Raw genomic sequence first — 109,814 nt, forward strand, 5'->3', positions numbered from 1 at the left:
AGTTCCGTCAGCTCCTGGCCAACGCCTACCCGCCCGTCAGCTGACCCGCGGCTTGGGCCGGAGCGGCACCCCCGCTGCGGCCCGGGCCGGTGCGGGCCGCGCCTGACCCGCGTCCCGCACCGGCCGGAGGGGCCCGCCTGACCCGGGCCCCTCGGCTTCGGAGGGGCCCGCACGCCCGGCGTGCGGGCCCCTTCGCGTCAGCGGTCCCGGCGCCACTCCGACACGACCCGGTCGATGTCGAACGGCATCAGGTTGAGCGGCGGCCCCGGCAGCCCCGTCCTGATCGCCTCCCGGATGCGCTGGTTGATCTCCTCCAGGACGCGCCGCACCTCGGCCTCGGTGCGCGCCCCGCGCGCCTCGCGCAGCGCCTCCTCCGCGTCCTTGCGCAGCGCCAGGGTGGGCGGCAGCGGCATGGACAGCCCCTCGCTCTCCACCTTCTGCTTGATCCACCACATCTCGTCGTACGGTTGGTCCAGCCCCGGCAGCGGCTTGCCCGCGCCCGGCAGGCCGTCGAACTCCCCCCGCTCCTCCGCCTCGCGGATCTGGCGGTCGATCCAGCTCTCGAACGGCATCCCGATCGGCTTGCGGTCGGTCACGCGCCCTCCTTCAGGCCAGGTTGTGGCTGGGCGCGAGAGGGGGCCGCCAGCCCAGCACGGCTTCGGTCATGCGGACGGAGGCGACGGTGGCGGGCACGTCGTGCACCCGCAGGATCCTGGCCCCCTTGAGGATGGAGACGACGTTGGCGGCGATCGTGCCCTCCGTCCGCTCCCCCTGCGGGCGGTCGAGCGTCTCGCCGATGAAGTCCTTGTTGGACAGCGCCACCAGCGTCGGGTAGCCGATCGCGGTGATCTCCTCCAGGCGGCGCGTCAGCTCCAGCGAGTGGAAGGTGTTCTTGTTGAGGTCGTGCCCGGGGTCGATGATGATCTTGTCGGGGGCGATGCCCGCCTCCAGCGCGAACGCCACCCGCTCGCGCAGGAAGCCCGCGACCTCCGCCACGACGTCGGCGTAGCTGGGCCGGAAGACGCGCCGGCCCGGCCCGCCCAGGCTGTGGGTGACCACCACGCTCGCCCCGGTCGCGACGGCGACCTCGGCCAGGCCCGGCTCGCGCAGCCCGTTGGTGTCGTTGATGACGTCGGCGCCCGCCTCGACGGCCGCCCGCGCGACCTCGGGGCGGTGGGTGTCCACCGAGATCACCGCGTCGGTGACGGCCCGGACCTCGGCGATGACCGGCACGACCCGGTCGATCTCCTCCGCCGTCCCGATGCCGGCCTGCGCGGCGCTGAAGGCGAACCCGCCGACGTCCACCCAGTCGGCCCCGTCGTCCACGGCCCGCTTCGCCGCCGCGACCGCGCTGTCCAGCGCGAACGTGCGGCCCTGGTCGTGGAAGGAGTTGGGCGTGCGGTTGACGATGGCCATGACGGCGACCTGGCGCGCGAAGTCGAAGGTGCGCCGCCCGATGCGCCGCACCGGGGCGATGGTCACCGGGGCGATGGTTACCGAGGCGATGGTTACCGGGGCGACGGTCGCGGGGGCAGGCTGCTCGCGGCTCACACGTGCGAGCCTACCCGGCCGCCCGCCGAGCCCCCCATCGGCCCGGGGCGGGCTCAGGCCCATCGGCCCGGACGGGCTCAGGCGTTGAAGTGGCCCGGCGGGTGGCCGTCGGCCGCGACCCGGATGCGCCGCATGTGCCCCCGCGTGGCGGGCCCGGTGCCGCGCGGCAGGCGCATGGTGATGCGGACCGAGGTGCCGAGCGGCCCGGTGCGGAAGTCGACCCTGTCGCACAGGCGGCGGATGAGGTAGATCCCGCGGCCGGTGTAGCTCTGGTCGGAGGGCCGGTGCTCGCCGTCCACGTACCCGTCGGGGATGCCGGTGCCCCGGTCGGTGGTCTCGGAACGGATGACGCCGTCCACCGTCCACAGCCTCAGGTGCCCGTGCCCTCCCGCGTGCTCCACGGCGTTGACCACGCTCTCGTGCACGGCCAGGACGAAGTCGTCCAGGCGCGGGCCGCGCAGCCCGCACCGCTCGGCCTGCTCGGCCACCGTACGCCGCAGCTTCGTGAGGTCGTGGAGCGTGAAGGGCTGGGCCATCAGGGTCCGCATGGCAGGCTCCTCCAACCCGGCCTGGACTCGTTGACGCGCAGCGGGATCCGGCCCGGGTGTGAAGCCGTCGCCGGGGAAGGTGCGATCGATGTGGATGACCTGCAGGAAAGCGGTGCGGGGAGAGTGATCCATTGCGTTTCCTCCGTGCCGGATCGACACCCGGGCCACGCCTCAGGACCTCGCGTACTTCCCACCCTTTCCCGTATGAGGAGGAATTACACTCCGCGTTCTTTTCGGTTCGGGTTACGGTTTCCCGCCTACGCCGGAGGCGAACTCCTTCACGCGGCCGGCGAGGCCGCCGTCGGGGGCGAGCGGCGCGGTGTCCATGCCCGCGCCGTCGTGCAGCCCCTCGAACAGCTCGCGCAGGGCGTCCAGGGACGAGTGCCGCGGCTGCCAGCCCAGCACCTCCCTGGCCCGGTCGGTCCGCATCATCGGCAGGCGCAGGGCCAGTTCGAGCAGCCCGGGCGAGGCGGGCACCAGCCTGAGGCCCCAGGCCGCCGCCACGGCCGCCTTCGCCAGGCCCCGCGGCACCGGCACGGTCCGGGTGCGCAGCAGCCCGGCGAGGTCGCGCGGATCGACCACCGGCTCGGCGGCGACGTTGAACGCGCCGCTGACCTCGCGCACGACGGCCAGGCGGTAGGCCTCGCCCGCGTCCTCGGCGTGCAGCGCCTGAAGGCGCAGCCCGGGGATGTCCGGCACGAACGGGATCCCCCCCGGGCGGATCAGCCGCCGCGGCACCAGCGGCCCGCCGAACAGCCTGCGCTGCTCGCTCGCCGCCACCCGCTGGAAGATGAAGCCCGGCCGCATCCGCACCACCCGGATGCCGGGGTGGTCGTGCTCGAACACGTCGAGCACGCGCTCGACGTAGGCCTTCTCCCGCCCGTAGGCGGCGCCCGGCCAGCCGTGCGTGGGCCAGCTCTCGTCCACCGGCCGGTCCTTCGGCCCCGGCGAGTACGCGCCCACGGACGAGGCGTGCACCAGCGCCTCCACCCCCGCCTCGGCCGCGGCGCGGAAGACCCGCATGCTGCCGAGCACGTTGGCCCGCCAGGTCGTCGCCGGGTCCCTGGTCGGCTGGAACAGCCAGGCCAGGTGCACGACGGCGTCCGCGCCGTCGAAGATCGGCGCGAGGTCCGCGGCGGCCACGTCGGCCTGGCGCCACTCGGTGCGCTCGGCACGCCAGCCGGGCAGGCGGCGCGCGACCCCGACGATCGAGGTGATGCTCTCGTCCGCGCTCAGCGCGCGTACCACGCTGGTGCCGACGTTACCGGTGGCTCCCACGACGACGACTCTCATGGAGCGACCGCTGCCCGTTGCCCGGGCGGCGAAACGCCCGCCGGGAGCGTGGAGCACCGGGCGGTGGGGCCGGTGTGACGAACGGGTCACCAGCCGTGGAAGACACTTTACACGGGGAGTGTTCAATGAGTAACTATTGGTGATGTCCAGTTGACCTAAGGAGTCGCGCGCATGCCGATGGGCTTCACTCAGCACTCCCTGGGTTCACGCATCGACCAGCACCTGAGCGGGTTCCTCGACACCTGGCGGGCCCCCGTGTCCGACCCCGACGTCGAGGCCGCCTACAAGGTGCTCAACGAGTTCGTCCTCGGCGGCGGCAAGCGCATCAGGCCCCAGCTGTGCTACTGGGGCTGGCGCGGTGCGGGCGGCGACGACTGCGAGGAGATCATCAAGGCCGCGGCGGCGCTGGAGCTGTGCCACGCGGGCCTGCTCATCCACGACGACATCATGGACGGCAGCGAGCTGCGCCGCGGCCGGTCCACCGTGCACAAGAGCCTGGAGCGGCTGTACGGGGGGCCCGGCTCGCAGGTCTTCGGCCAGGCCGGCGGCATCCTGCTGGGCACGCTGTGCCTGGCCTGGTCCGACGCCATGTTGTCGTCGTGCGGAGTGGACCCGCCGCGGCTGCGGGCCGCCCACCACGTCTTCGACGCCATGCGCACCGAGGTGATCAGCGGCCAGTACCTCGACATGCTCGCCCAGCTGCGTGCCGGCGCGAGCGTGGACGAGGCGCTGACGGTCATCCGCTACAAGACCGCCAAGTACACCGTGGAGCGGCCGTTGCAGATCGGCGGCGCGCTGGCGGGGGGCGGTCCCGGCCTGCTGGAGTCCTACTCGCGGTTCGGCGTGCCGCTGGGCGAGGCGTTCCAGCTCCGCGACGACGTGCTGGGCACGTTCGGCACCGTCGCGGAGACCGGCAAGTCGGCACTCGACGACCTGCGCGAGGGCAAGCACACCGTGCTGTTCGCGCACGCCCTGCGCCGGGCCTCGCCCGCGCAGCTTGAGCACCTGCGGCGCTGGCACGGCGATCCGGAGCTGAGCGAGGAGCGCGCCGCCGAGCTGCGGCAGATCCTGCTCGACACCGGGGCGGTCGCCGAGGTCGAGGAAATGATCGAACACCGGGTGCGCGAGGCCGTCACGGCGCTGGCCGAGGCCCGCATCAGGCCCGAGGCGGCGGGCGCGCTGGCCCTGCTCGCCGACCGGCTCGCGCACCGCACCAGGTAGGGGGGCTTCTTCCCGATGGCACGGGTACTTCTCGCGGCGCCGCGCGGCTACTGCGCGGGCGTCGATCGCGCGATCATCACGGTGGAGCAGGCGCTGGAGCGCTTCGGCCCGCCGGTCTACGTACGCAAGCAGATCGTCCACAACACGTCCGTGGTCGGCGAGCTGAGCCGGCGCGGCGCGGTCTTCGTCGAGGAGCTCGACGAGGTGCCCGACGGCGCGCTGGTGATCTTCAGCGCGCACGGGGTGGCGCCGGCGGTCAGGGCGGAGGCGGCGCGGCGCGGGCTGCGGACCATCGACGCGACCTGCCCGCTGGTCACCAAGGTCCACAGGGAGGCCGTCCGGCTGGCGGCCGACGGCCACGAGATCGTGCTCATCGGCCACGCCGAGCACGAGGAGGTCGAGGGCACCGTCGGCGAGGCGCCCGGCCACATCCACGTCGTGGACCCGGCCCGGCCCGAGGAGGTGACCGCGACCGGCACCGGCCGGATGAGCTGGCTGTCGCAGACCACGCTGTCGGTGGACGAGACCATGCGCGCGGTCGCCGAGCTGCGCGAGCGCTTCCCGCACCTGGCCGATCCGCCGAGCGACGACATCTGCTACGCCAGCCAGAACCGCCAGGAGGCGGTCGCCAGGATCGCGCCGGAGTGCGAGCTGGTCCTCGTCGTCGGCTCGGCCAACTCCTCCAACTCCCAGCGGCTGGTGGAGGTGGCGCTGGAGGCGGGGGCGCGGGCCGCCTACCTGATCGACCGGGCCGCCGACGCCGACGAGGAGTGGCTGCGCGGCGTGGAGACCGTCGGCGTCACCTCCGGCGCCTCCGCGCCGGAGCGGCTGGTCCGCGACCTGCTGGACTGGCTGGCCGCCCGCGGCTGTCCCGACGTCGAGCCGGTGACCCTCACCGAGGAGACCCTGACCTTCTCCCTTCCCCCCGAACTACGACCGTCCCGCAATCCCGGCTAGGCCCAGCACGGAACAGGCAGGTACACGATGACAGAGACCACCCACGGCACCACCGACGAAAACGGCAACGGCATCGGCAACGGCCACGGGCAGCTCAGCCTCAGCACCGAAGCCGCCAAGCAGCTCTCGACCACCACCAAGACGCCGCCGCAGATGCAGGAGATCACCTCGCGGTGGCTGCTGAAGCTGCTGCCGTGGGTGCAGTGCTCGGGCGGCGTGTTCCGGGTGAACCGGCGGCTCACCTACACCCTCGGCGACGGCCGCATCACCTTCAGCACCACCGGCTCGGAGGTACGCGTCATCCCGGCCGAGCTGACCGAGCTGCCGGTGCTGCGCGGCTTCGACGACATGGAGGTGCTGGAGGCGCTGGCCGGCCGCTTCACCCAGCGGGAGGTGGCGGCCGGCGAGGAGATCGTCCGCGAGGGCGACCAGGGCGACCGGCTCGTCCTCATCGCGCACGGCCGCGTGGCCAAGGTGAGCCAGGGCGCGTACGGCGACGAGCAGGACCTCGGCGTGCTGGCCGACGGCGACCACCTCGGCGAGCAGGCGCTCATCGACGGCGCCACGTTCGCCTTCAGCGCCCGCGCCAAGACGGTCACCACCCTGCTGACGCTGTCCCGGCAGGACTTCCAGGACATCGTCGAGCAGTCGCCCGCGTTGCGCGAGCACCTGGACAGCCGCATCAGCAGCGGCGGGCGGGCCCAGAACGACCACGGCGAGGCCGCCATCGAGATGGCCTCCGGCCACACCGGCGAGCCCACGCTGCCCGGCACGTTCGTCGACTACGAGGTGAGCCCGCGCGAGTACGAGCTGAGCGTCGCCCAGACCATCCTGCGCGTCCACAGCCGGGTCTCCGACCTCTACAACCAGCCGATGAGCCAGCTCGAACAGCAGCTCCGCCTCACGATCGAGGCTCTGCGCGAGCGCCAGGAGCACGAGCTGGTCAACAACAAGGAGTTCGGCCTGCTGCACAACGCCGACTTCAGCCAGCGCATCCGCACCCGTTCCGGCCCGCCCACCCCCGACGACCTCGACGACCTGCTGGCCGTCGTGTGGAAGGAGCCGACGTTCTTCCTGGCCCACCCGCAGGCCATCGCCGCCTTCGGCAGGGAGTGCAGCAAGCGTGGCGTCTACCCGCAGGCCGGTGACGTCGGCGGGCACCGGGTGCCGTCCTGGCGAGGAGTGCCGATCTTCCCCTGCAACAAGATCCCGGTCTCGGGCACCCGCACGACGTCCTTCCTGCTCATGCGGACCGGCCAGGAGAACCAGGGCGTGGTGGGCCTGCACCAGACCGGCATCCCTGACGAGTACCAGCCCAGCCTGTCGGTGCGCTTCATGAACATCAACGAGAAGGCCGTCGTGTCCTACCTGGTCAGCGCCTACTACTCGGCCGCGGTCCTGGTGCCCGACGCGCTCGGCGTGCTGGAGGACGTGGAGCTCGGCAGGAACGACTAGCGCTGAACTGTCTCGTCCGTCGGGGGAAATGGTGGTGTTTGCGAAAGTGACGGGGTCGGACCAGAGGCTCAGCCTCGACACCCAGGCGGCGCGCGGGCTCGCCACGACGACCAAGACGCCTCCGCAGGCGCGGGAGATCACCCCGCGCTGGCTGTTGCGGATGTTGCCGTGGACCGACGTGGCGGCCGGCACGTTCCGGGTGAACCGGCGGCTCACCTACCCGGTCGGGGGCGGCCGGGTGAGCTTCTTCCACACCGGGGCCCGGCTCGGGGTGATCCCGCCGTCCCTGACGGAGCTGCCCCTGCTGCACGGGATGGCCGGCGGCGAGGCGCTGGAGAGCCTCGCGCGGTCGTTCCGGCAGCGGGAGTACGGCCCCGGCGACACGCTCGCGCGGGCCGGCCGCCCGGCGGACGAGATCCTGCTGATCGCGCGTGGCAAGGTCAACCGGTTCCAGCCCGGCGCGTACGGCGCCCGCCTGGAGCGCGGCACGCTCGCCGACGGCGACCACGCCGGGGCCGGCCTGCCGGGCGCGGCCTGGGAGTTCACCCTGGAGACCGGCACCGCCTGCACGGTGCTGGCCCTGCCGTGGGAGGACCTGCACGCCCTGGCCGCGCGCCGGCCGGAGCTGCGCGCCCAGATCGAGCGCCACCGCGCCCGGCTGGCCCGGCCCCAGAACAGACACGGCGAGGCGGCGATCGTCACGGCCGCCGGGCACCGGGGCGAGCCCACGCTGCCCGGCACGTTCGCCGACTACGACCCGGGGCCGCGCGAGTACCCGATGAGCCTGTCGCAGACCGTGCTGCGCGTCCACACCCGGGTCGCCGACCTCTACAACCAGCCAATGGACCAGACCGCGGAGCAGCTCAGGCTGACGGTCGAGGCGCTGCGCGAGGCGCAGGAGCACGCGCTGCTCAACGACCGCGGCTTCGGCCTGCTGCACAACGTCGATCCCCGGCAGCGCGTCCACCCCCGCACCGGCCCGCCCGGCCCCGACGACCTCGACGAGCTGCTGTGCCGCAGGAAGAAGTCCCGCTTCTTCCTGGCGCATCCGCGGGCTGTCGCCGCCTTCCACCGGCAGTGCAGCGCCCGCGGCGTCTGCCCCGACAGCGTCGAGCTGCACGGCTCGCGGCTGACCGCCTGGCGGGGCGTGCCCATCCTGCCCTGCGACAAGATCCCGGTCACCCGGCAGGGCACCAGCACGATCCTCGTCCTGCGCACCGGCGAGGACGACCAGGGCGTGGTCGGGCTGCGCCCGGCCACCGTGCCGGACGAGCGCGAGCCGGGGCTGAGCGTGCGCTTCACCGGCATCGACCCGCACGGCATCGCCTCCTACCTGGTCAGCGCCTACTACTCGTGCGCGGTCCTGGTGCCCGACGCGCTCGGCGCGCTGGAGCACGCCGAGGTGGCCCGCTGAACGTCCTCCCTCCCGAAGGAGCCTCGATGAGCCAGCCGTTCGAGCTGCCGGACTTCTACGTGCCGTATCCGGCCCGGCTCAACCCGCACCTGGAAGTGGCGCGCACGCACTCCAAGCAGTGGGCGCGCGACATGGGCATGCTGGAGGGCTCGGGCGTCTGGGGGGAGGCCGACCTCGACGCCCACGACTACTCGCTGATGTGCGCCTACACCCATCCCGACTGCGACGCCGACGAGCTGTGCCTGATCACCGACTGGTACGTGTGGGTCTTCTTCTTCGACGACCACTTCCTGGAGGTCTACAAGCGCCCCCGCGACCTGGAAGGCAGCCGGGGCTACCTCGCCCGGCTGCCCGCCTTCATGCCGATGGGCGCCGACCTGTCGATGCCGGAGCCGGCGAACCCGGTGGAGGCGGGCCTGGCCGACCTGTGGGCGCGTACGGTGCCGGGCATGTCGGCGAGCTGGCGCGAGCGGTTCGCCGAGAGCACCCGCAACCTGCTCAACGAGTCGCTGTGGGAGCTGGCCAACATGAACACCGGCCGGATCGCCAACCCGGTCGAGTACATCGAGATGCGCCGCAAGGTCGGCGGCGCGCCCTGGTCGGCGGGGCTGGTGGAGCACGCCGTAGGGGCCGAGGTGCCGGCCGCGCTGGCCCCGACCCGGCCGATGCGGGTGCTAAAGGACACCTTCTCCGACGCCGTCCACCTGCGTAACGACCTGTTCTCCTACCAGCGGGAGTTCGGCGACGAGGGCGAGCTGAGCAACGGGGTGCTGGTGCTGGAGACGTTCCTCGGCTGCACCACGCAGGAGGCCGCGGACGCGGTCAACGACCTGCTGACCTCGCGGTTGCAGCAGTTCGAGCACACGGCGGTCTTCGAGCTGGGGCCGCTGTTCGCCGAGCACGGCACCGACCCGGTGTCGGCGGCCGGGGTGCTGGCCTACGTCAAGGGGTTGCAGGACTGGCAGTCGGGCGGGCACGAGTGGCACCTGCGCTCCAGCCGGTACATGAACCAGCGGGCCGGGGAGAGCCGGCCGCTCGGCATGTCGTCCCTGGTCAACCTGCTGGGCGCCAAGCGGATCAGGAGCTTCGCGCACGTGCCGTACCAGCGGGTCGGCCCGTCCCGGATCCCCGACCTGTACATGCCCTTCCCGCTGCGGCTCTCGCCGCACCTCGACGAGGCCCGCCGCCGCCTGGTGGAGTGGTGCCGGGAGATGGGCATGCTGGAGGCCCAGCCGGGGGTGGCGGGGTCGGCGGTGTGGGACGAGGGCAAGCTGATCGACATCGACCTGCCGCTGTGCGCGGCCGGGCTGCATCCCGACGCCACCCCGGAGGAGCTGGACCTGGCCTCGTTCTGGCTGGCCTGGGGCACCTACGGCGACGACTACTTCCCCGTCGTCTTCCGCCGCACCTCGAACCTGGCCGCCGCCAGGATCGCCGTGGCCCGCTTCTCGGCGTTCATGCCGCTCGACGGCACGCCCCCGCCGCCGCCCGTCAGCTCGCTGGAGCGCGGGCTGGCCGACGTCTGGGTCCGTACGGCGGGGCCCATGTCCCTCAGGCAGCGGCGCGAGCTGCGCGGGGCGGTCGAGAAGATGTGCGAGGGGTGGCTGTGGGAGCTGGCCGGCGAGATGGCCGGCCACATCCCCGACCCCGTGGACTACCTGGAGATGCGCCGGCTGACCTTCGGCTCGGAGCTGACGATGAACCTGTCGCGGCTGCGGCAGGAGAAGGGCGTCCCGGACGAGGTGTACGCCAGCGGCCCGATGCAGGCGCTGCAGAACGCCACGATGGACGCGGGCTGCCTGGTCAACGACATCTTCTCCTACCAGAAGGAGATCGAGTTCGAGGGCGAGCGGCACAACGGCATCCTGGTCGTCCAGAACTTCTTCGGCTGCGACTACCCGGCCGCGCTCGGCATCGTCAGCGACCTGATGGCCTCGCGGGTCAGGCAGTTCGAGCACATCGTGGACAACGAGCTGCCGATCGTCTGCGCGGACTTCGGCCTGGACGGCGAGGCCCGCGCGAGCCTCGACGGCTTCGTGACCGGGCTGCGCGACTGGCTGGCGGGCGTGCTCAACTGGCACCGCCACTGCTCCCGCTACGACGAGGAGAGCCTGCGCCGCCACCACCGGCCGCCGCGCCTCAGGCTCGGCGGCCCGACCGGGCTCGGCACCTCGGCCGCGACCGCCTTCATCACGTCGCCGGGCAGGTGAGAGCGCGCCTCAGATGGGCAGCTCATGGACGCGGGGCTCGTGGTACCAGCCCACCAGCCGCAGCAGCCGGCGCTGGTACGCCGTGAGGTTGTGCAGCCTGATCCAGCGCTGCGCGGGAGGCAGCGCGGGCAGCGCCAGCACGCGCAGCCCCGAGACGTCGACGAAGGTCAGCCCGCCGGTGTCGACGACGATGTACGCGCCCTGGCGGGCCGCCGCCAGGGCGATCGCCAGGGCGTGGCTGTTGCAGGCGTCGACCTGGCCGATCAGCGTGACGGCGGGCGCGTCGACCGCCGCGCGCACCGTGACCTTGAGTTGCTCGTCCTGGTAGAGCAGCCGCTCTTCGAGACGGTTCACGCTCTTCGCACCCCCTACACACAGGTCCCCCGGGGGTTGTGGCCGCGAGCCGGATCGCCGCTGGCCAGAACCAAGGTTACACGAAGTATGTTTCACTATGTAATTTTCGCTGGAAAATGACCGAATTAGTGGAAAATTTGAAGGGTCGTCCGTGGCGACCCTTCTGTTCATGATCCGGCGGTTCCGGTCGCTCGTGCGGGGCGGGGTTGGCCGCCCATTCTGTCCGTTTTGCCGTGGATCTTCCCAGCCCGGAAATATCACGACTCGTCTGCTTATGCCGGAAGACTTGCCGCGCCATTCGTAGGTAGAAATGCCGCACAGCAGACAACGCTCGCAATCAACCCACTCCGGGGTGGTGAACACGCATGAACGGGAGAAGCGCACGAGCACTCGCGGCGGCGGCATGCGGTCTCACGTATGCCATCACAGCGGTGTTCCCGACGGCGCCCGCGCTGGCCGCGTACAGGGCCCGGTCGGCCACCGGCGTCATCGCGCTGCGCGCGGCGCTGGAAATGGTCGGCATGCCGTACTCGTGGGGCGGCGGCGGGATCGGCGGGCCCGGTTACGGCATCGGGAAAGGCGCCGGGACGAGGGGCTTCGACTGCTCGGGGCTCACCGAGTACGCCTACGCGCGGGCGGGGGCGTACATCGGGACCACGACGCAGGAGCAGTGGCGCTCCGGGATCCGGCTGCCGAAGGAGCTCGTCGAGCCGGGCGACCTGGTCTTCTACGACAACGACCGCAGCAGTCCCGGGCCGGAGCACGTCGGGATCGCGGTCGACGCGGAGACGATGGTGAACGCGCCGTACACGGGCGCGTTCGTACGACTGGACCGGCTCGGCCGGGCCGACCTCCTGGGAGTCGTACGGCCGGGAGTCGGCCGCGCAGCGGAAGGGCGAGGATGAAGGGGGAGAAACAGGAAAATGAGCCATGCGGCCCCTGACCGGCCCCTCGCGAAAGGACCGGCCCGGGACCGCACAGCACCCGAACGGTTTCGGTGACCTCAAGGGCTCTTCGTGGTCTCGCGAGCTCCCACGTCGAGCCCTGGTCGCTCACCTAGGCACCAGGAAGGCGACTGGCCAGGCGGCTCCGCGCGCGAGGCGCGCGGTAGCCGCGATCAACCCTCCTGCCTACGCCGTGCTCAGCTGAGGTCGGAGCCGGCGTTGTCGATGTCGGTGCCCTTGTTGTGGTCGCCGACCTCGGGCTGGTTGTTGTTCAGCAGGTCGAGCTCGACCTCGTCGGCGATCTGGATGATGTTGACGTCGATGCTCTCGAGCGAGTCGTTCAGCCAGTCGTTCAGCAGGTCGTCGATGATCTGCCACTGGCTCAGGACAGCCTGCCCGCCGTTGTGCGGGTTGGGGCCGACGTCGGCAGAGGCGCCGGAGGCGGAGAAGCCGAGGGCGACGGCCGCGATCGCTGCACCGGCCAGGATACGACGGATCATGATTGCTTTCCTCCATGGATCGGCGCGGAATTCCCGACGCCATAGTCGTTTGTGCAGGGCTGTGAGGTGCCGCAAATAACAATCGCGGCAGGCAGCGAAATCCGCAACTCACAAAGCCCTCATCGAGGTCAAGGAGCCACCTCGATTTCTTGGTATTGCGTTTTCATGCTCATCGGCCGGGTGCGGCATATACCGCGCGGCTCCGGGCCGCCGAACACCATTTGTTTTAGCCGTCGGCGAGAATGACGCGGCTGACATTCACCTCGCTATTAAGGATGATCGCCCGAAACTTGAGATTCCGTCCGGCCGCCGGACGCGGCTCCTCCGGCCGCCCGCTCCGCCCGTGCAGGTGGGCTGGAGCCGGCCCTCGCCGGGCTCAGCCCGCGGGGTGCGGCGGCCGGGTACGGCCCAGGCGTCATCCCGGCAACCGCTCGAAAATAGTCAAATACGGTGTAAATCACCGAAGAACCGGCAGTCTTCTCCTCCTGCGAATTACCCCGCAGAGGTCGGCAGGCGTGGCAGGATGGCTACGAGCTGAAAGCGCGGCGAAGTGCCGTTTGAGGAGCATAGATGCGGGGTGCTCACAATATGGGTGACATGACCGAAATTCCGGATCGTGACTCCCTGCAATCCGGGCCGACCGCGCTCCGCATCCTCGTCGGCGCCCAGTTGCGCCGGTTCCGCGAGGCCGCCGACGTCAGCCGCGAGTCCGCCGCCTACGCCATCCGCGGGTCGCAGTCGAAGATCAGCCGGATGGAGTCCGGCCGCACCAGCTTCAAGCCGCGCGACGTGGCCGACCTGCTCACCTTGTACGGCGTGCGCGACCAGCCCGAGCGCGACAGCCTCCTCGCGCTGGTCGCGCAGGCCAACGCGCCCGGCTGGTGGCAGGACTACCGCGACGTCCTTCCCGACTGGTTCGAGCCCTACCTGGGCCTGGAGCAGGACGCCGCGCTCATCCGCACGTACGGGGTGCAGTTCGTCCCCGCCCTGCTCCAGACCGAGCACTACGCCCGCGAGCTGATCGCCCGCAACCACCCGGCCGAGCCCGCCGGGCGCGTCGAGCGCCTGGTCGCGGTGCGGCTGCGCCGGCGGCGCGTGCTGGACCCGCCCGCGCCGCGCAAGCTCTGGGCGGTGCTGGACGAGGGGGCGCTGCGCCGCCGGGTCGGCGACGAGCAGGTCATGCGCGCGCAGATCGAGCACCTGGCGCGCATGGCGGAGCGGCCGCACGTCACGTTGCAGGTGTTCCCGTTCGCGTCCGGGGCCGCGCTCGGCGGCATCGGCCCCGTCACCCTGCTGCGCTTCGCCCAGGAGGAGCTGGACGACGTGGTCTACCTCGAACACCTCACCGGCGCCCACTACCTCACCAAGGAGTCCGAGGTGCGCCACTACCGGCACCTGCTGAACGAGCTGGGCGTGCACGCCCCGCCCCCGGCCGAGACGCCGGCGATCCTGCGGGAGATCCTCGCCGCCCTCTGAGCGGCCGGCACCGGCCGGGGGGCCGGGCGCTCAAGGGGACGGGGCGAGGAGCGGTCAAGGGGACGGGGGGGAGAGGTCAGGGCTTGCGGGCCACCCCGCACAGCGCGTCCACCTCGTGCGGCGTGGCCAGCGGGTCGGGGTCGGGCCGCCACAGCGGGATCGACACCAGGCCGGGCTCGACCAGCTCCAGCCCGTCGAAGAAGCGGGCGAACTCCGCGCGGGTGCGCAGGTGGTACGGCGCCCCCGGCCCCTCGTTGTGCTGTTCCTGCGCCCGCTCCAGGGCCTCGCCGGTGACGACGTTGACGCCGTCCCACATGGCGAGGTAGCTGCCGGAGGGCAGGGCGTCCATCAGCCGCGCCACGATCGTGTACGCGCCCTGCTCCTCGCTCACGTACCCCGTGATGCCCATGAGCATGAGCGCGACCGGCCGGGTGAGGTCCAGGGTGCGGCCCGCGGCGGCGATGATCTTCTCCGGCTCGCGCAGGTCGGCGTCCACGTAGTCGGTCGCGCCCTCGGCGGTGCCGACCAGGAGGGCGCGGGCGTGGGCGAGGACCAGCGGGTCGTTGTCCACGTACACCACCCGGCAGGACGGGTCGGCGCGCTGCGCGACCTCGTGCGTGTTGTCCACGGTCGGCAGGCCGGTGCCGACGTCGAGGAACTGGCGCACGCCGGCCTCGGTGACCAGGTGACGCACGATGCGGGCGAGCAGGTGCCGGGACAGCTTCGCAATTTCCACAATATCGGGAAATGCCGCACTGAACTGGTCACCGGCTTCCCGGTCCACGTCGTAATGGTCCTTGCCGCCGAGCCAGTAATTCCACATCCGGGCGGCATGCGGGACGCTGGTGTCGATCCGGGGCGAGAGAGCCTCTCCGGGGAGAGAGTGTTCGCCGGCCATGGGGCTTCTCCTGAGATGTCGGATCCGCGGATTATTCAACCTAGCGTTCCGACTTTCGGGGTTCCAGGCTCCGGAGCCGAATTATCGATCTTCGTCGCCGCCGAGCCGGTCGAGGGCGGCCGACAGGCGCAGCACGGCCTCCAGGCAGCGCTCGGCCTCCTCCCGGCCCAGCTCCGCCACGAGCCGGTCGGCGAAGGCCCGGTGCCCCGGATTGATCAGCGCGATCGCCTCCCGCCCGGCCGCCGTCGGCTGGAGCAGCTTGGCCCTGCGGTGCGCCGGGTTCGGCCGGTATTCGGCCAGCCCCCGCTCCACCAGCAGGTCGGCGACGCGCTGCACGCCCTGCCTGGTCATCCCCATCACCCGGGCGACGCCGGAGACCGGCAGCGGCTCGCCCAGCACCGCGCCGAGCACCTGCCACCAGGCCGCCGTCATGCCCGCCGGCCGCGCCAGCCCCTCCGCGACCTGCAGGAACTGCCCGTTGAGCCGGAAGGCACCGAGCGCCAGCCCGGACAGCAGCCGCGAGCTGTCGCCCGCGCCGCCGTACGTGCCGCCGTACGTGCCGCCGCCCGCGCTGTCGCCCGCGCCGCCCGGGTCTTCCGCGCCGCCGGGGTCGCGCGTGTGCGAGCCGCCGCTCATGCCGACATCAGGACCCCGTACGCCGCGGCGTCGCTGTGGGCGAACAGCCGGAACCAGGCGTCCAGGACCTCGGGCCGGTGGCTGTCGAGGCGGCGGAAGATCTCCCTGGCGAAGGCCACCGGCTCGGTCGGCCCGGCGGTGACGAGGTCGCCGTCGAGCACCGCGTCGCGGTCGAGGTAGCGCTCCGACCCGGCGTACCCCTGCTGGGCCTCCAGGTATTCGCGGGCGGCGCTGGTGTGGGCGCGCCCGTCCAGCAGGCCCTCCCTGGCGAGCCCGGCCGTGGCGCCGCAGATGGCGGCCACCGGCACGCCGGCCGCCAGGAACTCCCCGGCCTTGCGGGCGAACGGCGCCAGCTCGTCGCCGGCGTCCCACAGCTCGGCGCCCGGCAGGATCAGCAGCGCGCTGTCGCGCGGGGAGAGCCGGTCGAGCGCGAGGTCGGGGACGATCCGCGTGCCGCCCATGGTGACGACGGGATCGGTGGTGAGGCCGACGGTGACGATCTCGTAGCCGCCGGGCTCGCGCTGATGAGCGCCGCTGCGCAGGTGGGCGGTGGCGTGCCCGGTCTCCCAGTCGGCGAGTGTGTCGTAGACGGCGTGGTGAACGATTCCCTTCATGACAACATACTGTCATTTCGACAGCACATTGTCAATCACATACCGTGCGAGGATAGGCACATGGCAGAGATCGTCGGCGGTGGACGTCCGGTCAACGACGCCGAGCGGCGCGTCATCGCATACCTGCGCGACCACGCGCCCGCCGACTGGCTGCTGCTGCACAACATCGAGGTCCCGCGCGGCCACGACGTCTTCGAGGTCGACCTGCTCGTGCTGACCGGCCACTCGCTCGTGGTCGTCGACGTCAAGGGCACCCGCGGGCGCATCGAGGTGTCCGGCACGCGCTGGTTCCCCTCGCGCAAGGAGGCGTTCGGCTCGCCGGTGGCCAAGCTGCGGGGCACGGCCAAGGCGCTGAAGGGCCTGCTGGTGTCCAGGGCCACCCAGCTCGAACGGGTCTACGTCGACAGCCTGGTCGTGCTCACCTCTCCCGACGCCGAGCTGGTCGATCCGGCCGGGCGCGACGCGGTCAACGTCACGACCCTGCCCGGGCTGGTGGCCACGCTGGGTGACGCCTCGCGGGTGCGGCGCGGTTGCAGCCCCAACGTGCGGCCCTACATGGCGGCCGTGCTCGACGCCCTCAACCAGACCGTCCGGCGCAGCACGGCGCCGCCCCGCTTCGGCAACTGGGAGGTCGAGGAGCAGCTCGGCGGCGACACCAAGGTCACCGAATACCGCGCGTTCAACGTCACGCTGCCGGGCAGCGAGACCGTGCTGCTGCGGGTCTACCAGGCCGACCCGCTGGCCGACGCCGAGGCGCGGGCGGCCGAGCGCCAGCGCATCGCCAACGCCTACCAGACGCTGGCCCGCATCCCGCCGCACCCGTGCGTGGTGCGCTCGCGCGACTTCTTCGCCATCGACGACGAGAGCCGCTTCGTGCTGGTGCTCGACGACGTCCACGGCCAGACGCTGCACCTGTCGCTCGGCCGGGGCGCGCGCATGGGCGTGATCCAGGACCTGCTGCGCGGCCTCGCGCACGCCCACGCCCACGGCGTCGTGCACCGCGCGCTCACCCCCGCCAGCGTGCTGGTCACCGACGACGGGCACGCCGTGCTGACCGGCTTCGACTACGCCAAGCCCGGCCCGCGCAACTACACGGTGGCCCACGAGCTGGGCAACGTGCTCGACGCCCACTACGTCTCCCCGGAGTGCCAGGAGCGGCCCGACCGGATGACCACGGCCTCCGACGTCTACTCGGCCGGGGTGATCGCCTACCAGCTCCTGTCCGGCGAGCTGCCCACCAGCGCCGACGCCCAAGGCCCCGACGTGCCCGAGATCGTGCGCCGGATGCTCGACCACTCCCCCGCCAAGCGGCCCTCGGCGGCCGAGGCGCTCCAGGCGCTCACCGCCCCGCCGCCGCCCCAGCGCTCGCGGCTGGGCCGCCTGGTCCGCCGCATCGTGTCCCGTCCCTGACGCCCGGGAGGGGCTCAGGGCTGCGGGGTGATGGTGTCCAGGATGTCGATGACGTACAACCGGGGCTCCTCCCCCGGGGCCGGCACCGCCAGGCGGACGCCGACGTGCTGCCCGGTCAGCGCGTCCAGCCAGGCCGGCGGCACCGTCCCCGGGCGCAGCGTGAACGCGGCCGGCCCGCCCCGCCGGTAGGAGGAGTCCACGACCGCCCGCGACGGCCAGGAGGCGGTCACGTACTGGAGGATGACCTTGGCGCCGGCCACGACCTCCCGCCCGGAGCCGTCGATGAGGACGCGGGGCGGGTCGGCGGGCGTCAGGTCGCCCGGCACCACCGGCAGGGTGCGGCCGACCAGCCGCGCGTCGGGCGGGTAACCGCCCAGGATGTCGAAGACGACGACGAGCGTGTCCGCGGGCGGCACCGCGCCCTGCGGCAGGTTGGGGCCCAGCGCGTCGGCGGCCGGGCCGACCAGCATGACCCGGCTGCCCGCCGGATGGCCGATGAGCGAGCGCCGCCAGGTCTCCGACACCTGCCGGCCGTCGAAGACGACGGTGGTGGGCTGGTTGGCGTCGAAGGTGCTCATGTAGGGCCGGTTGCCGGTCCAGCAGCGGATGTCCACGTCGGCGAGCACGACGTCACCCGGCAGGGTACGCCGCCCGCTGCCCGTGGACAGCACGGTGATGCGCGGCGTGCGGCCGGGCTTGCCCGCGGGGATGGCGACGACCGGCTTGCTGCCGAACGTGCCGCTCACCACGGGCTGCGTGCCCTCCTCGCCGTTACGGGGGGAGGCGGGGCCGCACGAGGTGGCGAGCATCAGGATGGCGGGCCAGAACAGGCGCACGGTCTTCCTCCAGGACACCGGAAATCCGAAGGGGTTATTTGCCGCAACGCGCAAAAGGAAAGCCTGCGCTCTGTCCATGACCCGACAAAGGCGCGGGAGGATGGAGGCCGTGAGCAAGCCCAACCTCGCGCGCAGGGTCGCCGACGCGGCCCAGATCGCGCTGACCACCCGCAAGTACGTGACGTTCATCGACGTGGTCACGGGGCTGCGCTGGCTGCACTCGCGGCACGTGGACCTCTGGCGGCAGGGCCGGGCGGCCACGCTGGCCGAGCTGGCGGCGGTCGACGAGGACCGCCTGGCCACCACGGCCGCCCTGCTGAAGGACTGGGCGCTGGCCAGGGGGCTCAAGCCGGTGGAGACGCCGTACGTGGCCGGCACCCGCGACCGCCGCGAGCTGCGCTTCACCGCGCGTCACCCGCAGGAGCCCTTCCGCGTCCACTGGATCTCGCCGGAGCTGAGCGAGGCCCGGGTACGCCGGCTCACCGAGCGGCAGAGCAAGGCGCCCGACCTGACGGTGGTGGCCCCGTTGCAGCCCTGGACCTGCGCCGACTGCGGTGACACCGGCCCCTACCTGATCATGGAGGATGACCGGCCGCACTGCCTGACCTGCGCGGACCTCGACCACCTGGCCTTCCTGCCGTCCGGGAACGCGGCGCTCAGCCGCCGGGCCAAGCAGGAGAGCCGGCTGGCGGCCGTGGTGGTGCGCTTCAACCGGCGGCGCAAGGTCTACCAGCGCGTCGGCCTGCTGGTCGAGCAGGCCGCGCTGGAGGCGGCCGAGGAGCGGTGCCTGGCCGACGAGGAGGCGCGCGAGCGCCGCCGCGAGCGTGACCGGGTGCGGCGGGCCGAGCAGGACGTGGACTTCCAGGCCCGCATGGCGGCCGAGATCGCCCGGCTGTTCCCCGGCTGCCCGCCGGAGCGGGCGCGGGAGATCGCCGAGCACGCCGGGCAGCGCGGCAGCGGCCGCGTGGGCCGGACGGCGGCGGCCAGGGCGCTCGACGAGAACGCGATCACCCTGGCCGTGGTCGCCTCGATCCGCCACCTCGACACCGACTACGACAGCCTGCTGATGTCCGGGGTGCCGCGGATGGCCGCCCGCGAGATGATCAAGGAGCGCATCGAGCACAAGCTCGCGGAGTTCCGCGCACCCGCCCGGGACGCGAGCCCGGCTTGAGGCCGAGGAGCCCGCTCAGGTCACCGCCAGGCGCCGGGTGTAGCGCTCGTCGCGCCACAGCTCCTTGTCCAGCACCTCGCGCAGGGTGGCGGCGGCGTCCCAGACGTCCACGTAGCGGATGTAGAGCGGCGCGAAGCCGAACCTGAGGATGTCCGGCGCGCGGAAGTCGCCGTGCACGCCCCGGTCGATCAGCGCCCGCATCACCGGGTAGCCGTCGGGGTGGCGCAGGCTCACCTGGCTGCCGCGCGCCTCGGGGTCGGCGGGCGAGGCCGGCTCCAGCAGGTCGCCGACCAGGTCCAGGAAGAGCGAGGTCAGCGCCATGCTCTTGGCCCGCACCTGGTCCATCGGCACCCGCTCCCACATCTCCAGCGCCGCGTCCAGGGCCGCGAACGACAACACGTGCGGGGTGCTGATCGCGAAGCGCCTGATGCCCTCGGCGGGCCGGTAGTCCGCCTCGAAGGCGAACGGCGCGGCGTGCCCGTGCCAGCCCTGCAACACGTTCTCGGCGGTGGCGTGGTGGCGCGGGTTGACGTAGAGGAACGCGGGCGCGCCGGGCCCGGCGTTGAGGTACTTGTAGGTGCAGCCGACCGCGAAGTCCGCCGCCGAGACGTCCACCGGCATGGCTCCCACGCTGTGGCACAGGTCCCACACCATGAGCGCGCCGGCCTCGTGCGCGCGGGCGGTGACGGCCGGCACGTCGTGGCGGGCGCCGGTCCGGTAGTCCACCTCCGACAGCAGCACCACGGCCGCGTCGTCGAAGCGGCCCTCGGCGGCGTCGCGGATCTCGTAGGCACCGGTCCCGTCGCCGCCGAGCAGCCGGGCCAGGCCCTGGACGACGTAGTGGTCGGTGGGGAAGTTGCGCACGTCGGAGACGATCACCCGGCGGCCGGGGCGCAGCCGCAGCGCGGCGGCCACCGCCTGGTAGATCGCGATCGAGGTGGTGTTGCCCACGACGACCTGGCCGGGGCCCGCGCCGATCAGGGGGGCCAGGCGGTCGCCGAGGGCCAGCGGCTGCTCGTACCAGCCGGCGTGGTTCCACCCGCCGACGAGCTGCCCGCCCCACTCGTCCTCGACGGCCTGGCGTACCCGCTCGGCGGCGCGCCTGGGCAGCGCGCCGAGCGAGTTGCCGACGAGGTAGACGACGCCTTTCGGCAGCACGAACTCGGCGCGGAACGCGCCCAGCGGGTCAGCGGCGTCGAGGGCCAGGCAGCGTTCCCGGTCCATCACCCGATCACTCCTGTCAAGGCAAAACGGTGGTCATCACACGGTTTACCCGATTTTGCTGCTGACGGGCGCCACCGTTTTTGTCACAAATGATGATGTTGTACGCCTGGACAGGCCGGGAACGCCCGCCGATGCTGAGGGCGACGCCCTGATCCCCTTCCCGTTGGAGACCTCCATGACCACCAGCGCCTGGATCCGCCGTGCCGCCGCCTGCGCCCTGCTCCTCGCCCTGGGCTCCGTCCCGGCGCCCTCCGCCCTGGCCGGCGACGGGGGGTCCGTCAACGCCGCGACCGTGGTCCGCACGCCGCAGCTCATGATCCTCGCCGACGGCGACTCGGGCACCAAGCGCCCCCTGTGACGCCGGTCCGGCCGGGGCGGGCCGCGCGGCCCGCCCCGGCGCGGGCACGCGTACGGGGAACCCCCTTCAGCCCAGGAACGCCTCGGCGTTGGCGGAGAGGAGCTTGGCGCGCGCCGGGCCGGACAGGAAGCCGGCGCGCCTGATCAGACCGCCCGCGGGCGACTCGCCGAGCGGATAGGGGAAGTCGCTGCCGAGCATCACGTGGTCCTCCCCCAGCGTGTCCACGAGCAGCCGCAGCGCGCGCTCGTCGAAGACGGCGGAGTCGACGCTGAACCTGCCGAGGTAGTGGGACGGCGGCCGCTCGGAGACGCCCACCAGGTCGGGCCTGCGGTGCCAGGCGTTCTCGAAGCGGCCGAGCCAGAAGGCGAAGGACCCGCCGCCGTGGGCGAAGCAGATCCGCAACGTGTCGGGGACGCGGTCGAACACGCCGCCGAGGATCATCGCCAGGACGGACAGATGGGTCTCCGCGGGCATCCCGACGAGCCACTGGGCCATCCAGCGCTCGACGCGCGGGCCGGTGGGCAGGTCCCACGGGTGGACGAAGACCGGCACGTTCCGGTCGGCGCAGTGCCGCAGGAACTCGGTCACGCCGGGATCGTCGAGGTCGCGGTCGCCGACGTGGTTGCCGATCTCCACGCCGCGGTGACCGGCGGCCAGGCAGCGCTCCAGCTCCGCGCAGGCCAGCTCCGGGTCCTGCAACGGCACCTGGCAGAACGGCACCAGCCGCTCGTGGGCGCAGATCTCCAGCGCCAGGTCGTTGAAGATCCTGGCGATCCGCACGCCCTCGGCGGCCGGCCGGTCGTAGCCGAAGAAGACGGGCGTGGGCGAGACGACCTGGCGGTCCACGCCGTCGGCGTCCATCCGCTCCAGCCGGACCTCCGGGTCCCAGCACTCGCTCCCGATCCGGCGGAACGCGCGCCCGCCGACGAGGATGGTCGCCTCGCGCTCGGAGTCGACCCGCAGCCGGGGCGCCCCGGGCCGGCCCAGGTCGGGCCAGCCCTTGGGCACGTAGTGCGTGTGGACGTCGGTGACCATTCAGCCCTTTCCCGGGTGCAGCGCGCCGCAACGGCCGCAGGTGCGGGCCTTCTCGTCGGTGTAGAACGCCTCGAAGACCGGCGGCAGGTCCTTGACGATGTCGCGTACCTGCAGCTCCACCTCGTGGACGAGGCCGCCGCACTCCGCGCAGTACCACTGGAACCTCTCCGGCGTGCCCTCCGGCCGGATGCGCTCGACCACCAGCCCGACCGAGCCGGCCTCCGGCCGCTGCGGCGAGTGCGGCACGCCGGCCGGCAGCAGCCACATCTGGCCCTCCCGGACGTGCACGGTCTCGGGGCCGTCCTCGGTGACCACGTTGACGTGCATGTTGCCCCGCACCTGGTAGAACAGCTCCTCGTACGGGTCCACGTGGAAGTCGGTGCGGGAGTTGGGCCCGCCGACCACCATCACGATGAAGTCGCCGGCCCCTTCGAAGACCACCTTGTTGCCGACCGGCGGCTTGAGCAGGTGGGCGTGCTCGTCGATCCACCGGGTGAAGTCGATGGGCGCAATCATGATCGCTCCTGGGGGTGATAGGCGACGGCTTGCATCTCGATGAGCAGGTGCGGGTGCGGGAGCTGGTGCACCGCCACCGTGGTCCGCGTCGGGCCCTCCTCGTCGAAGAACTCGGCGTAGACCTCGTTGTAGCCCTTGAAGTCGTTCATGTTCACCAGGTAGGCGGTGATCTGCACGAGATCGGCGAGCGAGCCGCCGGCTGCCTTGAGGATGTCGCCGATGTTCTCGATGACCGCCCGGGTCTGGGCGCGGATGTCCAGGTTCGTCACGCCGTACTTGTCCACTTCCACGCCCACGAACGTGTCGTCCGGGCGGCGGCAGCTCGTGCCGGAGACGTACAGGAAGTCCCCGGCCTGCTTGACGTGCGGGAAGCGGCCGCGCGGCGTGGCCTTGCCGGGCACGCGGATGCCCTTCGCTCTCACCGGGCGGACCTCACTTCGCGAGCCCTCACTTCGTGAACACCGCCCGCACCGAGCCCAGGCCCTCGACGTGCGCCTCCAGCACGTCGCCGGGCTCGACCGGCACGACCGGGCCGAGCGCGCCGGTCAGCACGACCTCGCCGGCCCGCAGCGGCCGCTCGGTACGGCCCAGCCGGTCGGCCAGCCAGACGGCGGCGTTGAGCGGATGGCCCAGGCAGGCCGCGCCGGAGCCGGCCGACACCTCCTCGCCGGCCCTGGTCATCGTCATGGCGGCCGCCCGCAGGTCGAGCCCGGCCAGCGGGACCGGCGTGTTGCCGAGCACGAACAGGCCGCTGGAGGCGTTGTCGGCCACGGTGTCGGCGAGCCGGATGTCCCAGTCGGCCACGCGGGAGTCGGCGATCTCGATGGCGACCAGCGCGAAGTCGACCGCCCGCAGGACCTCGGCCGCCGTGAAGGGGCCGCCCGTCAGGTCCGCGCCCAGCACCAGCGCGATCTCGGCCTCGGCCCGCGGCTGCAGCAGCCGCTCGTACGGGATGGGCAGCCCGTCGGGGCAGGCCATGTCCGCGAAGAGCGCGCCGCAGGTGGGATGGTCGATGCCGAGCCGCCGCTGGATGTCGGGGTTGGTGACGCCGACCTTCCTGCCGACCAGCCGCCGCCCCTCGGCCAGCGCCCGCGCCGTGGCGATCTCCTGGGCCGCGTAGGCGTCGGCGGCGGTGCCGATCAGGTCCCGGATCGGCGCGCACGGCTTGCCGGTACGCGCCGCCTCGGCGAGCCGGTCGGCGGCCTGCGAGCACGCGTCCACGGCCTGGGACCACACGGCCTGCGACCATTCGTCATCCATCGGGCAGCTCCATCTTGATCGTGATCGTGGTGGGTTCGGAGTAGAAGTCCAGGGACTGGGTGCCGCCCTCCCTGCCGATGCCCGACAGGCGCAGGCCGCCGAAGGGCGTGCGCAGGTCGCGCAGGTACCAGGTGTTGACCCAGACCAGCCCCGCCTCCAGCCGCTGCGCCACCCGGTGGGCGCGGTCGAGGCCGCCCGTCCAGACCGCGGCGGCCAGGCCGTACTCGCTGTTGTTGGCCAGGTCGATCGCCTCGGCCTCGGTGTCGAAGGGGGTGACGTGACACACGGGACCGAAGATCTCCTCCCTGTTGAAGCGGGACCACTCCGACAAGCCTGTCACCACCGTGGGATCCACGAAATAGCCCGAGTCGCGCTGATCGCCGAACGACGGCGTGCCGCCGCCGGCGAGCACCTTGGCTCCCTCCGAGCGGGCCAAGGCGTAGTACGACAGCACCTTCTCGCGGTGCTCGGCGGAGATCATCGGCTGCGGCGCGACGTCCTGGGCCCGCGCGGCCAGCCGGGCGCAGAACTCCTCGAAGATCGGGCGCTGGACGTAGAGCCGCTCGGTGCACAGGCAGACCTGGCCGCCGTTGGTGAAGACCGAGCGCACGCTGCCCTCGACCGCGCGGTCCAGGTCGCAGTCCTCGAAGACCAGGCCGGCGTTCTTGCCGCCCAGCTCGAACGAGACGGGCTTGACCCGCTCGGCGACGGCCTTCATGATCGCCGTTCCGGTCCTGGTGGAGCCGGTGAACGTCACGGCGTCCACCCCGGGGTGCTCGACCAGGAGCTGGCCCGCGGAGCCGTACCCGTAGATGATGTTGACCACCCCGGCCGGCAGCCCGGCGGCGGCGCAGATCTCGGCGAACACGGCGGCCGAGCCCGGCGTGTGCTCCGACGGCTTGACCACGACGGCGTTGCCGGCCACCAGGGCGGGAGCCAGCTTCCACGTCATGAGCAGGAACGGCAGGTTCCACGGCACGATGACCGCGACCACGCCGAGCGGCCTGCGCACGGTGTAGCTGAGCACGCCCGACAGGTGGAACGCCTCGTCGGGGCGCTGGGCGGCGATCTCGGCGAAGGCCCGGAAGTTCGCGATGCCCCTGGGGATGTCGAGGGTGCGGGTCTGGTCGAGCGGCTTGCCGGTGTCGGCGATCTCGGCCGCCACGAGGTCGTCGAAGCGGGCCTCGATGCCCTCGGCGAGGCGGCGCAGCCAGCCCGCCCGCTCGGCCACCGGGAGCGCGGCCCAGTCGCGGGCCGCCTCCCGCGCGGCGCGGACCGCCCGGTCGACCACCTCCGGGTCGGCCTCGCAGACCTGCCTGATCACCGCGCCGGTCATCGGGTCGTGGACCGGGAAGGCCGTTCCCGCGGCCACCGGCTCGCCGCCGATGAAATGGGTCAGCACTGCGGTCTCCTCCTTCCGGGGACGACGGGACCCTCGATCGCCATCGTCTCCCCCGACCAGGGGGGAAAGGACTCGGGAAAGACCTGTCCGAATGGACATCTTCCGGTACCCCTTGATCGGTGTCCATGATGGTCGGATGGCGCAGACGTGGGAATTGTGGGGAAACGTCATTATTGCTGGTACCTTTTCCCTCTTTCTGGCCCCACTCGCGATCATGATCCTCTCCGGCCGCCGCGCCCGCGCCGGCCGTACCGCGCCGCTGCGCACCGCGATCGCCGATGTCGGCATCGTGGTCGGCACGGCCCCCTGGATAGGGATGATCCTCACCCCCTCGGACGGCCCCGGTGGGGTCTCGCTGATTCCCTTCGCCGACCTCGCCGACCTCGCCTCCGCGCCGTGGCAGGCGGTGTTCGTGCAGGTGGGAGGCAATCTGCTGGTGTTCGCCTCGCTGGGGGCACTGCTGCCGGTACGCACCCCGGCGATGGCCTCTCTGGCCCGGGTTGCGGCGGTCGCGGCGGCCTTTTCGGTCCTGGTCGAGATGCTCCAACTCATGCTGAGACTGGGACGTTTCTCGTCCGTGGACGACGTCATCCTCAACACGGCGGGCGCGATGATCTTCGCAGCGGTTACTCGCCGCTGGTGGGCTTCCCGAATACCGGCCGGGACCGTTCCACGGTAACGGCCCGCTTAAACACCGCGTAGTTCACCACACGGGCACGATCCGCTCAAAAACAACCCGCGACCAACCTTGGTATCTGTGCGATCGTGGACAAGACGGGGCAAGTTCTCTGGAGACGCCACAACCTGGTTGGTGACAGAGGGTGATCAAAGTTGTCTGAATCCCCGGTACCCCACGAGCCCCCTATCTATCGCCGCATCGCCGACGGTCTCCGCGCCCGGATCCTCGCCGGCGAGCTGCGCGACGGGGACCGACTACCGGGCGAGAACGCACTGATGGCCGAATACGCAATCGCACGAGCCACCGCCAGGCAGGCGCTTGCCGTACTGATCAACGAAGGGCTGGCGGTGCCCAGACGAGGCTCGGGGGTTTACGTGCGGCTGTTCAAACCGATCCGACGGCACGGCTCACGCCGGCTGTCACGCGAGCAGTGGGGTCAGGGCCGGGCCATCTGGGACGCGGACACCCGGGGCCGGCCGTTCACCGTTGATCACCTGGAGGTGGCGCTGGAGCGCGCCACGGAGGAGGTGGCGGGCATCCTCGACAGCGGCGAGGTGTGGGTGCGCCGCCGCCGCTACTCGGTCGACACCAGGCCCGTGCAACTGGCGACCTCCTTCTTCCCCGCGCACCTGGTCCAGGACAGCGCGATCACCCTTCCCGACACCGGCCCCGGCGGCGTCTACGCCAGGCTGGGCGACCTCGGCGTGCCCCCGGCCCACTTCACGGAGGAGGTGCGGGCCCGGATGCCGCAGCCGCGCGAGAGCGCGCTGCTCGACCTGCCGGGCGGCACGCCGGTCATCGTCATCGCGCGTACGGCGTACACCTCGGGCGGGCTTCCCGTCGAGGTCAACGAGATGGTGCTGGACTCGGCGGCATACGTACTCCAGTACGACTTCGACGCCTAGTTCAACCCGATCTGTCAAGCGATAGGTTGACCTGTCCATCACGATCATAGATATCTCTAGAGAAGTCCTTCATCGTCTAAGGAGATGGAAACCTCACCTGGGGCCCCGGAAGGATGGACGGCGATGTCCTTTGATCGGCACCTCGCCGAGATCGCCCGGGAATACCCCCACTGGACCATCTGGCGGAGCGACGCGGGCCGCTGGTGGGCCACGAGGCACCATCCGCTGAGCGCGACGCAGCGCGATGCCGGATGTGCGATGACCATCGACGCGGACGACCCGGAGGGCCTGCGCGACCACCTCCGGGACCAGGAACGACGGGCCGGCGAGCCACACCGGTGGCGGACCGGCCCCGCACCACCACCCTGACGTCCGCCGTGGAGCGTTCCGCGGCGGACGCACGCAGAGCAGCCCGGTGCCGGGTCCAGCGTCTCGGCGGCCCCGGCACCGGGCCCCCAACCGCGGGCCCACGAGCGCGGAAGCCTCCGACCCTATCGGGGGCGGAGGCTTCCGCTCACGCGGTCACTTCGCTCACGCGGTCACTTCGGCGGGACGCGGACGATCGTGACCTGCGTGTCGTCGGAGGAGATCTGCTCGTCCTCCCGCGGCCGCTCCTCCGCCTGCGGCGGCTCCTCAGCCCGCTGGCGCTTCTCAGCCCGCTGGCGCTCCTCAGCCCGCTGGCGCTCCTCAGCCCGCTGGCGCTTCTCCGCCTGCGGCCGCTCCTCCGCCCGCTGCTGCTGCTCGTCCTCGACGATCACCCGGACATCGTCCTGCGGGTGGGGCTCGGGCTGCGGCGGCAGCTCGGGCTGCTGCCGGGCGGGCGCGAGGGCCTCGGGGACCAGCGGCCCGGCGCTCGCCTCGGTCCGCATGAGGTCGCCGAGCACCGAGCCGATCTCGTTGAGCCGGCGCACGACCTCGGTGTGGGTGTTGGACAGGTACTCCACCCGCCGCCCCGCCTGCTCGTCCAGCGCCGCCACGCGCTGCCGGGCGGTGGCGAGCATCGACTCGGCCTCGGCGCGCGCCTCCGCGACGAGCTGCTCGGCCTGGGCGTTGGCGTTCTTCAGGAGCTGTTCGGACTCGGCCCGGGCGCCGGTCAGCAGCCGCTCCGCCTCGGCCCGCGCCTCGCGCAGGGTCTCCTCCGACTCCGTGCGGGCCGAGGTGAGCTGCTCCTCGGCGTCCGAGCCGGCCTGCGCCAGCATGCGCTCGGCGGCCTGCGTGGCCTCGGTCACCCGGCGCTCCGCCTCCGCCTGCGCGGAGGTCAGGATCTTGTCGGCGGTCTCGCGGGAGGTCGTCTGCAACCGCTCGGCCTCGGACCTGGCCGCCTCGCGCAGCGCGGTGGCCTCGGCCTCCGCGTCAGCCCTCTTGGCCGCGGCCTCCTCCTCGCCGAGGCGGAGGATCTGGGCGAGCCGCGGGCTGAGGTCCTCATAGCTCTGCGGGGTCTCGACCATGCGCCGCCGGGCCTCCGCCAGCTCGACGCGGCCCTGCTCGGCCTGGTCGATCGCCCGTGCCAGCTGTTCCTCCAGATCCCGTATCTGGTTACGGGTGCGGAGCATGTAGTCGTGGACCTGGCGGCGGTTGTAGCCGCGCATCACGACCTCGAAGGTGTCCTCTTGCATCAGATCGGGGATGCTCTCGTGCTGGTTCGTCATGGGGGTTACCTAAAGGTGGTTTGCGTGAGGCGGGGGAAAACTGCGGGTTGTAAGGGTCTGACAGCGAGACGTCAGGAAACGACTTTCCTGCCATCTGCCCACGTCCGCAACCGGAACGCCATACCCGGGCCGGGAATTACGATGTGACGAATGTACATAGCAGCGTTGGACGAAGGCGCGGTCCCGCACATCCATCCTGAGGCGTACATCGCCCCCGGCGCGACCGTGGTCGGCCGGATCAGCATCGGGCGGGCGTCCAGCATCTGGTACGGCTCCGTTCTGCGGGGCGACGACGAGCGGATCGAGATCGGCGAGGAGTGCAACGTACAGGACCTGTGCTGCCTGCACGCCGACCCCGGCGAGCCCGCGATCCTCGAAGACCGGGTGAGCCTCGGCCACAGGGCCACGGTCCACGGCGCCCACGTCGAGTCCGGCGCGCTGGTCGGCATCGGCGCGATCGTGCTGGGCGGCGCCCGGATCGGGGCGGGCACGCTGGTCGCCGCCGGGGCGCTCGTGGGCCCCGGCAAGAAGATCCCGTCCGGCGTGCTGGTGGCCGGCGTGCCGGGCCGGATCGTGCGCGAGCTCACCGACGGCGACCGGGCCTCCTTCGCCCGCACGCCGGACAACTACATGGCCAAGGCGCTCAGGCACCGGCAGGCGTCAGCGCTTTGACGAGGACCGGGTCGGAGACCGAGGCGCTGTTCAGCGGGTCGGCGTAGTCCGGCAGCTCGGGGCGTAAGAACCGCACGAAGTCGACGGTCAGCTTCAGGTCGGGCCGGCCCTTGACCTGGCGGGCGTTGGCCTTGGCCGGGTCCTTCTTGAGCGCGGCGTAGCTGTCCCAGTCGGTGTAGGCGGTGACGCCCCACTGCAGGACGCCCGGAAGGGCCGAGGGCCAGCGCTGGCCCACCTTCCACGCGCCGCCCTCCTCCTTGTAGAGCGCCGCGAAGACCCGGCCGGCCCGGGCCAGCACCAGGTCCACCCAGCCGGCCTTGACCGGGATCTCCTTCGGCTTGGAGCTGCCGTTCTCGGTCCACTTCACCTCGATCCGGCCGCTCTTCTCGCCGGTGCCGGTGGTGATGGAGACCCAGTTGGGGTTGGCGTACGAGCCGGGCTGGCGGGCCATGAGCCCGCCGAGGGAGAACGTGCGCTTCGGCCGGCCGCCGCTCCTGCCCTCGACCTTGACCCGGGCGTGCATGACGATGTCGCCGGCGAGCTCCTGGTAGAGGAAGGGGCCGCGGAAGCCGTCGAACCAGGTCGAGGTCTTGGGCTCCAGGTAGAGCGCGCCCTTCACGGTCTTGTTCACGTCGAGCTTGGCGATCCGGTCCACGTCCTTCTCGGTGTCGCTCAGCTTCGTCCACATGGTCAGGTCGGCCGCGCTCGCGAACTCGGTGGAGGCGCCGCCGACCTCCCCGCCGGGCGCGGGCGGGGTGGCCCGGTCGAGGGTGAGCACGCCGGCGCCGGTGGACGTGGGCTGCGCCGAGGTGGCCGTACCGCATCCGGCGACCACGCTCACGACCGCCAACGTTCCCGCTACCTTCACCCTCATAGCGGACATTCTGCCGTGAAATGCCAATGGGTTGATCCGGGCCCGCCAAGTACGATGACGCCCGTGCCACCCTGGGATGCCTTCACCTCCGCCGAGGCGGCGGTCCGCGCGATGGTCGCCGACCCGCGCTGGCAGGAGCTCCCGATGCCCGACCGCGCCCACGTGCTGGCCGCCCGTGTCCTGGTCACCCGCGACGGCGACCGGTGGTTGTTCGGCGCGCACGCCCGCTGGCACCTGTACGACCCCGCCGCGGGCCGCTGGCACCTCGCGCCGCCGCCGCGCGGCTCCCGGGCCCGGCAGGTCCGGCACGCCGCGGCCGACCTGCCCCCGGAGGTGGTGCCCACCGGGCCCGACTTCCACGCCGAGCCGGGCTCCACGATGGCCTTCATCGGCCCCGACGTCTCCGCCGGCCTCACCGAGCGGCTGCGGGTGCTGGTGCGGGCCTGCGGGCGCAAGTCGGAGCTGGACTACCCGCTGACGGCCTTCGACGACATCTTCGCCGGCGACGTGCCCGCCACGGTGGCGGCCGTGTGGGGCACGATCATGTGGTGCTCGTACGCGCCGGCCTTCGACGGCAACGAGCGGCTGCTCACCGTCTTCGGCGAGTACCTGCGCCGCCCGCTGCCCGGTGACGAGTGGGTGCGCTGGCTGCCGGCGCCGCCGCTGCTGGACCTCGTCACGCTGGTCACCGAGCGGGCGCGGGCCGGCCGGCCGCGCGCGGCGCTCCGGCTGGCCGCCGTGATGGCCGACGCCGCGCAGATCCTCATGTCCGACACCCGCTTCCGGCCGCGGGCGCTCGCGCTGCTCACCATGGTGGAGCCCGTGCTGCGCCGCCCGTCCCTGGACGGCCTGGACGGCGTCCCGCCCGGCGGCTCTCCCGGCGGCGCTCCCGGCGGCCTCCACAGCGGCCTCCACAGCCGTCCCCATGAGGGCCCGCCCGACGCGCGGGCGGTGCGGCGGGCGTGGCTGGAGCGCGCTCCCGCGCGGCTGGCGCGGGCGCTGCTGCCGGAGACCGACGCCGAGGCGCACTTCGCCCACACCGTCTACGACCTGGCCGAGGCGCTGGCCTTCACTCCCGATCCGACGCGGGCCGCGGCCGCGTTCCTGGCCGACCTGTCGGACTCGCGGCGGCGGCTGCCGTCCCGGCTGGACCACCGGCTCAGGGCGGCCTACGAGGAGCTGGAGCGGGCGGGGCTGACCGAGACCTCCGTCGCGGAGACGACCGCCCCCGAGGGATTCCCGGCGGGCCCGCGGGCGGGCGGGGTGTCCACCGTGCCCGCGCCGGTGCTGGAGGTGGCGCCGCCGGACCGGACGAGCGCGGCGTCGGTGCTGGGGGCCGCGTACGCGATGGGGCTGGCGTGGGGGCGCCTGACCGGGGCCAAGGTGCCGGAGCGGGGGCTCGCGGGCCAGTCGGCGCTCGTGGCCAAGCTCATCCACGAGCGCGACGATCATCATGACGATGGCCCATGTCACATCTAAACCACTAATCTCGCCATTTCCCTCTTACCTCGCCTATATCGTTCTAACGCTGGAACGATCAGTAAATTCGCTGAATTGTGATCTCCGATTCGGGAAATGACCCCACTGGGGCCCCCGGGGTGCCGAAAGGAATGACTCCTATGGGCCATGTCGCCGGAAGGGGGTCGCCCCGTAACCTCGAAGAGGGTGTGGGCTGCGGAAGGAAAGGACGACGCGGTGGGGCACGACGACCTGGACTCTCGGGTCCACGACCGTGTCGCGTTGGACGAGATTGCGCTCTACGCCGAGGTGCTCACGGCCGTGGCTGTCAGCGAGCGGCGGCTGACCTTGGACGAACTCGACGACGCGCTCGGATTGCGGACTTCGGCGAGCCGCTGAAGAACCATCACGACGATTACCGGGCCCCGGGAACCTCGTTCCCGGGGTTTCGCATAACTAGTCACCGGCACCGGCCGCCTCCTTCGAAAGGAGGAGGCGCTTCCCCCCGATCGGGTGCCCGCGGTGAGGGCCTACGACCGCACCAGCCGGGCGATGGCCGCCGAGGCTTCCTTCACCTTCGCCTCGGCCTCCGGGCCGCCCGTGTTGATGGCGTCGGCCACGCAGTGGGAGATGTGCTCCTCCAGCAGGCCCAGCGCCACGGCCTGCAGGGCCCGCGTGGCGGCGGAGACCTGCGTGAGGACGTCGATGCAGTAGGCGTCGTCGTCGACCATCCGCTGCAGGCCCCTGATCTGGCCCTCGATTCGCCTGAGCCGCGTCAGATATGCCTGCTTGTCTCCGCTGTACCCATGCATGGTTCTACGGTACCCGTAACCCGTATACGGCCGCGGCTCAGCGCAGATCCGCTATCAGCTTCTCCCACTGCCCGGCCACCTCGCCCGCCGCGTGCCGCGTCGCGGTGTCCAGCGCGCCGGCCGCGAGCGAGCGCCGCCTGCGCTCGTCGTCGATCAGCGCCAGCAGCGCCGCCGCGAACAGCTCCTCGTCGGAGCCGGACTCCGGCACCAGCACCCCGTTGTAGCCGGTGGCCACGAACTCGGCCGGCGCCCGCGCCCCCTCGAAGGCCACCACCGGCACCCCGCAGCCCATCGCCTCCAGCACGGTCATGGCCTGGTCGTCGCCGCGCGAGGGGTTGGCCACGATCGACGCCTTCGCGAACTCGCCGGTCAGGTCGGGGGTGGTGCCCATGAAGTAGACGTGGTTGTGCAGGTCCAGCTCCTGCACCAGCTCGCGCAGCCGCCGCTCCTCGGGGCCCGAGCCGTACAGCCTGAGCTGCCAGTCGGGACGCTTGTCGGCCACCACCGCGAACGCCCTGATCAGCCGGTCGTAGCCCTTGAGCGCCACCCAGCGCCCACCGGCCGCCACGATCCTGTTGTCCATGCGCGAGCGCGGCCACGGCCCGGCCGGCAGCGCGTCCTGCACGCAGCGTACGGGGGGCCCGCCGCCGAGCAGCCTGCCCCACTCCTCCTGGCCGGCCTCCGTGGCCGTCACGACGGCGCTCAGGCGCGGGTAGAAGCGCTTGACCGGCCCCGGCACGACCGGCCGCGTCCATTCCCTGGCGATCCTGACGATCTCGCGGGGCGCGTGCCTGGCGGCCTGGACGCCGAGCGCGGGCCGGGTGGTGACGAGCACGTCGCACCTGAGCCCGCGCAGCGCCCGCCAGAGCGCGACCTCGGTGCGCACCTGGCCGTGCGGCAGCAGGTGGCGCACGCCCGGCCGGGCGTCGACCACGCTGCGCATGGCCACGTCGGGCCCGACGGGGAAGAACGGCTTCTCCTTCTGCCGCCGCACGCTGATCACCTCGACCTCGTGCCGCTCGGCCAGGGCGTTGGCGAGGTTGAGCGTGGCGCGTACGTCGCCCCGCATGCCGTAGGCCGAGGGCAGGATCAGGCTGACCTTCATCCGCCCACCTCGATGCGCAGCTCGTCGTCGGCGGTGTAGCAGGGGCGGATGGGCACGCCGTCCACCTGGGCGGCGGGATAGTGGAGGCGGCGGCGCTTGCCGTCCACGTCGTCGAGGTGCGAGCCGAGCCGCAGCGGCGCGGGGACGCCCTCGACCTGCAACGCGGGCTCCCAGGTGCCGGCTCCGCCGGGGTCGGCGGCCAGCACGTCCACCAGCGAGACGGCCGCGTGGAAGCGCACGCCCTGGACGAAGGCCGTGGCCGTCACCCGCGCGCCGGCCTGCCGGCGGTCGAGGGTGAGCGTGGCCTCGTGGCGGGAGTCGTCGTCCTCCAGCCCGGTGTAGGCCAGCAGGCCCATGACCTCGAAGCGGCCCTCCCTGAACCACACCCGGCGCACCTCGGCCACCGGCTCGGCGTCACTGATCTTCAGCGCCAGGAAGCCGTTGCGGGTGCGGTAGGAGCGGTAGGCCAGGGTGCGCTTGCACAGGGCGTAGGCGTCGAGGTGGTCCAGCGAGAAGCCGGGGTCGACGCTGCGCAGCCGGCTGCGCCGGCCGTCGTGGCGCAGGTAGGTGTCCCAGCGGCCGGCCGTGAGGTCGAGCGGGGCCAGGGAGACCGCCAGCGTGGCCTCGCGCGCCCGCGCCCCCGGCGTGCCGATCACCGCCTCCCGCTCCACCCCCGTGGTGCGGTGCCGCAGGACGAGCTCGGTCCCCTCGCGCAGCGGCTCGTCGAGGGCCAGTCGCAGGGAGAGCACGTCGGCCAGGGTCACCTCGGCGTCGGTGACGACGACGCCCATCACGAGCCCCCTCCCCGTCGAATAGACCCATGCGACGTTGAGGTTACCGTGATTTTCCCGTTATGTGGATGGCAGATTTCTCGTAACCACCCTTGTCGGCAGACGGAACTCCTCCACACCACGTGTGGAGGAGTCCGACTTTTCATCGTCAGGAAGCGCCCTTGACCGATTTGATCAACAGCTGGGCGACGTCCACGACTTCCAGCGACTCCTTGGCCTCGCCGCTGTTCTTCTTCTCGTTGATCGCGTCACCGAGCATCACCATGCAGAACGGGCACGCGGTGGAGACGGTGTCGGGATCGGTGGTCAGCGCCTCGTCCACGCGCTCGGTGTTGATGCGCTTGCCGATGCGCTCCTCCATCCACATGCGCGCGCCGCCCGCGCCGCAGCAGAAGCCCCGGTCCTTGTGCCGGTGCATCTCCTGGGTCTGGACGCCCGGCACCTTCGCCATGATGTCGCGGGGCTGGGAGTAGACCTTGTTGTGGCGGCCGAGGAAGCACGGGTCGTGGTAGGTGATCTTCTCCTCGATCGGCGTGACCGGGGTGAGCAGGCCCTCGTCCACCAGCTTCGACAGGAGCTGGGTGTGGTGGACGACCTCGTAGGTGCCGCCGAGCTGCGGGTACTCGTTGGCCAGGGTGTTGAAGCAGTGGGGGCAGGTGGCGACGATCTTCTTGACGCCCGCCTCGTTCAGCGTCTCGATGTTCTGCTGGGCGAGCATGTTGAACAGGTACTCCATGCCGAGGCGGCGGGCCGGGTCGCCGGAGCACGCCTCCATCGGGCCGAGCACCGCGAACTTCACGCCCGCGATGTGCAGCAGCTCCGCGACGGCCTTGGTGGTGCGCTTGGCGCGGTCCTCCAGCGCGCCCGCGCAGCCCACCCAGAACAGGTACTCGGTGCCCTCGGGCATCTTGTCCTCGACGACCTCGACCTCGAAGTCGAGCTCCTCGATCCAGTCGGCCCGCTTCATCTCGGACATCCCCCAGGGGTTGCCCTTGTTCTCCAGGTTCTTGACCATCACCCCCGCCTCGGACGGGAACGACGACTCCACCATCACCTGGTAGCGCCGCATGTCGAGGATGTGGTCGATGTGCTCGATGTCCACCGGGCACTGCTCGACGCAGGCGCCGCAGTTGGTGCACGACCACAGCACGTCGGGGTGGATGACGCCGTCCTCGCCGACCAGCGGCTTCTCCAGCAGCGCCAGCACGTCGGTGTCCTTGTGCTCGACGCCGTTCTGCGCCGCCATCAGGTACGGCGCCACCTTGAAGGCGTGGTCGCGCTGGTCGAGGATGAGCATCTTCGGCGACAGCGGCTTGTCGGTGTTCCAGGCCGGGCACTGCGACTGGCAGCGGCCGCACTCCGTGCAGGAGTAGAAGTCCAGGAACCCCTTCCACGTGGTGTCGGCGATCTTGCCCCGGCCCAGCCGCTCGGGGTCGAGGTCCTCGTCCTCGAAGTCGACCGGCTTGCCGTCCACGCGCATCTCCGGCGCGGGGCCGAGCGCGTTGGGGCGGCGGGAGAAGAGCACGTTGAGCGGCGCGGTGAAGATGTGCAGGTGCTTGGAGTTCACCACGATGACCAGGAACACCAGCATGAAGCCGATGTGCAGCAGCAGCGCGATCTCCTCCAGCAGCCCGCTCGGCGGCAGCACGTCGCCCAGTGCCAGCGAGACGAACGCCCCCGAGGAGTACGGGAAGTTGCCGTTGGCGGCCGAGGCGCCGCGGGCGAGGAACAACGTCCAGATGATGTTGAAGATCATGAACAGGACGAGCCAGGCGCCACCCAGGTGGGAGCCGGAGAAGCGGGAGGCCCGGCCGAGCGCCTTGGGGTTCTCCTTGAGCCGGATCGCGGCGAAGACGACCAGGCCCACGAGGCAGGCGACGGCGATGAAGTCCTGGAGGAAGCCCAGCACGCCCCAGGTCCCGATGAGCGGGATGTGGAAGTCGGGGTGGCCGGTGACCGCGCCCTGGATGATCGCGCCGTAGGCCTCGATGTAGACGGTCAGCAGGATGAAGAACGCCCACATGACGAAGAAGTGGGCCACGCCCGAGGGGGTCCACTTCAGCAGCTTCTTCTGCCCGAAGACCTCGGTGAGCTGCGCCTTGATCTCCTCGCCCGCGTGCGTCCTGGCGTACTCGACGCGTTCGGGCGCGGGCGGTCCCACGGTGGCGAGCTTGTACAGGAACCGCACCCGGCGGCCGGCGACGGCCACCGCCAGGACGGTCATGACGAGCCCGATGATGGCTACCCAGAGCACGGGGTCCTCCCACAGACGACGTTGGCTGTCGTTGGCTGTCAGCGTACGCACAGCCGCCTCACAGGCCATTACCCTGGATACTACCGGCGGGTAACATATCCGGGGTACGCGACATACCCTAAGGTGAAAGCCGCCTCCAGAACAATGCTCTAGCCCAGGAAGTACCTCTGGATCGTCGGGCCCAGCAGCTCCACCAGCTCCTCAGGGTCGGCGCTCGCCATCGGCTCCAGCTTGAGCACGTACCTCGCCACGATCACTCCGAACATCTGCGAGAACGCCGCCTCGATCCGCAGGTAGGGCACCGCCAGCCGGTCGGCCACCTGGAAGAGCAGCGCGTTGGTGATGAACTCGCGGAACATCACCTGCGCCTGCTCGTTCGTCATGGCCGAGCGCAGCAGCGCCACCATCGGCTCGCGGGTCTCGGGCGCGGCCGTCACGCGCAGGAGCATGCGCACCAGCCGCTCCCCGATCTCCTCCCGAGGCCCCTCCAGCAACGTCGGGACGATCACCTCGGGGGAGACGGGCAGCCGCATGGCCGCCGCGAAGATGCCTTCCTTGGTGTCGAAGTAGTGGTGGACGAGCGCGGGATCGACGCCGGCCTCCCTGGCGATGCCGCGTACCGTGGCCTTGTCGAACCCCTTCTCCGCGAACACCCGCCGGGCCGCCGTCAGGATCTCCCCGCGCGTGTCGGCGGCGCCGGGCCGCCGCCCCGGCCCCCGCCTGGTGGTCACCGGCCCACCGCCAGGTAGACCCGCATCGGCACCGACAGCACGCCCTCGGGGAACTCCCTGCGCAGCTCCGCCCGCTGCCGCTCGACCAGGGCGTCGGCGGCCTCCGGCGACAGCGCCGCCATGTAGGAGTGGGAGCGCAGGTCGAGCAGGAATTGCTCGATGCCGATGAGCCTGGTCCACGGAATCCACCGCTCGCCGACCACCTCGAAGGCCGCGGCGATGGGCGGCACCGCCCACTCCTCGACCGCCGGCCCCCAATAGGCGGGCACCTCCTCGGCCAGCCGGGCCTCGTAGGCGGCCAGCCAGTCGGCCTGGCCGGCGTGGCGCAGGTTCCAGCAGGCCGCGATCGCGCCGCCGGGCCGCAGCACCCGCCGGGCCTCGGCGATCGAGGCCGCCGGGTCGAGCCAGTGCCAGGACTGCCCGTACGTCACCAGGTCGGCGCTCCCGTCGGCCACCGGCAGCGCGTTGCCGTCGCCCTGCACCGCGACGACCTCGGGCCGGCCGCCGTCGGAGCGTGCCGACAGCCGCGCCAGCATCTCGGCGCCGGGGTCCACGGCGACCACCCGCGCGCCGCGCGCCCGCAGCGCCCGCGTCAGGATGCCGGTGCCCGCCCCGACGTCCACCGCCGTGGCGCCGTCGAGGTCGACGCCGCTCAGCTCGCGCACGGCGCGGTAGGTCTCGTCGGGGTAGCCGGGCCGACCGGCGTCGTAGGCGTCGGCCACCCGGTCGAAGACCCCGCCCAGCTCCCGTCCCGGCCCGATGTTCATGTGGTGGCCGCCAGGTGGAGCCGGGCGAAGGCCAGCCCCTCCGCCAGGTCGTCGATGCGCTCGCTGCGGCTGGCCGCCTTGCGGGTGTTGATCTCCAGCACGACCAGGCCGGAGTAGCCGGTGTTGGCCAGACGCTCCAGCATCTGGGCGCACGGCTGGTTGCCCCGGCCGGGCACCAGGTGCTCGTCCTTGTTGGTCACCCCGACGCCGTCGGCCAGGTGCAGGTGGGCGAGGCGGTCGCCGAGCTTGCTCGCCATCTCCATCGCGTCGGAGCCGGACACGGCGGTGTGCGACAGGTCGAGGGTGACCTGCGGGAAGTCGTAGTCGATCGGGTTCCAGTCGGGCGAGTAGGGCACCACGTCGTTGCCCCTGGCGCGCAGCGGGAACATGTTCTCGACGGCGAACGTGACGTCCGTCTCGTCGCGCATCCTGGCCAGCCCGGCCTCGAACTCCCGGGCGTAGTCGCGCTGCCAGCGGAACGGCGGATGCACCACGACGGTGGAGGCGCCGAGCCGCTCGGCCGCCTTCTGCGCCTTGAGGAGCTTGGCCCACGGGTCGCGGCCCCACACCCGCTGCGTCACCAGCAGGCAGGGGGCGTGGATCGCCAGGACGGGTACGTGATAGTGCTCGGACAGCCGCTCGATCACGTCGATGTCCTGGCTCACCGGGTCGGCGCCGACCATGATCTCCACGCCGTCGTAGCCCAGCCGGGCGGCCAGTTCGAACGCGTCGGGAGTGCGTTCCGGATATACCGAGGCGGTGGACAATGCGATCTTCGCATTGGGCACGCGGATGACATCAGCCACGTTGCCAGCCTAAGCCGATGAAGCCGATAAGGCGCGCGACCCCCTAGCGTTGGGGCATGCCACGCATTGCGAAGGGGGCGATTCCCAGCCCGAACATCTGGAACACCCCGCGGGTCTACGAGCTGGAGAACCGCGCCGTCGATCCCGAGGGGGCCGCCGAGGCGGCGATGCGCGCCGTGCGCCCCTGGGACGGCGCCACCGTGCTCGACATCGGCTGCGGCACCGGCTACCACCTGCCCGGCCTGGCCGCGGCCGCCGCCCGGGTGATCGGCGTGGAGCCGCACGGCGACCTGGCCGCGCTGGCCCGCCGCCGCTGCGCCGCCCTGCCCAACGTGACCGTCCACACCGCCGCGGCCCAGGACCTGCCGCTGCCGGACGCCGGCGTGGACGTGGCGATGGCGCGCTGGGCGTACTTCTTCGGGCCCGGCTGCGAGCCGGGGCTGCGCGAGCTGTCGCGGGTGATGCGCCGCGGCGGCACGGCCTTCGTCATCGACCTGGACGCCACGCGCGGCCCGTTCGGCCGCTGGTTCGCGCGGACGGTGCCGTCGTACTCGGCCCGCGAGGTCGAGGCGTTCTGGGACCGCCAGGGCTGGCAGCGCCGCCCGCTCGACCTGCGCATGGCTTTCGAGCGCCGGGCCGACCTGGAGGCGGTGCTGCGCATCGAGTTCGCGCCCGAGGTGGCCGAGCAGGCCATCGCCGAGACCCCCGGCCTGGAGCTGGCCTATCCGAACGTGCTGCGCTGGCGCCACTACTGAGGCTTGACATTGACGTCGGTGTCAACGTTTACCGTAGACATATGCGCATCGGAGAGCTGGCGGAACGTACCGGGGTGAGCACGCGCTCGCTCCGCTACTACGAGCAGCACGGGCTGCTCCAGGCCCGGCGCGGCCCCAACGGCTACCGGCAGTACGCCGAGGAGGACGTGAAGCTGGTCAGCGAGATCCGGGCCCTGCTCGCGGTCGGCTTCACCCTGGAGGACACCCGGCCGTTCGTCGACTGCCTGCGCAGGGGGCACAGCACGGGCGGCTCGTGCGCCGAGTCGGTCGAGGTCTACCAGCGCAAGCTGGAGGAGATCGACGAGGAGATCCGGCTCCTGCTCACCCGCCGCGCCGAGGTCGCCGCCCAGCTCGCCCAGTCGTGCCCAGGTTGCTTCGTGAGGGGATGAATAACATGATCACGCTGACCACCGAGAACTTCGAGGAGCAGGTGCTCAAGAGCGACAAGCCGGTGCTGGTCGACTTCTGGGCCGAGTGGTGCGGGCCGTGCCGGATGGTGGCGCCCGTGCTGGAGCAGATCGAGGCCGAGCGCGGCCTGACGATCGGCAAGCTCAACACCGACGAGAACCCCGAGATCATGGCCAAGTACGGCGTGATGGGCATCCCCACGCTGCTGCTGTTCGAGAACGGCGAGCCGGTCAAGCGGGTCGTGGGCGCCAAGCCCAAGCGCCTGCTGGAGTCCGACCTGGGCCTCGCGTAGCCTGCTCGCCGGCCCCTTGCCATCCGCGGCCCGGGCCGCGGGTGGCCAGGATTGTCGGCGGGCGGCGCTAGCCTGCTCGACATGGCGAAGTCGACTGCCCAGAAGCCCGGATACCGCTGCGCCGAGTGCGGGTGGCGCACCAGCAAGTGGGTCGGCCGGTGCGGCGAGTGCCAGGCGTGGGGCACGGTCGACGAGGAGGGCGCCCGGGCCGGCGTCACCGTCGTCCAGGGCGGCGCCACCACCGCGCCCGCCATGCCGATCGGCCAGGTCAAGGCCGAGGTCGCCACCGCCCGCACCACCGGCGTGAGCGAGCTCGACCGCGTCCTGGGCGGCGGCCTGGTGGCCGGCGCGGTGGTGCTGCTGGCCGGCGAGCCCGGCATCGGCAAGTCCACGCTGCTGCTGGAGGCCGCGGCCCGCATCGCCGAGCGCGAGACCGTCCTCTACGTGACCGGCGAGGAGTCCGCCGCCCAGGTGCGGCTGCGCGCCGACCGCATCGACGCGATCCGCCCCAACCTCTACCTCGCCGCGGAGACCGAGCTGTCGGCGCTGGTCACCCACGTGGAGAAGGTCCAGCCGACGCTGCTGGTCGTCGACTCCGTGCAGACCGTCGGCTCGGCCCAGGCCACCGGCGTGCCCGGCGGCGTCACCCAGGTGCGCGAGGTCGCCGCCAACCTGGTGCGCCTGGCCAAGGAGCGCAACATGGCCACCGTGCTCGTCGGCCACGTCACCAAGGAGGGCTCCATCGCCGGCCCGCGCACGCTGGAGCACCTGGTCGACGTCGTGCTCAACTTCGAGGGCGACCGCTACTCCCGGCTGCGCATGGTCCGCGCGATCAAGAACAGGTTCGGCCCCACCGACGAGGTCGGCTGCTTCGACCTGCACGAGCGCGGCATCGAGGGCATCACCGACCCCAGCGGCCTGTTCGTCTCCCGGCGCAGCGAGCCGGTGCCCGGCACCTGCGTCACGGTCACCGTCGAGGGCACCCGGCCGCTGCCCGCCGAGGTCCAGGCCCTGGTCGCGCGCACCGAGGCGCAGCAGCCCCGGCGCACCTCCTCCGGCCTCGACACCTACCGCGTGCAGATGATCCTCGCCGTCCTGGAGCGGCGGCTCAACGCCCGGCTCGGCGGCTGCGACGTGTTCACCGCCACGGTGGGCGGCCTCAAGCTGGCCGATCCGGCGGTCGACCTGTCGGTCATGCTCGCGGTGGCCAGCGCCGCCGGCGACAAGCCGCTGCCGGCCGGGCTGGTGGCGCTCGGCGAGGTGGGCCTGGCCGGGGAGCTGCGCCCGGTCAGAGACGTGCGCAGGCGGCTCACCGAGGCCGCCAGGCTGGGCTTCAAGCGCGCGCTCGTCCCCGCGGGCTCGCTGGAGGACGGCACGCGCAAGCGCGCCGGCGACCGCTCGCTCGTGCCGGTCGGGCCGGTGGCCTTCGCCCCCGGGTTCGAGGTCGTCCAGGCGGAGAACGTCTGGGACGCACTCACACACGTCACATAGCGCGGCTAAGCTGGGCGTGACCGATCGACACGGGGGTCAGGTGGATAGGAGTCTGGACGACCGCCGGCGTGACGCCCTGGCGGCGGTGGCACCGGGCACGCCCTTGCGCGACGGCCTAGAGCGCATCCTGCGGGGGCAGACCGGCGGACTGATCGTGCTCGGCTACAACGACACCGTCGAGGCGGTGTGCAGCGGCGGCTTCACGCTCGACGTCGAGTTCTCGGCGACCCGGCTGCGCGAGCTGGCCAAGATGGACGGCGCCATCGTGATCAGCGGCGACGACAAGATCGTGCGGGCGGCCGTGCACCTCGTGCCCGATCCGGCCATCCCCACCGACGAGTCCGGCACCCGCCACCGCACCGCCCAGCGCGTCGCCCGCCAGACCGGCCTGCCCATCATCGCGATCAGCAAGTCGATGCGGATCATCGCCCTCTACCTCGACGGCATCCGCTACGTGCTGGAGGAGTCGGCGGCCATCCTGTCCAAGGCCAACCAGGCCCTGGCCACGCTCGAACGCTACAAGCACCGCCTCGACGAGGTCTCCGGCACGCTGTCGGCGCTGGAGATCGAAGACCTCGTCACCGTCCGCGACGTGGCCGCCGTCGCGCAGCGGCTGGAGATGGTGCGCCGCATCTCCGACGAGATCGAGGGCTACGTCGTCGAGCTGGGCACCGACGGGCGGCTGCTGTCCCTGCAGCTCGACGAGCTGGTGGCCGGGGTCGACTCCGAGCGCGAGCTGGTCGTGCGCGACTACCTCCCCGCGCCCGCGGGCCGGCGGCACAAGCGGCTGCCCGAGGCCATGCACGACCTCGACCAGCTCTCCGGGGCCGACCTGCTCGACCTGTCCGCGGTCGCCCACGTGCTGGGGCACGGGGCCGACAAGCTCGACAGCGCGGTCAGTCCGCGCGGCTTCCGGCTGCTCGCCAAGGTGCCCCGGCTGCCCGCCACCGTGGTCGACCGGCTGGTCAACCACTTCGGCGGGCTCCAGAAGCTGCTGGCGGCCAGCATCGACGACCTGCAGGCCGTGGGCGGGGTCGGGGAGTCCCGGGCGCGCAGCGTCCGCGAGGGGCTGTCCCGCCTCGCGGAGTCCTCCATCCTCGAACGCTACGTCTGAGCCCGCACCCGCCCGGGGCCGGGCGGTCAGCGGAGGTGGAAGACGCCCTTGGTGCTGCGGAGCCTGCCGAAGCGGGCGGTGGCGACGTACGTGCCGGGCAGGGCGCTCGGCGCGGTGGAGCGGCAGTCGGCGCTGGAGCGGCGGCGGTCCCAGCTCAGCGAGCGCACGTACGGCACGCCGCGCTGCAGCTCGGTCACGTCGCCCGCGACCCCGCTCACGCAGTCGGCCGTGGACCAGATGCGGTCCTGGCCGGAGGTGATGCGGATCTCCATGGCGCGCGGCCCCACGTCGGCCTTGCACATGACCGGGCCGGTGTTGACCAGTGTGGCGATGAACAGGGGCCGGGCGTCGCCCGCGTAGATCTGGTCCTTGCCGCCCTGCAGGCTGAGCACGAGGTCCTCCTCGGCGCAGGGCGCGCCGGGCCGCCTGGGCCTGGCGGCGGGGCTCGACCTGCCCGCGGTAGGGGTGGGCGAGGGGCTGGCGGTGCCCATCGCGAGCGTGCGCAGCCCGGCCAGCAGCGGGTCGTCCGCGGGCGTGACGCTGGGTGACGCCTTCGCCTCCGCGTCCCGCTCCGGCTCGCCCTCGCCCCCGCTGGAGCACGCCCACGCCACCACGGCCACCACGACGAGCACCGCCACCAGCACGCTCATCCGGCGTCGCCAGTAAACGTCACCGCCGTCGCCACGCATCGTCTCCGGGTCCATGACCTCCAGCATGGTGACCGGAAGGCTGCGGAGGGTGACGACACGCCGAGCTCATTCCCGTAGGCATACCCTTGTCGGCGTGGTTGAGCCTCATCTCCTGCACAACTCTGTCCTTCGTTGGTACGAGGACAACGCAAGGGACCTGCCGTGGCGGGCCGCCGACGCCACGCCGTGGGGCGTGCTGGTCAGCGAGATCATGCTGCAGCAGACCCCGGTCGCGCGCGTCCTGCCCGTCTGGCACGAGTGGATGCGGCGCTGGCCCGCCCCGAAGGACCTCGCGGCCGAGCAGCCGGGCGAGGCGGTGCGCCACTGGGGCAGGCTCGGCTACCCGCGGCGGGCGCTGCGCCTGCACGCCTGCGCGCGGGCGATCACCGACGAGCACGGCGGCGAGGTGCCCGCCGACCACGCCACCCTGCTGGCGCTGCCCGGCATCGGCGAGTACACCGCCGCGGCGGTCGCCAGCTTCGCCTACGGAGGCCGGCACGCGGTGCTGGACACCAACGTCCGGCGGGTGTTCGCCAGGGCCGTACGCGCCGAGGAGTACCCTCCTACGGCCACCTCGGCGGCCGAGCGGCGGCTGGCCGAGGCGCTGCTGCCCGAGCTGGGCGCGGCCCGGTGGGGCGTGGCGGTCATGGAGCTGGGGGCGCTGGTGTGCACGGCCCGCGCGCCGCGCTGCGCCGACTGCCCCATCGCCGGCGTGTGCGCCTGGCGGCTGGCGGGCAAGCCGCCGCACGCCGGCCCCGCGCGCAAGGGCCAGACGTACGCCGGCACCGACCGGCAGTGCCGCGGCCGGCTGCTGGCGGTGCTGCGCGCGGCCCACGGGCCGGTCCCCAAGGCGGCGCTGGACGTGGTCTGGGACGACGCGGTCCAGCGCGAGCGCGCCCTGGACGGCCTGGTCGCCGACGGCCTCGCCGAGGCCCTCGACGACGGCACCTACCGCCTCCCCCACGCCTGACCGGCCCCCGGGGTCAGCGCACCCAGGGCGGCACCAGGCGCTCGTCGCCCTTGGGGGCGAGGTCGCAGGCGTCCGGGGCGGAGGTGCCGTCCGGGTTGTAGACCTTCGTCCCGGCGGGAGCGGTCACGAGGGAGACGAACCCGCGCACCGGATCGGCGAGCATCCGCCGGCTCACGTCGGCGGGCAGCACCATCGTGTCGCCCGCCGCCACCTCGTACCGCTCCCCGCCCAGCTCCACCACCGCGGCCCCGTCGAGCCACGTCCACAGCACCTCGGCGTCGAAGGCGTGCACCGGCCCCTCCATGCCGGGCCTGGCGTCCACCCGCCACAGAGCCTGCCCGGCCGCCCCCTGCGTCGGGGAGGCGAGCGTGGTCATGACGCCGTTGGGCGTCTCGGTACGCCGGCACTCGGCGCTCGGCACGACGGTCATGGGTGTCCTCCCTCTCATCACACGATCCACGGCGGGGTGCCGTGGTCGTCGCCGTCGGCGGACATCGCCCTGGCGCCGGCCTGGGCGGTGACGACGGCGGTGTAACCGGTGTCCTGGCCGGCCGTGACGCGGCGCGGCGTGCGGGCCGGCATGACGACGGTGTCGCCCGCCGCCACGCCGAACCTCTCGCCGCCCAGCTCGACGGTGGCCGCCCCGTCCAGCCAGCTCCACACCTGCTCGACGTCGAAGTCGTGCAGCGGCCCCGCCGCGCCGGGCCGGGCGTCCACACGCCACATCGACCGGCCGGCCCCGCCCTGGGTGGGCGAGGCGAAGGTCGTCATGACCCCGCCGGGTGTCTCGGAGCGCCGCGCGTCGGCGGCGCGAATGACGGTCATACCGGGGAACCCCCTAAGATAGGCAACCTCGTTGTCCATCAATATAGTCAATCAGGTTGTCTATTGTGTCAAGCGACGCCCCTGGATTCGAGTTGCCGCTGCGCCTGCTGCTGGCGTTCCGGGCGCTCATCGACGAGCTGCACGCCGAGCTGTCCCGGCAGGGACATCCCGACATCAGGCCCATGCACGGATTCGTCATGCAGGCGATCGGCCCTCAGGGCACCACGGCGGTGGAGCTGGGGCGCGTCCTGGGCGTCTCCAAGCAGGCGGCCGGCAAGACGATCGAGACGCTGGAGCGCATCGGCTACGTGGAGCGCGCCGCCGACCCGCGCGACACCCGGCGCAAGATCGTACGCCTGACGCCGTACGGGATGGACGCGCTGCGCCGCTCGGCCCACATCTTCGAGACCCTGCGCGCCCGCTGGGCCGCCGAGCTGGGCGCGGACCGTCTGCGCGCGCTGGAGGCCGACCTGCGCAAGGTCACGCCGGGCAATCCGTGGCGGCTGGACATGCCCGGCTGGTTCGGCTCCCTGTAGGGGCGGGGCTCAGGCGGCGAGCTGGAGGCCCAGGCCCGTGAGGTTGCTGCGCGCCCAGTCCAGCTCCTCGGCCAGCAGCGACACCAGCGCCCCCGGCCCCTTGGCCCGCCCGGGGACCATCAGGTTGTGCGTCTCCACCTCGATGTGCGCGCTGCCGCTGACCGCGCCCGACAGCATGGCCGTCAGCGTGTCGTGCAGCACCGCGCCGGTGCTGGGTGTCTCGCCCGTGTGGTTGTGCACGTGGCCCAGCTTGACGACCGGCGCGCCGGCCGCGGCCAGGCCCTTGAGCGCCACCCCCGGCTCCTCCTCGCCGCAGGCGAGGTGACAGGCGTCCAGGCACACGCCCAGGTGCTCGGAGTCGATCCCGCCCACGCGCTCCAGCGCCTGCTCGGTCGTCTCCAGCACGCATCCGGGCCAGGGCTCGAAGCCGACCCGGATCGTCTTGCCGGTGACGCTGTAGATGCCGCGCAGCTCGCGGGCCAGCCGCTCCAGGCGGCGGGTGGCGATGGCGTGCAGGTCGGCCGGCCAGTCGCGCCGCCAGCCGATCGGGATCGTCGAGATGCTGCCGAACCGCACGTCCTCCGGCAGCAGGAAGGCCAGGATCCTGGCCAGGGCCATCGTGTAGCGGTAGCGCTCGGGCTTGGCCCAGTCGGGGCCGGGCACCTCCTGGTTGCGCCCGCCGGTGCCGTTGAGGCTCACCACCTCCAGGCCGCGCTCCTCCAGCGAGCGGCGCAGGCGGACGAGCTCGATGCGGTCGGCCGTGAGGTGGTCGGCCACGCTCGGCGACAACCACAGGCCGACGCCCATCCGCTCGACGCCGAGCCGCTTGCGCACGGGCACGGCGTAGCGGGTGAGGTGGGCGATCAGGTTCTCCAGGTCCTCGGCGGGGTGGACGCCTGCGTTGTAGGCGAGGTGAACGAGCGTTCCGTCATCGTGACGCAGGCGCATCGGTTTCCTCCACGGCTTGCTGGTGTGTGTCCGTCGCCCGCCCCGGACGTGCGGACCTCGTCGAGCATGTCTGCTCACGAGCTCCGCCGGCGTCCGCCCAGAGTTGATTCCTCGCTACTCCCCGGGGAGCAGGCCCCAGGCTAGGAACGCGCTCTTGTGGCTCACTTGGATGAGACTTGGCGATGCTCTACGCAGTGTAGTACTACTTGCGGTGGTGGTATACCCGCTCATCCAACAATTACGCAACGACGCCGTTACCATCCGTACGTCACGACGTGTCCCGTCCGGAGCGCCCGAACAACCTTCCGGGGAGGCACAGGATGCCACAGAGCGCCTTGCCCCGCGCACGCGAAAGCCCCCGTGTGACCAACCACACGGGGGCTTTCCTGGAAGCTCTCGCTACCTCAGTGCTGGATCCTCAGCGCCGGATCCTCAGTGCTGGATCGGGGCCGCGATGGCCGCCGCCGAGTCGGGGACCTGCGAGGCCGGCTCGCCCCGGAAGACGAACTTGGCCTCGTCGCCCTCTCCCTCGATCGTCACCTTCACGACCTGCCCCGGACGGAGCTCGCCGTAGAGGATCTTCTCCGACAGGGAGTCCTCCAGCTCGCGCTGGATGGTCCGGCGCAGCGGCCGGGCGCCCATGACCGGGTCGTAGCCGCGGTCGGCCAGCAGCTGCTTGGCCTCGGGCGAGACGTCGAGCCCCATGTCGCGGTCCTTCAGCCGGGCGTCGACCTGGGCGAGCATCAGATCCACGATCTGGATGATCTCGACCGGCGTCAGCTGGTGGAAGACCACGATGTCGTCGACACGGTTGAGGAACTCGGGCCGGAAGTGCTGCTTGAGCTCCTCCTGGACCTTCGCCTTCATCCGCTCGTAGTTGGACTCGGTGTCGTTGGACTTCGCGAACCCGACCCCGATGCCCTTGGAGATGTCGCGGGTGCCGAGGTTGGTGGTCATGATGATGACCGTGTTCTTGAAGTCGACCACCCGACCCTGGGCGTCGGTCAGGCGACCGTCCTCCAGGATCTGCAGCAGCGAGTTGAAGATGTCGGGGTGGGCCTTCTCGATCTCGTCGAACAGGACCACGGAGAACGGCTTGCGCCGCACCTTCTCGGTGAGCTGGCCGCCCTCCTCGTAACCGACGTAGCCGGGAGGCGAGCCGAACAGCCTGGAGACGGTGTGCTTCTCCATGAACTCCGACATGTCCAGGCTGATCAGAGCGTCCTCGTCACCGAAGAGGAACTCCGCCAGAGCCTTGGACAGCTCGGTCTTACCGACGCCGGAGGGACCCGCGAAGATGAACGAGCCACCGGGACGGCGCGGGTCCTTCAGGCCGGCGCGGGTGCGCCGGATGGACCGCGACAGGCCCTTGATGGCGTCGTCCTGGCCGATGATCCGCTTGTGGAGCTCGTCCTCCATGCGGAGCAGGCGCTGCGACTCCTCCTCGGTCAGCTTGAAGACCGGGATGCCGGTGGCGGTCGCCAGGACCTCGGCGATGAGCTCCTGGGTGACCTCGGCCACGACGTCCATGTCGCCGGCCTTCCACTCCTTCTCCCGGCGCTCGCGCTTGAGCTGGAGCTGCTTCTCCTGGTCGCGGAGGGCAGCCGCCTTCTCGAAGTCCTGCGCGTCGATCGCGGACTCCTTGTCGCGGCGCACGTTGGCGATCTTCTCGTCGTACTCGCGCAGGTCCGGCGGAGCGGTCATCCGGCGGATGCGCATCCGCGAGCCGGCCTCGTCGATGAGGTCGATCGCCTTGTCGGGAAGGTAGCGGTCGCTGATGTAGCGGTCGGCGAGCTGGGCCGCGGCCACCAGCGCGTCGTCGGTGATGGACACGCGGTGGTGCGCCTCGTAGCGGTCGCGCAGACCCTTGAGGATCTCGATCGTGTGGCTGAGCGAGGGCTCGGCCACCTGGATCGGCTGGAAGCGGCGCTCCAGCGCGGCGTCCTTCTCGAGGTACTTGCGGTATTCGTCGAGCGTGGTCGCGCCGATCGTCTGCAGCTCGCCGCGGGCCAGCATCGGCTTGAGGATGCTGGCGGCGTCGATCGCGCCCTCCGCGGCGCCCGCACCCACGAGCGTGTGCAGCTCGTCGATGAACAGGATGATGTCGCCGCGCGTGCGGATCTCCTTGAGCACCTTCTTCAGGCGCTCCTCGAAGTCGCCGCGGTAGCGGGAGCCGGCGACCAGGGCGCCGAGGTCAAGCGTGTAGAGCTGCTTGTCCTTCAGCGTCTCGGGCACCTCGCCCCTGACGATCTTCTGCGACAGGCCCTCGACGACGGCGGTCTTGCCGACGCCGGGCTCGCCGATGAGAACGGGGTTGTTCTTGGTCCTCCGGGAGAGGACCTGCATGACCCGCTCGATCTCCTTCTCACGGCCGATGACCGGATCCAGCTTGCCCTCGCGGGCGGCCTGGGTCAGGTTGCGGCCGAACTGGTCGAGGACCAGGGACGTGGACGGGGCCGACTCCTGGGGGCCACCCGCGGCGGCCGGCTCCTTGCCCTGGTAACCGTGGAGCAGCTGGATGACCTGCTGCCGGACCCGGTTGAGATCAGCTCCAAGCTTGACCAGCACCTGGGCCGCCACACCCTCACCCTCGCGGATGAGCCCGAGCAGGATGTGCTCGGTGCCGATGTAGTTGTGGCCCAGCTGCAGAGCCTCACGGAGCGACAGCTCGAGGACCTTCTTGGCCCGCGGGGTGAAGGGAATGTGCCCCGACGGAGCCGACTGGCCCTGGCCGATGATCTCCTCGACCTGCTGGCGCACACCCTCAAGGCTGATGCCCAGGCTCTCCAGAGCCTTGGCGGCAACGCCCTCACCTTCGTGGATCAAGCCAAGAAGAATGTGCTCAGTGCCGATGTAGTTGTGGTTGAGCATCCTGGCCTCTTCTTGGGCCAAGACGACAACACGCCTCGCTCGGTCGGTGAACCTCTCGAACATCTCGTCGCTCCTCACAGAGCGGTCAGTCAGGCCGGTAAATCCGGTCCCGTCCTCCCGCATGCTAGCCCTGGCTCGGCGAACCGTGCCCATCGCCTCTGACACGCTCTATAGCAGAGACGTTCCCCGAGAGCAGGGCGTTCACCCTCCATCCAACTACTGTTAGGGGGTGACGTGTTCCCGATACGCCGCAAGCGAACGATGTTTAGGCCGCTACGGGGAGGCGACACTGAATTGCCGCCGCGACGCACCCAGATCAACACGGATCGGCCCCCGGACGCCCGGGCCGCCTGCCCGTCGAGGGGCCGCGCCCGCCGCATCGCCGGTGATGCCGCGTCCGTATCTCTGTTACGCAATCACTGTATGTCGTCCGGCAATGGAAGGCCAAGTGAGCGCGCTACGCCCTGAGCATGACCCGGTACCTACCGCTCCCCCGGTCAATCCCCATCCGGTCAGCAGGGTTACCGGACGGCGGCGGCGGCCCCCGCGCGAGTGGAGATCACGGATTAGGCCCCCTCGGCGAAGATTCACAGCTTTTACCCAGGAACGGGGGCGGGAGCCCGCATACCCCATTCAACGTACGTTCCCGCGTCCGGATCGCCGCAATCCCCGGCCGTCACGCCATCAATCCCCCGGCGCGTTACGGCATCGCCGCTCCGGCGTCCCCCGGGCACGCCTCAAGGAACGGGCCGCCCTCAGCATTCAGCATTCGGGCAGAACGGACATCACGCCTTCACATATGCGGGCGCCCGCCCGGTGAAACGGCACCGGGCACGGGGCCGTGACACGCGGCCAAAACGCCCGCATATGGACGAGTCAGCGGTTCGTCCGCCGCGGCGTTCCGGTATTTGGAACGCCGCCGTAAATGATCATGCGCTTATGGCGGCCGCCGGGGTCCAAGGCGAACGGCATAAGCGCATGGTCGTACGACGGCTCTTTCAGTGAGCCGCCTCGTACTTCTCGACGACGGTCGAGGCGATACGGCCACGCTCGCTGACCGGCAGACCGTGGGCCTTGGCCCACTGCCGGATCTCCGCGCTCTTCTCCCGGCTCATCGCACTTCTGCCGCTACGACCGCGACGACGTGCGGAGGTTGCGGCGCCCGCCCGGCGCGCGTGCTGCACGAAAGGCGAGAGCGCGTCCCTCAGCTTCTTGGCGTTAAGGTCGCTGAGGTCAATCTCATAGGAGGAGCCGTCAATAGCGAAGCTGACCGTCTCATTGGCCTCGCCCCCATCGAGGTCATCGATGAGAATCTCCTGGATCTGCTTGGCCATCTACGCAATCCTTTCGCGGGCATTGTTTCATTCGCCTGCCCAAACATATACCCGGAAAGGCGCTGAGACAATTCAGCCACTGCGGGATTCGCTGACTGGCCGATCAGTTCTGCTTCTCGGCCGGCTCCTGAGGCTTAGGGTGCCGCCCGGGGCCCTCGTACCGGACCAACTTCACCACGCCAAAGATGAAGGCTCCGGCCACCACGGCCGGGGGGATGAGCGCTGACAATACGTCCGTTAGGGCTTCCATTCGTCCTCGCCTCCACGGCAGACAGGGTTTGGGGGGCGCTATATGCGCCCGGGGTCGCCGCCTTGAGATCGTGACCCCTGTGCAGCGTACGGCGACAACCGCCCGCATCCGACCATAGCGGCACACACATGCCCTGCGCGTCGCAGGGGCGCCGACATCCGGCAACCCGGACGCCCCATAGCCTAATGCCAGTCTCTCCAGACTCCTTACCGGATCAAGCGAAAACTTTGCGAAAAGGCGTCGGCGCAGGTGCGGAAGGCTCAGCGAAGATCTTTTACCACACGCGTTCCGGCCAGCCGGTCGTGCGGACCACGCTCCAGCGGCTTGTCCATCAGGATGAGCAGACCCACCCCGAACAGCAACATTCCGGCGAGGAGATTGACCACCGGAATGCCCACCAGCATGAGCGGCCCCGGATAGACCAGGGCCCGTTTCAGGGCCGCGCCGGACGCCGGACGGCCGGGGGCCAGGCGAATCCGCATGATCACCTTGCCGAACGTGCGGCCGCCCCGGGAATGGGCCCACCAGTCGTAGCCCGCATAAGCCGCCCCGGCGACCAGCCAGGCGCCCACACCGGGCAACCGGCCGTCGAAGACCTGCAACATCCCGACAGTTCGGAAGATGCCCCACAGGGCGATGAACAGAATGTAATAGAAGACCCCGAAGACGAGCGCTTCAATCAGCCGGGCGGCGAGCCGTTCCCACCATTCCGCCGGCAGCGTGTCCGCGCGCGGCACCGTACCGGCCATAACCTCCACCTCGCGTCGTCGGCGGCCCCGGCGGGGCGTGCAGGTCCTCCCATTCTGGTACGGCCCCGCGGGCAAAACATAGGGGCCGGCGGGAAGCCGGCCCCTATGGTGACGTCCGCGGACTACTTGATCTTGACGACCACCGTCCGCGCGAACTTGTCGGCGAACGTCTGCTGCAACGGCTTGTCCCAGAGCTGGGAGGCGCCGTTGACGGCGACGCCGGCCCACGCGAGCAGCGCGGGGATCAGCGGGATCGGGACGGCGTTGAGCACCCACCAGCCCCACGTGCCGACGGCGCGCTTGAGCGCGGCGTCGGTCGGCAGGCCCTTGGGCGGCATCGCCTGGCCGACGGGGACGACCTTGATGCCCATCACCATCTTGCCGACGGTCTGGCCGTTCGCCTTCAGCAGGAAGAAGTCGTAGGCCACCCAGAGGAGGGTCACCACGACCGACGACAGGATGCCGACCACGATCGACGAGGCGAACCCGGAGCTGCTGCCGTCGAGCGAGCTGTAGGTGGCCACGAAGAGGAGGCCGAAGATCAGGCCGACGACGATGTTGAGGATGAACAGGATGACGCCGTCGATCAGCCTGGCCACCAGGCGCTGCCACCACTCGGCGAGCGGGGCGGGGGCGCCGGGCGGCTGGACGCCGACCGGCTGGCCGTAGCCGGGCTGCTGGCCGTACTGCTGCTGGCCGTAGCCCGGCTGCCCGTAGCCCTGCTGCTGACCGTAGCCCGGCTGCTGGCCATAGCCCTGCTGCTGGCCGTAGTCCGGCTGGGCCTGCTGGCCGTAGCCGTACGCCTGGCCGTACTGCTGGTCGCCGTACTGGCCGGGGCCGGAGGAAGGCTGCTGGCCGTAGCCCGGCTGGGACTGCGGCTGCTGGCCGTACTGCTGCTGGCCGTAGTCGGGCTGCGACTGCGGCTGCTGCCCGTAACCGGGCTGCTGGCCGTAGTCCGGTTGCGACTGCGGCTGCTGGGCGTAGCCCTGCTGGCCGTAACCGGGCTGCTGGCCGTAGTCGGGCTGGGACTGTGGCTGCTGGCCGTAACCCGGCTGGGCGCCGTACTGGCCCGAGGAGGGCTGCTGACCGTAGCCCGGCTGGGACTGCGGCTGCTGGCCGTACTGCTGCTGCCCGTAGTCCGGCTGCGACTGCGGCTGCTGCCCGTACTGGGGCTGCTGGCCGTAGCCCTGCTGCTGGCCGTACTGCTGCTGCCCGTAGTCCGGCTGGGACTGCGGCTGCTGCCCGTAGCCGGGCTGCTGGCCGTAGCCCGGTTGGGACTGCGGCTGCTGGCCGTACTGCTGCTGGCCGTAGTCCGGCTGCGACTGCGGCTGCTGGCCGTACTGGGGCTGCTGGCCGTAGCCCTGCTGCCCGTACTGCGGCTGCTGGCCGTAGCCCTGCTGCTGGTTGTAGGGGGGTTGACCGAATGCGTCGTCCGCGCGGTAGCCGACCACGGTGGCGTCGGGGTCCGGCTCGCCGGGGTGGCGGCCGGGGTTCTGCTGCCCGTAGTGGGGATTGCCGGGCGCGGAGTTCTCGCCGGATTCGTCTTGTGGATACGGCGGCTGTCCGGTGCTCACCGTGTCACCTCGCTTCGAGTGCGCATGTGGCACATGTCAGGGCACATGCCTGTGCTGCCCAACGTATCGACATAGGTATCAACAATCACCTTTCCGTCTGGTCAAGGCCTGCGTCACCCGATGTCAGATGGAGCAGCATGCGGGTGTTGCCCAGGGTGTTCGGCTTGACGTGCTCCAGGTCGAGGAACTCCGCCACACCCTCGTCGTACGAGGCCAGCAACTCGGCGTAGACCTCAGGGGAGACGGGTGTTCCCTGGATGGGGCGGAAACCGTGCCTGGCGAAGAAGTCGACCTCAAAAGTCAGACAGAATACACGTCGCAGACCAAGATCCTTCGCCTGCTGTATGAGTGCCTCGACGATCCGGTGGCCGATGCCCATGCCGCGGTGTTCCGGATCGACGGCGACCGTACGGACCTCGGCGAGGTCCTCCCACAGGACGTGGAGGGCACCGCAGCCGGCGACCCGCCCGCCGAGCTCGGCCACCCAGAACTCCTGTACGTCCTCGTACAGCGTCACCGTGGTCTTCTCCAGGAGCCGGGGACCCGCGCCCGCGTAGGTGTCGACCAGGCGCCTGATCCCGCGGACGTCGGGCGTGCGGGCACGCCGGACCACCACCGCGGTCTCGGGCACTGTCAGTTCGGCCACCTGCTCCATGGCTCTCCAGAGTACAGATGTCATTACGGCTCGGACTTATCTCCCTCTGCCCGCGCCGTTCCACGCCACGCCCCGGTCACCTGCGGACAGGCCCGGCATCGACGTCCGTCCGGCAGAACCAACGGCAAAGAGGACATAAAGTCTCTTCTGTACGCTTGATCACGAGATCACCTTGTGACCCTTCAGTTGTGAAACCTCAACAGATCAAGCAGTTCTGGTTGAGCAGGAACCGGGAGTGCATTAGTGTCCAGCGACGATGTTCCCCGCGTGTCGTACGTGAGGAACACGCCCAATTCCCGCAAGGGAAGCCGGGGAACCGCCGATGGCGCCCGCCGCACGCCATCACGGGGTGAATCCGAGTCTTCGGTAGGGCTGCTCCGGCCCGAACCCGTCAGCTAACCCGGTAGGCGTCGAGGAAAGGAGCTGGTTGGTGAAGCGCACGCGTACGCGTGGGAACAAGAGGTCGGCGGGCACCGGTGCCCGCCCCGCGGAACGGCTCCGGCGGCCGTTCCGGCTCGGAGTGATGGCCACCGTGGTCGCCGCGCTCCTGGTCGCCGTCCCCACAGCCCCGGCGTCCGCGGATCCCAAGCCGTCGCTCAAGGAGCTGTCCGACAAGGTCGAGAAGCTGCACGTCGAGATCGAGACGCTGACGGAGCAGTACAACGGCCAGCGGGAGAAGTACAAGACCGCCAAGAAGGCCGCAGAGGCCGCGCAGAAGACGCTGGCCGACAGCCAGGCCGATCTGGCCGCCAAGCGCGCCAAGGCCGTCATGCTCGCCCAGAACGCCTACATCACCGGCGGGCTCAACCGCACCCTCGCCTTCACCCAGGCCAAGGATCCCGAGGCGTTCCTCGACCGCGCCGCCACCACGCAGGCGCTGGAGGCCCAGCAGGGCGAGGAGGTCAACCAGCTCCTCAAGGCCATGGACGCGGCCACCCGCGCCGAGGCCGGCGCCAAGACCCGCATCGAGGAGCTGCGCCGGATCGTCGCCGACCTCGAAGCCAAGCGCGAAAAGATCACCAAGCTGGTGGCCAGGACGGAGAGCAGCCTCTACCGGCGCGCGCTCGGCGAGGCCGGGCAGCCCGGCACCCGCGCGGTCCGCGTCAACCTGCCGATCCCGGGCAGCGGCAAGGCCGCCGAGGCCGTCAGGTGGGCGCTCACGCAGCAGCTCAAGCCGTACGTGTGGGGCGCCGCGGGCCCGAGCTCCTACGACTGCTCCGGCCTGGTCATGGCCGCCTTCCAGCGGGTCGGCATCTCGCTGCCGCACTACACCGGCGACCAGTGGACCGCGGGCCGGCACGTCTCCAGGGAGGAGCTGCGCCCGGGTGACCTGGTCTTCTTCTACAGCGATCTGCACCACGTCGGCATCTACATCGGCGGGGGCATGATGATCCACGCCCCGCGGACGGGTGACGTCGTGCGGGTCGCCTCGCTCGCGAACCGGCCCTTCGCCGGCGCGGTCCGCGTCGCGGACTGACCCCGTTCTCGAACCGGCCGCCCGCCTCCTGAGCGCCGGTCCGTCCTGCTTCGTCCCTCCCTGTCGATGAGCCGCGAGCCTCAGATGAGCTGGCGGCGTGCCGCCCAGGCCACGGCCTCGATGGCCGTGGCCACGCCGATCCGGTCACAGATGCCGCGCAACCGGCGGCGCACCGTCCTCCCACTGATGTCCAGACGCCTGCCCACGCGATCTACCGTGACGCCCTTGGCCAGCTCGCCGAGTAAAGCCAGATCCGCATGGCTCAGCTCAACGCCTTCAGTGAGCACATCCATCGGGAGCCCTCCCCCCCAACAGCAGAATTTGGACCATACAACGGGCCAAAGCCGCTCGTCTCGCAGACGGTAAACGCATCTCCGAAAGGTCGTCAAGCACGATAAATCCGCTCCTTGACGAGCGCTATTGACATGATCCCGCATATGTGACGTACTCGCCATATGCCGCCCGGATCCTGGACGCGTGATGACCGATCCCGTTGAGCGGTCCGCGGCTGCCTCTCCCTCCTCTCCCCACCCGGTGGACGTCCTGGGTTTTGATCCCTCCGACCCCGGTTTTCTGGATGATCCCTATGCGCGCTACCACGTGCTGCGCGAGCGCGGGCCGATCGTCCGCACGCCTGCCGGGCTGCTCGTCCTGACCGATCACGAGCTGTGCGGGACGATGCTGCGCGACCCCCGCTTCGGGCACGGATCGCCGCCTCCCGGTCACGAAGGGCCAGGTCAGCCCGTACAGTCCTTCCTCCGGCTGGACCCTCCCGACCACACCAGGCTGCGCGCCCTGGTCAGCCGGGCCTTCACGCCGCGCATGGTCGAGCGGCTGCGGCCCCGCGTCGAGGCGATCGCCGCCGGGCTGCTGGCCGCGCTGCCCGGGGAGGCCGACCTGGTTTCCGGTTTCGCCTATCCCCTGCCGGTCATGGTGATCACGGAGATGCTGGGGGTGCCGCCGGAAGATCGGGAGCGTTTCCGCGGGTGGAGCGAGGCACTTGCCCGTGGCCTTGACCCCATGCTTACAGAAGAGCTGATATCGAAAACCGGACGGGCCGGAAGTGAGTTTCGTGACTATTTTCGGCGCCTTACCGAGTTGCGGCGACGGCGGCCCGGAAATGACCTGCTGAGCGCACTGGTCCAGGTCGAGGAGCTGACCGAGGACGAGTTGCTGGCCACCTGCGTGCTGCTGCTCGTGGCCGGCCACGAGACGACCGTCAACCTCATCGCGAACGGCGTGCTCGCCCTGGCCCGCCACGGCCTGCTGCCGCACGCCGCCGAGCGGCCGCGGCAGGTGGTCGAGGAGGTGCTGCGGCACGATCCGCCGGTCCAGCTCACCGGGCGGGTCGCGCTGCGGGACGCGGAGCTGGGCGGCACGCCGGTGCCGGCGGGCACGGTGGTCGTCGCGCTGATCGGCGCGGCCAACCGCGACCCCGCGGTCTTCCCCGACCCCGACCGTTTCGACGTCACCCGCGAGCCGGGGCGCCACCTGGCCTTCGGCCTCGGCATCCACTTCTGCCTGGGGGCGACGCTGGCCAGGATGGAGGGCGAGATCGCGCTCTCCGCGCTGGCCGCGGCGGCGCCCCGGCTGGAGCCGGCCGATCCGGCGCCGCCTTACAAGCCGAACCTGGTGCTGCGCGGGCTCGCGCGGTTTCCGGTCCTGCTCAATCGCTGAAACCTTCATCGGCCCTGGCGCCGTCGTAGCGCTCCCTGGCCGCCTCGACCTCCTCGATGTGCCGCTCCGCCCAGCTCTTGATCGCGGCCACCAGCGGCATCAGGCTCTCGCCCAGCGGGGTCAGCTCGTAGTCCACCCGTACGGGCACCGCCGGCGTGAGCGTGCGCGAGACCAGGCCGTCGCGCTCCAGGCCACGCAGGGTCTGGGTGAGCATCTTCTGGCTCACGCCCGCGATGCGCCGGGACAGGTCGCTGTAGCGGCGCGGCCCGTCCCGCAGGGCGGTCAGCACCAGCGTGACCCATTTGTCGCTGAGCCGGTCGAGCAGCCTGCGCGACGGGCACTGGGCGAAATAGGCGTCGAACGCCTGCCTGGCCTCCTCGCGCCGCTCGGCCGCCGTCCTCGTCGTCATGGCTCCTCCAGGTGGGTTACGCACTTTCAGGTGCCTTCTTACTGAAAGAGAGTAACTTTTCCTAGGATTTCCGGCATGACGACGTACATGCGTGCATTGACCGGCGGTTCCGGCGCTCCCCGGCTGGTGACGGCACCGGTGCCCCAGGCCGGGCCCCGCCAGGTGCGGATCAAGGTGTCCGCCGCCGGGGTGAACCCCTTCGACCTGGCCATCGCGGCCGGCACCGCGGCCGACTACGGGGTGGCGCGGCGGCTGGAGTCGTACGGGCTCGGCTTCGACGCCGCCGGGACCGTGGACCAGGTGGGCGAGGGCGCCGGCTTCCTGGTGGGCGAGCAGGTGATCGGCCTGGCGGCCCGCCTGGAGGTGCCCTACAAGGCGCAGGCCGAGTACGTGGTGCTGGACGCCGAGGCGGTGGCGCGGGCGCCGCGCGGCCTCGACCCGGCGGCGGCCGCCACGATCCCGCTCAACGCGCTGACCGCCTGGCAGGCACTCGACAGGACCGGGCTCGGCCCCGGGCGGACGTTGCTGGTGACCGGGGCGGCCGGCGCGGTCGGCGGCTACCTGGTGGAGCTGGCCCGGCTGCGCGGCCTGCGGGTGGCGGCGGTCGCGGGGACCGCGGACGAGGAGCTGGTGCGCGGCCTGGGGGCCGAGTGGTTCGTGGCGCGCGGCGAGGGCCTGGCCGACCGGGTGCGGCCGTGGTGCCCGGAGGCGCGGACGCCGCCGTGGACGCCGCCGTGCTCGGCCTGGCGGCCCTGGACGCGGTGCGCGACGGCGGCGGCTTCGTGGCGCTCACGGCCGGGGCGGCGCCGGTCGGGCTGCGGGGCATCGACGTGGCCACCGTGTTCTTCCGCGCCGACGCGGCCCAGCTCGCCGAGATCGTGCGGCTGGTGGAGGCCGGGCGGCTGACGCCCAGGGTGGCGGGGACGTACCCGCTGGAGAAGGCGGCCGACGCGCACGCCCGCCTGGCGGCGGGTGGCGTGCGCGGTCGGCTCGTCCTCCTGCCCTGAGGGCAGGAGCGGCTCACTGCGTGGGCTTGACCAGCGGGAACAGGATGGTCTCGCGGATGTTCCTGCCGGTGAACGCCATGATCATGCGGTCGATGCCGGCGCCCATGCCGCCGGTGGGCGGCATGCCGTACTCCAGGGCCGTCAGGAAGTCCTCGTCGAGCTGCATCGCCTCGGGGTCGCCCCCGGCGGCCAGCAGCGACTGCTCCACCAGCCGGCGCCGCTGCTCGATCGGGTCGTTGAGCTCGGAGTAGGCCGTGCCCAGCTCGGTGCCGAAACCGATGAGGTCCCACTTCTCGGTCAGCAGCGGGTTGTCGCGGTGCAGGCGGGCCAGCGGGGAGGTCTCCAGCGGGTAGTCCATGACGAACGTCGGCTGCACGAGCGTGTGCTCCACCAGCGCCTCGAACAGCTCCTGCACGAGCTTGCCCGGGCCCCACTTCGGGTCCCAGTGCACCTCGCGCCGGTCGGCGATCTTGCGCAGCTCCTCCAGCGTCGTGGCCGTGGTGATCTCCTCGCCGACGGCCTCGGAGACCAGGCCGTAGAGGGTGACCCGCGGCCACTCGGCCAGGCCGAGATCGATCTCGACGCCGTCGTGGACGACCACGGTGGTGTCGAGGGCGGCCACGACGGCCTTCTGGTACATCCGCTGCGTCAGGTCGGCCATGTCGTGGTAGTCGAGGTAGGTGCCGTACGCCTCCAGCATGGTGAACTCGGGGTTGTGCGTGGAGTCGGCGCCCTCGTTGCGGAAGTTGCGGTTGATCTCGAAGACCTTCTCGATGCCGCCGACCACGAGCCGCTTGAGGTAGAGCTCGATCGCGATGCGCAGATAGAGCTCCATGTCGTAGGCGTTGATGTGGGTCCGGAAGGGCCGGGCCGCCGCGCCGCCGTGGATGGGCTGCAACATCGGCGTCTCGACCTCGAGGTAGCCCTCCTCGTGCCAGAAGTCGCGCACCGCGCGCACGGTGGCGCTGCGCACGCGGGCCATCTTCCTGGCCTCGTCGTTGACGATGAGATCGACGTAACGCTGGCGCACGCGGGCCTCGGGGTCGGTGAGGCCGAGGTGCTTCTCCGGCAGCGGCCGCAGGCACTTGGAGGTGATCAGCCAGTCGTCGGCCAGGATCGACAGCTCGCCCCGGCGCGAGGTGATGACCTCGCCGGTCACGCCGACGTGGTCGCCGAGGTCGACGTCGCGCTTCCAGCGTGCGAGCGACTCCTCGCCCACCCGGTCGAGCGAGATCATGACCTGCAGGTCGGACTCGCCGTCGCGGATGGTGGCGAAGCAGAGCTTGCCGCCCACGCGGCTGAGCATGACGCGGCCGGCCACCGAGACGGTGTCGCCGGTGGCGGTGTCGGGCTCAAGGCCCTGGTATTTCGCCCTGACCTCGGCGTTGGTCGCCGTACGGGGGAAATTCACCGGGTAAGGGTCGACGCCTTCGCCGCGAAGGCGGTCGAGCTTCTCCCTCCGGATGCGCATCTGCTCGGGAAGTTCGTCGCTCACAGCATCAAAGCGTAGGGGATACGGCGAACTGCAAGGTCTCGTCGGCCCGCTGCAGGGACTCTGCAAGAGGTCTCTTTTATCAATATCTCACGAGCTCAGGGGGGAGCCGGCAGGGAGCCGGCCCAGGGAAGCTCCAGGAGAGAAGATGTTAAAGAAGATCGCGACCGGCACTCTCGCCGCCGCAGCCACCACCGCGCTGGCCCTGTCGATGTCCGGCGCCGCGTTCGCCTCCTCGCCCGACTATGACGACTACTCCTCGCACTGGGGCCCGGTGTACTCCAAGCACTACCAGGCCAAGGCCTCGGGTCAGGTCAGCGTCAACTGGGACCACGACGGCGAGTCCAACGAGGTGCACGTCTACGGCCGCCTCTGGGACCGCGACAACCGCAGCTACGACGAGGGCGGCAAGTGCGCGTTCGTGAAGTTCCAGGCCGAGGACTTCGACGACGACTGGTCGCCGGTCTACTTCAAGAAGTACTGCGGCTACCCCGGCTACAAGAAGTTCCACTTCGAGGAGAACGACGTGCGCAGCCTGCGCGTCCAGGTCTGCCAGATCGGCCTGCACAGCCAGTACCCGACCAAGTGCGGCCGCTGGGAGTACATCTACACCGCCGAGAGCGAGTAGTGACCTCGGGTTCGCACCCGAACGCCGCAGGCGGCTCCCTCATCCGAGCGGGGGCCGCCTGCCTCGTGCTCAGCTCGCGTTGCGGTGGTAGATCAGGCGCAGGCCGATGAGCGTCAGCCACGGCTCGTGCACATCGATCGAGCGCGACTCGCCGACGACCAGCCCGGCGTGCCCGCCGGTGGCCACGACCGTCACCTCGTCGGGGTCGTCGGCCAGCTCGGCCGTCATGCGCTCGACGATGCCGTCCACCTGGCCGGCGAAGCCGTAGATGATGCCGGCCTGCAGGGCCTCCACGGTGTTCTTGGCGATCACCGAGCGGGGCCTGACCAGCTCCACCTTGTGGAGCTGCGCGCCGGCCGCGGCGAGGGCGTCCACCGAGATCTCGATGCCGGGCGCGGTGACCGCCCCGACGTACTCGCCCTTGGCCGAGACGGCGTCGAAGGAGGTGGCGGTGCCGAAGTCCACGATGACGCACGGGCCGCCGTACTGGTCGATGGCGGCCAGCGCGTTGACGATGCGGTCGCTGCCGACCTCCTTGGGGTTGTCCATGCGGACGGGCACGCCGGTGCGGATGCCCGGCTCCACGATCACCGCCGTGACGTCGCCGTAGTAGCGGCGGCACATCTCGCGCATCTCGTTGAGCACGCTGGGGACCGTGGAGCAGATGGCGATGCCGTCGATGTCGGCCCCCTTGAGCAGCGGCGACTGTGCCAGCAGCCCCTGGAGGACGACCGCGATCTCGTCGGCGGTGCGGCGGGCGTCGGTGGCCAGCCGCCAGTGCTCGATGACGTCGTCCCCCTCGAACAGCCCGAGCACCGTGTGCGTGTTGCCGACGTCGATCGTGAGCAGCATCAATTACCCCCGCAGATCCAGTGCGATGTCCAGGACCGGTGCTGAGTGCGTTAGCGCTCCCACCGCCAGGTAGTCAACGCCAGTCTCGGCCACCGCGCGGGCCGATTCCAAGGTCAATCCCCCGCTCGCTTCAAGAGCAACCCTGTTTTTCGCCTGCTTTTTCACGAGTTGTACGGCACGCGCCGTCTCCTCCACCGTGAAGTTGTCCAGCAGGATCTCCTCGGCCCCCTCGGCGAGCACCGCCTCCAGCTGGTCCAGCCGGTCGACCTCCACCTCGATCGGCAGGTCGGGGTAACGCTCGCGGACCGCGCGGAACGCCTCGGCCACGCCGCCGGCCGCCACCACGTGGTTGTCCTTGATGAGCGCGGCGTCCGAGAGCGACATGCGGTGGTTGACGCCGCCGCCGCAGCGCACGGCGTACTTCTCCAGGGCCCGCAGGCCGGGCAGCGTCTTGCGGCTGTCGCGTACGCGGGCCGCGGTGCCGCTGATCGCCTCGGCCCACCGGCCGGTCAGCGTCGCCACCCCGGACAGGTGCGTGAGGAAGTTGAGCGCGGTGCGCTCGGCGGTCAGCAGGGCCCTGGTCGGGCCCTCCACGGCCAGCAGCACGTCGCCCGCCCGGACCCGCTCGCCGTCCTTGGCCCGGCGCTCGACGCCGGTGGCGCCCAGCCGGAGGAACACCGCCTCGGCCACCGCGAGCCCGGCCACCACGCCGTCCCTGCGGGCCACCACGTCGCCGGTCGAGCGCTGGCCGGCGGGGATGGTGGCCAGGCTGGTCACGTCACCGGCCTCCCACAGGTCCTCCTCCAGCGCGCGGGCGATGAGCGCGTCCACCTCGGCCGGGTCGAGCCCGGCGGCCGACAGCTCCTGCGCCAGGCGCGCCGGCATCGTGTCGCCGTGCGGCGTGTACGTCATGCGAAGGCCCTCCTCCGTCAGGGTCACGTCCAGGTGACCCAGCCATTCGTCGTCGTCGCGCGTGTCGTGGTCCTCGCGCCAGTGTGAGCCGCGGGTCTCCAGCCGGGCCGCCGCCGCGCCGGTCAGCACGGTGGCCACGGTGAGCAGGTTCGCCGCCTCCCAGGACTCGGTGCAGGGGGCCACCTCGACCGGCGTCCAGCGGGCGTCGAGCAGCGCCCTGGCCGTGGCGCGCAGCGACTCCCCGTTGCGCAGCACGCCCGCCCCTCTGCTCATGTGGGCCTGGATCCTGGTCCTGGCCCGCGGGTCCACCAGCCCCTGCGGCCCCCGGCCCGGCACCGGGTCGCCGGGGGCCGGGCGGGTGGCGTGCACGTCCTCGGCGATGCGCTCGGCGAAGACCAGGCCCTCCAGCAGCGAGTTGGAGGCCAGCCGGTTGGCGCCGTGCACGCCGGTGCAGGCGACCTCGCCGCAGGCGTACAGACCCTCGATCGAGGTACGGCCGCGCAGGTCCGTGCGGACGCCGCCGCTGGCGTAGTGGGCGGCCGGGGCCACCGGGATGGGCTCGGCCGCCGGATCGACGCCGTGCTCGCGGCAGACCGCGTAGATCGTGGGGAAGCGGGTCTCCCACGTGTGCCTGCCGAAGTGGCGCCCGTCGAGGTAGACGTGGTCGCGGCCGGTCTCCCGCATGGTACGCGTGATCGCCTTGGCCACGACGTCGCGCGGCGCCAGGTCGGCCAGCTCGTGCACGTCCGCCATGAACCGGTTGCCCTCGTGGTCGACGAGGAAGGCGCCCTCGCCCCTGACCGCCTCCGAGATCAGCGGCTGCTGGCCGGTCGAGCCCTCGCCGAGCCACAACACGGTCGGGTGGAACTGCACGAACTCCAGGTCGCGCACCACCGCCCCGGCCCGCAGCGCCAGCGCGACGCCGTCGCCCGTGGAGACCGCCGGGTTGGTGGTGGCGGCGTACACCTGGCCCATGCCGCCGGTGGCCAGCACCACGGCCCTGGCCAGCACCGCGCCGACGCCATCGCGCGCGCCCTCGCCCATGACGTGCAGGGTGACGCCCCTGGCCCGGCCCCGGGCGTCCTTGAGCAGGTCCAGCACCAGCGCGTGCTCGATGATCTCGATGTCGCTCGCGCGGACCGCCTCGACGAGCGCCCGCTGCACCTCGGCGCCCGTCGCGTCGCCGCCGGCGTGCACGATGCGGCGCCGCCGGTGCCCGCCCTCCCTGGTGAGCTGGAGCTCGCCGTCCGGGGTGCGGTCGAAGCGGGCACCCCTCGCCATGAGCCGGCGCAGCGCGCCCGGCCCCTCGGTCACCAGCGTGCGCACCGCCCGCACGTCGCACAGGCCGACCCCGGCGACCAGGGTGTCGTTCAGGTGCTCCTCGGGCGTGTCGCGCGGGTCCAGCACGGCGGCGATGCCGCCCTGGGCCCAGCGGGTCGAGCCGGACGAGAGCACGTCCTTGGTGACGACCATGACCTTGGCGGTCGGGTCCAGCTCGGCGTGGCGCAGGGCCACGGTCAGGCCCGCGATGCCGGAGCCCACGACGACCAGGTCGGCCTCGGCGCTCCAGCCGGGTTCGGGGGCGGTCAGCCGCAGGGGGATCGCCGGTGCGCTCATGAGGCTCTCCTCGACTCGGGACGATTTCGTCAATATGACGATAACGCCTGCCGCCCGATGGCCTCGCCCTGGGGTCAGCGGTCACGCCGCGGGAGCGCCTCCGTCCTCCTGATGAACGCCTCGTACTCGGCGAACGGCCCCAGGCCCACCGCCGCGCGCCGCTCGTCGAGCAGCCCGGGATCCTCGATCGGCATGGGCTCCAGGCCCGCCGCCCCGTCGTGGAACTGCGTCCCGTAGAGCTGCGGGCGGCCGGAGCGCACCCGGACCCGGTCCTCCAGGTACGCCAGGTCGCGCGGCGACGCCTCCTCCCGCTCCACCGCCTCGGCCATCAGCTCGCGGAACAGCCGCTGCGCCCCGGACGCGGTGGCGTGCTGCGCCAGCAGCCAGGCCGCCCGCGCGGCCCGCTCCCCCACCTGCGAGACCAGCGGCCAGCCGCGGTTGGCCACCACCGAGTACAGCCAGGCGGTGTTGCCCGCGTCCAGCTTCTGGAGCCGGGCCAGCCGCCTGTCGCCGGGGAACCCCTTGGCCGGGTCGCGCAGGGCCTGGTCCACCTTCATGCGCCGGAGCAGCTCGTCCCGTAACTCCTCGTCGGTCATGCCCCGACGGTAGCCCGCCTCAGGCGGGATTCAAGGTCAGGGTGACGTTGTCGATCAGCCGGGTGGTGCCGATCCTGGCGGCAACGGCCAGCACGGCCTCGCCCGCGTGCTCCTCGCCCACCTCGGTGAAGGTCGCCGGGTCCACCAGCACCAGGTAGTCCAGGTCGAGCCGGGGTCCGGCGGCGGCCAGCACCTCGCCGGCCGCCGCGCGGACCGCCGCCGGCGTGCGCTCGGCCGCCCCGGCGCGCAGGGCGCGGGAGAGCGCCAGCGCCACCTGGCGGTCGTCGGCGGACAGGTAGCGGTTGCGGCTGGACAGGGCCAGGCCGTCGGGCTCGCGCACGGTGGGCGCGCCGACGATCTCGACCGGCACGTCGAGGTCGGCCACCATGCGGCGGATCAGGGCGAGCTGCTGGGCGTCCTTCTGGCCGAAGACCGCCACCCGGGGCTGGACCAGGTTGAGCAGCTTGAGCACGACCGTCAGCACCCCGTCGAAGTGCCCAGGACGGGACGCGCCCTCGACGATCTCGCCCATCCGCCCCGACAGCAGGCTCACCTGGCGGCCGGGGTGGTACATGTCCTCGGCGGAGGGGTGGAACACCACGTCCACGCCCTCGGCCCGGCACACGTCGAGGTCCGCCTCGAACGTCCGCGGATAGCGGGAGAAGTCCTCATGGGGCCCGAACTGCAGCGGGTTGACGAAGACGCTCACCACGACCTGATCGGCCCGGGAGCGGGCGAGCCTGATGAGCGAGCGGTGCCCCTCGTGCAGCGCGCCCATGGTGGGCACCAGCGCCACGTCGCCGCCGCCACGCGCCTTGGCGAGGTCATCCCGGTTCCTGGCGACGATCAGTTCCATAACACTCGCCCTCCGCGTCGGCGGCCTGCACGGTCAGGTCCATATATTGCCGCCCAGCGCGTCCAGGAGCCGCTCCGCCTCCTCCGGTTTGAGCAGGCCGGCGGCGAGCGCCCGGTCGGCGGTGAGCCGGGCCAGCGCGATGTAGGCGTCGGCCGCCTCGGGAGCGGCCAGGATCAGCGCGTCCACGTGCTTGCGGACGGTGCCGGCGTCGCCGCGCACGACCGGCCCGGTGAGGCCGGCGATGCCCAGCCGCAGCACGTTGTCGAGCGCGGCGCCGAGCAGCGGCCCCAGCATGCGGCCCGGGTGCTCGACGCCGATGCGCCGCAGCAGGTCGCCGGACTCGGCGATGAGGGTGACCATGTGGTTGGCCGCCCCGGCGAGGGCCGCGTGGTAGAGCGCGCGGTCGGTGTCGGCGATCCAGACCGGCTCGCCGCCCATCTCGATCACCAGGGCCTCGGCGATCGGGCGCAGCGCGTCGGGGGCGGTGACGCCGTAGGAGATGCCGGTGAGCTTGTTGAGGTCGTCGTCGCGGCCGGTGAACGTCATCACCGGATGCAGCGCGAGCGGCAGCGCTCCGGCCCTGGCGGCCGGGTCGAGCACCGACAGCCCGTACGCGCCGCTGGTGTGCACCAGCAGCTTGCCCTGGAGGTCGGCGCCGGTGGCGGCCAGGCCGCCCACGAGGTCGGGCAGCGCGTCGTCGGGCACGGTCAGCAGGACGAGCTGGGCCGCCGCCACCACCTCGTCGGGCCGGGACGGCGTCACACCGAGCCGCTCGGCCGCCCACCGCTGGGAGTTGTCGGACACCCCGCTCGCGGCCACGACCCGGTGGCCGGCCTGCGCCAGCGCGGCACCGAGGGCCGAGCCGACCTTGCCCGCCCCGAGCACGCCCACGCTCAGCCGGGCCGGACGATCTCCTGCCTCCATGACGTCTCACCCCTGTCGACCGGATGGCACTGCCGACCAGCGTATCGGCCGCTCCGGTGCGGAAAGGTGACCGGTGCTTTGCCGCGTGCCCCGTTAGTGACAAAAGCGACAGGGAACTACAAATCGCGCACCCCTGTCGGAAGAGATGAGGAGAGGGGCTCATCGCACGGCAGCGGGCGCCAGGTCTCGACAGACCCGACGCCCGCGTGGTGCGACCTCTCGGAGGTGCCCGGCCGGCGCGACCGCCGACCGCCCGGCCGGAAGTCCGAGCCCGGACCGGATCACACCGGTCCGGGCTCTCACTTCGCTCAGCGGTAGTCCACGGTGGGGGTGGAGCCGCCGCCCTTGCAGCCGGCCACACCGACGCCGACGATCGGGACGGCGGTGCCGCAGACGACGATCGGGACGCCGACCGGCGCGTGGACCTGGTTGCCGCCCAGGACGCTGCCGGTGCCGCTGGTGTTGTCGGCGTGGGCGGCCGGCGCGACGAGCGCGAGGGCGGCAGCGGCACCCGCCAGGACCAGGGTCTTCTTCAGCATGCGAGTTCCTTCCGGTTGCGCGGCACGAGGCCGCGGACGTTGGCTCGTGGGGGGAACGGCCGCCGCGGTCGCCACTTTGGAGGGTTGACGCAGCGCGGCCGTCCGATGACGGTGAGTAAACGTTACCGCAAGAAGGTGGCAACGAGTAGTCACAACGTGACGGGACGTACCAACGGGAAGTCGTGAGATAGTCCATGTCATGTGGCTGACCTGGCGCGCCGCGACGGAGCGGGCGCTGTACGGCGAGGAGGGCTTCTACCTCCGGGAGCGCCCGTCGGGCCACTTCCGCACCTCGGTCAGCGCCTCGGCGGTCTTCGCCGAAGCGGTGCTGGAGCTGCTCCGGCAGGTGGACTCCGACCTCGGCCGGCCCGACCGGCTCGACCTGGTGGACATCGGGGCCGGCGAGGGCACGCTGGTCGCCCGCGTGCTGGCCGCCGCCGAGGCCGGGCTGCGCGAGCGGCTGCGGGTCACGGCCGTCGACCTGTCCCCCAGGCCGGCCGGCCTGCCCGAGCAGGTCGAGTGGCGCTCCGGCCTGCCCGGCTCGATCACCGGGCTCGCCGTCGCCAACGAATGGCTCGACAACGTGCCGCTGGACGTCGCCGAGCAGACGGCCGAGGGGCCGCGGCTGGTCATGGTGGACGTCCGCACGGGCCGCGAGCGCCTCGGCGGGCCGCTGCGGCCGGCCGACCGGGAGTGGGTGGAGCGGTGGTGGCCGCTGCCCCGGGTGGGGGCGCGGGCCGAGATCGGCCGGCCGCGCGACGAGGCGTGGGCCGCCGTCGTCACCCGCCTCACCAGGGGCCGGGCGATCGCCGTCGATTATGCACACCCTGTGGACAACCGGCCCCTCTGGGGGACGCTGACCGGCTACAGGGACGGAGCGGTCGTCACCCCCATACCCGACGGGACCTGCGATATCACAGCACATGTGGCGCTCGACGCGTGCGCGGAGGCCGGCCGGCGAGCCGGCGCGATATCCACAACCTTGTCCACACAGCGGGAGGTGCTGCGCTCCCTGGGGGTGACCGGCGCCCGGCCGCCCGTCGAGCTGGCCGGCGCCGATCCGCGCGGCTATCTCGGGGCGCTGGCCAGGGCGTCGGAGGAGGGCGAGCTCATCGACCCGGCCGGCCTCGGCGGCTTCGGCTGGCTCGAACAGCGCCGCTGACCCCCGGCGCCCTGGAGTCCCCGTCAGGCGGGGACGGCGGTGAGGTTCAGGGCGCTCAGGCCGCGGATGACGTAGCCGGGCTTCCACTCCGGCTCCTCGCGCGGCTCCAGGGCCGCCGTGCGGTCCAGCAGCGCGCCGAACGACTCCATCAGCTCGATGCGGGCCAGCGGCGCCCCCAGGCAGAAGTGGATGCCGGCGCCGAAGGAGATGTGCGGGTTGTCGGCGCGGCCCACGTCCAGCCGGTCCGGGTCCTCGAACACGGCCGGGTCCCGGTTGGCCGAGCCGAACAGCAGCGCCACCTCCGACCCGCGCGGGATGCGCACGCCGTGGACCTCGATGTCCTCCAGCACCCATCGCTCGAACATCTGCAGCGGCGTGTCCCAGCGCAGCAGCTCCTCCACGGCGGTGGGCAGCAGCGAGCGGTCGGCGCGCAGCCGCGCCAGCTCGGCCGGGTTGCGCAGCAGCGCCCACCAGCCGTTGCCGGTGACGTTCACGGTGGCCTCGTGCCCGGCGTTGAGCAGCAGCACGCAGGTGCCGACCAGCTCGTCCTCGGTCAGCTCGGGGATGCGGGCGAGGGCGCTGATCAGGTCCTCGCCGGGCGCGGCGCGGCGGGCGCGGGCCAGGGACCTGAGGTAGCCGGCGAACTCCTCGGCCGCGCGGACGGCGGTGTGCTGGGCCTCGGGGGACGGGTTCAGCTCGTACATGCCGCAGATGTCGGCCGACCAGGGGCGCAGCAGGTGGCGGTCGGACTCGGGCACGCCGAGCATCTCGGCGATCACCGTGACCGGCAGCGGCTCGGCGACCTCGGCGAGCAGGTCGCCGCCGCCCTTCTCCACGAACGCGTCCGCGAGGCCGCCCGCGATGGCCCGCACCCGCGGCCGCAGGGACTCGACCATGCGCGGCGTGAACGCCTTGGACACCAGCCGGCGCAGCCTGGTGTGCACCGGCGGCTCGACGTCCAGCATGCCCGCCCTGATCACCCGCCAGAACGGCTCCTGGAACTCCGGCTCCGGCGGCCTGCCGAACTCCTCGTGCGTGGCCACGTGCAGGTAGGACCGCCCCAGGCGGCGGTCCCTGAGCAGGGCGTTGACGTCCGCGTGGCGGGGGACGAGCCACTGGTCGGTGGGCTCGAAGTAGCGAACGGGCGCCTCGCGCCGCAGCTCGTCGTAGACCCCGTACGGGTGAGCTACGAAATCCGGATTCCAAGGATCAAAGCGCACTATTTCATCTTAGGAGCCTCCCCCTCCTGCTCAGGAGCCCCTTCGACCTGCTTGCCGTGCCGGCTGCGCACCCGGATGTTGAGCAGCTCCACGATCACCGAGAACGCCATCGCGAAGTAGATGTAACCCTTCGGGATGTGCTGGTCGAGGCCCTCGGCCACCAGCACCACGCCGATCAGCACCAGGAACGACAGCGCCAGCATCTTGATGGTCGGATGGCCGTCCACGAAGCGGCTGATCGGCCCGGAGGCGAACAACATCACCGCCACCGCCACCACGACCGCCGCGATCATCACGCCGAGCTGGTCCACCATGCCCACCGCAGTGATCACCGAGTCCAGCGAGAACACCACGTCCAGCACCATGATCTGCACGATCACCGAGGCGAAGGAGGCCGCGGCGGCCTGCTTGCCGTCCTTGCCGTGCGCGGGCTCCATGCTGTGGTGGATCTCCGTGACGCTCTTGCCGAGCAGGAACAGGCCGCCGAGCAGCAGGATCAGGTCCCGTCCCGAGATCTCCTGGCCGAGGACCGTGAACAGCGGCTCGGTGAGCCGCACCACCCACGACAGGGCGAGCAGCAGGAGCAGCCGGCTGACCAGGGCCGCGGCCAGGCCGAGCACGCGGGCCCGGTCGCGCTGCTCGGGAGGCAGCTTCCCGGCCAGGATGGAGATGAAGATGATGTTGTCGATCCCCAGCACGATCTCCAGGGCGACCAGGGTGAAGAAACCGATCCAGATCTGCGGATCGGTCACCCAATCCAGCATCCGAACACCTCCATGACGCGTTGGCCGGCCTTCCAGGGCACTGAACTTCCAGGCACTGAACGTCCGGGCACTGACTTTTCGGACACAACGAGCCGGGCTCCGGATAAGTTCGCGGACTTGCGTATCGCCGTGGGGCGTCGGTTATAGTGCGGGACGTAGGTCATGAGCGCCAGCGACAAGCCCCGGCTAGCTGGCCGGCAACCCTCGCGTCCGCGGCGGGGTGCCCCGGGTGAAGACCTGGTCCGTCACGAGGTGTGGCGGGCAAGCGCGGGCTCCGTGGTCGCCTCCAGGGGTCCGATGACCCTTGAGGAGTTGTGCCGTGTCCACGCTGACGATCTTCACCGGCGACGCCGTCCCCGCCCAGACCCCCGCCCCCTCCCCCTTCCCCGCTCCCGGGAGCGGGCGGGCCGTGCCCGCCGTGGTCGGCGCCGACCTGGAGGTGCCGGTCAAGGGCGGCAGGCTGGTCCGCTACGCCAACCTCGACTACGCCGCCAGCGCGCCCTGTCTGGAGCCGGTCAGCGCCGCCGTCGCCGCCGCGCTCCCGGCCTACTCCAGCGTCCACCGGGGCGCGGGCTACGCCTCCCAGCTCACCACCGCCCGGTACGAGCAGGCCCGCCACACCGTCCGGGCGTTCGTCGGCGCCCGCCCCGGCGACGCGGTGATCTTCACCCGCAACACCACCGACGCCACCAACCTGCTGGCCCGCTGCCTGCCCGCCGGCACCACCGTCGTGGTCTTCGACACCGAGCACCACGCCTCGCTGCTGCCCTGGCCGGACGCCGTCCGCCTGGCCCCGCCCGCCTTCCCCGGCGAGGCCGTCCGCGCCGCCGACCGGGCCCTGGCCGCCATCGACGGGCCGAAGCTGCTCGTCGTCACCGCCGCCTCCAACGTCACCGGCGAGCTGTGGCCGATCGCCGCCCTCGCCCACATCGCGCACCGGCACGGGGCGCGCATCCTGGTGGACGCCGCGCAGTTCGTCCCGCACCGGCAGCTCAACCTGACCGCACTCGACCTGGACTACGTGGCCTTCTCCGGGCACAAGCTGTACGCGCCGTTCGGCGCCGGAGCGCTGGTGGGGCGCGGCGACTGGCTGGCCGGCGGGGAGCCGTACCTGAAGGGCGGGGGCGCGGTGCGCGCGGTCGGGGATGACGCCGAGTGGCACGACGACCCCGAGCCGCGCCACGAGGCCGGCACCCCCAACGTGCTGGGCGCGATCGCCCTGGCCGCCGCCTGCGACGCGCTCACCGCCACCGGGTGGACGGCGCTGGTGCGCGAGGAGGAGCGGCTGCTCGCGCGGCTGCGCGCCGGGCTGGCCTCGATCGAGGGGGTACGCGAGCTGTCGCTGTGGGGGGAGGACCACCCGCGGGTGGGCATCGTGTCGTTCACCGTCGCCGGGCGGCCGGCGCGCGAGGTGGCCGAGGTGCTGTCCGGCGAGTACGGCATCGGGGTGCGCGACGGGAAGTTCTGCGCGCACCCGTTCGTCCGGCACCTGCTGGGCACGGCCGACGGCGGCTGCGAGGACGGCACGGCGTCGGCCGTGCGGGCCTCCATCGGCATCGGCACCACGCAGGAGCACGTGGACCGGCTGGTCGAGGCGCTGCGGGACATCGCCTCCCGCTGAGCGCCCCGGGCGCGGCCCCGGGCACGAGGGGCGGGCGTCGGGCGTTCAGCGGTTCGGCGGCCTGCGGTGCTCGGGCTGGTCGTCGGCGACCAGGGCGTCGATGTCGCGCCGGTCCTCGTCGCTGAGACCGCCCGCGCCTGATGTCCCCGGGCCGGGCGTGCCCGCGCCGGGCGTCCTCGTGCCGGGCGCCCGCGTGCCCGAAGCGGGCGTTCCCGAAGCGGGCGTGCCCGAAGCGGGCGTTCCCGAAGCGGGCGTGCCCGGAGCGGGGGCGGCAGGCTGCCGGGGGATCTCCGGCGGCTCGGCGGGCTCCTGGGGCTCGGCCGGCGTCAGCGGCCCTCCGGCGTGCCGCCCGCGGCTGCCCATCCCGGCCCCGGCCGAGGTCCCCGCGATCCCGGCCCCGGTTCCGGGCGTGTCGTAGGCCGTTCCGTGGGCCGTTCCGTGGGTCGTGTCGTCGTACGCCGTATCGTACGCCGTGTCCCGGGACGTGCCGGTGGGCGGGGTCTCGATGCGGTCGTCCACGGACCCGGCGTGCCGGCGGGCCAGCTCGTCGGCGGCCCGCCGTTCCCCCCGCCGCCGGAAGATCGCCCCGAACAGCCCGTCCAGCCCGATCCGCCCGCCGCCGAGCGCCAGGAACAGCAGGCTCAGCGCGCCCAGCGCGGCCGCCAGCTCCCACCCGCCGTTGCCGACCATGACGCCCTTGTTCCAGTGGAAGAAGGCGATCGCGCCGAGCATGTTGAGCAGCAGAAGCAGCCCCACCGGCCGCACCAGCAGCCCGAGGATCAGGAAGATGCCGCCGACGGTCTCGACGACGGTGGCGAACCCGGCGGCGAGGCCGGGCATCGGGATCCCCATCTCCCGGAACATCCCCGTCGTCGCCCCGAGCCCGCCCTGCCACTTCTGCAGGCCGTGCGCCAGGAAGATCACGCCGGTCACCACCCGGGCGATCAGGGCCGCCACATCGAACACAACTCTCTTCATGGTGTTTTCTCCCCCCGTCCTCCGCTTCCTCCCCACGTCCCACCCCAAGTCCCCGCGAGGGATGCCTTTCCGTACCATTCCTTGACCATCGCCGACGGCGGGCCCCGCGCTGGATCGACCCCCGGGACGGTGGCAGCATGGCCCTATGACGGAACGCGTGGTCGGGATCGGTGCGGGCGCGAAAGAGCTGGCCACCGAGGACATGATCCTCAACATCGGCCCGCAGCATCCCTCGACGCACGGCGTCCTCAGGCTCCGGCTCACGCTGGACGGCGAGCGCATCGCCACCGCCGAACCGATCATCGGCTACATGCACCGGGGCGCGGAGAAGCTGTTCGAGGTCCGCGACTACCGCCAGATCATCATGCTGGCCAACCGGCACGACTGGCTGTCCGGCTTCGCCAACGAGCTGGGCGTGGTGCTGGCCGCCGAGCGCCTGCTCGGCATGGAGCCGCCGGTCCGGGCGGTGTGGGCGCGCACGCTGCTGGCCGAGCTCAACCGGGTGCTCAACCACCTGATGTTCCTCGGCTCGTACCCGCTGGAGCTGGGCGCGATGACGCCGATCTTCTACTCCTTCAACGAGCGCGAGCGCATCCAGGCCGTCATGGAGGAGATCTCCGGCGGGCGCATGCACTACATGTTCAACCGGGTCGGCGGCCTGAAGGAGGACCTGCCGCTGGGCTGGCTGGACCGCGTGGCCGAGGCGGTCGCCACGACCCGCGGCCGGGTGCCGGTCATCGAGGACCTCATCCTGCACAACGACATCTTCGTGGCCCGCACCAAGGGCGTCGGCGTGCTGTCCCGCGAGCAGATCATGCAGTACGGCGTCAGCGGCCCCATCGCCCGCGCCTCCGGCGTGGACCTCGACCTGCGCCGCGACGACCCCTACCTGGCCTACTCCGAGCTGCCCGTCAAGGTCGTCACGCTCCGCGACGGCGACTGCCGCTCCCGCTTCGAGGTGCTGTTCGAGCAGCTCAAGGTCTCGCTCGACCTGGCCGACGCGTGCGTCGAGCGGCTGCGCGAGCTGCCGCCCGGGCCGATCAACCAGCGGCTGCCGAAGGTGCTCAAGGTGCCGGAGGGGCACACGTACGCGTGGACCGAGAACCCGCTCGGCATCAACGGCTACTACCTCGTCTCCAAGGGCGACAAGACCCCGTGGCGGCTCAAGCTGCGCTCGGCCTCCTACAACAACATCCAGGTGCTGCGCGAGATGTTGCCCGGCCACCTGGTGGCCGACATGGTCGCCATCCTCGGCTCGATGTTCTTCGTGGTGGGGGACATCGACAAATGAGCCAGGAGACGAGCGTCCCCATCGAGCCCGCCGAGCCCGGACCCGGGCCCGAGCCCAAGCCCGAGCCCGAGCGCGAGCGCGACAAGTACGTCGACTGGCTGCGCGCGCTGAGCCTGGTCGTCGTGGTCGTCTGGCACTGGGCGTTCACGATCCTGGTGTGGAAGCCGTCGGGGCCGGAGCCGACCAGCCCGCTCGGCTTCACCTCGGGGTTATGGATCCTCACCTGGCTCTTACAGGTCCTGCCGCTGTTCTTCTACGTGGGCGGGCACGTGCACCTGCTGTCGTGGGGGCGGGCGCAGCGGCGCGGCGTCGGGGTCGGCTCGTTCGTCTGGCGGCGCATCCGCGCGCTGGCCCTGCCGGCGCTGGTGCTGTCCGGCGTGTGGGTCGCGATCGGGGCGGCGGTCACGCTCGTCTTCCGGGTGGACTGGATGTGGCGGGTGGTGCTGCTCGTGCTCAGCCCGCTGTGGTTCCTCGGCGTCTACCTGGTGCTGATCGCGCTGCTGCCGGTGGCGCTCTGGCTGCACCGCCGCTTCGACGTGCTGGCGCTGATCTGGCTCGGCGGCGCGGCGCTGGTCGTGGACGTCCTGCGCTTCCGCTACGGCCTCGACCAGGCCGGCTGGCTCAACATGATCATCGTGTGGGGGCTGGCGCACCAGGCCGGGTTCTTCTACGACCGCGTCGTGATCCTGCCCCGGCGCTACGACGTCGCCCTGCTGTGGACCGGCCTGTTCGCGCTGTTCGGCCTGGTGTACTCCGGCATCTACCCCGGCTCCATGGTGGGCGTCCCCGGCGACAAGTGGTCCAACATGGCGCCGCCGACGTTCGTGATCGTGGCGCTGCTGCTGTTCCAGATCGGCGTGGTCGAGGTGCTGCGACCGGCGATGGAGCGGGTGCTGGAGCGGCCGGGCTGGCGGCGGGTCAACGACTTCATCAACCGCTACTCGCTGCCGCTGTTCCTGTTCCACACCACCGGCATGGCCATCGCGCTCGGCCTGTCGTGGTGGTTGTTCGGCAGCCTGGGCGGCACCATCCCGCCGGACCTGAAGTGGTGGCTGGAGCGGCCCATCGCCATCGTCGGGCCGCTCGTCTGCACCGCGCCGGTCATCTACCTCTTCGGCCGCCGGCGCTAGCCCGGGCTCTGGTCCTCCGGGTCCTTCGGCACCCGGCAGGAGTGCTCCAGGTAGAGCGCCGCGACCACCAGCACCACGCAGGCCACGAACGACCCCGCCGCGATGAAGAACTCCGAGCGCGGCGTCTCCCGGTCGAGGATGCGCGCCGTGTGCAGCGCGAAGCCCGCGAACAGCCCGCCGAAGGCGGCGCCCGCGTACGCCGACGCCTTGGCCAGCGCGACCAGCCGGGCCACCGCCAGCGGCTCGACCGGCTTGGTGCCCGGCTTCCTGGCGATCCTGGCCTTGGTGGCCCAGCCGCTGTAGCCCTCGCCGAGCGCCAGCAGCAGCACGGTGGGGATCGCCGTCCACGGCAGCAGCGGCAGCCCCGAGTAGAACTGGTTGACCACCGCCCACGTCAGCAGCGCGGCGATGACGAAGATGCCGACCAGGTGGCCGGGGTGGGTCGGCCTCAATCCGGCCTCTGCAACGTCAGGTCGGGCCGCAGCCGCACGCCCGCCCGGTCGAGCCCGGCCAGCAGGTCGACCGCCCTGCCGCGGCCCGGCACCTCGGCGTCCTGGTCGGCCTCCAGCCACGGCACCAGCACGAACGCCCGCTCGTGCGCCCGCGGATGCGGCAACGTCAGGTCGGGGTCGTCGCACCTGGTCTCGCCCACCACGATCAGGTCGACGTCGAGCGTGCGCGGCCCCCAGTGCTCGGTGCGGACCCGCCCGAAGGCGTTCTCGACGCTCAGCGCCCGCTCCAGCAGCGTGCGCGGCTCCAGCGTGGTCTCGGCGACCACGACCGCGTTGAGATAGGGCTGCTGCCCCTCGGGCCCGCCCACCGGATCGGTCTCGTAGACCGGCGAGGCCCTGACGAACTCCAGGCCCGGCGCGTCGAAGAGGGCGTCCACCGCGCCCTGGAGGGTCTGGAAACGGCGGCCCAGGTTGCTGCCGAGTGCGAGGACGGCTTTCATGCCCGGCTCCGCTCGATCGTCACGACCACGTCATCGAAGGGCAGCGGGATCGGCGCCGCCGGCTTGTGCACGCTCACCTCGGCCTTGCGCACCACCTCGTGGGACAGGCAGACCTCGGCCAGCCGCTGCGCCAGCGTCTCGACCAGCAGCACCGGCTCGCCCTCCACCACCTTCACCAGCGCCTCCGCCAGCTCCCCGTAGTGGACCGTCCTGCTCAGGTCGTCGCCGGCCGCGGCCGGGGCGGTGTCGAGGAACAGCGTGGCGTCGATCACGAACTCCTGGCCCAGCTCCCGCTCGGCGGCGAGCACGCCGTGCCTGCCGCGGGCCCGCAGGCCCTTGAGCGCTATGCGATCAAGGCTCAAGCTCGCCTTCCTCCTCCTCGTCGTCGTCACCCTGGAGCACCGGCGAGCCGTGGTGCATCCACAGCCGCCAGCCCTGCGGGGTGCGGATGTAGACGTTGCTGGCGACCACCTTGCCCGCGGCGAAGCTGGCCTCACCCTCGTCGCCGGCGGTGAGGATGTTCTCCACGCAGGTGAGCACGGCCACGTCGCCCAGCACCGTGGTGCTGACGTCGGTCAGCACGAACTGGATGTAGGTGGTGTTGGCCATGATCAGGGCCCACGAGCGCAGCACCTCGGACCGGCCGCTCAGCAGCGCCCACCCGGGGTGCACGCAGCTCACCTGGTCGTCGGTGGTGTCCTCGGCCCAGATCTCGGTCATCTTGTCGAGGTCGCCGCTCTCGATGGCGGTGTAGAACTCCTGGTTGACCGTCTCGATGGCGGCCGTGTCGACGCTCATGTGCCTGCTCCCGCTCGTGTCCATGCCGCGGCCACGCGCACCGCGTCGGCGTTGGGGCCCACCTCGTGGACGCGTACGCACCAGGCGCCCGCCTGGGCCGCCAGGGCGGTCACGGCCAGGGTGGCGTCGTCACTCCGGCTGAACGGCCGCGGCGTGCCGTCGGGACCGGCCAGCAGGCGCCCCAGGAACCTCTTGCGCGACGCCCCCACGAGAAGCGGGAACCCCAGCTCCGCGAGCTGCGGGATGCCCGCCAGCAGCGCCCAGTTGTGCTCGGCGTTCTTGGCGAAGCCGAGGCCGGGGTCGAGCACGATCTGCTCCTCGGCCACCCCCTCGGCCAGCACCAGGCTCACCCGCTTGCCCAGCTCCTCGCGCACCTCGGCGACCACGTCGGTGTAGACGGCCCTGGAGTACATGTCGTGGCTGTGGCCGCGCCAGTGCATCACCACGTAGGAGACGCCGGTCGCCGCCACCACGCGCGGCATCTCCGGATCGGCCAGCCCGCCGCTCACGTCGTTGACCAGCACCGCGCCCGCCTCGACCGCGGCCCGCGCGACCTCGGCGCGCATCGTGTCGACGCTGACGGTCACCCCCTCGGCGGCCAGCGCCCTGATCACCGGGACGACCCTGGCCAGCTCCTCCTCCAGCGACACCCGGGCCGCGCCGGGACGGGTGGACTCGCCGCCCACGTCGACCAGGTCGGCCCCCTCGCCGACCAGCTCCAGGCCGTGCCGGATCGCGGCCGCCTCGTCGAACCAGAGGCCGCCGTCGGAGAAGGAGTCGGGCGTCACGTTGACCACGCCCATGACGAGGCACCGCCCCGCCCCCCGCGGCACGCCGATGGGCACGCTAGTCATGGGGCCAAGCCTAGGCGTTCCCCCACACCTGCTGACATCGCGGGCCCCCGGTTGTGGATAAGGATGGCTCACCTGCCGAGGATGAGCGCCATCGCCTCGGCACGGGTCTTGTCGCTGGTGCGGAAGTCGCCGCGGACCGCCGAGGTCACGGTCTTGGCCCCCGGCTTGCGCACGCCCCGCATGGTCATGCACAGGTGCTCGCACTCCACCACCACGATGACGCCGCGCGGCTCCAGCACCCGCATCAGCGCGTCGGCGATCTGGGACGTCATGCGCTCCTGCACCTGCGGCCGGCGGGCGAAGACGTCGACCAGGCGGGCCAGCTTGGACAGGCCCGTCACCTGGCCCCGCTCGTTGGGGATGTAGCCGACGTGGGCCACCCCGTGGAACGGGACCAGATGGTGCTCGCAGGTGGAGTAGACCTCGATGTCCCGGACGAGCACCATCTCGTCGTGATCGACGTCGAACACCTTGTTGAGGACGTCCTCGGGCGTCTGGCCGAGCCCTGAGTACTGCTCGGCCATGGCCCTGGCGACGCGGGCGGGCGTCTCCAGGAGGCCGTCGCGGTCGGGATCCTCGCCGATGGCGTAGAGGATCTCGCGGACGGCCTTCTCGATCCGCGCCAGGTCGACGTCGTGGTGTGTCACGGTTGCTCCGGTGGTGCTGCTGCTGGTGCTACGCGCCGTCCCCCGACGGGAGCGCGTCCTGGTGGCCGTTGGTCAGCGAGCCGTTGGCCGACTGCTTCTCCTTCGGCGTCAGGATGGGCGGCCGGTCGGAGGGCAGGCGCTTTCCGTAACCGGCGTAGGACGGGCGGTGCTCCTTGACGACCACCGGCGCGAAGATCTGCAGGACCTGCTCGCGGGAGAGGGTCTCCTTCTCCATGAGCTCCAGGACCAGGTTGTCGAGGACGTCGCGGTACTGGACCAAAATGTCCCAGGCCTGGTCGTGCGCCGTCTCGATCATCCGGCGGACCTCCTCGTCGATCGTGGAGGCGATCTTCTCGGAGTAGTCGCGCTCGTGGCCCATCTCGCGGCCGAGGAACACCTCGGCCTGCCCGGTGCCGAACTTGCGGGCGCCGAGCTGCTCGCTCATGCCGTACTCGGTGACCATGCGGCGGGCGACCGCCGTGGCCTTCTCGATGTCGTTGGAGGCGCCGGTGGTGGGCTCGTGGAAGACGAGCTCCTCCGCCGCGCGGCCGCCCAGCAGCATCGCGAGCTGGTCCATCATCTCCGACCGGGTGGCCAGGAACTTGTCCTCCATCGGCAGCGTCATCGTGTAGCCGAGGGCGCGGCCGCGGGACAGGATGGTGATCTTGTGCACCGGGTCGGCGTTGGGCAGGGCGTGCGCCACCAGCGCGTGACCGCCTTCGTGGTAGGCGATCATCTTCTTCTCCTTGTCGGACATGACCCGCGACTTGCGCTCGGGCCCTGCCATGACACGGTCGATCGACTCCTCCAGGACGTCCATCGTGATCAGCTTCTGGTCGGCCCGCGCGGTGAGCAGGGCGGCCTCGTTGATCACGTTGGCCAGGTCGGCGCCGGTGAAGCCGGGGGTGCGCCGCGCGATGACGTCGAGGTCGACGTCGGGCGCGAACGGCTTGCCGCGGCCGTGGACCTTGAGGATGCCCTTGCGGCCCTCCAGGTCGGGGCGGTCGACGGTGACCTGGCGGTCGAAGCGGCCGGGGCGCAGCAGCGCCGGGTCGAGGATGTCGGGCCGGTTGGTCGCGGCGATGAGGATCACGCCGCCCTTGACGTCGAAGCCGTCCATCTCGACGAGGAGCTGGTTGAGGGTCTGCTCGCGCTCGTCGTGACCGCCGCCGAGGCCGGCGCCGCGGTGGCGGCCGACCGCGTCGATCTCGTCGATGAAGATGATCGCCGGGGCGTTCGCCTTGGCCTGCTCGAACAGGTCGCGCACCCGGGAGGCGCCGACGCCGACGAACATCTCGACGAAGTCGGAGCCGGAGATCGAGTAGAACGGCACGCCCGCCTCGCCCGCGACGGCGCGGGCCAGCAGGGTCTTGCCGGTGCCGGGCGGGCCGTAGAGCAGCACGCCCTTGGGAATCTTGGCGCCGATCGCCTGGAACTTGGCCGGGGCCTGCAAGAACTCCTTGATCTCCTGGAGCTCCTCGATGGCCTCGTCCGCGCCGGCGACGTCGGCGAAGGTGGTCTTGGGGGTGTCCTTGGTGATGAGCTTGGCCTTCGACTTGCCGAAGTTCATCACCCGCGAGCCGCCGCCCTGCATCTGGTTCATCAGGAACAGGAAGAGCAGCACGATGATGACGATCGGCAGGAAGCTCACGAGAATGCTGACCAGGAGGTTCTCCTGGGGCACCTCGGTGGTGAAGCTGTCGGTCCGCTTGGCGTCGACCTGGGCCTGGAGCTCATCGGTCAGCTTGCTGCCGTAGCCGGTCACCCAGTAAGCCTGGATCAGCTTGGTCGGCTGATCGCCGTTCCGGACCGCGACGGGGTTCTTCAGCGTCACCTCGATGCGGTTGTCCTTGTCGACGACCTTGGCGTTGCTGACATTGCCGGCGCGAATCTGCTGGAGGACCAGGGATGTGTCGGCCTGCTTGAAACTGCCGCCGCCACTCCACAGCTGGGTGACGAGCAGGAGCAGCACGACGATGCCCAGGATCCACAGCAGTGGCCCACGTGTAAATCGCTTGAGATCCATCCGATGCGGAACCCCTTGCGGGCCCGTCCCTTCCTGACCATGGCCTGGAACCCCGGGCGTGCCCGGGGCCGCGGCATCCGACACCGCGACTTCTGACTACCCGAAGGGGACGCAAGGTCACCCTTCCGGAGTCTGAAGGTACACCGGCAGAGCGCGCGGAGGGACCGCCCGCTACACCGGCCTTGCCCTATCAACGTACGTCACGTTGCGCGATGTTCCCGGTCGTGGCAAGAGGCATTGCTTGGCGCTCTATCGGGGGTTCTATCGGTAGACGTGGGGTGCGAGCGTGCCGATGAACGGCAGGTTCCGGTATCGCTCCGCGTAGTCGAGCCCGTAACCGATGACGAACTCGTTGGGGATGTCGAAGCCGACGTATTTGACGTCGATCGGCACCTTCACCGCGTCGGGCTTGCGCAGCGCGGTGCAGATCTCCAGCGAGGCGGGATTGCGGGACTTCAGGTTTTCCAGCAGCCAGTGCAGGGTGAGGCCGGAGTCGATGATGTCCTCGACGATCAGCACGTGGCGGTCGAGGATGTCGGTGTCGAGGTCTTTCAGCACGCGGACGACGCCGGACGACTTCGTGCCCGCGCCATAGGACGACACCGCCATCCAGTCCATCTGAACCGGCACGTGCAAGGCCCTGGCAAGGTCGGCCATCACCATGACGGCGCCTTTGAGCACGCCCACGAGCAGCAGGTCCTTGCCCGCGTAGTCGTCGTCGATGCGCCCGGCCAGCTCTTTGATCTTGGCCTGGAGGTCGTCCTCGGAGATGAGCACTTTCTCCAGGTCATTGCCCATGTCGGCAGCGTCCACCTGTGTTTCCTTACGCGCGGGGACTCTTGGCGAGTATCAGGGTGCCATACCGCCGCGCGGCGCTCAGACCCCCCGGCAGGTCCGCGGCCTTCTGCCCGCGCCACCGCGTGACCAGCCGATCCACGGCCAGCACGTGCGTCGCGGAGAGGGCGCCGGACGGCGCTCCGGCGGCGAGGGCCGCCCGGCGCAGCACCCGCCGCCGCACGGCGTCGGGAAGCTTCTCCAGTTCCCCCACGGCGAGGGCCACAGACCCGTCGATATCGCTAAGAGCGCAATTCTGGAACGCCGATTCGGCCCACTCGTCCAGCGCGTCGGCGTCCTCGCGGGCCATCCGGGCGGTCCGCGCCAGCGCCTCGGCCACGCCGGGGCCGAGCTCCGCCTCCAGCACGGGCAGCACCCGGCGGCGGACGCGGACCCGGGTGTAGCGGGGGTCGTCGTTGTGCGGGTCGTCCCAGGGGTCGAGGCCGAACGCCCGGCAGGCGGCCACGGTGGTGGCCCTGGGCAGCTCCAGGAAGGGCCGGCGGTAGCGCCCGGCGCGTGCCGCCATGCCGGACAGCGAGCGCGGCCCGCTCCCCCTGGCCAGCCCGAGCAGCACGGTCTCGGCCTGGTCGTCCCTGGTGTGGCCGAGCAACACGGCGGCGGCCCCGTGCCGGTCGGCGGCCTCGGCGAGCGCGGCGTAGCGGGCGTCCCTGGCCGCCGCCTCGGGGCCGCCCGCGGTGCCCACCGTGACGGTGAGGACCTCCGCGGGCTCCAGCCCCAGCCGGGCGCCCTGGGCGGCGACCTCGCGCGCCCGCCCGGCCGAGCCCGCCTGGAGCCCGTGATCGACCGTCAGCAGCCCGCCGCGCAGGCCCGTCCGCGGAGCGGTGAACGCCAGCGCGGCGGCGAGCGCGGTGGAGTCGGCCCCGCCGCTGCACGCCGCCAGCACCAGGGCCGCGCGCGGCAGGTCGGCGAGCGCCTCCCGGACGGCCCTGCGGACGTCGGCTACGGCTGGATGTGGACCCACGGCTGCCATTGTCGCGGGTCCACGGCACCGGCGGAGAACCGCCGGCCGGTCAGGAGGCGGGAAGGGCGGGCTTGCCGACCACGCGGTCGATCCAGGAGCCGGGGTCGGCGATCTCCTGGAGGGTGGGCAGGGTGTCCTTGCTGGTCCAGACCTTGTTGAAGCCGTCCATGCCCACGCGGCCGACCACCTGGCGGACGAACGCCGAGCCCTCGGCGTACTGCTTCATCTTGACCTCGATGCCGAGCAGCCGCCGCACCGTGCGGTCGAGGCGGGAGCCGCCCTCGCGGCGCTGGGCGAACTTGCCGCGGATGTCGGCCACCGACGGCACCACGGACGGGCCCACGGCGTCCATCACGTAGTCGCCGTGCCCCTCCACCAGGGTCATCACGGCCGTCAGCCGGTCGAGGATGGCCTTCTGGGCGGGCGACTGGATGACGTCGATGAGGTTGCCCTCGCCGCCGCGCACCACGTCGGCCACCGTGTCGGCGGCGTTGCGGAGGCGTTCGAGCAGCGTGGGCAGGTCGAGGTCGGAGGCGAGCAGGAACTCCGTCATCTGCGAGCGCACGTACTCGCGCAGCCACGGCACGCCCGTGAACTGTACCCGGTGGGTCTCCTCGTGCAGGCACACCCACAGGCGGAAGTCGTGCGGGTCGACGCCCATCTCGCGCTCGGCGTGGACGATGTTGGGCGCGACGAGCGTCAGCCGCCCCGTCGGCTCCTGCCCGGTGGGGTCGGGCGGCAGGAACAGCTCGTACTGGCCCAGCACGCGCGAGGCGAGGAAGGCCAGGACCGCCCCGACCTCGACGCCCGTGATGCGCGAGCCCACGGCCGTGACGATGGCGGGCGGCGGGTTGGAGCTGTTGCCCACGCGCTGGGTCAGGGGTTCGAGCACCACCCGGAACCCCTCGACGTTGGCCTTGATCCAGCCCGGACGGTCCACGATGGTGGCCGGCTGGGGCGAGGTCTCGGTGTGAATCTTCGTGAACTCCCGCACGTGGCCCTCGGCCTCGCGCGACAGGGTGCGGAGCTCGGTGACGGCCTGCCTGGCCTCCTCCCGGCTCACTTGAGGACCGGGGCGCACCAAACGCGTGCCGGTCGTGACGGCCAGATCCCAGTCGATCACCTGCATACCGTCCACCGTACGTGGTTCCGCTCAAGACCGCGCGACGATGGCCGCCAGGCGGTCGAGCACGGGCTCGGCGTTGACCGGCACCTGGTCGGCCATGAACGCGAAGGTGACCAGCCGGCCGTCCTTGGTGGTGGCCAGGCCGGCCAGGGTGTTGACGTTGTTGAGCGTGCCGGTCTTGGCGCGGACCAGGCCCACCTGGCCACGGCTGTCGGCGGCGGTGAAGCGGTGGCCGTTGCCGAGGGTGCCGGAGAAGCCGGCGATCGGCATGCCGGAGGCCACCGCGTGCAGGCCGGGCGAGGACGGCGAGCCGGCCATCGCGACCAGCTTGGCCAGGGCGGCGGGGCTGATGCGGTTGCGGGTGGACAGGCCGCTGCCGTCGGACAGCGCGATGCCCTGGGCGGCGTTCAGCCGTTGCAGCACGGCGAGCGCGGCCTTGGCGCCGCCCTCGAACGAGGCCGGCTGGCCCTCCTTCAGCGCGACGTGCCTGAGCAGCGCCTCGGCCATGTCGTTGTCGCTGCGGGTGAGCGTGTGCTCGACGAGCGCGTAGATCGGCGCGGACTCGACCCGGCTCAGCTCGGCGGCTCCGGCCGGGGCCCTGCCGGGGCGGACCGGCCCGGTCACGGAGACGCCCTGCTTGCCGAGCAGCCGGGCGAAGGCGGCGGCGGCGTGGGCGGGCGGGTCGGGGACGCGGGGGATGTTGGCGCGCGGGTTCTGGCGGCCCTCGTCCATGGCGAGGGCGTACACCGGGGCCACGTTGCCCTCGGGGATGTAGCCGGGCTTCCAGCCGGCGGCCTTGGCGGGGCCGGTGAACAGCGACGTGTCGTAGGTGAGGGTGACCTTCTTGACGTTCTGGGCCTTGAGCGCGGCGGCCGTGCGGGCGGCCAGGGTGGCGAGGCTCGCCTGCTTCGGGTACGCCGGCCGGGCCGACGGGCCCGCCAGCAGCGGGTCGCCGCCGCCCACGAGGACCACCGAGCCGGGGGTGCCGCCCTGGACCACGCGGGTGGCCAGGCGGGTGTCCGGGCCCAGCGAGGCGAGCGCCGCGGTGCAGGTGGCGATCTTGGTGGTGGAGGCCGGCGTGATCGGCGTGTCGGCGTTCGCGGCGAAGATCCGCTCGCCGGTCACCGCGTCGAGCACCACCGCGCCCACCCGCTCGCCGAGAGCTTCGTCACCCAGCGCGTCGGTGAGCTGCCGCGTCAAAGTACCCTTAGTCGGGAGAGGTCCGTTCCCTGACGTCGCCGAAAGCCCGGCCAGCACCGGCCCGGAGGTGACCACGGGGACGGGTGGAGGAGACCCTTCCGGCGGGGACGCCGTCGGCTCGGTCGGTGACGTCTGCCTCGTCAGCGCGCCCAGGCTGAAGTCGGTGGTCATCGCGTACACGCCGGTGACGACCGTCAGCACCTGGAGCACGGCGAGAGTGGCCAGCGTCACCAACCGGTCGTGCCGCGCCACGTCGCCTGCCCTCTCTCCTGTGTTCGCCTAGAGACATTAACGCCCGTCCGGGGGTGCCCGGGGGCTTGAGCGGAGGAACCGCGGTGGAGTTCGACGTTGTCGTTGAGATTCCCAAGGGACAACGGAACAAGTACGAAGTGGACCACGAAACCGGGAAGATCCGGCTTGACCGGCTCCTGTTCACCTCCACGCAGTACCCCGCCGACTACGGCTTCATCGAGAACACCCTCGGCGAGGACGGCGACCCGCTCGACGCCCTGGTGCTGCTGCAGGAGCCGACCTTCCCCGGCTGCTACATCACCTGCCGGGCGGTCGGCATGTTCCGGATGACCGACGAGAAGGGCGGCGACGACAAGGTTCTGTGCGTGCCGTCCACCGACCCGCGGATGCACCACATCCAGGACATCCACCATGTGTCGGAGTTCGACCGGCTGGAGATCCAGCACTTCTTCGAGGTCTACAAGGACCTGGAGCCCGGCAAGTCCGTCGAGGGCGCCAACTGGGTGGGCCGCGCCGAGGCCGAGGCCGAGATCGAGCGCTCCTTCCAGCGGCTCAAGGAGTCCGGCGGGCATCACTGACGCCTCAGAGGGGCCTGGTGGCGCCCACCAGGTCCCCTCGCCAGAGCGGGGCCACCCGCACCACGTCGCCGGTCTGCGGGGCGTGCACCATCCGGCCGCGGCCCACGTAGATGCCGACGTGGTGGATCGTGGCGGGGTCGTTCGGGTCGTAGGCGAAGAACAGCAGGTCGCCGCGGCGCAGCCGGTTGAGCGGGACGTGCGGGCCGGCCGTCCACTGGGTGCCCGTCCAATGGTCGAGCCGGACGCCGGCCCGCTCCCAGGCCCGCATCGTCAGGCCCGAGCAGTCGTAGGTGGCCGGGCCGGCCGCCGCCCACACGTACGGCTTGCCGAGCTGGGTGAGCGCCCAGTCGGCGGCCACGTCCCCCAGGGCCGAGCCGCCGGTCATCAGCGCGGCCGCCGAGGCCGCCACGGCGCGCCGCCTGGCCAGCAGCTCGGCGCGGCTGCGGGCGGCGTCCAGGCGGTGCCGCAGGCGGTCCTCGCGGGCCCGCAGCGCCCGCGCCTCAAGGCGCTGACCGGCCACGGCGGCCCTGGCGGCCCGCTTGGCCGCGGCGGCGCGCCCGGCCAGGGCCTGCTGGGCCGCGCGGGCCTCGATCGCCTGGGTCCGCAGGATCGCGGCCACCTCGCGGGCGTCGCGCAACCTGGCCAGGATCGCCGCCCGCTCGCCGCTGAGCTGGTCGAGCAGGCCCGCGCGGTGCAGCGCGCCGTCGTCGTCGCCGCGGTCGGTCAGCAGGCCCATGATCGGCTCCAGCGTGCCGAGCCCGCCGTACGCCTGGGCGGCGAGCAGCGCGACCGGCTGCCTGGCCCGCTCCACCTCGGCGTCGGCGGCGGCCAGGCGCGCCTCCGCCCGGCGGGCCCGCTCCTCGGCCGCGCGCAGCCGCACCATCTCCCCGTTGTACGCCTCCACCAGGCGCTCCACCTCGGCCGTCAGCCTCGCCAGGCGGGACTGCGCGGTGGCCAGCCTGGCGCTCGTGGCGGCCAGGGCGCGGGAGCGCTCGCGCACGGTCGCGCGGGCCTGGCGGACGGTCCGGGGAGCTTCGTGACCGGCCCCGCGGCCGTCGCCGCCGGTCCCGCGGCTGTCGCGCGGGCCGGGGCGGGGCTCGGGGCAGGCCGGCGGGCACAGGGCGACCAGGAGGCAGCCCGCCAGCAGCACTGCCGCAAATGTGCGCATAGGTCCCCCGAAAAGATCTGGTTACTCTATGCACACGATTCCCACCGGTTCACTCACGTAACGTGACAGGGCACTCCGGTGCGGACGAAGTCAGGCGGTGCCGCCGGGCGAGGTCTGCGGTTGCTCGCTGGGCGCGGGCGTGACCGTCGCCGGAGGCGGGGCGGAGGGGGTGGCCGTCGTCGGAGGCGGGGCCGGGGTGGGCGTCGGGGTGAGGCAGGCCGCGGCGTGCGGGCAGGAGCCGCCGGGGCGCGGGCGCGGGCGGGGGCCTGGGCGCCCCGGCCACGCGGTGCGGCTCGCGCTGGGATCCCGGCCCGAGCCGCCGGGGCCGGGGACGTCCGGGACGACCGGGGTGACCGTGTCGTGGCCGGGCTCGGCGGGCGCCGCCGGAGGGCTCTGCGGCCGGGCGGGCCCGGTGGGCGGGGCGGGCACAGTGGGCAGGGCGGGCACAGTGGGCAGGGCGGGCACGGTCGGCACGGCGGGCGGCAGGGCGGGCACGGGCCCGGCGGTGCCGCCCGAAGGGTACGGCGCGACGGCGGGGCGGGTGGCCGTGGCGTTCACCACGGGCTCCACGGTCATGGGCACGTCCTGGGGCGGCTGCCGCTGCCAGGGCAGCCGGACGGCGGGAGGCTCGCCGGCCGGGGGGAACGCCGCCGTCGTCACCTCCCGCACCACGCCGTCGCCGCCGAGCCCCTGGAAGATCACCGCTGTCGCCGCCACGGCCACGACCGCCGCCAGCGCCACGGCCAGAGCTCTGGGCCACCGCGGGGTCTCCTCCACCCTCTCCAGGGGAACGGGAAACCCGGCGGCGCCCAGGCCGCCCGCGCGCCGGGCGACGTAACGCCGGTAGGGCGCCAGCTCGGGGTCGGCGAAGCAGCTCAGCACCCTGACCCGCAGCGAGCCGGGCAGCTCGGCCGGCGGCAGCAGCTCCAGCACCTTGGCGGCCGAGACCTGCCGGCTCCGGTACGGCGAGCAGGTCGCGCACTCCCGCAGGTGCCGCGCCAGCCGCGCGCGGGTCTCGGGGGTCAGCCTCCCGGAGGAGCCCTCCAGGATGGCGGCCCGTCCGGGGCACTCGCCGGGCCGCGTACGGGCCAGGACCTCGACGGTGATCGCGCTGCGCAGCCGGTCGCGCGCGGCCTCCACGGCGGCGCGGGCCTGGCGGACCGGGACGGCGAAGACCTGCGCCAGCTCGGTGTCGGGCAACCCGTGCCGGATCGCCAGCTCCAGCACCTCGCGGTCGGCGAGGGGCAGGCTCTGGACGGCGTTCCAGGCCGTGACTCGCAGCTCGGCCGCGCGGGCCTGCTCCGGCGGGAGGCCGGACGGGACCTCGGGCGGGACGGGGGCCCGCGGGGCGGCGCGGCGGCGCAGGCATTCGGCGCGGGCCAGGGCGTACAGCCAGGAGCGCAGCCGGGCGGGCTCGCCCAGCGACCCGGCGTGCGCCTCGGCGGCGATCAGCGTGTCGCGCAGCGCCACCTGGGCGCTGTCGGCGTCGGGGAGGAGGGACCGGCAGTAGCGGTAGACGCCCTCCGCGTACGCGTCGTACAGCGCGGCGGGAGCGCCGGGGTCACGGGCGCGGAGCGCGTCCACCAGGGTGCGGTCGTCCATGTGACCGAAGGTAATGGATCGGTAACTAGTAGTTCCAGCGGTTCCGCGCCGATGGCATCACTTGTCGGTTCAGTTTCGAGGAAGCAATCGCGATTTTTCGCGAATTATTGGCGGTAATCCGCCACGATCTGCGTGCTCCGGTCCTCCGCGAACGGCTCGGTCGTCGGCTTGACCGTGTGCACCGGCACGGCGCCGGCCATCGCCAGGTCGTCGTAGGGGCGGCCGGTCGAGCCCCAGGTCCTGGCCGTGATGTCGGTCCTGGCGACCGCCGCGCCACGCGGCAGCCCCGAGGCGGTCATGATGAAGCGAGGAGGGCTGCCGGCTTTCACGTCGTCCACGAACGTGCTGCCGCCGCCGAGCAGTTTGCCCGCCTTGTCGCGCAGCAGCGCGTTCACGACCAGGCTTCCCGCCGCCAATTGATAGGGATTACCCACATATCCGGTGATGAGGTAAGAGCCGTTCTTCTGGCGCAATGTCTGGGCCCGCGTGATGGGGAACCGCTGGAAGGCGGAGGCGATGCGCGCCGCCTGCCGCCACTGCGCGGGCCGGTACCGGATGACCACCTTGGCCGGCTTCTCGGCGGCGGTGGCCTGCCCGGTGAACTCCAGCGTCCCGCCCGGCGGCACCGCGTCCAGCGGCTGGTCCAGCCGGACGACCTCCGTCCCCTTGGCGTCCTGGCCGACGATCGTGGCCACCACATGCTCGCCGAAGTGCCAGGGGTTGGCGTTGCTGAGCACACCGGCCCAGTTGACGGCGTACCCGTCCGCCGACTTGACGATGTTCGAGACCTGTTCCTTGAGCGCCAGAGGCTTGAGCTCCTGCGCCGGCTGCTTGTCGCTGGAGCACCCCGCGAGGCAGATCGCCCCGAGTGCGAGAAGGCTGGCGGTTCGGCTGCGTGGGATCACTTTGCCGTGATAACCCGCGCATGGGCACGGCTGGCACGTGACACGCGCCAGCCGTACCAACTCTTTAACGCCGCCGCACGACCCTGGTCTCGTCCCAGACCGGCTCCGGGGACTCGTAGACCGTGCCGTCGGAGCCGAAGACCAGGTAGCGGTCGAAGTCGGCGGCGAACCAGCGGTCGTGGGTGACCGCCAGCACCGTGCCGTCGAAGGCGTCCAGGCCCGCCTGCAGCGCCTCGGCGCTGGCCAGGTCGAGGTTGTCGGTCGGCTCGTCGAGCAGCAGCAGCGTCGCCCCGGACAGCTCCAGCAGCAGGATCTGCAGCCGGGCCTGCTGGCCGCCGGACAGCGTCTCGAAGCGCTGCTCGGCCACCCGGCCCGCCAGCTCGTAGCGGGCCAGCGCCTTCATGGCCTCGTTCTTCAGCCGGGCGTGCTCGGCCATGACGATCTCGACTGGGGTACGCCCCCGCAGGTCGGGCCGGGCATGGGTCTGGGCGAAGTGGCCGGGCACCACGCGCGCGCCCAGCCGGGCCGTGCCCTCGTGCGCGACCGGCTCGCCTGCCAGCAGGCGCAGGAAGTGCGACTTGCCGGAGCCGTTGGAGCCGAGCACCGCGACCCGCTCGCCGTACCAGACCTCCAGGTCGAACGGGCGCATGAGGCCGCTCAGCTCCAGGCCCTCGCAGATGACCGCGCGCTTGCCGGTGCGCCCGCCGCGCAGCCGCATGCGGATGTTCTGCTCGGCCGGGGCCACCTCGGGCGGGCCCGCCTCCTCGAACCTGCGCAGCCGCGTCTGGGCGGCGTGGTAGGCGGGGGCCATGCCGTCGTTGTACCTGGCCTTGTTCTTGAGCATGTTGACCAGGGCCTTGAGCTTGGCGTGCTCCTCGTCCCAGCGCCTGCGCAGCTCGTCCAGGCGCTCGTTGCGGGCCCTGCGGGCCTCGGCGTACGTGGCGAACCCGCCGCCGTGGATCCACACCCCGCCCGACTCGACCGTGACGATGCGGTCGGCGGCGTTGGCGAGGAGCTGGCGGTCGTGGCTGACCAGCAGCACGGTCTTGGGCGTCTCCTTGAGCTGCTGCTCCAGCCACTCCTTGCCGGGCACGTCGAGGTAGTTGTCGGGCTCGTCGAGCAGGAGGGTCTGGTCGGGGCCGCGCAGCAGCGCCTCCAGCACGAGCCGCTTCTGCTCGCCGCCGGACAGCGTCGCCACGTCCCGGTACTTCACCCTCTCGTACGGCACGCCGAGCGCGGCCACCGTGCAGGTGTCCCACAGGACCTCGATCTCGTAGCCGCCCGCGTCGGTGTAGTCGGCGATGGCCTGCGCATAGCGCATCTGCGTCTTCTCGTCGTCGCGCTCCATCATGGCCAGCTCGGCCGCGTCCAGCCGCTCGGCGGCCTCGCGCACGGCCGGCGGCGCCACGCCCAGCAGCAGCTCGCGCACGCCGCTGCCGTCCCGGACGCTGCCGATGAACTGCCGCATCACGCCCAGCCCGCCCGAGCTGGCGACGCTGCCGTCCACGGGTTGCAGGTCGCCGGCGATCAGGCGCAGCAACGTGGTCTTGCCCGCGCCGTTCGGCCCGACGAGCGCCGCCTTGACCCCCTCACCGATGCGGAAGGAGACGTCGTTGAGCAGGGGCCGCCCGTCGGGCAGCACGTATGTCAGATGTCCTACTTCGACGTGGCCCATTCGCGCAGGTTATCCGCCGGAATCCGCCTTCCGCACCCGGTTTTCGGCCGGCGTTCCTTGTCCGCGTCGGCGAGAGGCCCTGGACAGCAAGTGATCTAATGACTAGAACTGTAGGGAACCTCACCCCCTAGGAACCAGCCATGACGCGATTCCGCTCCGCGCTCGCCCCCCTGGTCATCGCGTTGCTCGGGCTCACGGCCGCGCCGTCCCCGCCCGCCGGGGCGGCGGCCGGGTGCGCCCCCGTGGTGGTCGCCGGCGCCGCCACCGATGCCCGCCTGACGAGCCTGTTCACCGCGTACGGCGGCGACAACAGCCGCCTGGACGACTGGACCGGCGCCGACGGCACCTACTCGCTCCGGCTGCCGGGCGGCAAGGAGCTGTGGATCTTCTCCGACACCTTCCTGGGCCGGGTGAACGCCGACGGCTCGCGCCCGCCCGTGGTCGAGGAGGGCGGCAGCACGGTCTTCCTCAACAACACCTTCGCCGTCGAGCGCGGCGGCCGGCTGTCCACCATCCACGGCGGCACCGCCGCGGACCCGTCCGCCGTGATGCCGCCGCGCGACGGCTCCCACTGGTACTGGGCCGGGGACGCCACGCTGGCCGGCGGCGTCGTCGAGGTCACCTACCAGGAGTACGAGCGCTTCGGCACCGGCACCTGGGACTGGCGCTGGCACCGCAACGTGGTGGCCAGGTTCGCCCCCGGGCGGCTGGAGCGGCCGATCAGCGTGCACGACCTGCCCTCCGGGCACGGCGTCTCCTGGGCCTCCGCCACGCTCAAGGACGGCGGCTACACCTATGTCTACGGGGTGGAGGACCTCGGCTCGCCGAAGTACATGCACCTCGCCCGGGTCAAGGGGCAGAGCCTGCTCGGGACGTGGGAGTTCCTGACGGCCGGCGGCACCTGGTCGCCGGACGAGGCCGACTCGGCGCGGATCATGAGCGGGGTGGCGAACGAGTACAGCGTCACCCGGGTCGGCTCCCGGTACGTCCTGATCACGCACGACACCTCCACGCCGCTGAGCCCGGAGATCGTGGCCTACTCCTCGTGCTCGCCCGCCGGCCCGTTCACCGACCGGCAGCACGTCTACACGACCCCCGAGACCGGCGGGAACGTCTTCACCTACAACGCCCACGCCCATCCCGAGGTCGCCGGGGACGGGCTGGTGGTCTCCTACAACGTCAACAGCTTCGTCAACACCGACCACTACCGCGACGTGACCATCTACCGCCCCCGCTTCCTGGACGTGACCCTGAGGTGAGACGCAACTGGGGAGCACGGCTGCGGCACGTCACCCTCGACGGGCTGCGGGCGGTGGTGCTGGAGAACGAGCGGCTGCGGGTGACCGCCGTGCCGGGCAAGGGCGGGGACGTGGTGGAGTTCCTGCACAAGCCCACCGACACCGACCTGGTCTGGCTCTCGCCGCAGGGCCTGCGCGATCCGCGCGACCACCTTCAGGGCGCGGCCGACGACGTCGCCCAGTTCGTGGACCACTACGAGGGCGGCTGGCAGGAGGTCTTCCCCAACGGCGGCGCGCCGAGCGAGTACCGGGGCGCGCGGCTGGCCCAGCACGGCGAGGTCGCGGGCCTGCCGTGGTCGTGCGAGGTCGTGGCCGACCGCGAGGAGGAGGTGGCGGTCCGGCTCGCGGTGCGGACGCGGCGGCTGCCGTACCGGATGGAGAGGGTGCTGCGGCTGCGGTCGGGCACGGCCGCGCTGGAGGTCGAGTCGTCGGCCACGAACGACTCCCCCGTCCCGCTGCACGCGATGTGGGGGCAGCATCTCGTGTACGGCCGGCCGTTCCTGCGGCCCGGGGCCCGGATCAGGCTGCCGGAGGGGGTGCGGGTGATCCCGCACGGGAGCGCGATCGGGCCGGACGGGCGGCGGCGGGTACGGCCGGGCGGGCCGTGGTGGTGGCCGCTGGTGCCCGCCGCCGACGGCGCGGAGACGGACCTGAGCGTGGTCCAGGAGCCGGGGGCGCCGAGCGACATCGTGTACCTGACGGGCTTCGGCCCCGAAGGTTGGTACGAAATTTCAGGGGATATCGGTATGCGAGTGACCTGGGACGCCACGCTCCTCCCCTACCTGTGGATGTGGCAGGAGCTGGGCGCGTCCACCGGTTACCCCTGGTGGGGACGGGCGTACACGCTGGGCCTCGAACCGTTCTCCAGCATGCCGACCGACGGCCTGGCCGCGGCCGTGGCCAACGGGACGGCTCTCGCCCTCGGCCCTCACGAGACGAAGAGGTTGCGGTGGCGCGTGGAGGTGGTGCACCAGTGAGCGAGTTCGACGGCAAGGTGGCGCTGGTCACGGGCGGCTCGACGGGGATCGGGCGGGCGGTGGTGGACCGGCTGGCGGCCGGCGGGGCGTCCGTGGTGCTCTGCGGCGCGGGCAGGGAGGCCGAGCTGGACACCGGGCGGGTGGTCGGCCGCATCGCCGACGTGCGCCGGGCCGGCGAGATGCGCGACCTGGTGGAGCTGGCGGTGTCCCGGTTCGGCGGGCTCGACATCGTGGTGACCTGCGCGGGCGTGCAGCGCTACGGCACCGTCGAGGACACTCCCGAGGAGGTCTGGGACGAGGTGCTGGACGTCAACCTCAAGGGCGTCTACCTGACCTGCAAGGCCGCCGTCCCCCGGCTGCGGGCGCGCGGCGGCGGCTCGATCGTGCTCGTGTCGTCGGTGCAGGCGTTCTCCTCACAGGCCCAGGTGGCGGCCTACACCGCGAGCAAGGCCGCGATCAACGGCCTGACCAGGGCCATGGCGCTGGACCACGCGCCCGACGGCATCCGGGTCAACGTCGTGTGCCCGGGCTCGGTGGACACCCCGATGCTGCGCTGGGCGGCCGACCTGTGGCGGGGCGAGCTGTCGCAGGAGGAGCAGGTCCGGCAGTGGGGGCAGGCCCACCCGCTGGGCCGGGTGGGGCGGCCCGAGGAGGTGGCCGAGCTGGTGGCGTTCCTGGCCGGGCCGCGCTCGTCGTTCATCACCGGGGCCGAGCACCGCGTGGACGGGGGCCTGCTGGCGCGGAACCCGGCCGCGCTCCCCGAATAGGCGTTTTTCCTTTCTTGAATGGCAAGAGTTACGTCAACAAGAAAACTCCCAGGTCAATCCCTTGATACGAGTGTGACGGCGTCCACGGCGCGCGACCCGCGAACGGGCGTTCAGCCGCAGCCGTTTCGGCGAGTCATGACGACTCGTATTCGGGACGGCACGCTAAGTTACGTGGTCGAAACGACTCACCGATCGAGGAGAGACCTGTGAGGATCAGCAAAAAGGCCGCCGGCATCGTCGCGGCGGCCGCTCTGTTCACCGTGGTCGCCCCCGCCGCAGCCGCGGTGGCCAGCCCCCGCTCGACCTGCTACGGCGGCCGGGTCTGCCTGTACGCGGGCTTCGACTACAACCGCGGGCAGGTCGATCACTGGCGCGACTTCGTCTCGGACGATTCGAACTTCGCCGACAACAACTGGCTGAACTGGGACTTCAGCAATTCCTGGCAGAGCATGAACAACGAGACCAGTTCGGTGCGCAACCGAATCGGCTGCAGTGCCACGCTGTGGCAGCACCCGGGTTACACCGGCGCGCACAGCACGTTCACGCACAACTCCAACGACGGGTTCCTCGCGAACAACGCCGTCGGCAGCAACCGCGCCAGCTCGCTCGACATCTGGTGCCGCTGACCGGAAACGGGGGTGCCGGTTTCCGGAACTGGCCGCTGGAAACCGGCTGTCGCGCTCTTCTCGCAGGCACGTCGCTGCTGGCCGTGGCCGCCTGCGGGGCGGAGGAGCCACGACGGCTGCCGCCCGCGCCCGCGGGCGTCACCGCGGTCGCGCAGCTCGTGCTTCCGTTCGACGCGTACAAGACCACCCCCGAGCAGCGGGCCACCCTGGGCAACGCGCACAACCTGCTGGTGATGCGGTGCATGCGGGCGCACGGCGTCACCCTCGATCCGCCCGTGGAGGACCCGGCGCTCATCGCCGAGCTCGACCCGGGCAACTCCCGCCGCTACGGCGTCGTGGACACCGAGGCGGCCCGCCGCTACGGCTACCACCTGGCCCGCCCGCCCTCCCCCGACACCACCGCCGCCTGGGCGGCCGCCCTGCCCGCGCCCGCCCGGCAGCACCTGTACGGGACCGCGAAGCAGCGCGGTTGCCTGGACCGGGCGACGGCGCTGCTGGAGCGGGGCGCGCGCAGGGCGGACTGGCCGTGGCTGTCGGAGCAGGACGCGCTCACCCTGGAGCAGTCGGCGAAGGAGCCACCGGTGACGGCGGCGGCCGGGCGCTGGCACACGTGCATGAGCCAGGCCGGCCACGACTACCCGGAGCCGGAGGCGGCCATCGCCGACAGCCGCTGGAACCTGGACGAGCGCACCGTCACCGAGGACGAGAAGCAGACCGCGGTCGCCGACACGCAGTGCAAGTGGTCCTCGGGCCTGGTGGCCGCCTGGCACGCGGCCGACGCCGAGCTGCAGCGGGCCGTCGTCAGGGACAACCAGGGGCGCTTCGCCGCGCTCCACGCCAACCTGGCCGCCCGGCTGCGGCAGGCGTCAGCCGTGCTCGCCCAGCACGAAGGCGGCCAGGTCCGCTGACTGGCGCAGCCGGCTGGGCTCGTGGACGTACATCATGTGCCCGGCCTCGTAGTAGGCGAACTCGATGTTGCGGGCCAGCTCGGCGGGCACCGGCAGGTGCGCGAAGGCGTGCTCGGCGGCGAAGTACGGCGTGGCCCCGTCGTGGTAGCCGCAGGCCACGTGCACCCGCAGGTGCGGGTTGGCCCGCATCGCCGCGGCCAGCTTGTCCACGACCTGGACGTGCTCGCCCTCGAACTCCTTGTACGACCACGGCTGCACCCGCGAGGTGAGCAGCTCGTACGGCAGGTCGCTGGCGTAGCCCAGCTCGGTCCGCAGGTAGTGGTTGAGCGCGGCGCTGTACGGCCCCATGATCGCGTTCATGCTGGGGTCGGCGGAGAAGTGCTCGCGCCCGGCGTCGGGGTCCCAGCCGGTGAAGCGGCCGTCGAGCCGCCCGACGACCTGGCGGCGCGGGCGCAGCACCTCGGTGAAGAAGCGGATGTGCTCGATGCGCAGGTCCACCCGGTCCACGTAGTCCTCGCTGAGGCCGGTGAGGGCGGCGGTCCTGGCGACGGCGGCGGCGCGCTCGTCGGCGGTGAGCCGGTTGCCGCGGGCCAGCGCCCACGGGTAGTCGCGCCCGGCGAACTCCTCGGCCTCGCGCAGCACCTCGGCCAGCGGCCGGTCGCCGTGCAGCCCGTGGTAGTGGGCGATGGCGGCGTAGGTCGGCAGGTAGAGGGCGTAGGCCAGGTCGTTGCCCTGGTTGAAGTCGCCGGTGATGAAGTCGAGCACCGAGGAGATGAGCATGACGCCGTTGAGGTACATGCCGTAGCGCGACTGCAGGTGGTCGGCGAGGCCGGCCGCGCGCACGGTCCCGTACGACTCGCCGGCCAGGAACTTGGGCGACATCCACCGCCCGTTCCTGGTGGTCCACAGCCGGATGATCTCGCCGACCGACTCCAGGTCGCCGGTGAAGCCGTGGTACGGTTCCGGCTTCTCGCCCTCGGCGGCCCGCGAGTAACCGGTGGAGACCGGGTCGATGAAGACCAGGTCGCTCACCTCCAGCAGGCTCTCCTCGTTGTCGGCCAGCCCGTACGGGGGCGGCAACAGCGCTCCCGCGTCGCCCATCACCACCCGGCGCGGCCCCAGCACGCCCAGGTGCAGCCACACGCTCGACGAGCCGGGCCCGCCGTTGAAGGCGAAGGTGACGGGCCTGCGCCGGGGGTCGGCGCCGTCCAGCGTGTACGCCGTGACGAACACCTCGGCCTTGGGCCGCAGCCCGTCGAACCTGCCCTCGGTGAACACCTCCTCGCGCAGCACCATCGTGCCGGTCACGGCGGTGTAGGGCTGGCCGGAGGGCAGGGTGTGGGAGGTGGTCACCAGGGTGTCAGCGGGCGGGGCCGGCTGTGAAGTTTCCGACATATCGCCCCATTATGGGGCGGTCGCCTCCGGGTCGGCGAAACGCTCGTTCGGGACGGTGGCGTACCAGCCGGGCCGCCCCGGGTCCCGGTCGTACGGGTAGCCGCCGACCTCCCGGTACAGCTCGGCGTAGCGCGCCACCTGCTCCCGGTCCAGCCGCACCCCGAGCCCCGGCCCCTGCGGCACCGCGATGGCCCCGCCCGAGTAGGCCAGCTTGCCGCCCTCGATCACGTCGTCGCGGAGCTGGTGGTAGTGGGCGTCGGCGGCGTAGGTGAGGTTGGGCAGCACCGCGCCGAGGTGCAGCATGGTCGCGAGCTGGACGCCCAGCTCCCCCGAGGAGTGCACGGCCACCCCGAGCTGGAACGTCTCGCACACCCCCGCCGCCTTCACGCACGGCCGGATGCCGCCCCAGAACGTGGTGTCCAGCAGCACCACGTCGGCGGCCCTGCGCAGCACGTTGGAGGCGAGCTGCTCGAAGTTGACCACCACGGTGTTGGTCGCCAGCGGCACCCGGACCCGCTCGCGCACCGCCCGCAGCCCCTCCAGCCCCCAGACCGGGTCCTCCAGGTAGTCGTTGTTCAGCCCCTCGATGGCCTTGCCGAAGCGCAGGCCCTCGGCCACCGACAGCACCGCGTTCGGGTCGTACCTGAGCCGGTCGCCGGGGAACGCCTCGGCCAGCGCCCGGTAGCACTCCAGCTCGTAGTCGGGCGGGAAGACGCCGCCCTTGAGCTTGTGGACGGTGAAGCCGTGGGCATCCCTGAGCCGAGCCGCGTGCTCGACGAGCTGGCCGGGGGTGCGGACCTCGCCGGCGCCCGCGTCGTCCGCGTAGCGGAAGAACAGGTACGACGCGAACGGCACCGCGTCCCTGACGCGCCCGCCGAGCAGGTCGCACACCGCCACCCCGAGGTGCTGGCCGACGAGGTCGAGGCAGGCGAACTCGACGGCGGCGAGGAGCTGGGTGCGGTTGTTGTAGAGCGACGCCGTCGGGTTGGCGATCTTGAAGCGCAGGGCTTCGAGCTGGAAGGGGTCGTGACCGCGCAGGTACGGCAGCAGCGCGCGGAAGGCGGCCTCCGCGCTCTCCCCGCCACCGCCCATCTCGCCCAGGCCGACGAGCCCGTTGTCGGCCTCGACCTCGACCAGCGTGCGGACGAAGCGCCCCCAGTGCGCGCCGTTGCTGTGCCGCAGCGGCGCCTCCAGCGGCACGGCCACCGTGGTGGCCCGGACATCGACGATCCTCACGGGCGTGTCCCCCCGACGACGGCGAACCCGCAGGCGGGCAGCCGGACCTTGAACGTGTCGTCCCCCCGCGTGAGCGTCGCCTCGACCGGCTCGGCCGCCAGCGACTGGAGCCTGACGCCGTCCTGCCCGATCGAGGTGATGAGCACGTCCGGATGGTCCACCGAGGCGTAGGTGACGGCGGCCGGGGCCCCGCCGGTGACCAGCGCGCCGGTGAACGGCTCGGTGAGCCCGGCCGCCGCCGCCGCGCCCAGCCGGCGCCCCCCGGCCCCCGCCTCGGAGGTCACCGCGTACCGGAACGTGGTCTCGCCCTGCTGCTGGGCGGGGAAGTTGGTGTCCCAGATGTTGTTGAGCGCCCACGAGTAGACGGTGCCGTCCTCATGGTCGAGCGTGGGCGGGAACGGCGCGTACGGCATGTGGATGGTGCCGAGCTGCACCAACGGCGCCTCCAGCGTGGCCCAGGCGACGGTCAGCTCGGGGTCCTCGAAGGCGATCCAGTGCCGGACGGGCAGCATGTACGCGGCCGAGCCCGGCACCCGCGGCACGTCCGGCCCGCCGACGCCGCCGGTCAGCTCCCAGGCCGTGGGCGGCCCCGCGGCGAACGGGAAGGCCAGGAACACCGCCTCCTTGGCCGGCGTGCCCTGCTTGGCGAGCTGGTAGGTGAGGTCCAGGCGGGGCACGCCGTCGTGCAGCTCGATCGTGGTGCGGATCCAGTCGACGCCCTTGCCGCGCAGCTCGACGACCAGCCGCTCGCCGACCGCCGTGCGCCGGCACTCGGTGACCACCGCGTGCCGCCCGATGTCCCGGTCGCCGAGCAGCGTGCGGTCGTGCGCGCCCACGTGGCCGGACAGGTGGTTGACGTGCGGGGCCGTCGCGTACCGGTCGTAGACGTACTGGCCGAAGCCGGCCGCGGCCTCGGCGTTGACCAGCTCGCGGCCGGCCCGCTTGTCGAAGACCGAGCCGATGCAGCCCGCGCGCGGGTCGTAGGCGACCCGGTAGAACTCGTTCTCGATCACCGTGCCGTCGCGCGGCTCGACCGGCTCGGCCGCCGCGGTTTCACGGGAAACAACGTCCAGGCGCACGTGCCCGAAGCCCGGCACGTCCCGGACCACCGCGTGGAGGTGCCGGCCGATCGGCCGGGTCGGCCAGTCGTCGGGGTCCACGAACTCCTCGTGGTGCGGCACGCTCTCCCCGGTCCTGGCGTCCACCAGCGCGATCGGCGCGTCCACGGCCACCACGTCACGCGGCAGGAACATCCGCACGACGTCGGTCCGCGCCCGCGTGGACGGGTTGAAGACCGCGAACGCCGGCCTGTCCCCCTCCGGCCTGGCCCCCTCCGCGCTGTCCCCCTCCGGCCTGTCCCCCTCCGGCGACAGGGCCGCCGCGAACCGGCGCGCGCCCGCGTGCAGCAGGTCGGCCGCGTCGTCCTGGGCCTGGTAGGCGCCGGAGGACTTGCGCGTCCACTGCAGGCCGCCGGAGTCACCGGCCTCCTCGGCGTCCTCCCACGGGTTGGCCGCCCCCCAGGTGTGCTCGTTGAACAGGGCGACCCCGTCGTAGGCCGCGTCCACCTGCGCGGTGACGTCCACGCCGGCCAGCGTGTGCAGCGTCTCGGCCGCGCGCAGCGCCGACTGGGCGCGGCGGACGTAGCCGAGCGGGCGCGCGCCCGAGCCGAGCCCGTCGGCCCACCAGTCGGTCCAGTCGCCCTCGTGCACCGCCAGCCGGTCGAGGTGGTGCTCCTCGACGTGCGCGAAGAAGTCGCTGTTGACCGCCGAGCGCAGCCGCGGCCAGGCCCACCGCTCGTTCCAGCGGCGGGCGACCGAGGCGGGCACCAGCGACGGGCCCGCGTTGTCGGCGTGCGCGCCCTGCACCCGCAGGTGCAGCACGTCCAGCCCGTACGGCTCCCGCGGCGCGTCCGGCCCCTGCCAGCCGAACGTGCCCGGCCCGTACGGGTAACCGCGCGTGGCCAGGGCCGCCAGGTAGCGCGGCAGCAGGTCGTCGGCCAGCTCGTAGGAGTCGGTCAGCCCGACCGTGTTGCCCTCCATGTACGCCATCCCGTGCGGCGTGTCGGTGAACCACACCAGGACCTCGTTCCCGCTCGGCGCCCGCCAGCGGAACGGCCGGGTCAGCTCGTCGCCGCCGTGCAGGTAGGGCACCGACCGCCCGGCCCAGTTGTGCGCCGCGGCCAGGTAGCGCACGCCGGCCGCGCTGAGCGCGTCCACCAGCCCGACGACCGCGCCCGGCACGTCGGTGTGCATGGCCGAGCGCACCGGCAGGCCGCAGGTGCGGGCGAAGCGGAGCTGGCGGTGCAGCTCCTCGGTCGAGCACGCCTCGGTGTGGAGCTGGAACGGCAGCGCGGTCACCTCGATCACGCCCTCCCTGGCCAGCCGCCGGAAGGTCTCCACCGCCGGCGCCGGCCGCGCGGCCAGCCACTTCTGCGCGGGCCACGACGACTCGACCGTCCACCGGAACCTGGCGTCGTCCGGCCAGGACGCGCTCTCCTCCGCCAGCCGCACCGCCGCGTCGAGGTAGTCGAGGTGGTGGCGCAGCACGGTGCCCTGCGGGTCGGTGTAGCCGATGTCCAGGTGCGAGTGGTGCACGACGAACACGTGCCACTTGCGCTGCGGCGTCACCGTGACCCGGGCGGTGCCCACCACCCCCGCCTCGTCGCGGCACTCCAGCGTCAGCACGCGCGGCGCGTCCACCTCGGGCACCAGCAGCGTCACGTCCGTGCCGGACGCGCTGTCCACGCCCACCAGCACGTGCGTCAGCGGCTCGGTGCTCGACACCCGGACCGCCTGGCGGCCGTCGTGGGTGAACAGCGGCACCACCGCCACCCGCACCTCCAGCCCGCGCACGCTGATCACCGGCGTCGAGGTGTCCTCCCGCAGCGCCCGCCTGATCCCGTCGTAGTCGGGGCTCCCCAAGCTGCGCTGGAGCAACCGGCTGGTCATTGCACACTCCCTAGGGAAAGGCCTCGGGCGAAGAGGCGCTGGGTGGCGAGGAACAACACGACCGTCGGCAGCGAGACCACCAGCCCCGCCGCGAGGCCGACCGGCACCGGGGTGCCGGCGTAGACGTCGGTCATGAGGCCGGCGATGGCGGTCATGACCGGGCGCACGTCCGCGGTCTGGCTGAGGGTCAGGCCGAAGACGAGGTCGTTCCAGATGAAGGTGAACTCCAGGATGAACACGGCGGTCAGCGCGCTGGCCGACATCGGCAGGTAGACGCGCCAGAAGACGCGCCAGGTGGACGCGCCGTCCATGCGGGCGGCCTCGAAGATCGAGAACGCCACGCCCTGGTAGAAGTTCCGCAGCACGAACGCGCCCAGCGGCACGTTGATCGCGGTGTAGACGAGGACGAGGCCGAGGCGGGTGTCGTACAGGCCGGCGTCGCTGTAGCCGACGAACAGCGGCACCAGCAACATCTGGGAAGGGAACACGGTCCCGCCGAAGATCAGCAGGAACCACCAGAAGCCGTGCCGCAGCCGCAGCACCACGATCGTGTACCCGGCCAGCGCCCCGATGAGCACGCCCAGCAGCGGGGAGACGACCGCGTAGAGCGCGGTGCTGGCCAGGCTGCCGCCCAGGTTCGCGCCCTCGACGGCGCGGGCCACGTTGTCCAGCAGCGCGAAGTCGCCGGAGGGCGCCCACGCCCGCGCCGGGTCGTACGACTCGGCCGGCCGCGCGGCGTTGACCAGCAGCAGGTAGGTGGGCCCGAGCCAGATGAGCCCGAGCACGACGAGCACGGCCCTGCGGATCATCGCACCTGCCTCCTGAGGTAGAGGTAGGACGCCAGGCCCGTCACGACGGTGAGCAGCACCGCCACGGCCGAGCCGTAGCCGTACTCGCCGGCCACGAACGTCTCCTTGTACATCGTCACCGCCAGCGTCTCGGAGTTGCGTCCCGGCCCGCCCTGCGTCAGCACCCACACGATGTCGAACGTCTTCAGGCTCGCCACCAGCGCGAGCCCCACCACGACCGCCGTCAGCGGGCGCATGAGCGGCCAGATCACGTGCCGGAACAGCCGCCATCCCGACGCCCCGTCCAGCCGGGCCGCCTCGATCGGCTCCTTCGGGATGGACTGCAGGCCCACGACGAACAGCAGCGTGTTCACGCCGAGCTGCTGCCAGGTCCACACCAGCAGCATGGCGAGGGTGTTCTGCGGCGCCTCCTGGAGGAACGCGGTGTCCACGCCGAGCAGCAGGTTCGCGATGCCGCCGTGGGACAGGACCGGGCTCCACACCATGGCCAGGCCCGCGCCGCTCAGCGCGTACGGCAACATGAACGGCACCCGGTACCAGGCGCCGCCCCTCAGGTCGTACGACAGGACCGCCACCAGCAGGCCGAGCCCGACCGGCAGCACCATCGTGCCGGCCACCCAGATCAGCGTGTTGCGTACCGAGGTGAGCAGGGCCGGGTCGCCGAGCAGCTCGCCGAAGTTGGCCAGGCCGATCCAGGCCGGCGGCTCCAGCCCGTCGTAGCGGGTGAGGCTGAGGTAGGCGGTCCACACGAACGGCGCGTAGAGCAGCACCGCGACCAGGAGGGCCGCGGGTGCCACGTACCCGTGCCTGAACCTCCCCAGCACCGGCCGGCGGGGGCTCACTGGTGGGTGCTCCAGTACTTGTCGGCCTCCTTCTGGATGGTGGCCAGGACCTCCTTGTAGGAGCCGGGCTCGGTGACGAACCTGCCGAACCCGTCCAGCGCGGCCGTCAGCACGGGCGGCGGGGTCGCCTCGAAGTAGCGGTTGACCAGCCGGTAGGCGCCGCTGCCCGCGTCCTTGGTGACCGCGCCGAGCGCCTCGTCCTGGATGGCGACCTTGGGGTTGGCGCTCACGTCGCCGCGGCTGGTGGCCCACTTCTCCTGGGCCTCGGCGGTGGTCCACCACTTGAGGTACTTCGTACTGGCTTCGGGGTCGGCGGCCCTGGCCGGCGCGCAGAGCGGCCCGCTCTCGAAGATCATCGACGTCTTGGGCAGGGCGGCGTTGACGTTGGGGATGACGAAGAAGCCGTAGTCGGTGCCGGCCTTCATGCTCCGCTGGGTCATGCTGGTGTTGAACCAGGTGCCGAACGACACCATGGCGGCCTTGCCGTTCTTCAGCACGTCGGCCGGGTCGGTCTTGTCACCCGGGTTGACGAAGTAGCCGGCGTCGATCATCGACTTCCACCGCTCCATGACCTGGACCACGCCCGGGTCGGTGTACTTGGCCTTGCCGGTGGCCAGGCGGTCGTACAGGTCGGGGTCGGTGCCGGCCATGAGCTGCTCGAACCAGACGAACGAGAACAGCACGCTGGTGTGGTAGAACGCCTTGACCCCGCTCCGCTTGAGCGTGTCGGCGATCCCGACCAGCTCGTCCCAGGTCCGCGGCGGGGTGAGGTGGTGCTGGTCGAAGAGCTTCTTGTTGTAGAACATCCCCCAGTAGGCGACGTTCATCGGCACGCAGTACTGCTTGCCGCCGACCGTGTAGTAGGGCGCGAGGTCCGGCGACAGGTCGCCCGCCTTGATCGCCTCCTGCCAGAGGGCCGTGGTGTCGGCCACCTGCTTCTGCTGGACGATCTCCGCCAGCATGCCCCCGGTCTGCCAGGTGAACAGGTCGGGCTTGACGTTCGTCCGGAACGACGCCTTGATGAAGGCCTGGTACTGCGCCGAGTCCGTGTATCCCGTCGGCTTCATGCCCAGGCCGATGCGCTGCTTGGACAGGGCGCCCATCTCGTCGAAGAACTTCGTCCAGGCGCCCTTGTCGTTGTACAGGGTCAGCTCGGTCTTCTTCTGCGTGGCGGTGCCGTTGCCGCCGCACGCGGCGAGGACGAGCGCCGCCACGCCCAGCGTGGCCACACGTGACCGGTGCATGGGCCGGCCTCCTTGGTTCTTGGTGTCTCTACCGGGGGGTCGCTCTCGCAGGAGAGGGGAGCCGACGCTCGACGACCGTCTTCACGTCGGCCAGGTGGGCCCGCATGCGCGCCTCGGCCTGCGCCGCGTCACGCGCCTCGATGGCCTCCAGGATCGCCAGGTGCTCGTCGTAGTCGCGGCGCCGGTCGTCGAAGATCTGCAGGATCTCGCGCTGCTCCGGGCCGTGGATGGTGAGCAGCGAGTCGACGACCTCGTGCAGGACGCCGTTGCCCGCGGTGCGCGCGGTGGCCCGGTGGAAGGCCATGTTGGCGTCGTGCAGCTCGGCGTCCTCGCCGCGCAGGTGCCGGCCGGCCTCGTCCAGCTCCCGCCGGAGCGCGGCCAGTTCCTCGGCGCCGGCCCGCTCGGCGGCCAGGGCGGCCAGCGGCGGCTCGATGACGATGCGCGCGTCGAGCAGCTCCAGCAGCCGGGCGGAGCGGAGCTCGCGCATGTTGGGGTTGGGCAGGACCAGGCGCTCGATGTCGGCGCCGACGTAGATGCCGGAGCCGTGGCGCAGCTCGATCGCGCCGGTGGCCTCCAGCCTGCGCAGCGCCTCGCGCAACGTCGGGGTGGTGACGGCGAAGCGCTGGGACAGCTCTCTGGTCGAGGGCAGCCGGTCGCCCGGCCGGTGCCCGCCCGTGCGGATGAGCTCCAGCATGCGCTCGGTCAGAGCGTCGGACAACGTGGGCCGCGTAACCTCGGACATATCAGGTGATCTAATCACTTCTCGTCGCCGGCGTCCATGAGGAGAGTAGTTTTCGCGACATGAGACGTGTGCTGGTGTGGATCGCCGCGGTCGTCCTGGTCCTGGCCGTGGCCGGGGTGGGCGGCGCGGGCTGGTACTACTCGGGCATGGTCGTCGAGCCGTCGCACGGCGGGTCGTACCCGCTGACGGTGACCGCGTTCGACGGCTCCCGCGTCACCCTGAGCGGCGGCGGCCCCGACCTCGCCGCCCCCGGCCGCTACGGCCTGACCTGGCGCGACGGCAACGCCACGCTCGGCAGGGTGCTCTCCACCGCCGCCGGCACGGTCACCCGCGAGGTGACCCGGGTCCGGCGCGGCCGGCTCGCGGCCGGCGTCCGGGCCTACTTCGACCGCTGGATCTGGGGCCACGAGGATCCGCGCTCGGCCGTCGGGCTGGCGTACTCGGCGGTCCCCGTGGGCGGCTACCCCGCCTGGCTGGTGCCCGGCACGTCGAGGACCTGGGTGATCGCCGTACACGGCCGCAACGCCAACCCCGCCGAGACCCTGCGCTACCTCCCCCTCCTGCACTCCCTCGGCCTGCCGGTGCTGGCCATCGGCTACCGCAACGACGAGGGTGCCCCGGCCTCCCCGGACGGCCTGTTCCACCTCGGCGCGTCGGAGTGGCAGGACGTCGCGGCGGCGATCTCCTACGCGCGCGGCCGGGGCGCCACCGGCGTGGTCCTGTACGGCTTCTCGATGGGCGGCGGCATCGTCCCCATGACCGTCCGCCGTTCGCCCGGCGCGCCCGTCAAGGCCATGATCCTCGACAGCCCGGTCCTGGACTGGAACGCCCCCATCGACCTCGGCGCCCGGCAGCAGGGAGTGCCCGGCTGGCTGACCTCGCTGGGCAAGCTCTTCGTCGAGCGCCGCACCGGCGTCTCCCTGGACGACGTGGACCACGTCCGCCACGCGAACGCCTTCAAGCAGCCGACCCTGATCTTCGTGGACGACGCCGACACCAGCGTCCCGATCGCCCCCGCCCTGCGCTTCGCCCAGCTCCGTCCTGATCTGGTGACCCTCGTCCGGACGCACGGAGGCGGCCACGTCGGCTCCTGGAACGTGGACCCGGCCCGCTACGAGCAGGCGCTGCGCGGCTTCCTCACGAAACTGCCCTGACCGGCTCCTCCCTCACGAGGCCGCCCTGACCGGCTCCCCCGCGAGGCCGCCCTGGCCGGCTCCCTCCTCACGAAGCCGCCCTGGCCAGCTCCTTCATCATGCCGACCTGGCCCTCGCGGGAGCGCTCCACCTGCCCGGCCCACGCCTTGACCTGCGGGTTGGCGCCGCTCGCGACCTCGTTCCCGGCCATCCGGGCGGCGTCGCCCTGGTGCTCGATCAGCAGGGCGAGCAGGTCGCGCTCGAAGTGCCCGGACCCGCGCAGCGCCCGGATGCGCCTGGCGTCGGTCTCCGGCATGCCGCCGTGGTGATCGTGGGCGCCCTCGCCCGCCTGCAACGGCTGCTCCCAGTCGTGCAGCCACCGCAACATCATCTCGACCTCGTCCTGCTGGGTCGTCTCGATGGCGGCGGCGAGGGTCCTGACCTCGGGGGTGGTGGCGCGCTCGGCGCCGAGCCTGGCGATCTCGATGCCCTGGCGGTGGTGCTGCACCATCATCTGGACGAACATCACGTCCTCGGCGTTCAGCGGCGGCGGCTCCGCGCCCCGCGCGCCGCAGCCGGCGGCCAGCACCAGGAGAAGCAGCCCAAGGACGGCGCGCACCCACGGCCTCCTCTATTAGGAAACTTTCTTAAAGAATTGACCATTTCCCCGGCCCGCGCAAGGGCCCGCCCGCCCCTGACCCGGCTTGACCTCAACCGCACTTGACCTTGCACCGTGTTCCCATGACCGCATTCGAGATCGGCGTCATCCTGCCGGGCATCGCCGTCCAGCGCCGCGACGGCCTCGGCCTCGCCGCCGCCGCCCGCCACGCCGAGGACGCCGGGCTGGACTCCGTCTGGCACGGCGACCACCTGGCCATCGGCGCCCCCACCCTCGACGCCCCCATAGCCCTCGCCACCGCGGCGGCCGCCACCACCCGCGTCCGGATCGGCGCCAGCGTCCTCGTCCCCGCCCTGCGCCCCCTCGTCTGGGCCGCCAAGCAGATCGCGACCCTCCAGTACGTCTCCGGCGACCGCCTCGTCCTCGGCGTGGGCTCGGGCGGCGGTCCTGCGCAGTGGGCCGCCGCCGGCGTCCCGTACGCCGAGCGCGGTCCCCGTACCGACACCGCCCTCGCCCTCCTCCCCCGCCTGCTGTCCGGCGAGCCGGCCGAGCTCCCCGGCGGCACGGCCGTGGAGCTGGCGCCGGCCGTGCCGATGCCGCCGGTATGGGTGGGAAACGCCTCGCCGGTCGCCATCCGCCGGACCGCCCGCCTGGGCGACGGCTGGTTCCCGTCCCTGATCGGGCCCGAGCAGGTGGCCGAGGGCCGCGCGCGGCTCGGCTCCCTGGCCGCCGAGCACGGCCGCTCCGCCTCCACCATCGCGATCGGCTGCGCCGCCGCCCTGGGACCCGGCGTGCCGACCCGCGCCGAGCTGGCCGCCGGCCTCGCCGCCGCCTACTCCCGGCCGCCGGCCGAGGTCCTGGACATCCCGCTCACCGGCTCGCCGGAGGAGGTGGCGGAGCGGCTGGCGGCGTACCGGGCGGCCGGCGCCGCCCACGCGGTGATCGGCGTTTCGGGCGGCGACTGGCGCAAGCAGGTGGACCTCCTGGCCGAGACCCGAACCCTGCTGAACACCACCTGACACCCCCGCCCAGGCCGGGACGGTCTCCCGGCCCACTGGCTCGGACCACCGGCCCGCTCACCCCGGACCGCCGGCCCGCTCACCCCGGGCCCCGGGCCGCTCGCTTCAGGGCTCCTGGCCGGCGGCCACCGCGACCAGCACGTCGCCGTGGCACTCCTGCTCCGGCGAGCACCAGCACGCCAGATCCCGCCCCGCCAGCTCCCGCCTGGCCCGCTCGACCAGCTCCGGGTGCTCCCGCAGGTGCACCCGGTAGAGCCGGATCACCTCGCTCCGCTCGTGCACGCGGCCGCCGCAGGCCCGGCAGCCCCGTCCCCCGACGCTGTGCGGGCTGGCGTACGGGCTGGCCTTCAGCCCCGGCGCGGCCCTTCCCACGTACACGGCCCCCGCCGGGACCCGCCCGTGATACCGGTCCCCCTCGACCTTCACCCGGCTCGCCATGACGACCACCATCCCCTCCCCACCAGGATGCCCGAGCCCGCACGGACGGCGCCGCCGCCGCCGCAGGCCGTCAGCGGTCAGTCGAGGCAGAACTCGTTGCCCTCCGGGTCGGCCATGATGATGTGACCGGCGTCGAGGGGCGGCGCGGGCTCGTACCGCTGCAGCCGGGTCGCGCCGTAGGCGGCCAGCCGCTCGGCCTCCGCCTCCAGCGCCGCCATCCGCTCCTCTCCCGCCAGCCCGGGAGCGGCCCGCACGTCGAGGTGCACCCGGTTCTTGACCTGCTTGCCCTCCGGCACCCGCTGGAAGAACAGCCGCGGCCCGGCCCCCTCGGGATCGATCAGCGCCGAGGCGTCGTTGTGCCGCTCGGGCGGCACGCCCATCGCCTCCAGCGCCTGCTCCCACGACGCGAACCCCGCGGGCGGGTCCTGCAGCCGGTAGCCGAGCGCCTCGGCCCAGAACGCCGCCAGCTTGGCCGGGTCGGCGCAGTCGAAAGTGATCTGGACGTCGCGGGCCATGTCAGCTCGCCTCCTGTCGTGCCGGTCGCCGGGTGTGCAGGTAGAGGTCGCGCAGCAGGCACACCTCGGCCAGATGGTGGATCAGTTCACGGTTGATGTGCAGCACCAGCGCCGCCAGAGGGTACTCGGCGTACGGCCCCTCCGCCTCCCCGCACGGGCGGGCGAGCCCGCTCTCACCGAGGGACTCCACGCCGGCCAGCCACCTGGCGTACTCCTCGTCGAGCTGGGCCAGCGCCTCACCGGCCGTCGCGGCGTACTCGAACGACTCGTAGCCGGTGGCCGCGCGGCCGAAGTGCGTCGCGTTCCGCATCGCGAGCACGCCGACGATCACGTGCCCGAGCCGCCACGCGATGGTCGTGAACGGCGGCGGCTCCGGCATCGGCCAGGCGAAGTCGATCGTCATCGCGCCGGACCCTCCCTGCACCGGCGCCGTGCCGGTGCCGCGCGGGCGCACGTTCCAGCAGCCGGGCGCCGGCTCCCAGAAGTACTCGTCGTCGGTCAGCCCGTCGAGGCGTTCGCGTAGCTGGTTGGTCCAGTGCCAGGAGATCTGCTCCTGGAGCAGGCCGTTCCAGCGGATCTGTTCGGTCATGGCGTCATCCTTCCGCCAATACCGGACAGGATCGGTCCGTGATGCGTGTGACGATGGGCGCATGAGTGCCGAGGGAACAACCGAGCGGGTGTTGCGGCTGCTGGCGCTGCTGCAGCGCCGCCCGTCCTGGACCGCCGCCGAGCTGGCCGCCGAACTGCAGGTCACCGACCGCTCGGTACGCCGCGACGTCGAGCGCCTGCGCGCCCTCGGCTACCCCGTGCACGCCACGGCAGGCGTCGGCGGCGGCTACCAGCTCGGCGCGGGCACCCGCCTGCCCCCGCTGCTCCTGGACGACGAGGAGGCGATCGCGACGGCGGTGTCCCTGCGCATGGCGTCGGGGGGCACCGTCGCCGGCTCGGGCGAGGCGGCGCTGCGCGCGCTGGCCAAGCTCGACCAGGTGATGCCGCCCCGCCTGCGCGCCGAGGTACGAGCGGTGCACGGCGCCACCGAGACCCTGGTCGGCCCCGGCGTCCAGATCGACCCGGAGCTGCTGGTGACCCTCGCCCGGGCCTGCCGCGACGCCGTACGGGTGCGCTTCCGCTACCCGGCCCGCGACGGCGCCGAGCACGAGCGCACCGCCGAGCCGGTCCGCATGGTCGCCACCGGCCGCCGCTGGTACCTCATGGCCTGGGACGTCGACCGCGACGACTGGCGCACCTTCCGCCTGGACCGGATGCGCGAGGTGACCGC

113 protein-coding genes, 1 pseudogene and 2 riboswitches (2 of these 116 cut by a window edge) are annotated in these 109,814 nt (G+C 72.0%); of the genes and pseudogenes, 42 read left to right on the forward strand and 72 right to left on the reverse strand.

Going from position 1 to position 109,814, the window contains the following annotated elements:
• On the forward strand, positions 1-44 hold the 3' end of the coding sequence (locus AB0H75_RS16130; protein WP_367797137.1) for a glycoside hydrolase family 6 protein. It extends 2,266 nt beyond the left edge of the window; the window shows 44 of its 2,310 coding nt (coding positions 2,267-2,310); its start codon lies off the left edge, out of view; its stop codon occupies positions 42-44.
• Positions 45-197: 153 nt separating this feature from the next.
• Here the strand turns inward: AB0H75_RS16130 and AB0H75_RS16135 are convergent, their stop codons facing one another.
• The 4 genes from AB0H75_RS16135 to AB0H75_RS16150 form a co-directional block, all read right to left on the reverse strand.
• On the reverse strand, positions 198-596 hold the full coding sequence (locus AB0H75_RS16135; RefSeq protein WP_367796632.1) for a DUF1992 domain-containing protein: 399 nt from the start codon (positions 594-596) through the stop codon (positions 198-200).
• Between the two features lie 10 nt (positions 597-606).
• Positions 607-1,551 (reverse strand): dihydropteroate synthase, encoded by a 945-nt coding sequence (gene folP, locus AB0H75_RS16140; protein WP_367796634.1) that lies wholly within the window; start codon positions 1,549-1,551, stop codon positions 607-609.
• A 77-nt stretch (positions 1,552-1,628) separates the two neighbouring features.
• Positions 1,629-2,099: an ATP-binding protein gene (locus AB0H75_RS16145; RefSeq protein WP_367796636.1), complete on the reverse strand. Its 471-nt coding sequence runs from the start codon at positions 2,097-2,099 to the stop codon at positions 1,629-1,631.
• 243 nt (positions 2,100-2,342) lie between these two features.
• Positions 2,343-3,377: an NAD-dependent epimerase/dehydratase family protein gene (locus tag AB0H75_RS16150; RefSeq protein ID WP_367796638.1), complete on the reverse strand. Its 1,035-nt coding sequence runs from the start codon at positions 3,375-3,377 to the stop codon at positions 2,343-2,345.
• Between the two features lie 186 nt (positions 3,378-3,563).
• On the opposite strand from AB0H75_RS16150, the gene AB0H75_RS16155 reads away from it, so the two are divergent.
• The 5 genes from AB0H75_RS16155 to AB0H75_RS16175 are packed head-to-tail and all read left to right on the forward strand — an operon-like array spanning position 3,564 to position 10,649.
• Positions 3,564-4,613: a polyprenyl synthetase family protein gene (locus AB0H75_RS16155; protein WP_367796640.1), complete on the forward strand. Its 1,050-nt coding sequence runs from the start codon at positions 3,564-3,566 to the stop codon at positions 4,611-4,613.
• Positions 4,614-4,628: 15 nt separating this feature from the next.
• Positions 4,629-5,570: a 4-hydroxy-3-methylbut-2-enyl diphosphate reductase gene (locus AB0H75_RS16160; protein WP_367796642.1), complete on the forward strand. Its 942-nt coding sequence runs from the start codon at positions 4,629-4,631 to the stop codon at positions 5,568-5,570.
• A 27-nt stretch (positions 5,571-5,597) separates the two neighbouring features.
• Complete coding sequence (locus tag AB0H75_RS16165; RefSeq protein ID WP_367796644.1) at positions 5,598-7,025, forward strand: family 2B encapsulin nanocompartment shell protein; 1,428 nt, start codon at positions 5,598-5,600, stop codon at positions 7,023-7,025.
• A 46-nt stretch (positions 7,026-7,071) separates the two neighbouring features.
• Positions 7,072-8,439, forward strand: a complete 1,368-nt coding sequence (locus AB0H75_RS16170) for a family 2B encapsulin nanocompartment shell protein (protein WP_367796646.1) — start codon at positions 7,072-7,074, stop codon at positions 8,437-8,439.
• Between the two features lie 26 nt (positions 8,440-8,465).
• Positions 8,466-10,649 (forward strand): germacradienol/geosmin synthase, encoded by a 2,184-nt coding sequence (locus tag AB0H75_RS16175; protein WP_367796648.1) that lies wholly within the window; start codon positions 8,466-8,468, stop codon positions 10,647-10,649.
• A gap of 9 nt (positions 10,650-10,658) precedes the next feature.
• Here AB0H75_RS16175 and AB0H75_RS16180 read toward each other — a convergent pair whose 3' ends face one another.
• A complete protein-coding gene (locus tag AB0H75_RS16180; RefSeq protein ID WP_367796650.1) occupies positions 10,659-11,003 on the reverse strand; it encodes an STAS domain-containing protein in 345 nt (114 codons plus the stop codon).
• A 431-nt stretch (positions 11,004-11,434) separates the two neighbouring features.
• Between AB0H75_RS16180 and AB0H75_RS16185 the strand changes: the two genes are divergently transcribed.
• Positions 11,435-11,908, forward strand: a complete 474-nt coding sequence (locus AB0H75_RS16185; RefSeq protein WP_367796652.1) for a C40 family peptidase — start codon at positions 11,435-11,437, stop codon at positions 11,906-11,908.
• A 236-nt stretch (positions 11,909-12,144) separates the two neighbouring features.
• Here the strand turns inward: AB0H75_RS16185 and AB0H75_RS16190 are convergent, their stop codons facing one another.
• Positions 12,145-12,447 (reverse strand): hypothetical protein, encoded by a 303-nt coding sequence (locus AB0H75_RS16190; RefSeq protein WP_367796654.1) that lies wholly within the window; start codon positions 12,445-12,447, stop codon positions 12,145-12,147.
• A gap of 597 nt (positions 12,448-13,044) precedes the next feature.
• On the opposite strand from AB0H75_RS16190, the gene AB0H75_RS16195 reads away from it, so the two are divergent.
• Positions 13,045-13,923, forward strand: a complete 879-nt coding sequence (locus AB0H75_RS16195) for a helix-turn-helix domain-containing protein (protein ID WP_367796656.1) — start codon at positions 13,045-13,047, stop codon at positions 13,921-13,923.
• A 76-nt stretch (positions 13,924-13,999) separates the two neighbouring features.
• Here AB0H75_RS16195 and AB0H75_RS16200 read toward each other — a convergent pair whose 3' ends face one another.
• The 3 genes from AB0H75_RS16200 to AB0H75_RS16210 all read right to left on the reverse strand — a co-directional run bounded on the left by AB0H75_RS16200 (position 14,000) and on the right by AB0H75_RS16210 (position 16,071).
• A complete protein-coding gene (locus tag AB0H75_RS16200) occupies positions 14,000-14,821 on the reverse strand; it encodes an SAM-dependent methyltransferase (protein ID WP_367796658.1) in 822 nt (273 codons plus the stop codon).
• An 81-nt stretch (positions 14,822-14,902) separates the two neighbouring features.
• Entirely contained in the window at positions 14,903-15,457 is a 555-nt protein-coding gene (locus AB0H75_RS16205) for a MarR family winged helix-turn-helix transcriptional regulator (RefSeq protein WP_367796660.1), read from the reverse strand.
• The gene (locus tag AB0H75_RS16210; RefSeq protein ID WP_367796662.1) at positions 15,454-16,071 is read right to left on the reverse strand and encodes a DJ-1/PfpI family protein; all 618 of its coding nucleotides are present in this window, start codon (positions 16,069-16,071) and stop codon (positions 15,454-15,456) included. Before AB0H75_RS16210 ends, AB0H75_RS16205 begins: the two co-directional genes overlap by 4 nt.
• Positions 16,072-16,131: 60 nt before the next feature.
• Here AB0H75_RS16210 and AB0H75_RS16215 point away from each other — a divergent pair, with 60 nt between their 5' ends.
• A complete protein-coding gene (locus AB0H75_RS16215; protein ID WP_367796664.1) occupies positions 16,132-17,481 on the forward strand; it encodes an NERD domain-containing protein in 1,350 nt (449 codons plus the stop codon).
• Between the two features lie 14 nt (positions 17,482-17,495).
• On the opposite strand, the gene AB0H75_RS16220 is transcribed toward AB0H75_RS16215, so the two are convergent.
• The gene (locus AB0H75_RS16220) at positions 17,496-18,335 is read right to left on the reverse strand and encodes an FKBP-type peptidyl-prolyl cis-trans isomerase (RefSeq protein ID WP_367796666.1); all 840 of its coding nucleotides are present in this window, start codon (positions 18,333-18,335) and stop codon (positions 17,496-17,498) included.
• Positions 18,336-18,417: 82 nt separating this feature from the next.
• Here AB0H75_RS16220 and AB0H75_RS16225 point away from each other — a divergent pair, with 82 nt between their 5' ends.
• Complete coding sequence (locus AB0H75_RS16225; protein ID WP_367796668.1) at positions 18,418-19,488, forward strand: DUF2293 domain-containing protein; 1,071 nt, start codon at positions 18,418-18,420, stop codon at positions 19,486-19,488.
• A gap of 15 nt (positions 19,489-19,503) precedes the next feature.
• Here the strand turns inward: AB0H75_RS16225 and kynU are convergent, their stop codons facing one another.
• Positions 19,504-20,712: a kynureninase gene (gene kynU / locus AB0H75_RS16230; RefSeq protein WP_367796670.1), complete on the reverse strand. Its 1,209-nt coding sequence runs from the start codon at positions 20,710-20,712 to the stop codon at positions 19,504-19,506.
• Positions 20,713-20,887: 175 nt separating this feature from the next.
• Between kynU and AB0H75_RS16235 the strand changes: the two genes are divergently transcribed.
• Positions 20,888-21,070: a hypothetical protein gene (locus AB0H75_RS16235; protein WP_367796672.1), complete on the forward strand. Its 183-nt coding sequence runs from the start codon at positions 20,888-20,890 to the stop codon at positions 21,068-21,070.
• 66 nt (positions 21,071-21,136) lie between these two features.
• Here the strand turns inward: AB0H75_RS16235 and AB0H75_RS16240 are convergent, their stop codons facing one another.
• From AB0H75_RS16240 to AB0H75_RS16260, 5 genes are read right to left on the reverse strand one after another with little or no spacing between them, the layout of a single operon-like run.
• On the reverse strand, positions 21,137-22,105 hold the full coding sequence (locus AB0H75_RS16240) for an amidohydrolase family protein (protein WP_367796674.1): 969 nt from the start codon (positions 22,103-22,105) through the stop codon (positions 21,137-21,139).
• The gene (locus AB0H75_RS16245) at positions 22,106-22,621 is read right to left on the reverse strand and encodes a 3-hydroxyanthranilate 3,4-dioxygenase (RefSeq protein ID WP_367796676.1); all 516 of its coding nucleotides are present in this window, start codon (positions 22,619-22,621) and stop codon (positions 22,106-22,108) included.
• Positions 22,618-23,043 carry a RidA family protein gene (locus tag AB0H75_RS16250; protein WP_367796678.1) on the reverse strand — a complete coding sequence of 142 codons (426 nt, stop codon included), beginning with the start codon at positions 23,041-23,043 and terminating at the stop codon, positions 22,618-22,620. The genes AB0H75_RS16245 and AB0H75_RS16250 overlap by 4 nt, the downstream gene beginning before the upstream one ends.
• 25 nt (positions 23,044-23,068) lie before the next feature.
• Positions 23,069-23,881 carry a 2-keto-4-pentenoate hydratase gene (locus tag AB0H75_RS16255; protein ID WP_367796680.1) on the reverse strand — a complete coding sequence of 271 codons (813 nt, stop codon included), beginning with the start codon at positions 23,879-23,881 and terminating at the stop codon, positions 23,069-23,071.
• Entirely contained in the window at positions 23,874-25,283 is a 1,410-nt protein-coding gene (locus AB0H75_RS16260) for an aldehyde dehydrogenase family protein (protein ID WP_367796682.1), read from the reverse strand. Before AB0H75_RS16260 ends, AB0H75_RS16255 begins: the two co-directional genes overlap by 8 nt.
• Before the next feature lie 136 nt (positions 25,284-25,419).
• Between AB0H75_RS16260 and AB0H75_RS16265 the strand changes: the two genes are divergently transcribed.
• The 3 genes from AB0H75_RS16265 to AB0H75_RS16275 all read left to right on the forward strand — a co-directional run bounded on the left by AB0H75_RS16265 (position 25,420) and on the right by AB0H75_RS16275 (position 27,236).
• A complete protein-coding gene (locus AB0H75_RS16265; RefSeq protein ID WP_367796684.1) occupies positions 25,420-25,962 on the forward strand; it encodes a VanZ family protein in 543 nt (180 codons plus the stop codon).
• A gap of 152 nt (positions 25,963-26,114) precedes the next feature.
• The gene (locus AB0H75_RS16270; RefSeq protein WP_367796686.1) at positions 26,115-26,867 is read left to right on the forward strand and encodes a GntR family transcriptional regulator; all 753 of its coding nucleotides are present in this window, start codon (positions 26,115-26,117) and stop codon (positions 26,865-26,867) included.
• A 123-nt stretch (positions 26,868-26,990) separates the two neighbouring features.
• On the forward strand, positions 26,991-27,236 hold the full coding sequence (locus tag AB0H75_RS16275) for a hypothetical protein (protein ID WP_367796688.1): 246 nt from the start codon (positions 26,991-26,993) through the stop codon (positions 27,234-27,236).
• Between the two features lie 170 nt (positions 27,237-27,406).
• Here the strand turns inward: AB0H75_RS16275 and AB0H75_RS16280 are convergent, their stop codons facing one another.
• Positions 27,407-28,516 carry a hypothetical protein gene (locus AB0H75_RS16280; protein ID WP_367796690.1) on the reverse strand — a complete coding sequence of 370 codons (1,110 nt, stop codon included), beginning with the start codon at positions 28,514-28,516 and terminating at the stop codon, positions 27,407-27,409.
• A gap of 150 nt (positions 28,517-28,666) precedes the next feature.
• Here AB0H75_RS16280 and AB0H75_RS16285 point away from each other — a divergent pair, with 150 nt between their 5' ends.
• The gene (locus AB0H75_RS16285; protein WP_367796692.1) at positions 28,667-29,188 is read left to right on the forward strand and encodes a gamma carbonic anhydrase family protein; all 522 of its coding nucleotides are present in this window, start codon (positions 28,667-28,669) and stop codon (positions 29,186-29,188) included.
• On the opposite strand, the gene AB0H75_RS16290 is transcribed toward AB0H75_RS16285, so the two are convergent.
• The gene (locus tag AB0H75_RS16290; protein ID WP_367796694.1) at positions 29,160-30,062 is read right to left on the reverse strand and encodes a hypothetical protein; all 903 of its coding nucleotides are present in this window, start codon (positions 30,060-30,062) and stop codon (positions 29,160-29,162) included. The two genes, AB0H75_RS16285 and AB0H75_RS16290, sit on opposite strands and share 29 nt — an antisense overlap.
• A 54-nt stretch (positions 30,063-30,116) precedes the next feature.
• On the opposite strand from AB0H75_RS16290, the gene AB0H75_RS16295 reads away from it, so the two are divergent.
• Both AB0H75_RS16295 and AB0H75_RS16300 read left to right on the forward strand, forming a co-directional pair.
• Positions 30,117-31,541: a hypothetical protein gene (locus AB0H75_RS16295; RefSeq protein WP_367796696.1), complete on the forward strand. Its 1,425-nt coding sequence runs from the start codon at positions 30,117-30,119 to the stop codon at positions 31,539-31,541.
• A 216-nt stretch (positions 31,542-31,757) separates the two neighbouring features.
• Complete coding sequence (locus tag AB0H75_RS16300; RefSeq protein WP_020540796.1) at positions 31,758-31,919, forward strand: hypothetical protein; 162 nt, start codon at positions 31,758-31,760, stop codon at positions 31,917-31,919.
• Between the two features lie 131 nt (positions 31,920-32,050).
• Here the strand turns inward: AB0H75_RS16300 and AB0H75_RS16305 are convergent, their stop codons facing one another.
• From AB0H75_RS16305 to AB0H75_RS16335, 7 genes are all read right to left on the reverse strand, one after another.
• Complete coding sequence (locus AB0H75_RS16305) at positions 32,051-32,332, reverse strand: metal-sensitive transcriptional regulator (protein ID WP_080044376.1); 282 nt, start codon at positions 32,330-32,332, stop codon at positions 32,051-32,053.
• Positions 32,333-32,369: 37 nt separating this feature from the next.
• A complete protein-coding gene (locus tag AB0H75_RS16310; protein ID WP_367796699.1) occupies positions 32,370-33,437 on the reverse strand; it encodes a glycosyltransferase in 1,068 nt (355 codons plus the stop codon).
• Positions 33,434-34,228: a hypothetical protein gene (locus AB0H75_RS16315; protein WP_367797139.1), complete on the reverse strand. Its 795-nt coding sequence runs from the start codon at positions 34,226-34,228 to the stop codon at positions 33,434-33,436. The genes AB0H75_RS16310 and AB0H75_RS16315 overlap by 4 nt, the downstream gene beginning before the upstream one ends.
• Before the next feature lie 148 nt (positions 34,229-34,376).
• The gene (locus AB0H75_RS16320; RefSeq protein ID WP_367796701.1) at positions 34,377-36,482 is read right to left on the reverse strand and encodes a (Fe-S)-binding protein; all 2,106 of its coding nucleotides are present in this window, start codon (positions 36,480-36,482) and stop codon (positions 34,377-34,379) included.
• Between the two features lie 149 nt (positions 36,483-36,631).
• Positions 36,632-37,213, reverse strand: a complete 582-nt coding sequence (locus AB0H75_RS16325; RefSeq protein WP_367796703.1) for a TetR family transcriptional regulator — start codon at positions 37,211-37,213, stop codon at positions 36,632-36,634.
• Positions 37,210-37,980, reverse strand: coding sequence for a class I SAM-dependent methyltransferase (locus tag AB0H75_RS16330; RefSeq protein ID WP_367796705.1), 771 nt, complete (start codon positions 37,978-37,980; stop codon positions 37,210-37,212). The genes AB0H75_RS16325 and AB0H75_RS16330 overlap by 4 nt, the downstream gene beginning before the upstream one ends.
• Positions 37,977-38,786, reverse strand: coding sequence for a sugar phosphate isomerase/epimerase family protein (locus AB0H75_RS16335; protein ID WP_367796707.1), 810 nt, complete (start codon positions 38,784-38,786; stop codon positions 37,977-37,979). Before AB0H75_RS16335 ends, AB0H75_RS16330 begins: the two co-directional genes overlap by 4 nt.
• A 56-nt stretch (positions 38,787-38,842) precedes the next feature.
• Here AB0H75_RS16335 and AB0H75_RS16340 point away from each other — a divergent pair, with 56 nt between their 5' ends.
• The 5 genes from AB0H75_RS16340 (at position 38,843) to disA (ending at position 42,867) form a co-directional block, all read left to right on the forward strand.
• Positions 38,843-39,541 carry a class I SAM-dependent methyltransferase gene (locus AB0H75_RS16340; RefSeq protein WP_367796709.1) on the forward strand — a complete coding sequence of 233 codons (699 nt, stop codon included), beginning with the start codon at positions 38,843-38,845 and terminating at the stop codon, positions 39,539-39,541.
• A 41-nt stretch (positions 39,542-39,582) separates the two neighbouring features.
• Positions 39,583-39,951 carry a MerR family transcriptional regulator gene (locus AB0H75_RS16345; protein WP_367796711.1) on the forward strand — a complete coding sequence of 123 codons (369 nt, stop codon included), beginning with the start codon at positions 39,583-39,585 and terminating at the stop codon, positions 39,949-39,951.
• A gap of 5 nt (positions 39,952-39,956) precedes the next feature.
• Positions 39,957-40,262: a thioredoxin gene (trxA, locus tag AB0H75_RS16350; RefSeq protein WP_367796713.1), complete on the forward strand. Its 306-nt coding sequence runs from the start codon at positions 39,957-39,959 to the stop codon at positions 40,260-40,262.
• An 81-nt stretch (positions 40,263-40,343) separates the two neighbouring features.
• Positions 40,344-41,753, forward strand: a complete 1,410-nt coding sequence (radA, locus tag AB0H75_RS16355) for a DNA repair protein RadA (RefSeq protein ID WP_367796715.1) — start codon at positions 40,344-40,346, stop codon at positions 41,751-41,753.
• A gap of 40 nt (positions 41,754-41,793) precedes the next feature.
• Positions 41,794-42,867 carry a DNA integrity scanning diadenylate cyclase DisA gene (disA, locus tag AB0H75_RS16360; RefSeq protein WP_367796717.1) on the forward strand — a complete coding sequence of 358 codons (1,074 nt, stop codon included), beginning with the start codon at positions 41,794-41,796 and terminating at the stop codon, positions 42,865-42,867.
• Positions 42,868-42,893: 26 nt separating this feature from the next.
• Here the strand turns inward: disA and AB0H75_RS16365 are convergent, their stop codons facing one another.
• Positions 42,894-43,583 (reverse strand): hypothetical protein, encoded by a 690-nt coding sequence (locus AB0H75_RS16365; RefSeq protein ID WP_367796719.1) that lies wholly within the window; start codon positions 43,581-43,583, stop codon positions 42,894-42,896.
• Between the two features lie 67 nt (positions 43,584-43,650).
• Between AB0H75_RS16365 and AB0H75_RS16370 the strand changes: the two genes are divergently transcribed.
• A complete protein-coding gene (locus AB0H75_RS16370) occupies positions 43,651-44,526 on the forward strand; it encodes an A/G-specific adenine glycosylase (RefSeq protein ID WP_367796721.1) in 876 nt (291 codons plus the stop codon).
• 13 nt (positions 44,527-44,539) lie between these two features.
• On the opposite strand, the gene AB0H75_RS16375 is transcribed toward AB0H75_RS16370, so the two are convergent.
• Both AB0H75_RS16375 and AB0H75_RS16380 read right to left on the reverse strand, forming a co-directional pair.
• The gene (locus AB0H75_RS16375) at positions 44,540-44,956 is read right to left on the reverse strand and encodes a cupin domain-containing protein (protein ID WP_367796723.1); all 417 of its coding nucleotides are present in this window, start codon (positions 44,954-44,956) and stop codon (positions 44,540-44,542) included.
• Between the two features lie 17 nt (positions 44,957-44,973).
• Positions 44,974-45,351 (reverse strand): cupin domain-containing protein, encoded by a 378-nt coding sequence (locus AB0H75_RS16380; protein ID WP_367796725.1) that lies wholly within the window; start codon positions 45,349-45,351, stop codon positions 44,974-44,976.
• A gap of 65 nt (positions 45,352-45,416) precedes the next feature.
• On the opposite strand from AB0H75_RS16380, the gene AB0H75_RS16385 reads away from it, so the two are divergent.
• Positions 45,417-45,887, forward strand: coding sequence for a MarR family winged helix-turn-helix transcriptional regulator (locus tag AB0H75_RS16385; RefSeq protein ID WP_367797141.1), 471 nt, complete (start codon positions 45,417-45,419; stop codon positions 45,885-45,887).
• Positions 45,888-45,896: 9 nt separating this feature from the next.
• On the opposite strand, the gene AB0H75_RS16390 is transcribed toward AB0H75_RS16385, so the two are convergent.
• The 6 genes from AB0H75_RS16390 to AB0H75_RS16415 all read right to left on the reverse strand — a co-directional run bounded on the left by AB0H75_RS16390 (position 45,897) and on the right by AB0H75_RS16415 (position 54,268).
• Entirely contained in the window at positions 45,897-46,835 is a 939-nt protein-coding gene (locus AB0H75_RS16390) for a TIM barrel protein (protein ID WP_367796727.1), read from the reverse strand.
• A gap of 432 nt (positions 46,836-47,267) precedes the next feature.
• Positions 47,268-49,769: an ATP-dependent Clp protease ATP-binding subunit gene (locus AB0H75_RS16395; protein ID WP_367796729.1), complete on the reverse strand. Its 2,502-nt coding sequence runs from the start codon at positions 49,767-49,769 to the stop codon at positions 47,268-47,270.
• Between the two features lie 935 nt (positions 49,770-50,704).
• Positions 50,705-51,040, reverse strand: a complete 336-nt coding sequence (locus tag AB0H75_RS16400) for an Lsr2 family protein (RefSeq protein ID WP_367796731.1) — start codon at positions 51,038-51,040, stop codon at positions 50,705-50,707.
• A 510-nt stretch (positions 51,041-51,550) separates the two neighbouring features.
• The gene (locus AB0H75_RS16405; RefSeq protein WP_367796733.1) at positions 51,551-52,039 is read right to left on the reverse strand and encodes an RDD family protein; all 489 of its coding nucleotides are present in this window, start codon (positions 52,037-52,039) and stop codon (positions 51,551-51,553) included.
• Positions 52,040-52,161: 122 nt separating this feature from the next.
• Positions 52,162-53,613 carry an RDD family protein gene (locus AB0H75_RS16410; RefSeq protein WP_367796735.1) on the reverse strand — a complete coding sequence of 484 codons (1,452 nt, stop codon included), beginning with the start codon at positions 53,611-53,613 and terminating at the stop codon, positions 52,162-52,164.
• Between the two features lie 85 nt (positions 53,614-53,698).
• A complete protein-coding gene (locus tag AB0H75_RS16415; protein ID WP_367796737.1) occupies positions 53,699-54,268 on the reverse strand; it encodes an amino-acid N-acetyltransferase in 570 nt (189 codons plus the stop codon).
• A gap of 276 nt (positions 54,269-54,544) precedes the next feature.
• Positions 54,545-54,693, forward strand: a riboswitch (cyclic di-AMP (ydaO/yuaA leader).
• Positions 54,694-54,698: 5 nt separating this feature from the next.
• Here AB0H75_RS16415 and AB0H75_RS16420 point away from each other — a divergent pair.
• A complete protein-coding gene (locus AB0H75_RS16420) occupies positions 54,699-55,745 on the forward strand; it encodes an NlpC/P60 family protein (protein WP_367796739.1) in 1,047 nt (348 codons plus the stop codon).
• Between the two features lie 80 nt (positions 55,746-55,825).
• On the opposite strand, the gene AB0H75_RS16425 is transcribed toward AB0H75_RS16420, so the two are convergent.
• Positions 55,826-56,038 carry a LuxR C-terminal-related transcriptional regulator gene (locus tag AB0H75_RS16425; RefSeq protein WP_367796741.1) on the reverse strand — a complete coding sequence of 71 codons (213 nt, stop codon included), beginning with the start codon at positions 56,036-56,038 and terminating at the stop codon, positions 55,826-55,828.
• A gap of 187 nt (positions 56,039-56,225) precedes the next feature.
• Between AB0H75_RS16425 and AB0H75_RS16430 the strand changes: the two genes are divergently transcribed.
• Positions 56,226-57,422 carry a cytochrome P450 gene (locus AB0H75_RS16430; protein ID WP_367796743.1) on the forward strand — a complete coding sequence of 399 codons (1,197 nt, stop codon included), beginning with the start codon at positions 56,226-56,228 and terminating at the stop codon, positions 57,420-57,422.
• Here the strand turns inward: AB0H75_RS16430 and AB0H75_RS16435 are convergent.
• A complete protein-coding gene (locus AB0H75_RS16435; RefSeq protein ID WP_367796745.1) occupies positions 57,412-57,831 on the reverse strand; it encodes a winged helix-turn-helix transcriptional regulator in 420 nt (139 codons plus the stop codon). The two genes, AB0H75_RS16430 and AB0H75_RS16435, sit on opposite strands and share 11 nt — an antisense overlap.
• Before the next feature lie 87 nt (positions 57,832-57,918).
• On the opposite strand from AB0H75_RS16435, the pseudogene AB0H75_RS16440 reads away from it, so the two are divergent.
• Together AB0H75_RS16440 and AB0H75_RS16445 are read left to right on the forward strand one after the other, a co-directional pair.
• Positions 57,919-58,113 (forward strand): annotated as a pseudogene (locus tag AB0H75_RS16440) (NADP-dependent oxidoreductase); the annotation flags it as partial.
• Positions 58,114-58,592: 479 nt separating this feature from the next.
• The gene (locus AB0H75_RS16445; RefSeq protein ID WP_367796747.1) at positions 58,593-58,838 is read left to right on the forward strand and encodes a zinc-binding dehydrogenase; all 246 of its coding nucleotides are present in this window, start codon (positions 58,593-58,595) and stop codon (positions 58,836-58,838) included.
• Between the two features lie 13 nt (positions 58,839-58,851).
• On the opposite strand, the gene lysX is transcribed toward AB0H75_RS16445, so the two are convergent.
• Positions 58,852-60,333, reverse strand: a complete 1,482-nt coding sequence (lysX, locus tag AB0H75_RS16450; protein ID WP_367796749.1) for a bifunctional lysylphosphatidylglycerol synthetase/lysine--tRNA ligase LysX — start codon at positions 60,331-60,333, stop codon at positions 58,852-58,854.
• A 145-nt stretch (positions 60,334-60,478) separates the two neighbouring features.
• Between lysX and AB0H75_RS16455 the strand changes: the two genes are divergently transcribed.
• A complete protein-coding gene (locus tag AB0H75_RS16455; protein WP_367796751.1) occupies positions 60,479-60,958 on the forward strand; it encodes a hypothetical protein in 480 nt (159 codons plus the stop codon).
• 69 nt (positions 60,959-61,027) lie between these two features.
• Here the strand turns inward: AB0H75_RS16455 and AB0H75_RS16460 are convergent, their stop codons facing one another.
• The 6 genes from AB0H75_RS16460 to AB0H75_RS16485 all read right to left on the reverse strand — a co-directional run bounded on the left by AB0H75_RS16460 (position 61,028) and on the right by AB0H75_RS16485 (position 67,254).
• The gene (locus tag AB0H75_RS16460) at positions 61,028-61,810 is read right to left on the reverse strand and encodes a type III pantothenate kinase (RefSeq protein ID WP_367796753.1); all 783 of its coding nucleotides are present in this window, start codon (positions 61,808-61,810) and stop codon (positions 61,028-61,030) included.
• Positions 61,811-61,813: 3 nt separating this feature from the next.
• Positions 61,814-64,339, reverse strand: a complete 2,526-nt coding sequence (locus AB0H75_RS16465; RefSeq protein WP_367796755.1) for an L-aspartate oxidase — start codon at positions 64,337-64,339, stop codon at positions 61,814-61,816.
• A gap of 74 nt (positions 64,340-64,413) precedes the next feature.
• Positions 64,414-64,935, reverse strand: a complete 522-nt coding sequence (locus tag AB0H75_RS16470) for a DUF6624 domain-containing protein (RefSeq protein ID WP_367796756.1) — start codon at positions 64,933-64,935, stop codon at positions 64,414-64,416.
• 19 nt (positions 64,936-64,954) lie between these two features.
• Positions 64,955-65,791, reverse strand: a complete 837-nt coding sequence (panC, locus tag AB0H75_RS16475; protein WP_367796758.1) for a pantoate--beta-alanine ligase — start codon at positions 65,789-65,791, stop codon at positions 64,955-64,957.
• 33 nt (positions 65,792-65,824) lie between these two features.
• A complete protein-coding gene (locus AB0H75_RS16480) occupies positions 65,825-66,715 on the reverse strand; it encodes a Rossmann-like and DUF2520 domain-containing protein (RefSeq protein ID WP_367796760.1) in 891 nt (296 codons plus the stop codon).
• Positions 66,716-67,023: 308 nt separating this feature from the next.
• Complete coding sequence (locus tag AB0H75_RS16485) at positions 67,024-67,254, reverse strand: chaplin family protein (protein ID WP_367796762.1); 231 nt, start codon at positions 67,252-67,254, stop codon at positions 67,024-67,026.
• Between the two features lie 199 nt (positions 67,255-67,453).
• On the opposite strand from AB0H75_RS16485, the gene AB0H75_RS16490 reads away from it, so the two are divergent.
• Positions 67,454-68,416, forward strand: coding sequence for an SAM-dependent methyltransferase (locus AB0H75_RS16490; protein WP_367796764.1), 963 nt, complete (start codon positions 67,454-67,456; stop codon positions 68,414-68,416).
• Positions 68,417-68,439: 23 nt separating this feature from the next.
• Here the strand turns inward: AB0H75_RS16490 and AB0H75_RS16495 are convergent, their stop codons facing one another.
• Both AB0H75_RS16495 and AB0H75_RS16500 read right to left on the reverse strand, forming a co-directional pair.
• A complete protein-coding gene (locus AB0H75_RS16495; protein WP_367796766.1) occupies positions 68,440-69,636 on the reverse strand; it encodes a cytochrome P450 in 1,197 nt (398 codons plus the stop codon).
• Positions 69,636-70,400 carry a TerC family protein gene (locus AB0H75_RS16500; RefSeq protein WP_367796768.1) on the reverse strand — a complete coding sequence of 255 codons (765 nt, stop codon included), beginning with the start codon at positions 70,398-70,400 and terminating at the stop codon, positions 69,636-69,638. Before AB0H75_RS16500 ends, AB0H75_RS16495 begins: the two co-directional genes overlap by 1 nt.
• A gap of 158 nt (positions 70,401-70,558) precedes the next feature.
• Positions 70,559-70,674, forward strand: a riboswitch (SAM riboswitch).
• A gap of 135 nt (positions 70,675-70,809) precedes the next feature.
• On the opposite strand from AB0H75_RS16500, the gene AB0H75_RS16505 reads away from it, so the two are divergent.
• Entirely contained in the window at positions 70,810-72,021 is a 1,212-nt protein-coding gene (locus AB0H75_RS16505) for an aminotransferase class V-fold PLP-dependent enzyme (protein WP_367797143.1), read from the forward strand.
• Between the two features lie 45 nt (positions 72,022-72,066).
• Here AB0H75_RS16505 and AB0H75_RS16510 read toward each other — a convergent pair whose 3' ends face one another.
• On the reverse strand, positions 72,067-72,999 hold the full coding sequence (locus AB0H75_RS16510) for a DoxX family membrane protein (RefSeq protein WP_367796770.1): 933 nt from the start codon (positions 72,997-72,999) through the stop codon (positions 72,067-72,069).
• Positions 73,000-73,144: 145 nt separating this feature from the next.
• Between AB0H75_RS16510 and AB0H75_RS16515 the strand changes: the two genes are divergently transcribed.
• Positions 73,145-74,290 (forward strand): NADH-quinone oxidoreductase subunit D, encoded by a 1,146-nt coding sequence (locus AB0H75_RS16515; protein WP_367796772.1) that lies wholly within the window; start codon positions 73,145-73,147, stop codon positions 74,288-74,290.
• Positions 74,287-75,420, forward strand: coding sequence for an acyltransferase (locus AB0H75_RS16520; RefSeq protein ID WP_367796774.1), 1,134 nt, complete (start codon positions 74,287-74,289; stop codon positions 75,418-75,420). The genes AB0H75_RS16515 and AB0H75_RS16520 overlap by 4 nt, the downstream gene beginning before the upstream one ends.
• On the opposite strand, the gene AB0H75_RS16525 is transcribed toward AB0H75_RS16520, so the two are convergent.
• The 11 genes from AB0H75_RS16525 to dacB all read right to left on the reverse strand — a co-directional run bounded on the left by AB0H75_RS16525 (position 75,417) and on the right by dacB (position 85,091).
• Entirely contained in the window at positions 75,417-75,872 is a 456-nt protein-coding gene (locus AB0H75_RS16525) for a DUF3180 domain-containing protein (protein ID WP_367796776.1), read from the reverse strand. The genes AB0H75_RS16520 and AB0H75_RS16525 overlap by 4 nt on opposite strands.
• The gene (gene folK / locus AB0H75_RS16530; RefSeq protein ID WP_367796778.1) at positions 75,869-76,372 is read right to left on the reverse strand and encodes a 2-amino-4-hydroxy-6-hydroxymethyldihydropteridine diphosphokinase; all 504 of its coding nucleotides are present in this window, start codon (positions 76,370-76,372) and stop codon (positions 75,869-75,871) included. Before folK ends, AB0H75_RS16525 begins: the two co-directional genes overlap by 4 nt.
• Positions 76,369-76,734 (reverse strand): dihydroneopterin aldolase, encoded by a 366-nt coding sequence (gene folB / locus AB0H75_RS16535; protein WP_367796780.1) that lies wholly within the window; start codon positions 76,732-76,734, stop codon positions 76,369-76,371. The genes folK and folB overlap by 4 nt, the downstream gene beginning before the upstream one ends.
• On the reverse strand, positions 76,724-77,170 hold the full coding sequence (locus AB0H75_RS16540; protein WP_367796782.1) for a nuclear transport factor 2 family protein: 447 nt from the start codon (positions 77,168-77,170) through the stop codon (positions 76,724-76,726). Before AB0H75_RS16540 ends, folB begins: the two co-directional genes overlap by 11 nt.
• Positions 77,167-78,024: a dihydropteroate synthase gene (folP, locus tag AB0H75_RS16545; RefSeq protein WP_367796784.1), complete on the reverse strand. Its 858-nt coding sequence runs from the start codon at positions 78,022-78,024 to the stop codon at positions 77,167-77,169. Before folP (AB0H75_RS16545) ends, AB0H75_RS16540 begins: the two co-directional genes overlap by 4 nt.
• Positions 78,025-78,092: 68 nt before the next feature.
• On the reverse strand, positions 78,093-78,671 hold the full coding sequence (gene folE, locus AB0H75_RS16550; RefSeq protein WP_367796786.1) for a GTP cyclohydrolase I FolE: 579 nt from the start codon (positions 78,669-78,671) through the stop codon (positions 78,093-78,095).
• A 28-nt stretch (positions 78,672-78,699) separates the two neighbouring features.
• Positions 78,700-80,697: an ATP-dependent zinc metalloprotease FtsH gene (gene ftsH, locus AB0H75_RS16555; protein ID WP_367796788.1), complete on the reverse strand. Its 1,998-nt coding sequence runs from the start codon at positions 80,695-80,697 to the stop codon at positions 78,700-78,702.
• 261 nt (positions 80,698-80,958) lie between these two features.
• A complete protein-coding gene (gene hpt / locus AB0H75_RS16560) occupies positions 80,959-81,510 on the reverse strand; it encodes a hypoxanthine phosphoribosyltransferase (protein ID WP_367796790.1) in 552 nt (183 codons plus the stop codon).
• Between the two features lie 10 nt (positions 81,511-81,520).
• Positions 81,521-82,522: a tRNA lysidine(34) synthetase TilS gene (tilS, locus tag AB0H75_RS16565; RefSeq protein ID WP_367796792.1), complete on the reverse strand. Its 1,002-nt coding sequence runs from the start codon at positions 82,520-82,522 to the stop codon at positions 81,521-81,523.
• A 40-nt stretch (positions 82,523-82,562) separates the two neighbouring features.
• Positions 82,563-83,642 carry a zinc-dependent metalloprotease gene (locus AB0H75_RS16570; protein ID WP_367796794.1) on the reverse strand — a complete coding sequence of 360 codons (1,080 nt, stop codon included), beginning with the start codon at positions 83,640-83,642 and terminating at the stop codon, positions 82,563-82,565.
• Positions 83,643-83,666: 24 nt separating this feature from the next.
• Positions 83,667-85,091, reverse strand: coding sequence for a D-alanyl-D-alanine carboxypeptidase/D-alanyl-D-alanine-endopeptidase (gene dacB / locus AB0H75_RS16575; protein WP_367796796.1), 1,425 nt, complete (start codon positions 85,089-85,091; stop codon positions 83,667-83,669).
• Positions 85,092-85,174: 83 nt separating this feature from the next.
• On the opposite strand from dacB, the gene AB0H75_RS16580 reads away from it, so the two are divergent.
• Positions 85,175-85,669, forward strand: coding sequence for an inorganic diphosphatase (locus AB0H75_RS16580; protein WP_091081296.1), 495 nt, complete (start codon positions 85,175-85,177; stop codon positions 85,667-85,669).
• Positions 85,670-85,673: 4 nt separating this feature from the next.
• Here AB0H75_RS16580 and AB0H75_RS16585 read toward each other — a convergent pair whose 3' ends face one another.
• The 4 genes from AB0H75_RS16585 to AB0H75_RS16600 form a co-directional block, all read right to left on the reverse strand.
• On the reverse strand, positions 85,674-86,837 hold the full coding sequence (locus AB0H75_RS16585; RefSeq protein WP_367796801.1) for a C40 family peptidase: 1,164 nt from the start codon (positions 86,835-86,837) through the stop codon (positions 85,674-85,676).
• A 90-nt stretch (positions 86,838-86,927) separates the two neighbouring features.
• The gene (locus AB0H75_RS16590) at positions 86,928-88,439 is read right to left on the reverse strand and encodes a sigma factor (RefSeq protein ID WP_367796803.1); all 1,512 of its coding nucleotides are present in this window, start codon (positions 88,437-88,439) and stop codon (positions 86,928-86,930) included.
• A gap of 104 nt (positions 88,440-88,543) precedes the next feature.
• A complete protein-coding gene (locus tag AB0H75_RS16595; protein WP_367796805.1) occupies positions 88,544-89,344 on the reverse strand; it encodes a hypothetical protein in 801 nt (266 codons plus the stop codon).
• A gap of 64 nt (positions 89,345-89,408) precedes the next feature.
• Entirely contained in the window at positions 89,409-91,019 is a 1,611-nt protein-coding gene (locus AB0H75_RS16600) for an ABC-F family ATP-binding cassette domain-containing protein (RefSeq protein WP_367796807.1), read from the reverse strand.
• A 140-nt stretch (positions 91,020-91,159) separates the two neighbouring features.
• Between AB0H75_RS16600 and AB0H75_RS16605 the strand changes: the two genes are divergently transcribed.
• The 5 genes from AB0H75_RS16605 to AB0H75_RS16625 all read left to right on the forward strand — a co-directional run bounded on the left by AB0H75_RS16605 (position 91,160) and on the right by AB0H75_RS16625 (position 95,595).
• On the forward strand, positions 91,160-92,278 hold the full coding sequence (locus AB0H75_RS16605; RefSeq protein ID WP_367796809.1) for a DUF4185 domain-containing protein: 1,119 nt from the start codon (positions 91,160-91,162) through the stop codon (positions 92,276-92,278).
• A complete protein-coding gene (locus AB0H75_RS16610) occupies positions 92,275-93,294 on the forward strand; it encodes a DUF4432 family protein (protein WP_367796811.1) in 1,020 nt (339 codons plus the stop codon). Before AB0H75_RS16605 ends, AB0H75_RS16610 begins: the two co-directional genes overlap by 4 nt.
• On the forward strand, positions 93,291-94,061 hold the full coding sequence (locus tag AB0H75_RS16615; RefSeq protein WP_367796813.1) for an SDR family NAD(P)-dependent oxidoreductase: 771 nt from the start codon (positions 93,291-93,293) through the stop codon (positions 94,059-94,061). Before AB0H75_RS16610 ends, AB0H75_RS16615 begins: the two co-directional genes overlap by 4 nt.
• Before the next feature lie 206 nt (positions 94,062-94,267).
• Positions 94,268-94,687 (forward strand): peptidase inhibitor family I36 protein, encoded by a 420-nt coding sequence (locus tag AB0H75_RS16620; protein ID WP_367796815.1) that lies wholly within the window; start codon positions 94,268-94,270, stop codon positions 94,685-94,687.
• An 83-nt stretch (positions 94,688-94,770) separates the two neighbouring features.
• Positions 94,771-95,595, forward strand: coding sequence for a hypothetical protein (locus AB0H75_RS16625; RefSeq protein WP_367796817.1), 825 nt, complete (start codon positions 94,771-94,773; stop codon positions 95,593-95,595).
• Here the strand turns inward: AB0H75_RS16625 and AB0H75_RS16630 are convergent.
• The 7 genes from AB0H75_RS16630 to AB0H75_RS16660 are packed head-to-tail and all read right to left on the reverse strand — an operon-like array spanning position 95,554 to position 104,811.
• Positions 95,554-96,990, reverse strand: a complete 1,437-nt coding sequence (locus AB0H75_RS16630) for a S10 family peptidase (protein ID WP_367796819.1) — start codon at positions 96,988-96,990, stop codon at positions 95,554-95,556. The two genes, AB0H75_RS16625 and AB0H75_RS16630, sit on opposite strands and share 42 nt — an antisense overlap.
• 9 nt (positions 96,991-96,999) lie before the next feature.
• The gene (locus AB0H75_RS16635) at positions 97,000-98,226 is read right to left on the reverse strand and encodes an enolase C-terminal domain-like protein (protein ID WP_367796821.1); all 1,227 of its coding nucleotides are present in this window, start codon (positions 98,224-98,226) and stop codon (positions 97,000-97,002) included.
• The gene (locus AB0H75_RS16640; protein ID WP_367796823.1) at positions 98,223-101,174 is read right to left on the reverse strand and encodes a hypothetical protein; all 2,952 of its coding nucleotides are present in this window, start codon (positions 101,172-101,174) and stop codon (positions 98,223-98,225) included. The genes AB0H75_RS16635 and AB0H75_RS16640 overlap by 4 nt, the downstream gene beginning before the upstream one ends.
• A complete protein-coding gene (locus AB0H75_RS16645; protein ID WP_367796825.1) occupies positions 101,171-101,983 on the reverse strand; it encodes a carbohydrate ABC transporter permease in 813 nt (270 codons plus the stop codon). Before AB0H75_RS16645 ends, AB0H75_RS16640 begins: the two co-directional genes overlap by 4 nt.
• A complete protein-coding gene (locus AB0H75_RS16650) occupies positions 101,980-102,780 on the reverse strand; it encodes a carbohydrate ABC transporter permease (RefSeq protein WP_367796827.1) in 801 nt (266 codons plus the stop codon). The genes AB0H75_RS16645 and AB0H75_RS16650 overlap by 4 nt, the downstream gene beginning before the upstream one ends.
• A 41-nt stretch (positions 102,781-102,821) precedes the next feature.
• Positions 102,822-104,069, reverse strand: a complete 1,248-nt coding sequence (locus AB0H75_RS16655) for an ABC transporter substrate-binding protein (RefSeq protein WP_367796829.1) — start codon at positions 104,067-104,069, stop codon at positions 102,822-102,824.
• A gap of 28 nt (positions 104,070-104,097) precedes the next feature.
• Complete coding sequence (locus tag AB0H75_RS16660) at positions 104,098-104,811, reverse strand: FadR/GntR family transcriptional regulator (protein WP_367796831.1); 714 nt, start codon at positions 104,809-104,811, stop codon at positions 104,098-104,100.
• Between the two features lie 59 nt (positions 104,812-104,870).
• Between AB0H75_RS16660 and AB0H75_RS16665 the strand changes: the two genes are divergently transcribed.
• Positions 104,871-105,965: an alpha/beta hydrolase gene (locus AB0H75_RS16665; protein ID WP_367796833.1), complete on the forward strand. Its 1,095-nt coding sequence runs from the start codon at positions 104,871-104,873 to the stop codon at positions 105,963-105,965.
• A 67-nt stretch (positions 105,966-106,032) separates the two neighbouring features.
• On the opposite strand, the gene AB0H75_RS16670 is transcribed toward AB0H75_RS16665, so the two are convergent.
• A complete protein-coding gene (locus AB0H75_RS16670) occupies positions 106,033-106,563 on the reverse strand; it encodes a DUF305 domain-containing protein (protein WP_367796835.1) in 531 nt (176 codons plus the stop codon).
• 122 nt (positions 106,564-106,685) lie between these two features.
• Here AB0H75_RS16670 and AB0H75_RS16675 point away from each other — a divergent pair, with 122 nt between their 5' ends.
• Positions 106,686-107,582 (forward strand): LLM class flavin-dependent oxidoreductase, encoded by an 897-nt coding sequence (locus AB0H75_RS16675; RefSeq protein WP_367796837.1) that lies wholly within the window; start codon positions 106,686-106,688, stop codon positions 107,580-107,582.
• A 105-nt stretch (positions 107,583-107,687) separates the two neighbouring features.
• Here AB0H75_RS16675 and AB0H75_RS16680 read toward each other — a convergent pair whose 3' ends face one another.
• From AB0H75_RS16680 to AB0H75_RS16690, 3 genes are all read right to left on the reverse strand, one after another.
• Positions 107,688-108,020, reverse strand: coding sequence for a DUF4326 domain-containing protein (locus tag AB0H75_RS16680; RefSeq protein ID WP_367796839.1), 333 nt, complete (start codon positions 108,018-108,020; stop codon positions 107,688-107,690).
• A gap of 77 nt (positions 108,021-108,097) precedes the next feature.
• Complete coding sequence (locus AB0H75_RS16685; protein ID WP_367796841.1) at positions 108,098-108,535, reverse strand: VOC family protein; 438 nt, start codon at positions 108,533-108,535, stop codon at positions 108,098-108,100.
• 1 nt (position 108,536) lies between these two features.
• Positions 108,537-109,124 (reverse strand): DinB family protein, encoded by a 588-nt coding sequence (locus AB0H75_RS16690; protein ID WP_367796843.1) that lies wholly within the window; start codon positions 109,122-109,124, stop codon positions 108,537-108,539.
• Between the two features lie 61 nt (positions 109,125-109,185).
• Between AB0H75_RS16690 and AB0H75_RS16695 the strand changes: the two genes are divergently transcribed.
• On the forward strand, positions 109,186-109,814 hold the 5' portion of the coding sequence (locus tag AB0H75_RS16695; protein ID WP_367796845.1) for a helix-turn-helix transcriptional regulator. Its footprint extends 334 nt past the window's final position; only the first 629 of its 963 coding nucleotides appear in the window; its start codon is at positions 109,186-109,188; its stop codon lies off the right edge, out of view.

The organism is Nonomuraea sp. NPDC050783 (genome assembly GCF_040802095.1).
Taxonomy (GTDB): domain Bacteria; phylum Actinomycetota; class Actinomycetes; order Streptosporangiales; family Streptosporangiaceae; genus Nonomuraea.

Coding starts and splice junctions, on each gene's coding strand:
- AB0H75_RS16405 (WP_367796733.1), bottom strand. CDS start 52,039: ATGGCCGGTACGGTGCCGCGCGCGGACACGCTGCCGGCGGAATGGTGG.
- AB0H75_RS16485 (WP_367796762.1), bottom strand. CDS start 67,254: ATGCTGAAGAAGACCCTGGTCCTGGCGGGTGCCGCTGCCGCCCTCGCG.
- tilS (WP_367796792.1), bottom strand. CDS start 82,522: ATGGCAGCCGTGGGTCCACATCCAGCCGTAGCCGACGTCCGCAGGGCC.
- AB0H75_RS16690 (WP_367796843.1), bottom strand. CDS start 109,124: ATGACCGAACAGATCCGCTGGAACGGCCTGCTCCAGGAGCAGATCTCC.
- folP (WP_367796784.1), bottom strand. CDS start 78,024: ATGACTAGCGTGCCCATCGGCGTGCCGCGGGGGGCGGGGCGGTGCCTC.
- AB0H75_RS16215 (WP_367796664.1), top strand. CDS start 16,132: ATGGCAGAGATCGTCGGCGGTGGACGTCCGGTCAACGACGCCGAGCGG.
- AB0H75_RS16685 (WP_367796841.1), bottom strand. CDS start 108,535: ATGGCCCGCGACGTCCAGATCACTTTCGACTGCGCCGACCCGGCCAAG.
- AB0H75_RS16430 (WP_367796743.1), top strand. CDS start 56,226: ATGACCGATCCCGTTGAGCGGTCCGCGGCTGCCTCTCCCTCCTCTCCC.
- AB0H75_RS16640 (WP_367796823.1), bottom strand. CDS start 101,174: ATGACCAGCCGGTTGCTCCAGCGCAGCTTGGGGAGCCCCGACTACGAC.
- AB0H75_RS16175 (WP_367796648.1), top strand. CDS start 8,466: ATGAGCCAGCCGTTCGAGCTGCCGGACTTCTACGTGCCGTATCCGGCC.
- AB0H75_RS16165 (WP_367796644.1), top strand. CDS start 5,598: ATGACAGAGACCACCCACGGCACCACCGACGAAAACGGCAACGGCATC.
- AB0H75_RS16570 (WP_367796794.1), bottom strand. CDS start 83,642: ATGCAGGTGATCGACTGGGATCTGGCCGTCACGACCGGCACGCGTTTG.
- AB0H75_RS16460 (WP_367796753.1), bottom strand. CDS start 61,810: ATGCTGCTCACGATCGACGTCGGCAACACGCACACGGTGCTCGGGCTG.
- AB0H75_RS16340 (WP_367796709.1), top strand. CDS start 38,843: ATGCCACGCATTGCGAAGGGGGCGATTCCCAGCCCGAACATCTGGAAC.
- AB0H75_RS16655 (WP_367796829.1), bottom strand. CDS start 104,069: ATGCACCGGTCACGTGTGGCCACGCTGGGCGTGGCGGCGCTCGTCCTC.
- AB0H75_RS16380 (WP_367796725.1), bottom strand. CDS start 45,351: ATGACCGTCATTCGCGCCGCCGACGCGCGGCGCTCCGAGACACCCGGC.
- AB0H75_RS16630 (WP_367796819.1), bottom strand. CDS start 96,990: ATGTCGGAAACTTCACAGCCGGCCCCGCCCGCTGACACCCTGGTGACC.
- AB0H75_RS16195 (WP_367796656.1), top strand. CDS start 13,045: ATGACCGAAATTCCGGATCGTGACTCCCTGCAATCCGGGCCGACCGCG.
- AB0H75_RS16315 (WP_367797139.1), bottom strand. CDS start 34,228: ATGGGCGTCGTCGTCACCGACGCCGAGGTGACCCTGGCCGACGTGCTC.
- AB0H75_RS16225 (WP_367796668.1), top strand. CDS start 18,418: ATGGAGGCCGTGAGCAAGCCCAACCTCGCGCGCAGGGTCGCCGACGCG.
- AB0H75_RS16665 (WP_367796833.1), top strand. CDS start 104,871: ATGAGACGTGTGCTGGTGTGGATCGCCGCGGTCGTCCTGGTCCTGGCC.
- AB0H75_RS16305 (WP_080044376.1), bottom strand. CDS start 32,332: ATGCATGGGTACAGCGGAGACAAGCAGGCATATCTGACGCGGCTCAGG.
- AB0H75_RS16400 (WP_367796731.1), bottom strand. CDS start 51,040: ATGGCCAAGCAGATCCAGGAGATTCTCATCGATGACCTCGATGGGGGC.
- AB0H75_RS16680 (WP_367796839.1), bottom strand. CDS start 108,020: ATGGCGAGCCGGGTGAAGGTCGAGGGGGACCGGTATCACGGGCGGGTC.
- AB0H75_RS16145 (WP_367796636.1), bottom strand. CDS start 2,099: ATGCGGACCCTGATGGCCCAGCCCTTCACGCTCCACGACCTCACGAAG.
- AB0H75_RS16330 (WP_367796705.1), bottom strand. CDS start 37,980: ATGAACATCGGGCCGGGACGGGAGCTGGGCGGGGTCTTCGACCGGGTG.
- AB0H75_RS16285 (WP_367796692.1), top strand. CDS start 28,667: ATGTACATAGCAGCGTTGGACGAAGGCGCGGTCCCGCACATCCATCCT.
- AB0H75_RS16590 (WP_367796803.1), bottom strand. CDS start 88,439: ATGGACGACCGCACCCTGGTGGACGCGCTCCGCGCCCGTGACCCCGGC.
- AB0H75_RS16540 (WP_367796782.1), bottom strand. CDS start 77,170: ATGAGCGTCGACACGGCCGCCATCGAGACGGTCAACCAGGAGTTCTAC.
- AB0H75_RS16265 (WP_367796684.1), top strand. CDS start 25,420: ATGGCGCAGACGTGGGAATTGTGGGGAAACGTCATTATTGCTGGTACC.
- AB0H75_RS16245 (WP_367796676.1), bottom strand. CDS start 22,621: ATGATTGCGCCCATCGACTTCACCCGGTGGATCGACGAGCACGCCCAC.
- AB0H75_RS16390 (WP_367796727.1), bottom strand. CDS start 46,835: ATGCGCCTGCGTCACGATGACGGAACGCTCGTTCACCTCGCCTACAAC.
- AB0H75_RS16290 (WP_367796694.1), bottom strand. CDS start 30,062: ATGAGGGTGAAGGTAGCGGGAACGTTGGCGGTCGTGAGCGTGGTCGCC.
- panC (WP_367796758.1), bottom strand. CDS start 65,791: ATGGAACTGATCGTCGCCAGGAACCGGGATGACCTCGCCAAGGCGCGT.
- AB0H75_RS16280 (WP_367796690.1), bottom strand. CDS start 28,516: ATGACGAACCAGCACGAGAGCATCCCCGATCTGATGCAAGAGGACACC.
- AB0H75_RS16205 (WP_367796660.1), bottom strand. CDS start 15,457: ATGAGCGGCGGCTCGCACACGCGCGACCCCGGCGGCGCGGAAGACCCG.
- AB0H75_RS16365 (WP_367796719.1), bottom strand. CDS start 43,583: ATGCTGGAGGTCATGGACCCGGAGACGATGCGTGGCGACGGCGGTGAC.
- AB0H75_RS16480 (WP_367796760.1), bottom strand. CDS start 66,715: ATGGAGGCAGGAGATCGTCCGGCCCGGCTGAGCGTGGGCGTGCTCGGG.
- AB0H75_RS16490 (WP_367796764.1), top strand. CDS start 67,454: ATGTGGCTGACCTGGCGCGCCGCGACGGAGCGGGCGCTGTACGGCGAG.
- AB0H75_RS16415 (WP_367796737.1), bottom strand. CDS start 54,268: ATGGAGCAGGTGGCCGAACTGACAGTGCCCGAGACCGCGGTGGTGGTC.
- AB0H75_RS16645 (WP_367796825.1), bottom strand. CDS start 101,983: ATGATCCGCAGGGCCGTGCTCGTCGTGCTCGGGCTCATCTGGCTCGGG.
- AB0H75_RS16210 (WP_367796662.1), bottom strand. CDS start 16,071: ATGAAGGGAATCGTTCACCACGCCGTCTACGACACACTCGCCGACTGG.
- AB0H75_RS16425 (WP_367796741.1), bottom strand. CDS start 56,038: ATGGATGTGCTCACTGAAGGCGTTGAGCTGAGCCATGCGGATCTGGCT.
- AB0H75_RS16605 (WP_367796809.1), top strand. CDS start 91,160: ATGACGCGATTCCGCTCCGCGCTCGCCCCCCTGGTCATCGCGTTGCTC.
- AB0H75_RS16435 (WP_367796745.1), bottom strand. CDS start 57,831: ATGACGACGAGGACGGCGGCCGAGCGGCGCGAGGAGGCCAGGCAGGCG.
- AB0H75_RS16515 (WP_367796772.1), top strand. CDS start 73,145: ATGACGGAACGCGTGGTCGGGATCGGTGCGGGCGCGAAAGAGCTGGCC.
- AB0H75_RS16200 (WP_367796658.1), bottom strand. CDS start 14,821: ATGGCCGGCGAACACTCTCTCCCCGGAGAGGCTCTCTCGCCCCGGATC.
- AB0H75_RS16675 (WP_367796837.1), top strand. CDS start 106,686: ATGACCGCATTCGAGATCGGCGTCATCCTGCCGGGCATCGCCGTCCAG.
- AB0H75_RS16455 (WP_367796751.1), top strand. CDS start 60,479: ATGTTAAAGAAGATCGCGACCGGCACTCTCGCCGCCGCAGCCACCACC.
- AB0H75_RS16375 (WP_367796723.1), bottom strand. CDS start 44,956: ATGACCGTCGTGCCGAGCGCCGAGTGCCGGCGTACCGAGACGCCCAAC.
- AB0H75_RS16585 (WP_367796801.1), bottom strand. CDS start 86,837: ATGCGCACATTTGCGGCAGTGCTGCTGGCGGGCTGCCTCCTGGTCGCC.
- AB0H75_RS16600 (WP_367796807.1), bottom strand. CDS start 91,019: ATGGGCCACGTCGAAGTAGGACATCTGACATACGTGCTGCCCGACGGG.
- AB0H75_RS16190 (WP_367796654.1), bottom strand. CDS start 12,447: ATGATCCGTCGTATCCTGGCCGGTGCAGCGATCGCGGCCGTCGCCCTC.
- AB0H75_RS16395 (WP_367796729.1), bottom strand. CDS start 49,769: ATGTTCGAGAGGTTCACCGACCGAGCGAGGCGTGTTGTCGTCTTGGCC.
- AB0H75_RS16520 (WP_367796774.1), top strand. CDS start 74,287: ATGAGCCAGGAGACGAGCGTCCCCATCGAGCCCGCCGAGCCCGGACCC.
- AB0H75_RS16660 (WP_367796831.1), bottom strand. CDS start 104,811: ATGTCCGAGGTTACGCGGCCCACGTTGTCCGACGCTCTGACCGAGCGC.
- AB0H75_RS16310 (WP_367796699.1), bottom strand. CDS start 33,437: ATGAAGGTCAGCCTGATCCTGCCCTCGGCCTACGGCATGCGGGGCGAC.
- AB0H75_RS16345 (WP_367796711.1), top strand. CDS start 39,583: ATGCGCATCGGAGAGCTGGCGGAACGTACCGGGGTGAGCACGCGCTCG.
- AB0H75_RS16240 (WP_367796674.1), bottom strand. CDS start 22,105: ATGGTCACCGACGTCCACACGCACTACGTGCCCAAGGGCTGGCCCGAC.
- AB0H75_RS16235 (WP_367796672.1), top strand. CDS start 20,888: ATGACCACCAGCGCCTGGATCCGCCGTGCCGCCGCCTGCGCCCTGCTC.
- kynU (WP_367796670.1), bottom strand. CDS start 20,712: ATGGACCGGGAACGCTGCCTGGCCCTCGACGCCGCTGACCCGCTGGGC.
- AB0H75_RS16275 (WP_367796688.1), top strand. CDS start 26,991: ATGTCCTTTGATCGGCACCTCGCCGAGATCGCCCGGGAATACCCCCAC.
- AB0H75_RS16255 (WP_367796680.1), bottom strand. CDS start 23,881: ATGGATGACGAATGGTCGCAGGCCGTGTGGTCCCAGGCCGTGGACGCG.
- radA (WP_367796715.1), top strand. CDS start 40,344: ATGGCGAAGTCGACTGCCCAGAAGCCCGGATACCGCTGCGCCGAGTGC.
- folK (WP_367796778.1), bottom strand. CDS start 76,372: ATGAAAGCCGTCCTCGCACTCGGCAGCAACCTGGGCCGCCGTTTCCAG.
- ftsH (WP_367796788.1), bottom strand. CDS start 80,697: ATGGATCTCAAGCGATTTACACGTGGGCCACTGCTGTGGATCCTGGGC.
- AB0H75_RS16295 (WP_367796696.1), top strand. CDS start 30,117: ATGACGCCCGTGCCACCCTGGGATGCCTTCACCTCCGCCGAGGCGGCG.
- AB0H75_RS16470 (WP_367796756.1), bottom strand. CDS start 64,935: ATGACCGACGAGGAGTTACGGGACGAGCTGCTCCGGCGCATGAAGGTG.
- AB0H75_RS16465 (WP_367796755.1), bottom strand. CDS start 64,339: ATGAGCGCACCGGCGATCCCCCTGCGGCTGACCGCCCCCGAACCCGGC.
- AB0H75_RS16500 (WP_367796768.1), bottom strand. CDS start 70,400: ATGCTGGATTGGGTGACCGATCCGCAGATCTGGATCGGTTTCTTCACC.
- AB0H75_RS16510 (WP_367796770.1), bottom strand. CDS start 72,999: ATGAAGAGAGTTGTGTTCGATGTGGCGGCCCTGATCGCCCGGGTGGTG.
- AB0H75_RS16160 (WP_367796642.1), top strand. CDS start 4,629: ATGGCACGGGTACTTCTCGCGGCGCCGCGCGGCTACTGCGCGGGCGTC.
- trxA (WP_367796713.1), top strand. CDS start 39,957: ATGATCACGCTGACCACCGAGAACTTCGAGGAGCAGGTGCTCAAGAGC.
- AB0H75_RS16155 (WP_367796640.1), top strand. CDS start 3,564: ATGCCGATGGGCTTCACTCAGCACTCCCTGGGTTCACGCATCGACCAG.